Genomic DNA, 87811 nt, shown 5'->3' on the forward strand with positions numbered 1-87811 from the left:
CAGGACGATTCGAAGGTCAGCAGCGCCACCGTGATGAGCGCGGGCTTGACCTGCGGCGTCATGATCCGGGCGTAGATCCGGAACTCGCCCAGACCATCCAGCCGGGCGGCCTCCTCCAGCTCCACCGGCAGGTCCAGATAGAACTGCCGGAAGAGGAAGACCGCGAACGGGGTGACCGCACCGGGCACGATGAGCGCCCACCACGTGTCGAGCCAGCCGCTGCCGCCCTGCCCGAACAGGTCGTTCCCGCCGGCCAGTGGCATGAAGCGGACGATCAGGAACTCGGGCAGCACCTTGGTGTACGTGGGGATCATCAGGGCCGCGATGAAGAGGTAGAAGATGACCTCGCTGCCCCGGAACCTGATCCGGGCCAGCGCGTACCCGGCCATCGAGGCGATCAGCAGGTTGAGCACGGTGTGGCTGAACGCGATGATGAAGCTGTTGCGGGCGTACGTGGCGAAGGGCGCGGCCTTCAGCGCCTCGGTGTAGTTGCCGAAGTCCCAGTGTTCCGGCAGCAGTCCGGCGTCCTGCGACGCGATCTCCACCGGGGTCTTGAGCGAGGTCAGCACCATCCAGATGAACGGCACCACCATCAACAGGGAGATGACGGACAGCGTCGCATAGAGCGCGATCCGACCGGCTGAGACCGGCTTCCGCTTCACCTCGGGGCGGGGCGGCTGCGCGGCCCCGGGCTTGTGCAGCTCAGCTGTGGCCACGGGTACCTCCCATGATCCGCCGGTTGACCAGGGTGAAGCCCATCAGCAGGACGAACAGCACCAGGGACTGGGCGCAGGCGTAGCCGACACGGAATTCCCGGAAGGCGGACTTGTAGATCTCGTACGTCATCATCGTGGTGCTGTTGGCCGGCCCGCCTTCGGTGAGGATGTAGATCTGGTCGAACGACTGGAACGCGCTGATCATCGAGGTGATGAGCACGAAGAACGTCGCGGGCTTCAGCAGCGGCACGGTGATCGAGAAGAACTGCCGCGCCTTGGACGCCCCGTCCACCGAAGCGGCTTCGTACAGCTCCTTGGGCAGCGACTGGAGCGCGGCCAGGTAGATGAGCATCTTCATGCCGATGCCCTGCCAGACTCCGACCAGGATCACCGAGGGCAGTGCCCAGGTGGTCGACGAGAGCCAGGCCGGACCGTCGATCCCGACGAACGAGAGCAGGGCGTTGAACAGCCCGTTGCCCGGGTTGTAGATCCACAGCCAGACCAGCGCGATCGCCACCGTGGCGGTGACCTGCGGCAGGAAGATCGCGGTACGGAAGATGCCGCGCGCCTTCAGTCCGGTGTGCAGGGCGAGCGCCAGCAGCAGCCCCAGCACCATGCCGAACGGCACGGTGAAGAAGGTGTAGATGACGGTGTTGACGATGGACTTGCGGAACACCGCGTCGTCCAGCATCTCCCGGAAGTTGTCGAGTCCCACGAACTGCGGCGGCGTCAGCACGTCGTACTTCGTGAAGGCCAGGACGACCGAGGCGACGACCGGCAGGCCTATCCACAGGGCTGCGTGCAGCAGGGCGGGCGCCACCATCAGCATGCCGGCCCGCTGCCTGCGGCGCCCCGGACCCGTCGGGGTCCTGCCGGCACGCCGCTTGGCGGGCCGGGTGTTCTCAGGCGGGGAAGGCGGCCGCGCGGGCCGGGCCTTCAGTGCGGATACAGCTCCCACAGTGGCGCCTCACATCCGGCCGATGGCGGCCTCGGCGAGACGGCCGAGTTCCGCGATGGCGTCCTTCGCGGACTGACCGCCCACGATCGCCGGCTCCAGCGTCGGCTTGATCTTCTCGCGGATCTCCATCCAGGCCGCGGTGCCGCCCTCGGAGCAGGCGGCGCTCATGCTCTGGAGGGAGAGATCGACGAACTTGTTCTCCTTGACGTACCCGGACTCGTTGAGATCCTTGAGCCCCGGCACCGAACCGCGCTGCTTCGCGGCGCCCAGGATCGAGTCGGGGGTCGCGAGGTACTCGACCAGGGCACGCGCCGCCGCCGGGTGCTTGGAGCTCGCCGACTGGGTGACGAGCGTGCCGCCCTGGAGCATCGCCGGCCTGCGGTTGGCCAGGATGAACGCGCCGAGCGTGTCGTCCTTCAGCAGTTCCGGGTTCTGCTCACGGACCTGCTCCCACAGGGCGCTGGTCGTCATCATCATCGACGCCCTGCCCGTCTGGACGTTCGTCGGAGCGCCGGGGTCCGTCTTCTTGGCGTACTCGGCGGAGCCGTCCTTGATCAGGTCCTTGAAGAACTCCAGCGCCTCGACGCCCCGGCTGTCGGTGAACAGCACCTTCTTGCCGTCGGCACTGAACAGCTGACCGCCGTTGGTGAACAGGAAGGTCTCCCAGCACTGGCGCAGATCGATGGAGAACGGGTCGAAGCCGATCCGGCTGTCCTTCGTCAGCTGCTTCGCCACGGCCCGCAGTTCGGCCCAGTTGGCCGGAGTCTTCTTGATCCCCGCCTCGGCGAAGTGGTCCTTGCGGTAGACGACGATGCGGGTGTCGAGGACCACCGGCAGGGCGTACAGCTTGCCGTCGTAGCGCGACGGTTCCAGCACCCGCTTCTCGTAGTCGTGCGCGGTGGCGAACCTCTCGGGCAGCGGGGCGATCGCCTTCTTGGCGGCGAACGGCGGGATCCAGCCGACCCCCATCATCAGGACGTCGGGCAGCAGGCCGCCGGCCATCCCCGTGGTGATCTTCTCGTTGAGGTGCGCGTACGTGGTGTAGTCCACGTTCACCTTGACGTCCGGATACTTCTTCCGGAAGCCGCCGAGGATCTCCTTCTCCAGCAACGTCTTGCCGTTGGCGTTCTCGTAGATCGGGGTGAGCAGCGTGATCTCGCCCTCGGCGGGACCGTCGGCGGAGCCGGCCGCGGTGGAGCCGGTGCCGCAGCCGGAGAGTGCGGCCGCAGCCGTACCGGCGCCGATGGCAGCGAGCAGCGACCGTCGTTTGAGTTCCATTGGGCACCCCTTTTGAGGTGGAGGCAGTGGATCGATCCAGCGATGGCAACCCGGCCATGGCTGGGAAGCGCTGGTAAATCGATGCACTGAGACTAAGAACGCCTCAAGAGGCTCGTCAACAGCTGATGCACAACAATTTTCTGGGAAGTTAACGGGTGTACCGGTGAAGAGAGTTCAGTAAATCGGTACACTAGTGTGGCTGAACACGTTCCGAACCGGAGGTGGCATGAGCGGGGTAACGATCCATCAGGTCGCGGAGGCTGCGGGTGTCTCCGCCAGCACCGTCTCGAACGTCCTCAACGGGCGTACGGACCGTATGCAGGCGGCGACCCTGGCCCGCGTGGAGCAGGTGATCGAGCAGCTCAGCTACCGGCCCAACCGCGCTGCGCGCATGCTGCGCACCGGCCGGATCAAGGTCATCGGCCTGATCGTGCCGTCCGTCGCCAACCCCTTCTGGGGCGCGCTCGCCCGGGAGCTGGAGGCCATCGCGCTGGCCGAGGGTTACCACGTACTGCTCTGCAACAGCGAGCGAGATCCGGCCCGTGAGCTCAAGTACGGCGAGGAGCTGCTGGCCGACGGGGTGAGTGGCGTGGTGCTCTGCTCCTCGCTGCCCTCGCTCGACCATGTGGCGCCGCTGCTCGGCCGGGGTCTGAAGATGGTCGCCTTCGACCGCACCGCCCAGGCGGGCGACCCGCCGTCACTCGCCTCCATCAGCGTCGACAACGCGATGGGAGCCGAGCTCGCCACCCGTCATCTGCTCGAACTGGGCCACCGCCGACTGGCGTTCGTCTCCGGCTCGGTCAACAGCGTCAACCGCCGCGAGCGCCTGCGCGGCTTCCGGGCCGCCCTGGAGTCGGCGGGTCTCGACCCGGCCGACGCGATCGTGTGGCCCGGCGCCGACACCACCGAGTTCGGCGACAAGGACGCGGCCGAACTGGGGCGCAGGGCCGCCCGTGAACTGCTGTGCGGCCCGCGCCCGCCGACGGCGTTCGTCGCCATCAACGACATGTGCGCCATCGGGATCTGCCGGGGCGCGAAGGATGCCGGCCGCAACGCCGGGCAGGACGTCTCCGTGGTCGGGTTCGACGACATCCTGCTCGCCGACCTCTTCGAGCCGCCGTTGACCACGGTCCGCCAGCCGCTGCCGGAGATGGCCGCCGAGACGTTTCAGCAGCTGCGAGCCCGTATCGACTCGGCGCCGGTTGCCGGGCGTTCGCTGCTGATCAGGCCGAGGCTCGTGGTCCGGGAGTCGACGGCGCCCGCACCCGTCGAGGTGGCGGCGCCGGGTGAGGTCATGGCGCGCCGGTGAGGCACCCGGCACGCGTCGCCGCCTTGCTCGGTCCCGCACACGAACGACACGAGGGCGCCGTCCGGGAGACGGTGCCCTCGCGCCGATGGCCGGCGGGATCTGCGGGAGCGCCGCCGCGCCCCGCGCCCGCACGTGGTGCGGAAGGTGGGTCAGGAGGTGGTGCAGGCGCCGATGGTGGGCGCCGAGGTGTTGCCGTTCGTCATGACGGTGAACCCGAAGGACGTGGAGGCGCCGGCGGCCAGGCTGCCGTTGCCGTTGGGCTTCATGGTCATCACGTTGCCGCTGCTGTCCCAGGACGGCGAGCCGTTCCAGGTCGTGGCGATCTTCTGCGGTGACGTCACGGTCACGGGCACCGTCCAGGTGCTGATAGCCGAGCTGCCCGCCGTGATGGTCACCTGACCGTTGAAGCGGTCGCCCCAGGTGTTGGTCTTGGTGTAGGTGGCCGTGCACGCGCCGCTGCCACTGCCGCCGTCACCTCCGCCGCTCGTTCCGCCCAGTGCCGCGAGCACGGCGGTGTACGCGGGCTTCTTGCCGTAGTTGTCGTCGAAGAGCAGCGGGGTGCCGCTGCTGCGCCACGAGTACTTGTCGGGGATGCCCCATACGGTGATGCCGTTGCACCGCGTCACGGCCAGGCAGGCGTTGACGACCTTGGTGTAGCTGGCGGCCTGTGCCGACCCGGAGCCCTCGATGTCCAGTTCGGTGACCTGCACATCGACACCGAGATCGGCGAAGCGCTGCAGATTGGCCTGGTAGTCCGAGGGGACGGGGGAGTTGCTGTTGAAGTGTGACTGGAAGCCCACGCAGTCGATCGGCACACCGCGCTGCTTGAAGTCCTTCACCATGGCGTAGACCGCGTTGCTCTTCGCGTTCTGGCCGTCGGTGTTGTAGTCGTTGTAGCAGAGCTTGGCCCCCGAGTCGGCGGCCCGGGCGGTGCGGAACGCCTCCTCGATGAAGCCGTTGCCGAGCTTGTCCTGGAAGGGTGAGCTGCGCCTGGCCCCGCTGCTGCCGTCCTGGAAGGCTTCGTTGACGACGTCCCAGGCATAGATCTTGCCCTTGTAGTGCGCCATCACCTGGTTGATGTGGTTGTTCATCGCCGAGCGCAGATCGGTGGCGCCGAGCCCGCTGACCCAGCCCGGCAGCTGGGAGTGCCACACCAGTGTGTGACCACGGACCTTCATGCCCTTGCCCTGGGCATGGCTGACGATCTGGTCCGCGGAGCCGAAGTTGAAGCTGTTGCGGGAGCCCTCGACGGCATCCCACTTCATCTCGTTCTCCGGGGTCACCATGTTGAACTCGGTGTCCAGGGTGGAGGCGTACGCAGACTCGCCCAGGTGGTTGGCGGCCACGGCGGTGCCGAAGTATCGGCCCTTGGCGGCGGCCGACGCCCCGAGCGTCGTGGCGGCCTCGGCGGTACCGGCGAGCGAGAGGGCCCCGGCTGCTGCGAGCAGGCCCGCTGTGGCGAGTACGCCGGCCCTGCGTGCCCGTGAGCGCAGCTGTGGGCGTGCGGCTTCGCCACCGTGCGATGAATGGACGATCACTTTCCAACACCTTCTTCCTGTCGCCGGGCGCCATGAGTGGGCCGCCCGGGTGGGGGTGGACTGTGCGTGGAGCGGCTCGCCCGCCACGGAGAAACTCCGCCCAAAGGCGGTTCCGTGGCGAGAAGTTGATCGGTGATGCAGGGAGCGAGGGAGAGTATGCGCGAGCCTGCGTGACGCGTCAACGTCGCATTTTCGAAATATTTCGACAGGGTGAACCGCTGCGAAGTCGCACTCTGTGGCTCTGAACTGCCACTATCTGCCCTCTGCCCAGGCGTCCTCAGGTGCGGGAGGGGACGCATGCGTACATTCGGTTCCGAGAGTTACGAAAGGATTCCGAATCACCGCCGTGGTGATGGATGGGATGTCGCGGCAATCACGAAACCTGGCCCAAGATACTTCTAGCTGACCTGGTGTTTTCGCGTCGGTGTCAGCAAATGGACGGGCGTGGGAATCGAAATCGAGGAAGAATCCGTCGAAATATTTCGATGGAAAAAGAATCTTGAATCCCGGATGCTCTCAGGGCTTCCCGTGGCACGATCGGTTTCTCCGCAGCCGGACGAGGCGTCCGCTGCACTGCACGGAGGAATACATGTCGACACGCTGGAGTCTCACGATCGACTGTGCACACCCCGCGCAGCTGGCGGAGTTCTGGGCGCTCGCCCTCGGCTACGCGCAGAGGCCGCCACCGAAGGGCTTCAGCAGCTGGGAGGAGTGGTTCGCGCACCACTACGTCCCGGAGGAGGAGTGGGACGACGGTGCCTACCTGTCCGACCCGGACGGCGAGGGGCCCGCCCTGTCCTTCATGAAGGTGCCCGAGTCGAAGGCAGGGAAGAACCGGCTGCACGTGGACGTGCAGGCCGGCGGGGGCCGCGAGGTGCCGTGGGAGGTGCGGTGGCCTCGCGTACTGGAAGCGCTCGGGCGGCTGACTGCGGCGGGCGCGCGGGTCCTCCATGAGCACCAGACCGGGGGCAGGCCCGATCACTATGTGATGGCGGACCCGGAGGGCAACGAGTTCTGCCTGCTGTGAGGGCCGGCCTGTGCCCCTCGCTCCGGGGCTGCGCCTGCTCGGTGGGCTGCCGGGCCTCCTCGAGTACGCCGCCGCCGACCAGCTCTGTCATGGAGGCGATCACGACCACCCGCCCGGACGCTGCCGTGGAGTGGGACAGCCCTGAGGCAGGCGCGTGCGTCTCGACTGCAGGAAGACGCCTCCCGGCGTCCCCCGTGCCCGCCGGCCGAACCCCGAGGCCCCGGACCGCCGTGGCGCTGCGCACCCAGAGGGAGATGGCGCTTGCCCCCACCACAGGGTGTGCCGGGTGCGGGGACGACCGGACACCGCCCGGCAGGCCCCGCGCGGGGCGGCCGGCCGCACACGCCCGGTCGCCCCGGCCCCCGGGTGGATGTGCTCAGTCCGCCGAAGGGGCCCAGCCGTCGGCCTCGATGCGCCGCGCGTCTCCGGGACGTGCCTCGTCGAAGACCGTACGTCCGCCGTCCTCGACCCTGATGGCGTCCACGTACACCCCGCGGCCGACGTACAGCTGATCAGTGGTGTACCGCCAGCGCAGGCGTACCTCCCCGCCGTGCCATGGCGCGAGGTCCGCCTCCAGCCGGTGCCATACCCGGCCCGCATAGCCGGACACCGATCCCGTGGGGTGCGGCTCGGGCTGCTCCGTCCGCTTCGGCGAGGCAGGACCGGTGGTGAAGGGGACCGGCTGCCAGGTGCTTCCGCCGTCCGCCGACCCCTCCAGGAAGAGGAAGTCGGAACCGGGCTCGGTGTCCCACCACAGGGCGCAGTCCAGCCGGGCCCGCGAGGACTTCAGGCCGAGCGGCGGGAGCGCCAGAGTGGCCGACGAGGCGCCGGCCATACCGGAGAACCATGCCGTACGGCCCCGGGCCGGGCGGACCGCGACGGCCCGGGCCAGCTGGTTGGCGGTGGCGACACGCGGGGCGCTGCCGGAGCGCCAGCTGCGCACCGGGTGGACCGAGTTGCCCAGCACGATCAGGAACGAGTCCGTGGTGGGGTCGAGGACGAGGCTGGTGCCCGTGAAGCCCGTGTGGCCCGCCGTGCGCGGGGTGGCCATGGCTCCCATGTACCAGTGCTGGTAGAGCTCGAAGCCGAGGCCGTGCTCGTCACCGGGGAACGCGGTGTTGAAATCCGTGAACAGCAGGTCCACCGATGCCGCGGAGAGGATCCTCGCGCGGCCGTAGACCCCGCCGTTGAGCAGGGTGCGGGCCAGGATCGCCAGGTCCCATGCACAGGAGAAGACTCCGGCGTGCCCGGCGACACCGTCCAAGCTGTACGCGTTCTCGTCGTGCACCTCGCCCCAGACCATGCCGCGCTCCAGTCCGGACCACGGCAGCCGTGCATCCTCGGTTGCCGCGATCTTCGGCTTCCACGAGGCGGGTGGGTTGTAGCGAGTGCGGTGCATCCCGAGCGGAGCGGTGATCTGTTCGCGGAGCAGCACATCCTCGGTCTGTCCGGTGATCTTCTCCAGCACCAGCTGGAGCGAGATCAGATTGAGGTCCGAGTAGAGGTACGCCGTGCCGGGCGGGCTCGCCGGCACCTCGTTCCAGATCAGCTCCAGCTTTCCCTCGCGCGTGGGTGCCTTGTAGAGCGGGATCCAGGCTCGGAAGCCTGAGGTGTGGGTGAGCAGCTGACGGATGGTGACGTCCTGCTTGCCGCCGCCGGCGAAGTCGGGGAGGTAGGAGGCGACGGTCGCCTCCAGCTCCAGCCTGCCGCGCTCGATCTGCTGCACGGCCAGGATCGAGGTGAACAGTTTCGACACCGACGCCAGGTCGAAGACCGTGTCCTCGGCCATGGGGATCTGCTGGTCGGCGGGGAGCTCCACACCGGTGTCGGTCTTCTCGTCGTACGCCGCGTAACGCACCGCCTTGCCGATCGGCCGGTGCAGCGCGACCGTTCCGCCCCGGCCTGCGAGCAGCACGGCGCCCGCGTACCAAGGGTGCTTCGGTACGTCGACGAGATATCTCTCCGCCTCGGTGACGAGCCGGTCGAGCGGCTCTTGCAACAGCCCCGCACGGGCGGCCGATCCTCGCCGCAGCGTCGGCCTGTCCCGGCCCGCCGGGCTTCCTGCCGCGGTCCTTGTACTCATGTCCGACGACTCCGCCCCCGACTCCGTGGCAGACGCCGCCGTCGCGAACGGTACGGGTGCCAGGGCGAGTGCTCCGCCCAGGGCCAGCATCCCACCGCCCAGCCTCCGTCGGCTGATGCCCCCGCCCGTCGTGTCCTCGGTCATCCGGAACCCCTTCCCCATGCGTGAAAGTAACTTTCGAAATCTTTTCCGAGACTGAAACTTCCTGCCGAAGTCGAGAGTACTGTCACCCTCCGCCGTCCCGTAGGCCCCCGGAGTCACAAAGAATCTGACACTGCATCAGAAAATCTCTTCCTTCGGTTGTCGGACTGCGGCATCCTGCCGCCCATGGAGACGGAGCTGAGTCAAAAACTGGGGATCGAGCACGCCATCTTCGGCTTCACCCCATTCCCGGCAGTGGCCGCGGCCATCACCCGGGCCGGTGGATTCGGCGTACTCGGAGCGGTCCGCTACACCGCCCCCGACGACCTCGCACGCGACCTCGACTGGATGCAGGACCACACGGACGGCAAGCCCTACGGCCTCGACGTCGTCATGCCCGCGAAGAAGGTGGAGGGTGTGAGCGAGGCCGATGTGGAGGCGATGATCCCGCCCGGCCACCGGCAGTTCGTCCAGGAGACCCTCGCCAGACACGGCGTCCCCGAACTCGCCGAGGGCGAGGCCTCGGGCTGGCGCATCACGGGCTGGATGGAGGAAGTCGCCCGCAACCAACTGGATGTGGCGTTCGACCACCCCATCAAAGTCCTCGCCAACGCGCTGGGCTCGCCCCCCGCCGACGTCGTCGCCCGCGCCCACGACCAGGACGTCCTCGTCGCCGCGCTCGCCGGAAGCGCCCGGCACGCCCGCCACCACGCGGACGCGGGCATCGACATCGTCGTCGCCCAGGGATACGAGGCCGGCGGCCACACCGGAGAGATCGCCTCCATGGTCCTCGTCCCGGACGTGGTCGACGCCGTGGGGCCGCTCCCGGTCCTCGCCGCGGGGGGCATCGGCAGCGGCGAGCAGATCGCCGCAGGGCTGGCGCTCGGCGCCCAGGGCGTCTGGCTCGGCTCCCTCTGGCTCACCACCGAGGAGGCCGACATGCACTCCAGGGCGCTCACCGCCAAGCTCCTCGCCGCGGGCTCCGGCGACACCGTGCGTTCACGCGCCCTCACCGGCAAACCCGCGCGTCAGCTCCGTACCGAATGGACCGACGCCTGGGACGACCCGTCGGGACCCGGCACCCTCCCCATGCCGCTCCAGGGGCTCCTGGTGGCCGAGGCCGTCTCCCGTATCCAGAAGTACGAGACGGACGCCCTGCTCGGCACGCCCGTCGGCCAGATCGTCGGCCGGATGAACACCGAACGCAGTGTGCAGGCCGTCTTCGACGACCTGACCCGTGGCTTCGAACGAGCCATCGACCGGATCAACCGCATCGCCGGACGGAGCGTCTCATGAATCAGCCGCCCAACGGCTTCTGGGCCCAGGCCAACGCCGACCCCGACCGCACGGTCCTGATCGCACCCGACGGCGAGACGTGGACGGCAGGACGGCTCCACGCCGAGGCCAACCGCATGGTCCACGGGCTGCGCGCGGCCGGCCTCGAGGAGGGGGACGCCTTCGCGGTCGTCCTGCCCAACGGCGTCGAGTTCCTCACCGCGTACCTCGCCGCCTCGCAGGCCGGGTTCTACCTCGTCCCCGTCAACCATCACCTCGTCGGGCCGGAGATCGCCTGGATCGTCTCCGACTCCGGCGCCAAGGTGCTCATCGCCCACGAACGCTTCACCGAGGCCGCCGCCGCTGCGGCCGACGAGGCGAAAGTGCCCGCGACCCACCGCTACGGCGTCGGTGCGGTCGACGGCTTCCGCCCGTACGCGGAACTGCTGGAGAACCGGCCGGTGTCGCCCCCGGAGGGGCGCACGCTGGGCTGGGTCATGAACTACACCTCCGGCACCACCGGCCGCCCGCGTGGCATCCGCCGGCCGTTGCCCGGCAAGCTCCCCGAGGAGAGCTATCTGGGCGGTTTCCTCGGCATCTTCGGCATCAAGCCGTTCGACGGCAACGTCCACCTGGTCTGCTCACCGCTCTACCACACCGCCGTGTTGCAGTTCGCGGGCGCCGCCCTGCACATAGGCCACCCCCTCGTCGTGATGGACAAGTGGACGCCCGAGGAGATGCTGCGGGCGATGGACACCCACCGCTGCACCCACACCCACATGGTTCCCACCCAGTTCCACCGCCTTCTCGCCCTTCCCGACGAGGTGAAACAGGCATACGACGTCACGGCGATGCGCCACGCCATCCACGGCGCAGCTCCCTGCCCCGACCACGTCAAACGGGCGATGATCGACTGGTGGGGCCGCTGCGTCGAGGAGTACTACGCGGCCAGTGAGGGAGGCGGCGCCTTCGCCACCGCCGACGACTGGCTGAAGAAGCCGGGCACGGTCGGCCGGGCCTGGCCGATCAGCGAACTCGCGGTCTTCGACGACGACGGCAACCGGCTCGGCCCGGGCGAGCTCGGCACCGTCTACCTGAAGATGAGCACCGGCGGCTTCAGCTACCACAAGGACGAGGGCAAGACGAGGAAGAACCGCATCGGTGACTTCTTCACCGTCGGTGACCTCGGTGTCCTGGACGAGGACGGCTATCTCTTCCTGCGCGATCGGAAGATTGACATGATCATCTCAGGCGGCGTGAACATCTACCCCGCCGAGATCGAGAGTGCCCTGCTCAGCCATCCCGCGGTCGCCGACGCCGCCGTCTTCGGCATCCCGCACGCCGACTGGGGCGAGGAGGTCAGAGCCGTCATCGAGGCCGCCGAGGGGTACGAGCCGGGCGATGAACTCGCCGCCGCGATCCTTGGGCACTGCGACGGGCTGCTCGCCGGGTACAAACGACCCAGGACGCTCGGGTTCATCACGACGATGCCCCGCGATCCTAACGGCAAGCTCTACAAACGGCGGTTGCGCGAACCGTACTGGGAAGGGCAGGGGTAAGGGCGCCCTCGACGGGTCCGGCCCGCCGGGCGGCCCGACCGGTTCCGGATGCGTACGGCCCATGATCGCGAGCGCGACGATACGGTCGCCGGCGACCCGGGGGACGAGCACCGAGCAGCCCTGGCGGGCCGGGGAACAGACGCGCCGGCCATAGTGGTCCGCGCGCCGACCGTCGTGCCGGGGTGCGCCACGCTGCTCCATGGCGGCGTGCATCTGCCGGTCTTCGCCGCGTTGCGTCCTTCTCGCGATCAGCCCCTGACCCGGTGCGGGGGCAGGGGCTGATCGCGGACAGCCGGTTCAGCGGTGCTCGTGCACCCGGACCACCCTCAGGGCGGGCGAACGTGCGATGTCCTTCTCGCAGAACCGCGACGTCACCCAGCGCTCACCCGAGTACAGCTCGGTCTGGTCGCTGTAGTGCGGCGACGTCGGGTTCGACGACTGTGCGTACGTGAGCAGGGTGCGTGCCACAGGGCAGGCACTGCCGTCCCAGCCGACCGCCTGGATGTAGCTGGAGCCGGTCGAGATGTCCGTGTACCCGCCCGCTGCCGTGTCCCACACCCCCTCGGTCTTGTTCCAGACGCCCAGGGCTTCCGTACCGCCGCCGACCGGGATGCGCCGGTCACCCCGCAGCACGGACTGGTGCCTGCCCAGGGGTGCGTCCAGGGCGACGCCCGCGCCCCTCAGTTCGGCCACCGCGTCGGCAAGGGCCACCAGGACGCGCGGAGCGGAGGTGTTGAGTGTGTTCGGCGTGCCGACGGGGTCGGCGGGGGAGAACGGTACCTTCCACAGTTCGGCCGCCGGCACCGACACCGCCCGTCGCCAGAACCGGTCGAAGAGCAGAGCGCCCCGGCTCCCCGTGTCCACCTTCCGGTCCCAGTCGCGCAGCACCGGACAGGCCGCCGAGACGTCCACCGGTGTGCCCGCGCTCCCGAGAGTCGTGCCACCGGGCAGCGCCGCGCAGGAGCGTGCCAGATCCGCCGCGGCCAGGTCACCGGCCGGCGCCCGGTTCGCGAACTGCTGGCGCTGCAGATCGGCGACCGTCAGCCGGCCGCCGCGCGCCATCGCGGAGACGTCCTCGACCGCGCCCCGGGTTCGCATGGAGCGGGGCGTGCCCACCGTCCCGAAGACACGCTCGTAACCGGACAGCGGGGCGTCGGCGTTGGTCAGCCAGGCGCTGTCGTTGGAGTTCTCGGCGTACGGTGCGTCCTCCACCGTGGGCATCCTGCCCGGGCCGAAGATTCCGGGCTGCACAGCGTCCGGGTCCGACCCCGGCGCGCAGTCGGCCCGCGAGCCGTCCAGCACCGCGAGTCCCGACGTCGGGTACGTCGCCCTGCCCAAGGGCGTCGAGCAGCGCTGTGCGAGTTCGTCGGTGATCCTCGGCAGCACCTGCGACTGCGAGAAGAGCGTGTGCCCTGAGGAGTCCGCCGCGATCGTGTTGACCCACGGCAGTCCCTGCGTCCGGCGCAGTGACTCCTTGATCCCGGCCGTGCTGCGGGCCTTGCTGAACCCGAGCGCGGTGTCTCCCGAGCGCAGGTTCACCGCGTTCGGGTCGCCGAGCGCATACGCGGCCGTCTGCGTCCAGGGCAGCGGCAGACCCGCGCCGAGCGAGGTGACGACGGGGCCGTATCGCGTCCACCACTGGGTGCGCGTCACTTCCCTTCCGCTCCCGGTCCCGACGGAGACCGTGCGCTTCGTCATGCGCAGCGGCTTCCCGTCCACCAGGTACACGGTCGGATCGGCCGGATCGAGTGTCAGCTGATGCAGATTGAGGGTGACACCCGTGGCCACCGTATGGCTCCACGCGACGTGAGCGTTGTGCCCGATCGACATGGTCGCCGATCCCAGCAGGGAACCGCCCGCCACGTTCAGCTCACCGGGGATCGTCTGCTGGGACTGCCAGAACCGCCGGCCGCCCTGCCAGGGATAGTGCGGGTTGCCGAGCAGGAGCCCGCGGCCGTTCGCCGTCGTACTGCCGCCGAACGCCACGGCGTTGGATCCCATGTCGGCGTTCTGGGTCGACAGCAGCCGCGCCGCCGCTTCCCCGGCGTCGTCGGGCGACGGTGAAACGGGCGCGGAGTCCGGTACGGCCGCGGGCGGCTGCGCGGCCGTGATGCCGTCGATGCCGCGCCCCTGGCCGCCGAGCACCGAGAGCGCGAAGGCGCGCTCCGCGACGTCCAGCGTGGTCACCGGGCGTACCCAGCGGGCGCCCCGGCAGGCGGGGTCGGTGATCCGGTTCTGCGCCAGCCAGGCGTTGTAGCCGGCCGCCCAGCCACGCTGGAGTTCCTTCGTGGCCCGGCTCGGTCCGGCCGGGGCGGGCACCTTCAGCAGCTTCTCCACGGTGCGGCTGTCGCGTACCCCGCGGAAGTACAGGTCGCTGGACAGGTTCTTCGTAGCGGACGACAGCGAGCCGTCCGGCGCCGCGTCCTGACCGAAGTACCGGGAACGCTCCCCGCGCAGCGTGACGAAGCCGTCGGCGAGCGTGCACACCTGATCGGCGGCCTGTGCCCAGCCGTTGCCGAAGCCCAGGTTCGCGTAGTCCTTCGCCACGATGTGCGGAATGCCGTACTCGGTGTAACGGATCACGGCGGAGAGCCCGCCGCCCGACGGGTGGTGGGTACGGGTGGTGTGCGCCGAGGCCGGCGGCAGTGACGCCGACACGGTGAACAGCGTGAGGCCGGATACGGCGAGAATCCTCAGACGGTTCCGGAGGGGCAACGGTCCTCCCAACTCTGCGGGTGCGAAAGACGGTTACTCAGGAGTTCGAGACGTCGTGGGCAACTCAGCCAGCACTCCCGCACGTCTGTCAACATCCCGGCCGGGATCCGGGCCCTTGACCCCGGGAGCCCTGCCGCACAGGATCACGCCATGACCGGTGTACGCAGCAGCACAGTCGACGGAGTCCTGACCCGCAGCGCACGGCGCACCCCCGAGCGGACCGCCCTGCGGTACGCCGACAGGGCCTGGACGTACCGCGGGCTCGACGAGGCGGTCGGAACCGCGGCCGCCGTCCTCATGGACGGGCACGGACTGTGCCCGGGGGACCGGGTCGCCTCCTACGCCCACAACTCCGACGCGTACCTGATCGCCTACCTCGCCTGTGCCAGGGCCGGCCTCGTCCATGTGCCCGTCAACCAGAACCTCACGGGCGAGGACCTCGCGTACATCCTGAGCCAGTCCGGCAGCGCCCTGGTTCTCACCGACCCGGACCTCGCCGGCCGCGTGCCGCCGGGGTACGCCGTACGGCCGCTCCGCGACGCCCCCGGCTCGCTCCTGGCCGAGCTCGGCACTCCGCGCCCCTTTGCCTCCGCGCACGAACCGTCGGCGGACGACCTCGTCCAGCTGCTGTACACCTCGGGCACCACCGCCCTGCCCAAGGGTGCGATGATGACGCACGCCGCCCTCGTCCACGAGTACGTCAGCGCCGTCACCGCGCTGGACCTGCGCGCCGCCGACCGCCCCGTGCACGCCCTGCCGCTCTACCACTCGGCGCAGATGCACGTGTTTCTGCTCCCCTACCTCGCGGTCGGCGCCGAGAACACGATTCTCGACGCCCCGGACGCGGCCCGGATCTTCGACCTCGTCGAGTCCGGACAGGCGGACAGCCTCTTCGCCCCGCCCACCGTCTGGATCGGCCTCGCCAACCACCCGGACTTCGCGGCCCGCGATCTGGGCGGCCTGCGCAAGGCGTACTACGGGGCGTCGATCATGCCCGTCCCGGTCCTGGAACGCCTGCGCGCGCGTCTTCCGGATCTCGCCTTCTACAACTGCTTCGGCCAGAGCGAGATCGGCCCCCTCGCCACCGTCCTGGGACCCGACGAGCACGAGGGCCGGATGGACTCCTGCGGCCGCCCCGTCCTCTTCGTCGAGGCCAAGGTCGTCGACGAGAGCGGCAAGGACGTCCCCGACGGCACCGCGGGCGAGGTGGTCTACCGCTCGCCCCAGCTGTGCAGCGGCTACTGGGACAAGCCGCAGGAGAGCGCCGAGGCGTTCAGGGACGGCTGGTTCCACTCCGGCGACCTCGCCGTCCGGGATACGGAGGGCTACTTCACCGTCGTCGACCGGGTGAAGGACGTCATCAACTCCGGTGGTGTTCTCGTCGCCTCCCGCCAGGTCGAGGACGTGCTCTACACCCACCCCGCCGTCGCCGAGGCCGCCGTCGTCGGCCTGCCCGACGAGCGCTGGATCGAAGCCGTCACCGCCGTCGTCGTCCTGCGCGGGGAGGCGACCGAGGCCGAACTGATCGACCACGCCCGCGAGAAGCTCGCCCACTTCAAGGCTCCCAAGAGGGTGGTGTTCGTGGACGGCCTCCCGCGCAACGCCAGCGGGAAGATCCTCAAGCGGGAGCTCCGCGACCGCTTCGCCTGAGGGCGCGGGCGCACGCCCCTGCTCGCGGAAGCGGGCGGCCGGCAGCGCCGCCGCATGCCCCGGCACGGCCGGTCCGTTGTCCGAGTACAGGAACCGGGCCGCCCGGTCCTGCCCGGCCGCAGGTCAACCGGTCGGCCGTTCCCGCTCGTCCACGATCCTCCTGAACTTGCCGACGGACCTCTCCAGCGTCTCCGGATCGAGGATCTCGACCCCGACCGAGACCCCGATCCCGTCCTTGACGGCGGCCGCGACCGACGCGGCGGCCGCCGCCCGCTGCTCCGGGGTCGCCCCGGCACGGGCCTCCGCCCGCACCGTCAGCACGTCCAGCCGCCCCTCGCGGGTCAGCCGCAGCTGGAAGTGCGGCGACACCCCGGGTGTGCGGAGCACGATCTCCTCGATCTGCGTCGGGAAGAGGTTCACGCCGCGCAGGATCACCAGATCGTCGCTGCGCCCGGTGACCTTCTCCATCCGCCGGAACACCCGGGCCGTGCCGGGCAGCAGCCGGGTGAGGTCGCGGGTCCGGTAGCGGATCACCGGCATGGCCTCTTTGGTGAGCGAGGTGAACACCAGCTCGCCCTCGGTCCCTTCGGGCAGCACCTCCCCGGTGAACGGATCGACCACCTCGGGATAGAAGTGGTCCTCCCAGATGTGCAGCCCGTCCTTCGTCTCCACGCACTCCTGCGCCACACCCGGGCCCATCACCTCGGACAGCCCGTATATGTCGACGGCGTCGATCGCGAACCGCTCCTCGATCTCGCGGCGCATCTCCTGCGTCCACGGCTCCGCCCCGAAGATGCCCACCTTCAGCGACGTCGTCCGAGGGTCGACGCCCTGCCGCTCGAACTCGTCCAGGAGTGTCAGCATGTAGGACGGTGTCACCATGATGATCTCGGGCCGGAAGTCCTGGATCAGCTGCACCTGCCGGGCCGTCATGCCACCCGAGGCCGGAATGACCGTGCAGCCCAGGCGCTCCGCGCCGTAGTGCGCGCCGAGACCTCCGGTGAACAGCCCGTACCCGTACGCGACATGCACCTTCTGTCCGGGGCGCCCGCCGGCCGCCCTGATGGAGCGGGCCACCACGTCCGCCCAGGTGTCGATATCCCTCTCGGTGTAGCCGACGACCGTCGGCCGGCCGGTCGTCCCGCTGGAGGCGTGGATCCGGCGCACCTGCTCCTCGGGCACCGCGAACATCCCGAACGGGTAGTTGTCGCGCAGATCGGCCTTGGTGGTGAACGGGAAACGGGCCAGATCGGCCAGCGAGCGACAGTCGTCAGGATGCAGCCCCGCCCGGTCGAACGCCCGCCGGTAGTGCCCGACGCGGTCGTACGCATGACGCAGAGTGGCCCGCAGCCGCTCCAGCTGCAGAGCCGCCAGCTCGTCGCGGCCCATCCGTTCCGCTGCGTCCAGCAGAGCCGTCATGCGGATCTCCCTCCTCCGTGCACCGTGCAGACGACCGATCATTCGGTCGTTCCTTCCGGGAGCAGTAATTCAGGATCTTGCCCGGTGTGGCAAGAGGCGCGGCGCATCGGATGCGTGCCTCGGATACGCCCGTACCGAACACAGCTGCATCACCCGGTCGGCCCTGTTTGGATGGGTCCATGCCGACTTTCCACTCATACGACGGGACCGAGCTCGCCTATCACGTCACGGGGGAGGGCGAACCGCTGATCTGCCTGCCGGGTGGCCCGATGAGGGCCGGTGCCTACCTCGGGGACCTCGGCGGCCTCCGCGCCGTACGGCAGCTGATCGTGCTCGACCTGCGGGGAACGGGGGACTCCGCCGTACCGGACGACATCTCCACGTACCGCTGCGACCGGCTCGTCGAGGACGTCGAGGCGCTGCGCCGGCACCTGGGGGCCGACCGTGTCGACCTGCTCGCCCACTCCGCGGCCGGCGACCTCGCCGCACTCTTCGCGGAACGGTATCCGCAGGCCGTGCGGAGCCTGATCCTCGTCGCGCCCACCACGCGGGCCGTCGGCTTCCCGTTCGTCGAGCGCGAGGCCCGGGAGGCCGCCGCGCTCCGCCGCTCGGAATCCTGGTACGCGCAGGCGCTGCCGGCCCAGGAGGAGATCTGGGCAGGACGGCTGACCGACGAACTGCGCACAGCGGCGAGGCCGTTCCTCTACGGGCGGTGGGACGCCGCCGCCCGGGCCCACGCCGCACTGCCCGCGCAGCAGATCAACGCCGAAGCAGCACAGGCCTACTACGGGCCCGGGGCGTTCGACCCCGCGGCGACGGTCGCGGCCCTGCGGGCGCTCCCGGCCCCGGCGCTCGTCCTGGCCGGCGAGTACGACGGCGTGACCACGCCCGACCGCGCCGCGGAACTGGCCGCGCTCTTCCCGTCCTCGGAGTTCGCCGTGCAGCGCGGCGCCGGACACTTCCCCTGGCTCGACGACCCGGGTGCCTTCGTCCGCACCGTGACCGCGTTCCTCGACCCGGAGGTGCACAGCGTCCAGGCCGGTGGGATCCGGCTCGCCTACCGGGCATGGGGCGACCCGTCCGCCCCGCCCGTCGTCCTCGCCCACGGACGCTGCGGCGACAGCGCCACGTGGACCACCGTCGCCGAACGGCTCGCCGCGCGCCACCGGGTCTACGCCTTCGACTTCCGCGGCCACGGACTCAGCGACTGGCCCGGCCGCTACTCCCTCGAGCTGTTCCGCGACGACCTGCACGCCTTCCTGGAGACCCGCAATCTCTCCGGTGCCACGGTCGTCGGACACTCCATGGGCGGCGCCGCGGCCTACCTGCTCGCCGAACGGCAGCCCGGACTCATCGGCCGCCTCGTCATCGAGGAGGCACCGCCGCCCTTCCCGCTCGATCCGCCCCGTGAGCCCGCCGAACGTCCGCCCGGGGAGCTGGACTTCGACTGGCCCCTCGTGCCCTCCACCGATGCCCAGCTCAACGACCCGGACCCGGCAGGCCGTGAGCTCCTCGGCGGGATCACCGCCCCCACGCTCGTCATCGGTGGCGGCCCCAGGAGCCAGATCGCCCAGGACGGCCTCGCCCGCATGGCCCGGCAGATCCCCGGTGCGCAGCACGTCACCATCGACGCGGGCCATCTCGTGCACACCGAACGGCCGGAGGAGTTCCTTGCAGCCCTCCGGTCGTTCGGCGTGGGCTGAGCACGCGGGGCCGTCCGCGGCGTCAGTCCCGGCGCAGCAGCGCCACCATGACCTCGTGCAGCGCCGCGTCGGCGTCCTCGACGCCCGACTCCGCACGCCAGGCGACGAATCCGTCGGGGCGCACCACCACAGCGCCCTCGGCGCTCGTCCCGTGCACCTCGGCCCAGTCGGCGCCGGCCTCCGGCTCCAGGTCGCTGCCCGGCCCGGTGCCGATCCCGAACGCGTCGAGCCGCACCCCCAGCCGTTCACCGACCCGCGCGGCCGCCCGGCGCCACGCCACGTCCGCGGCGTCGGTCAGCAGCACGAACGACCGCTCGTACAGATCCAGCGTGGAGATCCGCTCACCGGCCCGGCGGACCCACAAGTGTGGTGCCCTGCTGCCCGGTTCGCCCGCCAGCTGTACGCCCTCGGGCACCACCGGCCACTCCGGGCCGATGCCCAGCACCGCGCCGTCGACATAGCGGTAGCCCAGGGCCACGTTCAGCATCCCGCCCCGCTTACCGCCGCCCACGGTCGGCGGAGCCGCGTACCCCGGGTGGCTGTGCTCGCCGGAACGCGCCGAAGCCCGCTCGCTCGTCGCCCGGGCCACCGGCCGCCGCTCCGCCTCGTACGTGTCCAGCAGGCCCGGGCCCGCCTCACCGCGCAGCACGGCCGCGAGCTTCCACGCCAGGTTGTGCGCGTCCTGGATGCCGGTGTTGGAACCGAACGCTCCCGTGGGCGACATCTCGTGCGCCGAGTCGCCCGCGAGGAAGACGCGGCCCCGTGAGTACCGGTCGGCCACCCGCTCCGCCGCGTGCCACGGCGCCTTGCCGGTGATCTCGACGTCGATGTCCGGCGCCCCGACCGCCTTGCGGATGTGCGCCACGCACCGCTCGTCCGTGAAGTCCTCCAGCGTCTCGCCCCGGTCCGGCTGCCACGGCGCGTGGAACACCCACTCCCGCTCGTTGTCCACCGGCAGCAGCGCGCCGTCCGCCTCCGGATTGGTCAGGTAGCACACGATGAAGCGCCGGTCGCCGAGCACATCGGCGAGACCTCGGGACCGGAAGGTGATGCTCACGTTGTGGAACAGGTCACCGGCACCCGAACGGCCGATGCGCAACTGCTCGCGGACCGGGCTGCGCGGACCGTCGGCAGCGATCAGGTAGTCCGCCCGTACGGTGGTGTGCTCACCCGTCTCCCGGTTCTTCAGTACCGCCCCGACCCCCGACCCGTCCGGGTCGAACGAGAGCATCTCGGTGGAGAACCGCAGATCGCCACCCTGCTCGCGGGCCCGGTCCAGGAGGACCGGCTCCAGGTCGTTCTGGCTGCACAGGCACCAGCCGCTCGGGCTGAAACGGGCCAGGGCCCCGCCCGGGTCGATCTCCTTGAACAGCCACTCCTGATCGTCGCCGGTCAGTGAACCGGCCTGCAGGATGCCGTGGTTCTCCGCCAGGACCGACGCCGCCGCCCGGATCTCGGGCTCCACCCCGGCCCTGCGGAAGATCTCCATGGTGCGGACGTTGTTGCCGCGGCCCCGTGGGTGTGTAGAGGTGGCGGCGTGCTTCTCGACCAGCAGGTGCTCGACGCCGAGCCGGCCGAGGAAGAGGGACGCGGAAAGGCCCACCAGGGAGCCCCCCACGATGAGGACCGGTACATGGACGTCGACGTTCTCGTTCATCAGTTGCTCCAGCTCGGACGCCGTACAGATGCAGTGTCCATGCCCTTTTCGGAGCCCTGTCGGAGCGGTTCGGACGCCCGCTCACCTGAACGGTTCATAAATCTCGCGTCAGCCGGACCAGCGTTTCACGATCGGTCACGGAGACGTCGCCCACGGTCCGGGCGGACTGTGCGCATCCGCCGGGAGACTCCCCGCTCCGCCCCCCACTCGACGGTTCCCCACCGGCCCGGCCGGTCCTCCCACCGTCTCGAAGGAGTTCGCACCATGACCACCACCCTCTCGGAACGGACCTCGCAGTCCGCCTTCGACGGCTCCAGGCTGCGCGTCATCCTGCTGCTGGACCTGTACGACGGCGCCCAGAAGCAGTTCCTGGAGGCGTACGAGCACATGCGCAACCAGGTGGCCTCCATTCCCGGCCACATCAGTGACCAGCTGTGCCAGTCCATCGAGAACCCGTCCCAATGGCTCATCACGAGCGAGTGGGAGAGCGCCCCGCCCTTCCTCGCATGGGTGAACAGCGAGGAGCACGTCGCCACCGTGCAGCCGCTGCACAGCTGCGTGCGCGACACCCGTTCGCTGCGCTTCAGCGTTCTGCGCGAGACGGGCGCGGCCTTCGAGGAGAGCTTCGAGCCCGTCAAGGGCGGACTGCAGGCCGCGCCCCGTCTCGGTGACGGGATCGTGCGGCACGCGCTGACCTTCACCGTCAAGCCGGGCACGGAGGAGATCGTCGCGAAGATCCTCTCCGACTACGCCGCCCCGCAGGCCCGTGTCGACGAGCACACCCGGCTGCGCCGCACCTCGCTGTTCATGCACGGCAACCGCGTGGTGCGCGCCGTCGAGGTCGAGGGCGACCTCCTCGCGGCCCTGCGCCACGTCTCCCGCCAGCCCGAGATCCGGGCCGTCGAGGAAGCGATCAACCCGTACCTGGAGCAGGACCGGGACCTTGCCGACCCCGACTCCGCCCGGATGTTCTTCACCCGGGCGGCGCTGCCTACCGTCCACCACGTGACGACGGGCCGCCACGCCCCCGCGGACGTCGAGCGCCACGCGCTCTTCTACCAGGCCAAGGAGGGCTGCGGGATGGCTCTGGCCCGGCTGCTGGCCGGGCACGACGAGGAGGCCGCGGACGACACGGGCAGCCCCATCGACAGCAGCACGATCTTCCAGCGCGACGACATCGTGGTCCGCCTCCTCGAAGTGAGCGGTCCGCTCGACGCGCAGCCCGCCCAGGCGCTGGGCATCCACGGTCCCGGCAAGGCGGCCCGCCTCGCCCGTCTCCTCGACGGAGAGGTGAACGCCGTGCCGACCACCGACCAGGACGCCGCGCGCTTCCTCGCCCGGTCCGAGATGCGGCTCATCACCGACCGGAGGGCCGCGGAGGCCTGAGCGGCGCAGCAGCACCCTGGGGGGTTCTCGCTCAACCCGTCGAAACAACGCGCAATGCGCCAGGAGGAAAGCAGCCATGACCATGCACCGGCCACGCATCGTGGACCTCAGCGAGACCCAGCCCAACCGCAGGCGCGGAGGTGACCTGCGCGCACTGCTCACCCCGACGGCCGTGGGCGCCACCAGCGGTTTCATGGGACTGGCCATCGTTCAGCCCGGCGACCGCATCGGCGAGCACTACCACCCGTACTCCGAGGAGTTCGTGTACGTGGTGAACGGGCTCCTCGAGGTCGACCTGGACGGGGAGACGCACGCGATGCGACCCGACCAGGGCCTGCTGATCCCGCCGCACGTCCGGCACCGCTTCCGCAACGTGGGCGACGTGGAGGCCCGTATGGTCTTCCACCTCGGCCCGCTCGCGCCCCGCCCGGAACTCGGCCACGTCGACACCGAAGTCACCGAGTCGGCCGAGCGGGGCGCGCCGCCAGAACGAACCGAGGCCGCCTCATGACCCGGCGCGTGGCCGTCACCGGCGTCGGAGTCGTCGCCCCGGGCGGGATCGGCACGCCGGCCTTCTGGGACCTCCTCTCCAACGGCCGTACCGCGACGAGGGGCATCACCCTCTTCGACCCTGCCGGCTTCCGGTCCCGGATCGCCGCCGAGTGCGACTTCGACCCGGCGGCGTACGGACTGGACGAGGAGGAGGTCGCCCGGGCGGACCGCTATGTGCAGTTCGCCATGGTGGCCGCCCGCGAGGCACTCGCCGACGCAGGCCTGGACGTGGAGCGGACCGACCCCTGGCGCGTCGGCGTCTCGCTCGGCACCGCGGTCGGCGGTACCACCCGGCTGGAGCACGACTACGTTGCCGTCAGTGGCAGTGGAGCACGCTGGGACGTCGACCCCCGGCCGGCCGGGCCCCATCTGGAACGGGCCTTCTCACCCAGCTCGCTGGCCTCGGCCGTCGCCGAACAGGTCGGCGCGCACGGGCCGGTGCAGACCGTCTCCACGGGCTGCACCTCCGGGCTCGACGCGATCGGCTACGCCTTCCACTCCATCGAGGAGGGCCGCGTCGACGTGTGCATCGCCGGGGCCTCGGACTCGCCGATCACGCCGATCACCGTGGCGTGCTTCGACGCGATCAAGGCGACGTCGGCGAACAACGAGGACCCGGAGCACGCGTCCCGGCCCTTCGACTCCCGTCGCGACGGCTTCGTGATGGGTGAGGGCGGAGCCGTACTCGTCCTGGAGGAACTGGAGCACGCCCGTGCCCGCGGTGCGACCGTGTACTGCGAGATCTCGGGCTACGCGACCTTCGGCAACGCCTACCACATGACCGGGCTGACCCCGGAGGGCCTGGAGATGGCCGAGGCGATCAACCGGGCGCTCGGACACGCCGGGATCGCCGCTTCCGACATCGACTACGTCAACGCGCACGGCTCGGGCACCAAGCAGAACGACCGGCACGAGACCGCCGCCGTGAAGCGGGCGCTCGGTGCCCACGCCCATGACGTGCCGATGAGCTCCATCAAGTCGATGGTGGGCCATTCGCTCGGGGCGATCGGCGCGATAGAGATCGCTGCCTGCGTGCTCGCCCTGGTGCACCAGACGGTGCCGCCCACGGCGAACTACGAGTCCCCGGACCCCGAGTGCGACCTCGACTACGTGCCCCGCACCGCGCGTCCGCTGAAACTGCGCAGCGTCCTGTCGGTCGGCAGCGGATTCGGCGGATTCCAGTCCGCGGTGGCCCTGACCAGAAGCGGTGGGAGGACACCATGAGTACCCGCAAGGCCCGGCGCACCGTCGTCACCGGCATCGGCGTCGTCGCCCCCAACGGCACGAGCACCGAAGCCTTCTGGAAGCGGACGCAGGAGGGCATGAGCGTCCTGGACCGGGTCACCCGCGAAGGGTGCGAGGAACTGCCGCTGCACGTGGCCGGTGAGGTCCGGGGCTTCGACCCGGTCTCGCTGATCGAGGAGCGCTACCTCGTCCAGACCGACCGGTTCACGCACTTCGCGATGGCCGCGGCCGACATGGCCCTGGACGACGCCCGGCTCGGCCGCGCCGACTACGAGGACCGGCCGTTCAGCGTGGGCGTGGTGACCGCCGCCGGTTCCGGCGGCGGCGAGTTCGGCCAGCGCGAACTGCAGCGGCTGTGGGGGCAGGGCTCCAAGTTCGTCGGCCCCTACCAGTCGATCGCCTGGTTCTACGCCGCCAGCACCGGCCAGATCTCCATCCGCGGCGGCTTCAAGGGGCCGTGCGCGGTGGTGGCCAGCGACGAGGCCGGCGGCCTCGACGCTCTGGCGCACGCCGACCGGTCCGTCCGGCGCGGCACCGACGCGGTCGTGGTCGGCGCGGCGGAGGCCCCGCTGGCGCCCTACTCCGTCGTCTGCCAGCTCGGCTACCGCGACCTGAGCACCGCCGAGGAACCGACGCGGGCCTACCGCCCGTTCACCTCGGACGCCTGCGGATTCGTGCCCGCCGAGGGCGGCGCGATGTTCGTGGTCGAGGAGGAGACAGCGGCCCGGGAGCGTGGTGCCCGGGTCCGGGCCGAGATCGCCGGTCACGCGGCCACCTTCACCACCGCGATGCGCTGGGAGGAGTCCCGCGAAGGGCTCGCCCACGCCATCGAGGGCGCGCTGCGGGAGGCCGGCTGCGCTCCCGAGGAGGTCGACGTGGTGTTCGCGGACGCTCTCGGAGTCCCCGCGGCCGACCGGGCGGAGGCGCTGGCGCTGACGGACGCGCTCGGTCCGCACGGACGGCGCGTCCCGGTCACCGCACCCAAGACCGGTACCGGACGGGCCTACTGCGGAGCCCCCGTCCTGGACTCGGCCGCTGCCGTCCTCGCGATGGAGAACGGCCTGATCCCGCCCACGCCCAACGTCTTCGAGGTGTGCCACGACCTCGACCTGGTCATGGGCCGGGCCCGCCCCGCCGAACTGCGCACGGCCCTCGTGCTCAGCCGGGGCCTCATGGGTTCGAACGCGGCGATGGTGCTCCGGCGCCCCGCATGACCCCCACCAACACCCCCGTGCGAAGGAGAAGTTCCTCATGACCGACCGACTGACCTACGAAGAGCTGGCCGCCCTGATGAAGAAGGGAGCCGGACTGACCGTCGACCCGCGGGAGATGGAGAACCGGGCCGGTACGGCCTTCGACGAGTTCGGCCTCGACTCGCTGGGCCTCCTCGGCATCGTCGGCGCGCTGGAGAACCGCCACGGCAGGCCGCTGCCGGCCGACGCCGACCGTTGCAAGACACCCCGCGAGTTCCTCGACCTCGTCAACAACAGCCTCATGACAGGAGCCTGAAGTGTCCGGACACACCGAGAACGAGATCGTCATCGCCGCCCCCCTGGACCTCGTCTGGGACATGACGAACGACCTGGAGAACTGGCCCCGGCTGTTCAGCGAGTACGCCTCCGTCGACGTCATCGAGCGCGACGGTGAGCGGACCACCTTCCGTCTGACGATGCACCCCGACGAGAACGACAAGGTGTGGAGCTGGGTCTCCGAGCGCACCACGGACCGCCCCGGACGCACGGTCCGGGCCCGTCGCGTCGAGCCCGGACCGTTCCAGCACATGGACATCCGGTGGGAGTACTCGGAGGCCCCCGGTGGCACGCGCATGAAGTGGACGCAGGACTTCGCGATGCGCCCCGACGCCCCGGTCGACGACGCGTGGATGACGGACAACATCAACCGCAACTCCCGCGTCCAGATGGAGCTCATCCGGGACAAGATCGAGCAGCGCGACCGCGAGCGCCGCACGGCCGCGGTCCCGGCCAACTGACACACCGTCCGCCCGCGTCCGGTGGCCCGGCCCTCCCGGCCGGGCCCCGACCGCGTACCAGAAAGGCCCCACCCGATGCACCACGCTCTGATCGTCGCCCGGATGGCGCCGGAATCGGCGCCGGACATCGCCGAGCTGTTCGCCGCCTCCGACAGCAGTGAGCTGCCGCACCTGGTGGGCGTCACCCGGCGCAAGCTGTTCCAGTTCGGCGACGTCTATCTGCACATGATCGAGTCCGAGCGCCCCCCGGGCCCGGAGATCGCCAAGGTGGCGAGCCATCCGGCGTTCAAGGACATCAGCGACCGGCTCACCGCGTTCGTCAGCCCCTACGACCCGCAGACCTGGCGGGGGCCGAAGGACGCGATGGCTCAGGAGTTCTACTGCTGGGAGCGCGACTCCACCGCCTGACGGCGTGGCAGGGCCCCGGGACCAGGCCGTGAGGCCGGTCCCGGGGCCCTGCCATGTGAGGAGGCGTCAGCCGGGGACCACGCATTCGAACGCGTGGAGGTACGGGTTGACCGGCCGGATCTCGCCGATGGTCAGCCCGGCGTCGGACAGCCGGTCGACCAGGCTCTGCCGGGTGTGCTTGGCACCGCCGACGTTCAGGAGCAGCAGCAGGTCCATGGCCGTGGTGAACCGCATCGACGGGGTGTCGTCGACGAGGTTCTCGATGACGACGACCCGGGCCCCGGGACGGGCCGCCGCGATGACGGCGCGCAGCGCCCTGCGGGTGCTGTCGTCGTCCCATTCCAGAATGTTCTTGATGATGTAGAGATCGGCCGCCACCGGAATGCCCTCACGGCAGTCACCGGCCACGATGCTCGCCCGCCCGGCCAGCCGGCCACCGTCCCGCAGCCGCTCGTCGGCCCGTGCCACCACGCCCGGCAGGTCCATCAGGGTGCCGCTGACCGACGGGTGCTTCTCCAGCAGGCTCGCCAGTACGTGCCCCTGACCGCCACCGATGTCGGCGACGACCGATACCCCGGTGAGGTCCAGCAGAGCGGCGACGTCCAGAGCGGACTGCATGCTGGATGTCGTCATGGCCCGGTTGAACACCTGGGCCGACTCGTGGGCGTCCTGGTGGAGGTAGTCGAAGAACTCCTTGCCGAACACGTCCTCGAAGACGTTGCCGCCGGAGCGCACCGCGTCGTCCAGCCGGGGCCAGACCTCCCACGTCCACGGCTCCGTGCACCACAGCGAGATGTCCCGCAGGCTGTGCGGGTCGTCCTCGCGCAGCAGTCGCGACATCTCGGTGTGGGCGAAGGTGCCGTCGGCGTTCTCGGTGAAGATGCCGTAGCAGGACAGGGCGCGCAGCAGCCGTCGCAGCGGTCCGGGTTCGGTCTTCACCGCGGTGGCGAGCTCGGCCGCGGTGGCGGGCGTCTCACCCAGCGCGTCCGCGACACCGAGCCGGGCGGCGGCACGGACGGCCGCGGAACGGGCCGCGCCGAACACGATCTCGCGCAGCCGCATGGCCGGCTGCGGAGTGGGAAGGGGCTGGACGGGAGTGGTGGTGGGGGTGGTGCTCACGGTGGTCATGCCGTCTCGCTTCTCCTTGTGCGGGGGAACACCGGTCAGCACATCCCGGCCGGTGCGGAGGTGGTGCAGACATTGCCGGTGAAGCGGTTGCCCGTCCCGGCGGTGTCCCGGTTGGCCAGATCCGCCGGCTGATTGCCCAGGACCGTGTTGTCGCTGACGGTGTTGCCGGTGTTCTTCGCCCCCACGAAGCTCTTGAACAGCACGACGCCGCCCGAGAGCGGGGTGGCGCCCACGTTGTCGCGGATCACGTTGGACCGCACCTCGGTGGACTCGGTGCCGGTGAGGACGATCCCGGATCCCTGGATGGCGGGCAGCCGCTCGGTGGCGGCGCAGAACTTGTTGTTCCCGGTGATCCGGTTGGACCGGATGGTCATGGCGCCCGCCTGCGGCTTGCCCTCGTCGCCCACGACGAACACGCCGCTGCAGTTGGCGGTGAACGTGTTGTGGACCACCGTCAGGTTGCGTACGCGCCGTGCGGTGAACCCGATCCGGTTGTCGGTGAGGGTGTTGCCCCGGACCCGGGTGCCGCGGGTGTCGGTGGCGCCGCCCTCCTCGTCGACGCTGTTGGCGACGAAGATGCCCGCGTCCCCGTTGGAACGGGCGGTGTTGTGGCGGATGTCGGAGCGGGTGGACCGTTGTTGCGCGATGCCCCAGACGCCGTTGGACCGGGACGTCACCGAACGGATCTCCAGCCCGTCCGTCCAGGACGCCCAGATGCCGCTCCGGGTGAACCCTGACACGGTCAGGGACCTGATGGACACGTCGTCCACGGTGTTCTTGGCGGTGCCCAGCACGCAGATCCCGTTTCCGGCCTTCGCGCAGGCGTTCTGCGTGCGGTTGCCGCTCGCGCCCGGTTTGATGACGGTACGGTCCCCGGAACCGCGCAGGGTCAGTCCGGGCGTGGTGATCAGCACGCTCTCCCGGTAGGTGCCGGGCCGGACGACGATGGTGTCACCGGGCCGCGCGGCATCCACCGCTGCCTGGATCGACTGGCCCGCGCGCACCACGTGGGCGCCCGCGGCGGAGGCCGGAACGGACGGCGCGACGACGCCCAGTCCGGCGGCCGAGGCGGCTGCGATGCCCAGGAGGCATTTGATGTGTCGTTTCCTCATGAGCCGAAGCTATGGGCGATCAGGCGCCGATGCCACGCAGGGTGCCCGGTTGGACACGGGCCGTGCCCGAATGGCTTACGTCGCCGGGAAGGCTCCGCGTTCGCCGTGGACGCCGGGCCGTGCACTCGGGTGATCCGCTGACGGGCGGGCAGGCGTCAGTCGGTGGCCGGGCGGGGCGCGACGACGGTGCGGGCCCAGCGGTAGTCGGCCTTGCCGCTGGGGGAGCGCTGGATCTGTGGCGTGATCACCAGGTGGCGAGGGATCTTGTAACCGGCCAGGCGGGTGCGGCAGTGCGCCTGGACGTCGTCCAGCGAGGGGGCGTCGGCACCCTCGCGCAGCTGCACCACGGCGGCGACCCGGTTGCCCCAGCGCTCGTCGGGGGCGCCCGCAACCAGCGCGTCGTACACGTCGGGATGGGACTTGAGCGCCTGTTCGACCTCCTCCGGGTACACCTTCTCGCCCCCGGTGTTGATGCACTGCGAACCCCGGCCCAGTACCGTCACGATGCCCTCGGCGTCGACCGTGGCCATGTCGCCCAGCAGGACCCACCGCTCGTCACCCTTGCGGAAGAACGTCTCGGCGGTCTTGTCCGTGTCGTTGTAGTAGCCGAGTGGAACGTGGCCGCGCTGGGCGATCCGGCCCGGCTCGCCCGGCGCGACCGGTTCGTACGTCGCCGGGTCGACGACCGCCGTACGGGCGTTGACCCGCAGCCGGAAGCCGTTCTCCGGGCCCGAGTCCGCGGTCGCGGTGCCGTTGAAGCCGGACTCGGAGGAGCCGAAGTTGTTCAGCAGCATCACGTGGGGCACCAGTGCCTGGAACTCGGCCCGCACCGAGTCGGACATGATCGCGCCCGAACTGGACACGGAGAACATCGACGAACAGTCGGTGCCCTTCAGCGGCCCCCTCAGCGCGTCGATCAGCGGCCGCAGCATCGCGTCACCCACCAGTGACACGCTCGTGACCTTCTCCTTCTCGATGGTGCGCAGCACCTCGTGCGGTACGTACTTGCGGTGCACGACGACCCGCTGTCCGAAGTTGAAGCCGATGAACGCGGTGAGTGTCGAGGTGCCGTGCATCAGCGGGGGAGTGGGGAAGAACGTGATGCCCTCCCCGCCGGCAGCCACCCGCTCGGCCAGCTCCTGCGGGGTGCCGACCGGGTCGCCGGTCGGTGCCCCGCCGCCCAGACCGGAGAAGAACAGGTCTTCCTGGCGCCACATCACCCCCTTGGGCATGCCCGTGGTGCCACCCGTGTAGATGATGAACTGGTCGTCGGCCGAGCGGGGCGGGAAGCCCCGCCCCGGGTCCCCGGCCGCCTCTGCCGCGGCGTACGCGACGGCGTCGGGCCGGGGCGCGTCGTCGGCGGACGCGCCCACCCGCACGAGATGGCGCAGCTTCTCCGCCCGTGGAGCGGCGGCGGCGACGCGCTCGTCGAACTCCGCGTCGAAGACCAGTGCCGCCAGATCCGCGTCGCGGTAGAGGTAGACCAGTTCCTCCTCCACGTAGCGGTAGTTGACGTTGACCGGGACGATGCGCGCCTTCAGGCAGGCCAGCACGGTCTGGAGGTACTCGATGCCGTTGTAGAGGTGGAGCCCGAGATGCTCGCCGGGACCGATGCCCGCCTCGATGAGGTGGTGGGCGATGCGGTTGGCCGCGGCGTCGAGCTCCGCGTACGTGAGCCTGCGCTCGGCACCTGTTCCGGGATGGTCGAGATAGACGAGCGCCTCGCGCCGCGGGACAGCGTCGACGACCGATTCGAACAGGTCGGCAAGGTTGTACTCCACCGTTCCTCCTGACCCCGGTTGCTGAGTGGCCCGGCGGTCATTAGAGCGCCGACCGGCACAAGTGGGAAGGGGGTCCGGGAAGAAAACTGACTGTCTGTCAGAAAACTATTGAACTGCCTCCCCGCTTACTGCAACCTGTTCTAGCCTTGAGACGGGAGACAGACCATGGGCGGTACGGAACACCTCATCGTGCAGCGCGAAGGCGCCACACTGGTGCTCACCTTGAACAGGCCCGAGAGCAAGAACGCGCTCTCGCTGCCGATGCTGGTCGGCCTGTACGACGGCTGGCTGGCCGCGGACGAGGACGAGCAGGTCCGCTCCGTCGTCCTCACGGGGGCCGGCGGCTGCTTCTGCGCCGGCATGGACCTCAAGGCCCTCGCCGGCAAGGGAATGGAGGGCGAGCAGTACCGGGACCGGATGACGGCCGACCCCGATCTGCACTGGAAGGCCATGCTGCGCCACCACCGCCCCCGGAAACCGGTCATCGCCGCCGTCGAGGGCCACTGCGTGGCGGGCGGCACCGAGATCCTGCAGGGCACGGACATCCGCATCGCCGGTGAGAGCGCGACCTTCGGCCTCTTCGAGGTCCGGCGCGGCCTCTTCCCCATCGGCGGATCGACCGTACGGCTGCCGCGCCAGATCGCCCGCACCCACGCACTCGAGATGCTGCTCACCGGCCGCCCCTACACAGCCGGGGAAGCGGCCCGGATCGGGCTGATCGGCCGGGTCGTGCCCGACGGGACGGCGCTGGAGGCGGCCCTCGCGGTCGCCGAACAGATCAACGCCTGCGGCCCGCTCGCCGTCGAAGAGGTCAAGGCGTCCGTGTACGAGACCGCGGAGATGACCGAGACCGACGGCCTCGCCGCCGAACTCGAACGCGGCTGGCCCGTCTTCGCCACCGCCGACGCCAAGGAAGGCGCCCGCGCCTTCGCCGAGAAGCGCCCGCCCGTCTACCGGCGGGCCTGACCCAAGGAGGCAACCGTGCCCGACGTCCTCAGCGCACCGCTGGTGGTCGAATTCCCCTTCACCCGCTCCCTCGGCCCCGTACAGAGCGCCTTCCTGACAGGACTGCGTGAACGCACCGTCCTCGGCGTCCGGACCGGCGACGGCAAGGTCCTGGTGCCGCCCGTCGAGTACGATCCCGTCACCGCCGAGGAGATCCGGGACCTGGTCGAGGTCGCCGTCACCGGGACGGTCACCACCTGGGCGTGGAACCCGCACCCCCGCCGCTACCAGCCGCTCGACACCCCCTTCGCCTGGGTCCTCGTCCGCCTCGACGGCGCCGACACCGCACTCCTGCACGTGCTGGACGCACCCGGGCCCGAGGCCGTCCGCACCGGGATGCGCGTCCGCGTCCGCTGGGCCGAGACCCGCACCGGCGCGGTCACGGACATCGCCTGCTTCGAGCCCTACGAGGGCGAGCCCGGCGGATCCGCCCCGCACGACGGCGAGTTCGCGGAGCCGGTCACGGGGATCGTCACCCCCGCACGCCTCGACTACACCTACTCCCCGGGCCGCGCGCAGAGCGCGTACCTCGACGCGCTCGCGAGCCGGCGCGTCGTCGGGGAACGCTGCCCCTCCTGCCGGAAGGTGTACGTCCCGCCGCGCGGCGCCTGCCCCACCTGCGGCGTCGCCACCGACGAACGGGTCGAGGTCGGGCCGCGCGGCACGGTCACCACCTTCTGCGTCGTCAACATCAAGGCCAAGAACCTCGACATCGAGGTGCCCTACGTCTACGCGCACATCGCGCTGGACGGCGCGGACCTCGCCCTGCACGCCCGGATCGGCGGCATCCCGTACGACCAGGTCCGGATGGGCCTGCGCGTCGAGCCCGTATGGGCCGAGGGCAGCCGCCACCCCGACCACTACCGGCCCACCGGCGAACCGGACGCCGACTACGACGCGTACAAGGAGCTGGTCTAGATGCGGGACGTAGCGATCGTCGCCTTCGCGCAGACCGACCATCTCCGGCGCACCGACGAACTCTCCGAAGTCGAGATGCTGATGCCGGTCCTGCACCAGGTCCTCGACGCGACGGGCCTGAGGACCAGCGACATCGGCTTCACCTGCTCCGGCTCCAGTGACTACCTCGCCGGCCGCGCCTTCTCCTTCACCATGGCGCTCGACGGCGTGGGCGCGCACCCGCCGATCTCCGAGTCCCATGTCGAGATGGACGGCGCCTGGGCCCTGTACGAGGCCTGGGTGAAGATCCAGACCGGTGAGGCGGACACCGCGCTCGTCTACGCGTACGGGAAGTCCTCGCCCGGCCAGGTGCGCGACGTCCTCACCCGGCAGCTCGATCCGTACTACACGGCACCGCTGTGGCCCGATTCCATTGCTCTCGCCGCCCTCCAGGCCCAGGCGCTGATCGACGCGGGCGACACCGACGAGAGCGCGCTCGCGGCCATCGCCGCCCGGAGCCGCGCGGACGCGGCCGGTAACCCGCACGCGCAGCTCAGCGGTGCGGTCCCGGCCGGTGACCACCTGGTCCACCCGCTGCGGAGCGGCGACTGCCCGCCCATCGGTGACGGCGCCGCCGCCGTGATCCTCGCCGCGGGCGACACCGCGCGGGCCCTGTGTGCCCGGCCCGCCTGGATCCGTGGCATCGACCACCGCATCGAGGCCCACGGACTCGGGGTGCGCGAGCTGACCGAATCACCGTCCACCCGGCTCGCCGCCGAACGGGCCGGGGTCTTCGACCGCCCCGTCGACACCGCCGAACTGCATGCCCCGTTCACCTCCCAGGAAGTGGTGCTGCGCAAGGCGCTCCGCCTCGGTGACGGTGTCCGGGTGAACCCGTCGGGCGGGGCGCTGGCCGCCAATCCGCTGATGGCCGCCGGGCTGATCCGTTTCGGCGAGGCAGCCGCCCGCATCCACCGTGGCGAGTCCGACCGTGCACTCGCCCACGCCACGTCCGGGCCCTGCCTGCAACAGAACCTGGTCGCCGTTCTCGAAGGGGAGAGTGCTCATGCCTAAGGAGCCCGTGGCCGTCGTCGGCATCGGCCAGACCAAACACGTCTCCGCCCGCCGCGACGTCTCCCTCGCGGGTCTCGTCCGCGAAGCTGCCGTGGCTGCCCTCCAGGACGCCGGGCTGACCTGGGCGGACATCGACGCCGTCGTCATCGGCAAGGCGCCCGACTTCTTCGAGGGCGTGATGATGCCCGAGCTCTACCTCGCCGACGCCCTCGGTGCCGTCGGCAAACCGATGCTCCGCGTCCACACCGCGGGCTCGGTCGGGGGCTCGACCGCCCTCGTCGCCGCGAACCTCGTCGCGGCACGTGTGCACCGGACCGTCCTGACCCTCGCCTTCGAGAAGCAGTCGGAGTCGAACGCGATGTGGGGGCTGTCGCTCCCCATCCCGTTCCAGCAGCCACTGCTGGCCGGAGCGGGCGGCTTCTTCGCCCCTCATGTACGTGCCTACATGCGCCGGACCGGTGCCCCGGACACCGTCGGCTCCCTGGTCGCGTACAAGGACCGGCGCAACGCGCTCAAGAACCCGTACGCGCACATCCACGACCCGGACATCACCCTGGAGAAGATCCAGGCGGCGCCCATGCTCTGGGACCCCATCCGCTACTCGGAGACATGCCCGTCCTCCGACGGGGCCTGCGCGATGATCCTCACCGACCGCACGGGTGCGAACCGTGCGCCGCGCCCGCCCGCCTGGGTGCACGGCGGCGCGATGCGCAGCGAACCGACCCTCTTCGCAGGCAAGGACTTCGTCTCGCCGCAGGCCGGCAAGGACTGCGCCGCCGACGTGTACCGCCAGGCCGGGATCAGCGACCCGCGCCGGGAGATCGACGCCGTCGAGATGTACGTGCCCTTCTCCTGGTACGAGCCGATGTGGCTGGAGAACCTCGGTTTCGCGGACGAGGGCGAGGGCTGGAAGCTCACCGAGGCCGGAGTGACCGAACTCGACGGCGATCTCCCGGTGAACCCCTCGGGCGGAGTGCTCTCGACCAACCCCATCGGCGCCTCCGGGATGATCCGCTTCGCAGAGGCCGCGCTCCAGGTGCGGGGACAGGCGGGGGAGCACCAGGTGGACGGCGCCCGGCGTGCGCTCGGCCACGCCTACGGCGGCGGGGCGCAGTTCTTCTCCATGTGGCTCGTCGGTGCCGAACCGCCCGCCGGCTGACCCACGAGCCCTCCCGGACGGGCCGCACCCGCCGCGTACCGCGGCCTGTTCGGGAACGCCCCCGGTGGCTAGGCTCTGATCCGGCCGTAAGGACGAGCGGGAGGAGCCGACGTGGCACCCAGGACGACGACCCAGCCGCACCTCGCCCGCTGGGACAAGCCGGACCTCGACCTCGGCAACGCCCGGTGGCGGTCCGGCAGTCAGGGCATCGGTGACGTCCAGATCGCCTTCGTCGAGGGTTTCATCGCGATGCGCAACGCCGGACGCCCCGGCAGTCCGCCGCTGGTCTTCACCCCTGCGCAATGGCGCACGTTCGTCGTGAACGCCCGGCACGGCGAGTTCGACCCGGCCTGAGGGACGCGGCGCCGCTCCTGTCCGGGGAGACCGCAGGCGACGGGCGGCAACGGCGCCCGCGCCGCACGCCGCGGCGAGCGGGAGCGCACACCGTAGGTAGCGTGGGGGTGTGACAGGTGAGAGTGATCTTCGCGTCCTGCTGAGTGACCTGCGTCCGGAGCTGCACCCGGGGCGCTACGTCTACGCGACCGCGCCCGACGGAGGCGTACCCCGCGGCGCCGACCCCGTCGTCACGGTCAGGGAGGCCGAAGGGGTCACGCTGGTGCTCCCGGAGGCCGAAGCCGTAGCGGCGGGACTGCCGTACTCCTACGCGGCCGGCTGGATCACTCTCCGTGTGCACTCGGCCCTGGAGGCCGTCGGCCTGACCGCCGCCGTCTCGCTCGCCCTCACCGATGCGGGGATCAGCTGCAATGTGGTGGCCGGATTCCATCACGATCACCTCTTCGTCCCGTACGACCGGTCCGCCGAGGCCGTCGCCGTGCTGGAGGCGCTGGCCGCGGAGTCCGGTACGGGGTGACCGGGGGCCTGGGGGCGGGACGGAGCGGCAGAGGCCTGCCCGGGCCCGGCTCGGCGAGGTGGGCCCGGACACGTAACATGTCTGCATGTCCTTCCTCCGCCGCCGTAGCGCCGCCACACCCGCGGGCCCCGACTTCGACGTCCTGGCCATGGACCCGGGCGACTGGCCCGGAAACCTCGGCGCCGGTCTGCTGCCCGCCCCCGACGGCAGCTGTCAGGGCGTGTTCCTGCGCTACGACCTGTTCGGCGGCCGCGGCCCCGCGATGATCATCGGCAACCTCCCGGAGGGCTCGCCCGCCCGTGAGACGGAGGAGGGCCAGGTTCCCTTCGAGGTGGCGCAACTGCTGCTCGCGCTGGAGAACGACGAGCCGGTCGAGGTCACCGGCACCGAGGACATGCCCGTGATGCAGGGCGACAACCTGCTGATCGTCCGCCGTGTGAAGCTCTCCGAGAGCCGCATCTCCTGCGTGCAGTTCGACCGCAGCGACGGGGTCCTCGTCACCATCGCCAGCTGGGACCGGCCGATCACCGATGATCTTTACACTCTCCTGAAGCCGCTGCCCGCCGAGCTCTTCCAGCAGGGCTGAGACTGCTCCGGCCGCCGTACGGCTGAGCCATTTCCGTCCAAGTACACGCGGCCTCCGTCCAAGAGGCCGCTTCGTCATGCCTCTTGTCCCGGCAGTCATCGGACCTCTAGCGTCGTCCGGCATGACATCCGGGATGACGCGACGTACTACGGTGAAGACGGCGATCGGCGTAACAGGGGCTTTGGCGCTGGGAGTTCCGACCCTCCCCGGCACGGCAGCTGCCGACAGTACCTCCGATGAATCGCGAGACGGTAAACGGAAGGAGGAGCTGCCGGACCCGGTGCTCCACTACCGTGCGCCCGCCGCCGGCTGGGAACGTGAGTCCCTGCCCATCGGCGGCGGGGCCCTCGGCGCGAGCGTCCACGGAACGCTCGCCTCCGAACTCCTCACCCTCAACGAGAAGACCCTGTGGACCGGCGGACCCGGCTCGGCCCAGGGGTACGACTTCGGCAACTGGACCACCCCCAGACCCGGGGCGCTCGCAGCGGTGCAGGACCGACTCGACCGCGGGGGCGCCCTCGGGCCCGACGCCGTGGCCGCCGACCTCGGACAGCCGCGCCGCGGCTACGGGGCCTACCAGGTACTCGGGGAACTGCACCTGGACGTGCCGGGTGCGCCGTCCGCCCCCGACGCCTCCTACCGGCGGGCGCTCGACCTTCGTACCGCCCTGGCGTCCGTGGCCTACACGCACGAAGGCATCGCCCACACCAGGGAGTTCTTCGTCTCCCACCCGGGATCCGTCATCGCCGGACGGCTGACGGCGGACAGCCCGGGGCAGGTGGCCTTCACCCTCCGGTACACCTCGCCGCGCAGCGACTTCACCGCTTCCGCCGCAGGAGACCGGCTCACCGTCCGTGGCGCACTCGAGGACAACGGACTGCGCTTCGAGGCCCAGATCCGGGTCCGCGCCTCCGGCGGCACGGTCACCGCGGGAGCCGACGGCAGCCTCACCGTCACCGGAGCCGACCGCGCCTGGTTCTTCCTCGCGGCGGGCACCGACTACGCGGACACCTACCCCGCCTACCGGGGGGAGGACCCGCACCGGAAGGTCGCGGCCGCCGTCGACACCGCGGCCGCCTCCTCGTACGAGAGCGTGCGCGCCACCCACGTGAACGACCATCGCACCCTCTTCGACCGGGTAGCCCTCGACATCGGCCAAGAGGTTTCCGACCTGCCCACCGACCAGTTGCTGAGCTCCTACACCGGATCGGCGAGCGCCTCGGACCGGGCCCTGGAAGCGCTCTTCTTCCAGTACGGCCGCTACCTGCTCATCGCCTCCTCGCGGGCCGGATCGCTGCCCGCCAACCTCCAGGGAGTATGGAACAACTCGACCAACCCACCCTGGTCCGCCGACTACCACAGCAACATCAACCTCCAGATGAACTACTGGCTCGCCGAAGTCACCAACCTCGCCGAGACCACCGCCCCCTACGACCGCTACATCGAGGCCATGCGCGAGCCCGGCCGCAGAACGGCGAAGGAGATGTTCGGCACCGCCGGCTGGGTCGTGCACAACGAGACCAACCCGTACGGCTTCACCGGAGTCCACGACTGGTCCACCGCCTTCTGGTTCCCCGAGGCCGCCGCCTGGCTCACCCAGCAGATGTACGAGCACTACCGCTTCAGCGGCTCCACCGGCTACCTGCGCTCCACCGCGTACCCGGCGATGAAGGAGGCCGCCGAATTCTGGCTGGCCAACCTGCGCACCGACCCGCGCGACGGACTCCTCGTCGTCACCCCGAGCTACTCGCCCGAGCACGGAGACTTCACCGCCGGGGCCGCGATGTCCCAGCAGATCGTGCACGACCTCCTCACCAGCACCCTGGAGGCCGCCCGAACCCTCGGTGACGCACCGGCCTTCCGCAACCGGCTCGAGACAACCCTCGACCGCCTCGACCCCGGCCTCCGTACCGGCTCCTGGGGGCAGCTCCAGGAGTGGAAGGCCGACCGGGACGACCCGGCCGACACCCACCGCCACGTCTCGCACCTCTTCGGTCTGCACCCCGGCCGCCAGATCGAGGCGGGGACCGCGTGGGCAGAGGCCGCCGCAGTCTCCCTGAGGGCCCGCGGGGACGGCGGCACGGGCTGGTCCAAGGCTTGGAAGATAAACTTCTGGGCGCGGCTGCGGGACGGCAGCCGCGCCCACACGATGCTCGCGGAACAGCTGAAGAGCTCCACCCTGCCCAACCTCTGGGACACCCACCCGCCGTTCCAGATCGACGGGAACTTCGGAGCCGCCTCGGGCATCGCGGAGATGCTGCTGCAGAGTCAGCACGACGCCGTCGAGATCCTCCCCGCCCTCCCCGCCGCCTGGCCGGACGGATCCGTGCGCGGACTGCGTGCCCGCGGCGGATTCACCGTCGACATCGAATGGGCGGCAGGGAAGGCCCGCCGTGTGGTGATCACGGCGGGCCGCACCCGTGAAATGACCGTACGCAGCACGCTGTTCACGAGTGGCGAGAAGGTCATCAGGGCCCGCGCGGGACGGCGCTACACCCTGACGCCCGAGAACTGAGCGAACAACGAGGTCACCTGCGCCGCAGAGGTACCCCGCCCCGTGGGACCGCCCAGGTGCCACGGGGCAGCCGTGCCCCGCCGCAGATCCTCCTCGCGGTAGCGCCGGCAGCCCCGGTGCCAGATCAGGATGCCCGCGAGCCAGTGCTTCAGTTCCTGGACGTAGCCGGCGAGGATCTCCCTGGCCTCGGCGTCCAGACCGAAGTCGTCGTACAGGACGGGCAGTTCGTTCTCGGCGACATGCAGGAACTGGCGCAGCCGGGACTTCATCAGGTCGTAGAGGATCTCCACCGCGGTCGGATAGTCCACCCCGAAGAAGTTCTGTACGACCAGGACACCGTTGTGCACCTCACCCTCGTACTCGATCTCCTTCTGGTACGAGAACAGGTCGTTGAGCAGCGCGGCGTAGTCGGCGGCCGCGTTCTCCAGGGAGCGCAGCGGCCCGCTCTCGTAGATCTCAGGCGGCACCTTCCTGCCGTGCCCCAGCCGGCACAGACTCATCGTCAGGTCCGAGCCGAACGTCATGCGCCGCATCTCGACGTAGTCCACCGGATCGGGAATCCGGTTCTGCGCCTGGTTCGCCAGCTCCCAGAGCCAGCTGGCGGTCATGTCCTCGACGGCCGTGCGGAACGCCCGCCTGCCGTCGGCGTCCATCGGCGCGGCGGTGAGCTCCCACAGGTCCGCCAGCCCGCGCTCCAGCGCGTTGACCGGTTCCGGCACCGCGCTCCCGTCCAGTGGCATGAACAACGAGAGCCTGTCGTTGGCGAGCCTGGCACCCGCCAGGTCACGGGTCCGCCCGTGCACCACCGGAAACCAGTCGTCGCCGTACGTCCCCCATGCCAGCCACCGCGATGAAAGGTCCAGCCCGTCCGGGGTGGCGTCCGGATGGATTCCGGCCGCGCACAGCGGCAGATCGATGGCCCGCAGCCGCTCCTCGTCCCAGATGTGCGAGCCCGGCACCCCCGGCTGAGCCTCCAGGATGCCCATCCGGCCCGCCCAGTCGACCAGCCGCTCCCTGGCCCCGTCCAGATGCGGGCTGAGCGTCGTGCCGAACGGCAGATCGAAGTCGGGCAACAGGGACGGCCCGACGTGCTGGTGGGGCAGATGGGTGTGGCTGCGGAACCTCGCCGTCTCCGAACGGGGCGTGAAGCGGATCGAGGCGGCGGCCATCCCGAAGCCGGGCGCGGCCTGTGCGGCACCGCCGTCGTTCATGTAGCGGCTGGAGCGCATGTGCCACTCATGGCCGCCGGACTGCCAGTCCTGCAGCCCCTTGACATACGCGAGCACCGCCGCTGTCTGCACCGCGTCCAGGCCCTTTCCCGTGCAGAGCGGGCCCAGTTCGGTCAGCGCGGTGTTCTCGAACTGCTGGAGCCGGGACGTCAGCAGATCGTTCACCGCCTCGGCGGCCTCCTGCGTCGAGCAGTCGAGAAAACGCTCGAGGACCAGGACGCCGTTGCTGTTCTCGCCCTCGTCCTCGACCTCACGTTGGTACGAGAACAGGTCGTTGCGCAGATGGACCCCGTCGGAGAACGCGTCACGCAGGACACGCAGCGCCCGCTCGCCGGCCACCGCCTCGGGCACCTCCGCTCCCGCCGCGTACTCCACCAGCCCCGCGGACCAGGGGGCGCCGCCCACCTTGCGGCGCATCTCGATGTACTCGACAGGGTTGGCGATGCGGCCCTCGTTGATGTTGGCGAGTTCCCACAACGACTCGTTCAGAAGGTTCTTGGTGGACTCCGCGAACCGCACCCGCCACGCGTCCGACATGCTGGGCACCGTCCGCGCCCACAGGTCCGCCAACCCCGCCTCGACCGGGTTCTCCGGTTCCGGGGTTGGGGCGCCCCGTTCCATCGGCATGAACGCGGGCAGCCGGTCCAGGTACGCCTTGCCGCCCTCGCGGTCCGGGGTGCGCTTGAACAGCTCCAGGAAGTGGTCGTCGAAGAAGAAGACCCACACGTACCAGTCGGTGACCAGGGACAGTGCCTCGGCCGAACAGTCGGGATGGGTGTAGGCGCACAGCAGCGCGTAGTCGTGGGAGTCGAGGTCCTTCTCCTCCCAGATGCCGGATCCCTCCAGCATCCCCATGGCCCGCGCCCACGTCTTCGTGTGCTGCCGCGCCTCCTCCACGTGCGGGTTGAGACGCGCCGGATACGGAACATAGAAGTCCGGCAGGGTGAAGGGCTGTGCCATGTGCGTCCGGCCTTTCGGTGAGCCTCCGCGCGTGCGCCACGCGGTTCGTACGTGTCCGCGCCAGGACTACCCTTCGGCCGTTCGAGGCACGCACGGACGCCATTAGTCACACAAGAAGTGCGCTCGTTCGAGGGATGGTGCCCGCGCGCACCGGCCGGCCCGCCCGTGCGTAAAACTCAGGTAACGCGGCACCGCCAGAAACCCGTTGCCCCCTTACGTCCGCAGGTCAGAGCACCCGCCAGTGGTCTGGTCCACTGGCTCGACCCGCAGCCCCCGCCACACCCTTGACGTGCCATCACCTCAGATCGGAGAGTGTGCGCGCACAACGGAACGCGAGATCGGAGCACGAACACCCCGCGGTACGCACGGCTCCGGAACGCCCAGCTCCAAGCTCCAAGAAGGGTTGTCATGACGTCCAAGCAGAGGACCGGGCGCGCACTCGCGCTGACCACCGCCGGCGCACTGAGCTTCGCACTACTCAGTCCCGCGGTACACGCCGGCGCGGACGGGGTGCGGCCGGAATGTCCGCGCGGTATGGACTGCGACTGGGTACCGGCCGCCTACCAGCAGACCGGCGACCCGGCCGACAAGGAGACGTACGGCAACTTCGACACCGCGGACCGGCCGCACAGCAACAAGATCAAGTTCATCGTTCTCCATGACACCGAGGAGGACTTCGACACCACCCTGAAGATCTTCCAGAACCCGTTGAAGCAGACGTCGGCCCACTATGTGGTGCGCTCCGGCGACGGACACGTCACACAGATGGTGAAGAACAAGGACGTCGCCTGGCAGGCGGGGAACTGGTACCTCAACACCCACTCCATCGGCATCGAACAGGAGGGTGTCGCCACCGAGGGCGCCAAGTGGTACACCCCCGAGATGTACCGCTCCACCGCGAAGCTCGTGCGCTATCTCGCCGCCAAGTACGACATCCCGCTCGACCGCCAGCACATCATCGGTCACGACGGGGTGCCGCCCACCAGCGCGGCCGGCACGAAGAACATGCACTGGGACCCGGGCACCTACTGGGACTGGAACCGCTTCATGGCGCTCCTCGGCGAGCCCACGGTGGCGACGGGCCGCCCGGGCAGCGAACTCGTCACCGTCAGCCCGCGGTTCAAGGACAACCAACAGGCTTTCCGTGACTGTGAGAAGGGCGTCGATCTGCCCGTACAGGGATCCAGCGCCGTGCCGCTCCACACGGAACCCTCCGAGGACGCACCGCTCTTCTCCGATCCGGGCCTCCACACGGACGGCTCGCCGGGCACCAACTGCGCAGCCGACTGGGGCAGCAAGATCAGCGCCACCCAGCAGGCCGTCGTCGCCGACCACGCCCCCGGCTGGACGGCGATCTGGTGGTACGGCAAGAAGGCCTGGTTCAGCACCCCGGCCCGTACCCGCACCACCACCCCCACGTCCGGCTACGTCGTCAGGCCGAAGGCCGGCAAGGCGGAGGTGCCGGTGTACGGGGTGGCGTACCCGGAGCAGTCCGAGTACCCCGCCGACTTCGCCGACCGGAGAGTGGGCACAGCCCTGCAGTACACCATCAAGGCGGGCCAGTCCTACCCCGGCGGCGGACAGGCCCCGACAGGCTTCTTCTACGCTCCGACGATCGACTCCTCGTACCCCCTGGACCATGCGTACTTCCAGGGCAAGGAGAAGTACGTGACGGTCCAGATCGGCCACCGCATCGCCTTCGTGAAGGCGTCCGACGTGGACATCGTCCGCGCACACTGAGCACGCCCGGAGCTCAGGCCTCGGCCCAAGGGGCATGACAACAGCGCGCTGCGGGGCCGGTGTGTCGGCACCGGCCCCGCAGCGCGCATCCCCGTCGGGCAGGTCAGCGAGTGCCCACTGCGGCTCGAACAGCACTCCGCGCCATGGCGCAGTCGTCGTGCAGGCGACGCAACAGCAGTCGCTGCTCCTCGCCCGACGACAGCGCGCCCGGACGGTCCTGTCCCGTCCTGGCCGGCGTGGCGGTGTCCCGCATGGCCCGCTGCAGGGCCGTCTCGTACGTACGGATCTCCCGCGTGAGTACGAGCATCAGATTCACCAGGAACGCATCCCGCGCCGCGGGACCCGCGACCTGGGCCAGCTGGCTGATCTGGCGCCGGGCCACCGGCGCGTCACCCAGGACCGCCCAGAGCGTCGCCAGGTCGTAGCCCGGCAGGTACCAGCCGGCGTGCTCCCAGTCCACCAGCACCGGACCGGTGGGCGACAGCAGAATGTTGGAGAGCAGCGCGTCACCGTGGCAGAACTGCCCCATCCCCTGGCGGCCCCCGGCGTGGGCCAGGCCGTGCAGCAGCTTCTGCAGGTCGCCCAGATCGCGGTCGGTGAACAGACCGAGCTCGTGATAGCGCGCGATACGTGCCGCGTAGTCCAGGGGGGCGTCGAACAGACCGGCCGGCGGACGCCAGGCGTTGACCCGGCTGACCGCACCGAGCACGGCCCGCAGATCCGCGCGCGGCGGGGCCTCCGAAGGGTGCCTCGTCAGCGCCGCCACCCGGCCGGGCATCCGCTCGATGACCAGGGTGCAGTTCTCCGGGTCCGCCGCGATGAGCCGGGGCACCCGGACCGGCGGGCGGTGCCGGACGAACGCCCGGTATGCCGCTATTTCGTGGCGGAACCGCTCCGACCACGCGGGGGAGTGGTCCAGTAAACACTTGGCGACCGCGGTCGCGCGGCCGGTGGAGCCGACGAGGAGGACCGAACGGCCGCTGCGCCGCAGTACCTGCACCGGGTTGAACTCCGGGCAGATCCGGTGCACCGAGGCGATCGCCATCCTCAGCTGCGCGCCCTGCGGACCGGACAGGTCCAGTCTTCCGCTGAGCGAGGGGGCACCCGGCCCTGCCACGCGCCGGGTGCGGCCGATGCCGGGCGCGGGGACGGCGGCCCGGGGGTCGAGATACGGCCCGCCACCCGCTCCCAGGGGACGCAGCGGCCGGGGCGGGGCGGACACGGAGGACGATGCTGTGTACATGGGCGAGACAGATCCCTTCGTGCGCCGACAAGTTGCGTGCGCCGCCCCGGCCGGCGGCCGTTCGGCACCCTGGGGAGTACCTAGGGCTGCCGGGCGGGGTGGCGCATTCCTACCTGACACCGCCACGCCCATGGCAGACCACGTGGCGACCCCTGGCGAAGCCTGGCGAATAGTCGCAGGGCATCTGACAGGGGGTTACTGTCAACACAGCCGAGAACCTGGGGGCTTGACGTGACCGGAGAACCCAACACCCGCCTTTCCGACCTGTTCGGCCTTGCCGGCTGGTCCAAGGGCGAACTCGCGAGAATGGTGAACAGGCAGGCGGCGGCCATGGGCCACCCGCAACTGGCCACCGACACCTCGCGCGTGAGGCGCTGGATCGACATGGGGGAGTCCCCGCGTGATCCCGTGCCCAAGGTGCTGGCAGCCCTGTTCACCGAGCGGCTCGGCCGTGTCGTGACCATCGAGGACCTCGGGTTCGGCCGACGCGGGCGTGTGGGGAAACGGCGAGAGACCGGGACGGAACACAATCCCGACCAACTCCCGTGGGCGCCCGAGCGGACGGCAGCGGTCCTCACCGAATTCACGGGAATGGACCTCATGCTCAACCGACGCGGCTTGGTGAGCGCGGGCGCCGCGCTCACCGCCGGCTCCACGATCGCCGGCCCCATGCACGACTGGCTGCACACCGACCCCGTACTGGCGGCCGACGCCCCACGCATCGACGACCCCATGTACGCGGACCCGGCCGGCTACGACCGGTACGAGGCCGCGCCCATCGGCTCGGAGGAGATCGAGGCGCTGGAACGCTCCGTGGAGGTGTTCCGTGCCTGGGACGCCTCCCGCGGCGGCGGCCTCCAGCGCAAGGCCGTGGTGGGCCAGCTGAACGAGGTGGGCGGCATGCTCGCCTACCGTCACCCCGACCATCTGCAGCGCCGCCTCTGGGGTGTCGCCGCCAACCTCGCCGTGCTCGCGGGCTGGATGTCGCACGACATCGGTCTCGAACCCACGGCACAGAAGTACTTCGTCATCGCCGCCCACGCCGCGCGCGAGGGCGGCGACCGGCCGCGGGCGGGCGAGGCGCTCTCCAGGGCGGCGCGTCAGATGGTCCACCTCGGCCGTCCCGACGACGCGCTCGACCTCATGAAGCTCGCCAAGTCGGGTTCCGGCGACATGGTCCTGCCGCGAACCCAGGCGATGCTGCACACCATCGAGGCCTGGGCGCAGGCCTCGATGGGCCGGGGGCAGGCCATGCGGCGCACCCTCGGCCGTGCCGAGGAGCTCTTCATCTCGGACAAGGGCGATGTGCCACCGCCCAGTTGGATGCAGATGTTCGACGAGGCCGATCTGCACGGCATGCAGGCCCTGGCGTTCCGCACGCTGGCCGAGCACGACCCCTCGGCTGCGGTCATCGCCCAGCGCCATGCGAAGCAGGCGCTGGAACTGCGGGTCAACGGGCGCCAGCGGTCCAAGATCTTCGACTACATCTCGCTCGCCTCGGCCTGCTTCATCGCCGACGACCCCGAGCAGGCGGACCGTTACGCACGGCTCGCGCTGGTGACGATGGGGGAGACCTCCTCGCACCGCACCTGGGACCGGCTGCGCGAAATGTACCGGCTGACGGGCCAGTTCGCGGGCTACGCGAAGATCGAGGACCTGCGCGAGGAAATCCAGCGCTCGCTGCCGCAGAGTTCCCTCATCAAGAGGCCGAGGAGCTCAGAGATCTGATCCTTCGGCGCTGCGAAGGAAGACGTATGGAGGACGTCACGAAGACGAGGCGCTCCCAGGAAGAGGCGCCACGGGAAAAGGCCGTCGTTCCTCGGCCCTCGCTCGGCTACGCCCCGATGCGGGCGATCAGCACGCACGCGTCGTCCAGTCGCTCGGCACCACCGAACTCCTCGACGACGGTCCGTACGCATTCCTGCGCTGTGCGGGCCTCGGCGAAGCGCGGCGCGAGTCCGAGCAGCTTCTCCGTGCCCGGGCGGAGACCGTTGTGGGCGCTATCGGTGCCCCGGGCCAGCCCGTCGGTGTGGAGTACCAGCACATCGCCGGGCAGCAGGTGCACTTCGTCCTGCTCGTACGCGACTCCGGACGCCGCTCCGAGGAGCACCCCGTCCGGCAGGGGTACCTGGCGCCCGGCCCCGTCGCGGAAGAGCAGTGGTGCCGGGTGTCCGGCCTGTGCCCAGTCCAGCCTGCGAGTGGCGGGGTCGAACCGGCAGCACACCGCGCTGCCCAGAGCGGGCTGGACCGATGTCTCCAGTAACTGGTTGAGGTGCCCCATCAGGGCACCGGGTTCGATGCCGGCCACCGCCATGCCGCGCAACGCACCCAGGATCATCGCCATGGCGGAGGTCGCCTGGATGCCATGACCGGTCAGATCACCGACCGTGAGCAGCGTGCGACCGTCCGGCAGTTCCATCGCGTCGTACCAGCCGCCGCCGATCAGCGCGCTCGAATCCGAGGGCAGATAGTGGGCAGCGATGTCCAGGGACCCGGGCCCCTGGTCCGGGAGGCTCAGTGAACCCCGCCACGGAGGAAGTACGGCCTCCTGGAGTTCCACGGCCATCCGGCGTTCGGTCCGGGCGATGTGCTGCTGGTGACGGAGCGAGTCCTGGGTGCGGCGTACCACCTGTCGGCTGCGGTGCAGCGCGCTGACGTCGCGCAGGACCGCCCACATCGAAGCGGTGCAGCCGTCCGCGTCGAGGACGGGTTCGCCCATCATGTGGAGGGTTCGCATCTGCCCGTCCGTGCGCAAAATGCGGAACTCGCCGTCTATCGGCTTGCCGTCGACCAGACAGTCCGTCACCAGTGCTGTGAGCAGGGGCTGGTCCTCGGGTACGAGGACGGAGGGGAGGTCATCCAGCGAGAGAGGCCCTGCGTCGGGGGTGCGTCCGAAGATCTGGAACAGGTCTCCGGACCAGCTCACCTCGTCGGTCAGCAGATTCCATTCGGCGCTGCCCACCCGGCCGATCAGCGAGCCCGGCTGCTCGACGGCGGGCGCGTCCTGGTGGGCCGGCCGGGTCGCCACGGCTGCGAACTGCTCCGCGGCCTCGGAGGGCAGACCTTGCCTGAGCTGTCCGAGATGTGCGCCGAGATCATCGAGCTGATGGACCGCCAGATCGCACAGCGCACGCTGCCAGCGCAACTGCGGGTCGTCCTCGTCGATGAGGACGGTGTCGCGCCGCACCGCGTCCACGTCCCCGCGCAGCCGGTGCGTCCGGTCGATCAACGCTTCGAAGGCGTCGCGCTCGGGCGGCTGGGGGGCGGGGCGGTCCGCGGGCGGGTGGGGCGGCATGTCGTACTCCGATACAGGCGCGGTACAACCAGGGTCTGAGGGTGGACCGGATACGACTGTGGCACAGCCGGCACGAGCCCGTAAGTGGTTTGGCAACACTCGATGCGTTCTTGCGTATGGCATATGCCAGCGGCTGATCGGAACCCAGATCCCTCGAACACCCTTGCTGTCTGCGGGCGTTGATGCAAGTCATGCGGCGCTCGGTGCCGGATGCGCGCCCTTGTGCGCCGCTCTCGCGCGGTGCGCGCGGGCCGGGCCCGGGCATATGCGGACAGGAGCCCCCGCCTGGGCGGGGGCTCCGGGGCTTCGGGTGTCCGCGGTGTCAGCAGAGGGCGATGCGCCCGTACGAGCCCATCTTCCACTTCCACTCGAGGGTCTCGCCGGGCGAGGTGGTCCAGCAGCTCCTGTCGGGGCCGTTGTTGATCACCAGCTGGATGTGCATGTTCCGGCCGCAGTTGTTGGTCGTCCACGCCGTCTTGTTCTGCTTGATGACCTCGCGCGCCACGCAGGCGGGAGCGGTGTCTCCGGCGGCGGCCGCCGGGCCGGCGGCGGTCAGGGAACAGGCGGCGATCATCGCGGTGGCCGCGAGAGTGGTCAGGGTGTTCTTCAGGCGCATGGCTCACGTTCCTAGGGGGGTGGCTGCAATGCCGGGCACAGCGATCAACGAGCGTCACGGCCCCGCGTGACGGTCGTCGAGGAGTGCTCGGGCGCCCGAGTGGGAAGTGCCTCGCCTGCCGGGAATGCGTCCGGGGGAGTCCGCGTTACACGACCAGAACGAAAACGAATCCCGTTCCCATCAAGGGTCCGGGATCGGTACTGGAGTCCGGAGGTGCCCATGGCCCGCAGTGAGGCCCGTCCTGTCGTCACTCTCCGCTCGACCGCCGGAACCGGTCAGAGCTATGTGACCCGCAAGAGCCGTCGCAACAACCCCGACCGCCTGGTCCTGCGCAAGTACGACCCCGTGGCCGGTCTGCACGTCGATTTCCGTGAGGAACGCTGACCGACGCCCGCCTCCGACGGGCGGCTCCGGCAGGCCCTCTGTTCTCGCACCAGGGAAGGAACGCTCATGAAGTCCCGAATCCACCCCGTCTCCCGTCCGGTCCTCTTCCGTGACCGCGCCGCGGGGGCGGCCTTCCTCACCCGTTCCACCGCGGATTCCGATCAGCGGGTGACCTGGGAGGACGGTCGGAGCTATCCCGTCATCGACGTGGAGACCTCCTCGGAGAGTCACCCGTTCTACACGGGGAACCAGCAGGTGCTGGACACGGCCGGCCGGATCGAACAGTTCAACCGTCGTTACGGCCCCGAGGCGCGTGCCGCCCGCGCATGACGCCACGCCCTGCGGCCCGGTCGTCCGTGCCCTGGATCACAGTCCGGGGTGCGGATTCACGGGAACGCCGACTGGTGATTTATCGTTCACCTATATGTGGATGACGCGCTGAGCGCCCACACCAGAGCCGCCCCGGCTGGATTCCCCCGATCCGGCCGGGGCTTCCCCTTGTCCGGGGGAAGACACCTCCGCGTGCGGAACGGATCCTGCGCTCCGGGACGGTCCCTACGCCCGGGCCGGCTCCGGGACGGTTCGCCGTCCCGCCGCTTCGGCGACGAGCGCGGCGGCCGCCAGCCCCGCAGCAGCCACGGCACCCGAGGCAGGCCACAGGCGCACCGTCATCGCGGCCAGGGCCGCGCCGGCCACTACCGCGAGCAGCCGACCGGCGGCCCAGCCGTCACCGGGACGCCACGACCTCCGGGCGAGCCGGCCGACGAGAGACGTCAGCGTCCCGGTGAAGTAGTTCGTGGGCGTGGCCCGGACACGGCCCTGGATGCCCATCGCGAGCCCCATGAGCACCAGAAGGCCCAGTCGGCCCGTGTCCGACGTGATCAGCCCGCACGCCCACAGCACGGCACCCGCGGTGAGCAGTGCCACCTCGATCAGCAGCATGACGGGCAGACGCCACCACATCCGCTCTCCCGCAGCAGCGCCCCAGGCCACCCCGCACGCGTACGAGACCAGCGCGGTGACCACACGCAGCGCGACACCCTCCTCGCCCGCCCCTGCCGCGGCGGCGCCCAGCAGCACCAGGTTGCCCGTCATCACGCCGGCGAAGACCTGGCCGACGCAGATGAAGACGAAGGCGTCCGCCGCCCCGGAGGCCGCCGACAGCAGCAACAGAGCGGCGTGGGCACGGGGACCGTCCGCGGTGTCGCGGCCTGCCGGTTCGGTGGGTGCGGGGGGAGTCGGCACGTCAGCATCCTCGCCGCCGTGCGTCCGGCCGGCCGGCGTTGGCCTCGGCACGGCGCGGCGCCTCACGCCACGCAACTCCTTACGGCGCGTCCCGCTCGGCGCCCCGGTCATCCACGGACGCGCCGGTCATGGCGAGACCACGGCGCTGGCCGGTCCGGCTGGCACGAGGCCCGCTGCCGTACGGGCGATGGTGCGGGCCATCCCGCCGAAGACGCTGGAGTGGAAGGGCGACGCCATGGGGTCTCCGCATCACTTCGCCCTGCCCTGTCCGCCGGGCTGCCCACTCCACCGGGCCGTTGCGACCAGTCCGGCCCGCGCCCGACCGCGTCGCATCACGCCGGTGCGGCGACAGCAGGTGTGGTGCGGCACGTCGGGGGCATCCGTCGCCCATGGACGCAGAGGTTGGAAGAGACGCGCGCGACGGAGTACGCCAACGGGCATGGGGCCGTGTGCTCCTGCGAGCCGTCATCCTGGTGACGGCCTTCCTGGCCATGGTCGGATTCTCCATAGTGCTGGCGAAGGCGACGCTCACGCCGTCACCCGCCTCGGAGGATCTCGTGACGTCGAACCTCCGTCCGGGGCGCTCACTGCGGCAGTACGCCGAGGACTACACGTTCCTCGCTGCGTGCAAGCAGGCCGGCGGCAACCTGGTGCTGGGCATGCCGTTCGGTGTCCTGCTGCCGGTCCTCGTGCCGCGGCGGCTGCGCATGATCCGTATGGTCCTGTTGACCGTCCTCGTCATCGTGATCGTCGAACTGGTGCAGGGGGCACTGGTCCCGGGACGCGCCTTCGACGTCGACGACGTCATCCTCAACACGGCGGGCGCGCTGCTCGGCTATCTGGTGCTGGGCCGGCGCCTGAGCCACCGCTACCACGTGCTCGCGGCCGAACCGGAGCGCAGGGCCGAGCCGGTCCGGACCCGGAGGACGAAGCCCGGCGCGGCCGAACCGGACCGCAAGGCCGTGCCGGTCCGGACCAGCCGGACGAAGCCCGGCCGCACCGCCCCCCGCGTGGGCACGGTGTGGACGCGGGCGCGGGACGGAGTGCGGGCGGGCCTCACCCGCGAACGCGGCCACAAGCGCTGACCGGCCCCGCGACAGGCGGACGGCAGGGCACCCGATCGGCCCGTTGCCGATTGCACGCCGCCCGGGGCGGTCCCAGCGTGGGGTGACGCCGCATTGTCCAGCAGGCGTACGGATCACCCGCCGAAGGGGAAGCGACATGGCCGACGCGCAGTGGAGTCCGGGGCGCAGGGCAGGAGACGCCGATGAATTCCTGCCGGTGCTGGACGTCATCGAGCCGGTCCGCCAGCGCCGTCTCACCGTCCTGTTCCGTCTGCTGCTGCTGATCCCGCACTTCGTCGTGCTGTTCTTCCTGGAGATCGCGGCGTTCTTCACCGTCGTCTTCGGCTGGTTCGCCGCCCTCGTTCTCGGGCGGCTCCCCGAACCCGCCTTCCGCTTCCTTGCGGCGACCCTCGCCTACCGCACCAGGGTCGCCGCGAGCGTCATGCTCCTCGTCGACCGCTATCCGCCGTTCACTCTGTCCCAGCCGCAGGACTACCCGGTCCGCATCGACGTCCGTCCGACGAGCCTCAACCGGCTGGCCGTCTTCTTCCGGCTGATCCTGGTGATTCCCGCAGCCGTCGTGCAGAGCCTGGCCACGTCCGGGTGGTGGGCGCTGTCGATCGTGTGGTGGCTCATCACGCTGATCCTCGGGCGCATGCCCCGCCCGCTCTTCGAAGCCACGGCGGCCACCCTCCGCTACGAGATGCGCGTGTCCGCCTACCTGTCGATGCTCAGCCCGGCCTACCCCAAGGGGTTCTTCGGAGAGGACGCCCTCTCCGTACCGGAACAGCAGGGGCGCTCGGCGACCAGGCCGCTGGTCATGAGCACCGCGGGCAAGGCGCTGCTGGTCCTCTTCCTGGTCCTCGGGCTCGTCGGCAGCATCACGACCTCAGTGACCCGCTCGTCGTCCGACGACATGGATTACGGGATGCAGGCGTAAAGGACTCGTGCGAACCACCGCCCGACCGGCATGATCGTCCGATGACATGGACAGCACCTGAAGCCACCCGTACCGATGGTTCGCTCGTCGCGGCAGAGCGGGAGATGCTCACCGGATACCTCGGATGGTTCCGAGCCACCCTTCTCCAGAAGTGCGCCGGCCTGACGGGCGAGCAACTTGCCGAGCGGACCACACCACCGTCGAACCTCTCGCTGCTCGGCCTCCTCCGACACATGGCCAAGGTCGAACGCACCTGGTTCCGGCAGCGGTTCGCCGGTGAGGATCTCGCGCCGATGTACGACCCGCAGAAGGGCAAGGACGCGGACTTCGAGGACCTCGACCCTGCCCGGGCGGCCGAGGACTACGCCCGGCTGGTCGAGGAGTGCCGTCTGGCGGACGAGGTCGTCGCCGGCGCCTCGTTCGACGACACGTTCGTCCACAACGGCGAGGTCTTCTCGCTGCGCCTGGTACACGTCCACATGATCGGCGAGTACGCGCGCCACATCGGCCATGCCGATCTGGTGCGCGAGCGGCTGGACGGGGTGACCGGGGCCTGAGGCGGGGCGCGGGCGCTGACGGAACCCCCGCGCGGACAAACGCGTACGGACAGGAGCCCCGCCCTCCGTAGGGTGGGGCCCCCGACGGCGACGCCGTCATCCGACCCGCGCCCCCTGTGCGGGCGGACGGAGGAGGCGGCTAGGCCGACCGGTGGGTGAGGCTGGAGCTGGAGCTGAGCGCGTTCGACGCCGACCGGTTCGAGCCGTACGTGAGGCGTCCCACCGTGGGTGTGGTGTCTCCGTCGCCATGAAGACGTTCGGGATGCGATTGGCCACGGCGTGCGGTGTGCGCAGGATTCGCACCATCCATCATCCGGCGAACGACACGGCCATCGGGATGAACCGGAAGCTGGGCTGCACCGACACCCGCACCGACTGAGCCGAGCCCGGCCGTTCGCGCCGACCGACACGTCGGCGGGAGCGGAGTTTTCCGGCGGTCGGTGGTGTTGAAGCGATGATGAGGGCACGCGGCCGACGAGCGCCGCGACCGCACATCGACGACGGGACCACTGCCATGCCTCTTCAGGGCGAGTACGAGCCGAGCCCCACACCTCAGGTGCGTGACCAGGTCGAACAGTACGAGAGTTCGGGCGGAACGCAGGGGACGACCATGCGGGGTATGCCGGTCATCGTCCTGACGACGCTGGGCGCCAAGAGCGGGAAGATCCGTAAGACGCCACTGATGCGGGTCGAGCACGACGGCTCGTACGCCGTGGTCGCCTCCCTGGGCGGGGCTCCGCAGCACCCGGTCTGGTACCACAACCTCACCGCCGACCCGCGCGCCGAACTCCAGGACGGCCCGGTGCGCCAGGACATGACCGCCCGTGAGGTCACCGGGGACGAGAAGGCGCTCTGGTGGGAGCGCGCCGTCGAGGCGTACCCCGACTACGCCGACTACCAGGAGAAGACCGACCGGGAAATCCCCGTGCTCGTACTGGAGCCCGTGGAAAACGGCCACTGAGCAACACGGGCACCCGGACCGGCCGGACGCGAGCCGGTACGGGCCGGCCGTCCCGCCGGGCCGCGCGGGACACCAGGGTCGTGGGCGGCCCGCCCGCACGGGCGCGAGGAGCGCGACGGGATATTCTCCAGCACGGCTCCTGGCGCCTGGGGCCGAGCGGAAGGATGCACAACCAGATGACAGACAACTCCGAGCTGGTCGCGTTCGTCCGGGCGCGCCTCGACGAGGAAGAAGGGGTCGCACGTGCGGCCGGCGGCGGCGCGTGGCGGTGCCCGGCCGAGGTGCCGGGCGAGATCCACGACCGGACCGGTGCCATTGCCTTCACACTGAGGACGCACGGCTACGACCACCACATCGCTCTGCAGGATCCCGCGCGAACCCTCCAGCGCATCGAGACCAGCAGGGTGCTCCTCGACGAGTACGCGGAGGTCGCAGCCTTGGACGTCGACCGCCCGCAGCGGGACTTCGCCTCGGGCCGGGCCTTCGGCCTGGGGTTCGTGGTCCGGCAGATGGCCGCGGAACATGCCGGGCACCCCGGTTACCAGGTGAAGTGGCTGCCCCGGTTCACGCAGTAGGCGCACCGTGCCGGGGAGGACGCTGCGCCTCCCGCGGCACGGTCGAGCCCCCGGGCGCACGGACCGGCTGCCCCGGGCGCGCCACGCGGACACCGGCCGGTCAGAGCGGGTTCGTGCCGCCTTCGCCCTTGGTGGACACCTGATCGCTCCGCTCCTGGAGCCGGCGCGCCTTTTCCTCGAGGCGCCGGCGCTCCTGCGGATCGGAGACGCGCTCGGCCGCCTCCTTCATCTCCTGGGCCTTGGCGCGAATACGCTCGGCGCGGCCGCCGGTTTCATCCGCAACACTCATGATCACTCCTGGGTCTCGGGGGAGAGCCGACTCCACCAGCGAATCAGCGCGCCCACACACGTGCATCTCGAACGGTCACGCGCCGCTACGAAGTGCGGTGCGTGACCGATCGTGCGGGGCGTCGTCGCTTCAGTTCCTGTCCGATCGTGCCGATCTGCTCCGTCAGAGAGCTGTATTCATCGACAACGGCACGGGAGCGCACCATGGATGCTCGTCTGAACCTGTTCGGCAGCGCGGCCGGGGGCAAGTTCTTCAAGTACATCAACTCGGCCGACAAGGTGGTCGTGGGCTCGACCCTGCCGGCGGTCACGCAGGAACTGGTGAAGCTCCGTGCGAGTCAGATCAACGGCTGTGGCTTCTGCACCGACATGCACACCAAGGACGCCACGCATGCCGGGGAGACCGCGATCCGTCTCCATATGGTCGCCGCCTGGCGGGAGGCCACGGTGTTCACCGACGCCGAGCGCGCCGCGCTGGAGCTGGCGGAGCAGGGCACCCGCATCGCGGACGCGGCGGGAGGCGTCACGGACGAGGCCTGGGCGAACGCGGCCAAGCACTACGACGAGGACCAGCTGGCCGCCCTGGTGATGCTCATCGCCCTCATCAACGCCTACAACCGGGTCAACGTCATCGTCCAGCAGCCCGCCGGCGACTACCAGCCCGGCCAGTTCGGATAGCGGGGACGGCGCAGGCATCCGGCGGCTGCCGGAGGCGGGGGGCCTGGCTGGCCCGGGGCGGTCCGTTCTCTCTGGCGAGATCATGCGCCTGAACGCACGGCCCGGTTGCGGGAGTCGCTGCCCCACGCCGCGCGCACGAGCATGTTCGGCGGGGAAACGAGGAAGGCATGCGCACGTGGACCCGCGCCGTGCCTGCGGCGATGGGCGCGCCGGTTGGGGTAGAGCTAAGCGGCAGCTACGGCACCGATTCGGGCAAGGACAGGAGCGCGTGCTCCGTGACGTAGGCCCTACGACCGCTGAGGCATCATGTCGTCAGTGATCACCATTCATCTGAAGTACGAGATCGACCCCGACCGCATCGAGGACTTCGAGGAGTACGGCCGGCGGTGGGTCGTACTCGTCAACCGCTTCGGCGGCACGCACCACGGCTACTTCCTGCCCAGCGAGGGCGACAGCGACATCGCCTACGCGCTCTTCTCGTTTCCCGGCTTCGCGGAGTACGAGCGCTACAGGGCCGACAGCACCACCGACCCCGAGTGCCAGGCCGCATTCGAGCTTGCGCGCCGCACACGGTGCATCCGACGCTACGAGCGCCGATTCCTGCGCCCCCTCGACGCGGAGGAGAAGTGAGCACCATGACAGCGCGCGTGACGGCCGTGAGCAGCGTGGTCCACCTGACCCCGGCGGAGATGGCCGAACTCGGCGCCTCGATCCGCCGCCTGCTGGCCGGGTACCGGGGGCGGGACGAGGCGTCCGCCGCGCGACCCACAGGCACGGTGGCCGTCGCGGCGGTCACCCGCCTGTTTTCCCCTGCTCGGCCGCTGAGGCCGCCGGCCCGGCAGGCGAAGCCGGACGGCCCGGCGTGCGATGCCGGGCGGGAGTGGCCTCAGACTGCGCCCAGATCGGTGCTGAGCCAGTGCTCGGGCCGCATGTGGATGACGACCTGCTCGCCGTGCTCCCGCCATGCGAAGTCGACATAACCGTCGACCTTCTCCGGCGGGAGATAGCGTGACGAGATCTCCACCAGCTGCTCGCGGGTGGCTTGCTGGGTCGAGATCACTGGGCCCTCCACGGAAACGTAACGGACGGTCGGCGTGACGCGTTCGACCATCATGGAGAACCGGCCGGCTGCGGCGATCGAGGTGCCTTTCCGGGAGGTGCGGCCCGTCATGATCCAGAGGTCGCCGCCCGGTTCGTACGCGTACCAGATCGGTACGACGAGCGGGCCCCGGCCCTCCTCGGCCGCGACCACCGCCAGTGCTGCGACGTGCGGTTCGGCCAGGAACTGCTCGCGTTCTTCGCGGGTCAGGGGCATGGAGGACTCCTTCGGGTCGGATGCGTTCTACGCAGGCTCCGTGGGCGAGCGGCCCGCCGCCGTGCCGATGACCTCGTCCAGGACCTCGCGGGAGCGGAGCAGGTCGTTGATCATGCGGTCGATGCGGTTCCGCTCGGTGGTGAGATCGGCGACCAGCGCCGGGGTGGCGCGAAGGGAAGGCCCGCCGTCCTCGTCACGCATGCACGGCAGGATCCGCGCGATCTTCGAACTGTGCAGACCGGCCGCGTAGAGCTCCTGGATGCGGATGACCCGGTCGACGGCGCCCTCGGGGTAGTCGCGGTGACCGCCGGGCGTCCGATCGGCTGCCAGCAGCCCCTGCTCCTCGTAGTAGCGCAAGGAACGCTCCCCGACGCCGGTGCGAGCCGCCAGTTCTCCGATGCGCATGACCACCCCATGACTTGAATCTCACATCAATGTCAGGTTCTACGGTACCGCCATGACGCACACACAGCAGGCAGCCGCCGCATCACATCTCTTCGAACCCGCCCGCCTCGGTGGTCTCGGACTGGCCAACCGGCTGGTCATGGCCCCCCTGACACGTAACCGTGCCACGGCCGACGGCGTGCCGGGCGAGCTGATGGTCACCCACTACGCACAACGCGCCTCGGCCGGTCTGATCATCGCCGAGGGCACCACCCCCAACGCGGTCGGCCGGACCTACCCGCACATCCCGGGCATCCACAGCCCCGAGCAGATCGCCGGATGGCGCCGGGTCACCGACGCGGTGCGAGCGGCTTCCGGGCGGAGCCACATGTTCCTCCAGTTGCAGCACGGCGGCAGGGTCGGTCACCCCGACACCAGCGGTCACATCCCGCTCGCGCCGTCCGCCGTGCGCTTCCCGGAGATGCTGCCGACACCGAAGGGCCTCCAAAGCGCCGTCGCACCCCGTGAGATGTCGGCGCGGGACATCAAGTCCACCATCGCCGATTTCGCAGCGGCGGCCCGCAACGCCGTCGAAGCGGGCTTCGCCGGTGTGGAGGTGCACTCCGCCAACGGGCACCTGCTGCACCAGTTCCTGGCCGGCAACACCAACCGCCGGACCGACGAGTGGGGAGGCTCCGCGGCCGACCGGACGCGGTTCACCGTCGAGGTGGTGCGGGCCGTCGCGGAGGCCGTCGGCCCGGAACGCGTCGGCGTGCGCATCTCGCCCGGTGCGGGCGTCAACAGCATCGAGGAAGGTGACACCGAGGGCATCTACGCGGCGCTCCTGCCCGCGCTCGCGCGCATCGCCCCGGTCTATCTCCACGTGGTCCACGCCGACCCGGACCAGCCCCTCTTCTCGCGGATCCGCGAGGACTGGCCGGGCACGCTGATAGCCAACCCGGTGCTCTCGCGTGAGGAGACGGCGGCGGACGGCGGCATGAGGCGAGGGGAGCGGCTGCTGGCCGAGGGTGCCGAACTGATCGCGCTGGGCCGCGGATTCCTTGCCAACCCCGACCTCGTGGAGAGACTGCGCACGGGTTCACCGCTCAATGAGATCCGTCCGGAATTCCTGATGCACGTCCACGGGGCGGAGGGTTACAACGACTACCCCCTGCTGGCGCGGATCTGAACCGTGGACCGGGGGCGGAGCGGCGCACCCTGCAGTAGGCCGGCCCCGGGTCCGTACAGCGTGTCAGTGGCCGCCGCTCGCCGGCCGCCGGCGGCGCATCAGCTCCGAGAGCTTCCGCCGCGGGGGCCGGGCGGTGATGTCGCCGCCGCGTGACTGCCCGGTCAGTCGCACCTGGAGGGTGGGGCCGACGGCCTGACCGGATTCCGGACCGATCCTGATCTCTCCGCTGCTGCGTACCAGACCGTCCGTGTCGACGACGACGCCCGGCCTGGTCACCAGGATGAGGTTTCCCCCGATCCGCAGGTCGAGATCGATGTGCAGGGTGCTGTGGGTGATCACCGCGTCGGTGAAGTCGAGCTTCGCTTCGCAGAACATCAGCCGGATCTCCATCCGGCGCGGGACGAGCCAGCGGCCCGTACGGCTGACATCGCCGAAGCGCTGGTCGATCCTGACCAGTTCCTTGGCCTGCGGCGGCATTCCCTCCGAAGGCAGGTCGGCAGTCAGTTCCGCCAGCTCGCCCCGGGTGCGGGCGGACAGTGCGGCGTCCAGGCGCTCGTCCAGCTCGACAGCGGTGAGCCGGCCGTCGCCGGCGGCCACCTGGAGGATCTCCACGACCTGGTCCCGCTCCCGGTCGGATGCCCGCAGCTCGGGCCGTGCGTCACGTCCTGAAGAGTCGTCGGCCGACTGCAGTTCACCCGTCATCCCTGCATTTTGGCCGAGGGCCCGGGGTGTCGCAACGCCCTTGATCGCGGGGGCGTACCCGGCCGGGGACCGAGGCCGGGTCGTACGGGACAGGCGGGCCGGTTCGCGGGCGCCCGGACGCCTCAGCCGACGGGCCTCCGTTCCGATCCCCGCGGGCCGGCCGCCGCGCGCAGCAGGTCGCGCAGTTCCAGAGCGGCCGGGAGCGGCGCGGTGGGCAGCGCGACGTGGACGGTCCGGCGCAGGGCCGGGTCGGTCAGCCGGCACAGGGCCAGTGTGCCGGGGACCGCCCGGGCGGCAAGTGAGGGGACGAGTGCCACCCCCAGTCCCGCGGCCACATAGCCGAACTTCCCGGCCCACTCCGCAATGCGAATGACCTTCCTGGGGGTGAAGCCCGCTCGGGCGCAGGCGTCCGCGAGCATGGTCGGGCGGTCACCGTACGCGCTCTGGAGCCAGGCCTCGTCGCGAAGTTCGCGCAGGTCGAACGTGCCGGTCCGGGCCAGCCGGTGGCCCTGGGGGAGTACGACGCACAACTCGTCCTCGCACAACACGGTCGTGGTGATGCCGTCGGCCTGCGGCAGACCGGACGGGTAGTCGCTGACGACGGCCAGGTCGAGGGCGCCGTCCGTGAGCCGCCGCATGAGGATCTCCGTGGGGCCCTCGGATGCGGCGACCTCGACGCCAGGCCGGATGTCCCGGAGCGACCGGAGGGCGCCGGGTACCAAGGAGATGTTGGCGGTGGCGAACGCGCCGACGTGCAGCAACCCGCCCTGCCCTGCGTGAAGGACGGCCAGTTCCCGCTCCGCCCTCGCCAGCCGGTCCAGCACCTCGGTGGCATGCCGGTGCAGTGTGCGGCCGGCGGGGTTCAGGCGCACACCCCTGGGGAGCCGGTCGAACAACGGGCCGCCCGCCTGCTGTTCCAGCGCGGCGATCCGCCGGGACACCGCGGACTGCGTGTAGTTGAGCCGGATCGCCGCCTGTGTGAACGAACCGCACTCCGCCACGGCCACGAGCAGCCGAAGCGCATCGTTCTCGAACACCCGCTCACCACCTCCCGGCTGTCGACCGTCTTGCCCGCCATTCTCGCTCCTCCCATTCCTCTGACGCATGGCTTCCATGCAATCCAGTCGCTGGTGGAATGCCGGGCCCCGCCCTAACGTCGATCGCATGGCGGTGAGACGGCGTCGATACGCGTTCCGCCCACATCACGTTCCAACCAGCCCTAGGGGGAAGTGTGTTGTCACAGAGACGAGCGATGGCCGGGTGTGTCCGGTGACGGGCGAGGGGGTCCTTTCCCTGCCGACGATGCTGACCGACGTGGAGGAACTCGTGCGGTGCGAATCCTTCTCGTCCGACCTGGGGGCGGTTGCTCGCAGTGCGGAAGTGGTCGGTTCCGTGGGGGCGAGGCTGCTGGGGGCACCGCCGGAACGGATCGCGATCGGTGGGGTGAGTCACCTGCGGTGGTCCTTCGGCACTCCGAAGGTTCTGCTGGTCGGGCATCACGACACGGTGTGGCCCATGGGCTCGATCCGGAGCCGTCCCTGGTCGGTGGCAGCCGGCAGAGCACGGGGGCCTGGCGTTCTGGACATGAAAGCGGGACTGGTGCAGATGTTCCATGCGCTGGCGTCCCTCCCTTCGCCGGACGGGGTGTGCGTGATCGTCAACGGGGACGAGGAGGTCGGCTCCACGACGTCACGGCAACTGATCGAGCAGTCCGCAGCCGGGTGCGCCGCCGCGTTCGTGCTGGAGGCGTCGGCGGACGACGCGGGGGCGCTCAAGACCGCCCGCAAGGGCACGTCACGTTACGAGATCGTGGTGCACGGCAAGGCCGCACACGCGGGCCAGGAACCCGAGAAGGGGGTCAACGCCACCATCGAGGTGGCTCACCAGGTGCTGTCCGTGACCGGCCTGGGCGCCTCCGCCGCCGCAGCCGTGGACGGCGGCCCCCTGGGCGCGGCAACCATCACGCCCACCCTTCTGTCGGCGGGAAGCGCACGCAACACGGTCCCGGCACTTGCCCGGCTGACGGTCGACGTACGTGCGCCCAGTGCCGCGTCGCAGGAGGCGATCGATGTGCTGGTGCGGGGGATGACGCCCCGGACCCCCGGTGCGCGACTGGAAGTCCGGGGCGGAAGGCAACGGCCGCCGATGGGCCCGGAGTCCTCCGCCGCCCTCTTCGCCCTGGCGTCCCGGATCGCCGTCGCACAGGGGCACGAACCCCTGAGGGGGGTGTCCGTCGGCGGCGCCTCCGACGCCAACTACACCGCGGCGATGGGCTGTCCGACGCTGGACGGCCTCGGGGCCGTGGGTGCCGGAGCCCACGCGGACTCCGAGTACGTGGACATCGACCGGATGGTTCCACGGGCCCGGCTGCTCGCCGAACTCATCGCGCGGACCAGGCGATGACGCGCTTGTCCGTAACGGCCGAGTGGGCCGTGGCACATCTTCCAGGGAGACGATTCGAATGAGGCCAGGCGTGAACGGATTCGGCTGGGGCGAGGCCTGCGGAGACTACGCAGTCGCCGGAGTGGGCGGTGCGCTCGCGCAGACGGGCCGGCGGGCGCTCGTGACACTGTGCCTCGTGCTGCTTGTCCTCCTGGCCGTCAAGCAGCCCGTCGCGGCGTGGGCCAGGGGTGCCGTGGTGATCGGGATCGTGCTCGTCGTGTGGGGACTCACCCGCGGATGGCGTCTCCTGTCCACCCGGTTCGGGCTCCGCAGGTGCTATCTCTTCCCGGGCGGCCTGGTCGTCACCGACCTGTTCGGCCGGCCGCTGGGAGCCGTGGCGTGGAGCGAGGTGACGGCACTGAACGTGGTGGTCACCCAGTCGCTCCTGATGGCCTTCCACCGGTTCGAGGTCGAGCGGCGAGGGGGCCGACGCCTGGCGTTCCTGGCCATGGGTGCGCAACCTGCCCTGGTCGAGCCTCTGCTGAGCCGGGCCGCAGCGAACGGCGTGGGGCGCTGACCGGTCTCGGCCGCGGTCGCGCGCCCCGTCGGGGTACCGTAGTCGGCTCAGCCGGCCAGGTTGCGCAGGAACCGTGCCGCGACCGGGCCCGCGTCGGCGCCGCCGGACCCCCCGTCCTCCAGGAGGACCGCCCACGCGAGGTCGGAGTCGCCCTGGTAGCCGATCATCCATGCGTGGGTGCGGGGCGGCTTCTCGGTACCGAACTCAGCCGTTCCGGTCTTCGCGTGCGGGCTGCCGGGGAGATCCCGCAACGCGTGGGCGGAACCGGAGGTCACCGTGGCGCGCATCAGCTCGCGGAGCTGACCGGTGACGTCGGCGCCGAGCGAGGCGGGGGCGGTGTACTTCTTCTTCACCGCGTCCGGCACCAGCACCGGCTGGTTGAACGCGCCGCTCTTGACGGTGGCCGCCATGGATGCCATGACCAGCGGAGATGCCTGGACACGTGCTTGGCCGATGGTGGCGGCGGCCTTGTCGTTGTCACTCGTCGTGGCGGGGACGCTGCCGTCGTACGTGGTCGTGCCCACGTCCCAGCTGCCCCCGATCCCGAACGCCCGGGCCGCGTCACGCAGATCGGTGCTGGAGAGCCGGCTGCGGGCGTTCACGAAGTAGGTGTTGCAGGACTGGGCGAAGACATCCGTGAAGGTCGAGCCGGCCGGGAGGGAGAACTGTCCCTGGTTCTCGAAGCGCTGGCCGTCGACGTCGGCGAACTTCGGGCAGGCCGCGGCATCCGCGGGCCGGGTGCCGCCCTTCAGCAGGGCCGCCGTGGTGACGACCTTGAAGGTGGAGCCGGGCGGGTAGCGCCCTTCGAGAGCGCGATTGAGGCCACCGGGCCGGTTGACGGCGGCGAGGATGTGACCATTGCGCGGGTTGACGGCGACGATGGCCGCGTTGTTCTCGACCTCGGCCACGGCGTCGGCCGCCGCCTTCTGGACGCGCGGGTCGATGGTGGTGCGTACCGGACGGCCTTCGGCCGAGGCGGCTGGGCCGAGGGTCTTGAGAGCGCGCCCGCTCTGCCGGTCCGCGACGACGAGGGACTTGCCGGCCTTCCTGCCGCCGGAGAGCACCTTGTCGTACCGGGCCTCGAGTCCCGATGCCCCCTTGCCGCTGACCGGGTCGACGACGCCTACGAGCGAAGCGGCCTGGAGCGGCCGGCCCCGGCTGTCGAGCACCTTGCCCCGGGTCTCGTCCGTCTGGAGCGCCAGCGTCTGGCCCGGGCTGAGTTCCGGGTGGATCATCGGCGAGGTGAATTCGACCTTCCACGTCCCCGACGTCCGGTTCACCTCGGCGTGGGAGCGCCAGGTGACCTCACCCGCACCAGGAACCTCCATGGCCACGGAGAAGGGGAAGAGGACCTTCCCGTCCTCCTCCTTCCGGCCGTCGCCGTCCACAAGGGTGGTCCGGGAGGGCTTGAGGTTGGTCAGTATCGACGTGAGGAGCGAGGCGGCGTTGTCAGGAGTATCGGTATGGCGTGCGGCCCCTTTCGCGTCGTGCTTCGCCCACGCCGCGAGGAATGCCGTCAATGGCTTCCGGGCGGCTGTCACCTGCGGATCGTCCTCCTTCGCGTCGCCGCCCCAGAGACTGAAGGCGCCGTACCCGCCTCCGGCCAGCAGGAGGAGGACCGCGAAGATGCCGAGCAGCCGCCGCCCGCGGCGCCGCGGCCCGTATCCCGTATGAGTGTTCCGGATGCCGGCACGCGTCAAGGTGCTCTCCGTTCTGGGTCCGGCCTGTTCGGCCCGCCGGAGACGGCCCCCGGCAACTAGGGGGCGCAACCGTGCGGGCAGGCCCTCGACAGCCCTGCCGAAGCCCCCGCGGGCAACCCCCGCCGGGAGTCAAACCCGCTGCCGGCCCACATGTCGAATATGCTCTCGGCATCGGCGTGAGTCGTAAGCAATATTGCTGCACGTCAGGGGGGCGCAGTGCTGACCGAACGGCACCTGGAAATCTTTGTCGCGCTGGCGGAGGAGGAACACTTCGGCACGGCTGCCCAGCGGGTGGGCATCACCCAGCCACCGCTGTCGCAGGGCCTGCGCAGGCTGGAGGCGCTGCTCGGGGTCCGACTGTTCGATCGTGAGCGCGGGGTGTTCCTCACCGAGGAGGGGGCCCTGCTGCTTCCGCACGCCCGCCGGGCTCTGGCGGCGCTCGCGGAGCTCAGGGAGACCGGCGCCCGCGAGCACGCGGACGGCCGTCGCCTGCGACTCGGGCTGACCCCCGAGGTACCGGCCTCGCTCGCGGCCGATGTGGCAGCCGCGCCGGTCCGGGCCGGTGAGCGGACGCGGATCGGCATGGTGACGGCGTCAACGGCCGCGCTGCTCGGTGACGTCGAGGCCGGGCGGCTGGACCTGGCGGTGATCCGGCATCCGTCGGTGCTGCACGGTCTGGCCGCAGGCCGAGTGATCCTGTTGCCGACGTGGGTCCTTGTGCCGGCCGGCCTCCAACAGGTGGGTGGTGCGGTGCCGTTGGGGCTACCTGTCGCCGTGCGCCCGCGCGTCGAGGCGCCGGCGGCCCATGACCTGTTCGTCGACACCCTGGCCGGCCGCGGCCGTCGGGTGGAGACCGTCGTGGTCGCCGACGAGCGCGCCGGCCTTGCCCTGGTCGCGTCGGGCCAGGCGGTGCTCGTCACGGCGGACGACGCGCTGACGGCCTCCGGAGTTGCGCGCCGGGCGGCGACGGAGCCGCCGCTGCCCCTGCGGTTGCGCGTGGCGTGGAACCCGCGACGTCCGGACGCGAAGGAGACGGCGAAGACCGCACAACTGCTGGAGGACGCACTGGCCCGGAAGGCGGCGCTGTGAAGGGGAGCCGGCGCGGCATCGGTGTGGAGCGCACCATCCGCGGCATGTTCGACGACGCGGGTGTCCGGGGCTGGCTCCATGTGGCGGAACTGCACCGCCCTTCGGTCCAGGTGGCCATCGACGCCGACGACCAGCTGCCGATGGGTTCGGTCTACAAGGTGCCGCTCATGGTGGCCTTCTGCCGGCTCGCGGACGCGGGGCTGATCGATCCGTGCCGTCGGCTGACCCTCGAAGCCGAGGACCGCGTCGCCGGCCCGACCGGCGTCTCCATCCTTCGTGACCCCGTCACCATGTCCCTGCGCGACCTGGTGACCCAGATGATGAGCATCTCCGACAACACCGCGGCCGCCGCCGTACTCCGCGCAGTCGGCGCCGACGTGGTCGACGCCGTGTGCCAGGACCTGGGCATGCCCGACACCCGTGTCCACGGGGGAGTCGTCAGCACGTTCCGCCGGCTCGTCGCCGACACGGGAGCCCGATCGCTGGACGCGGCGCTGGCACGCGTGAGCGACAACGACGCCGTCGTGCCGGCGGACGTGTACGACCCTGCGTTCAAGGCCTCCAGTACGGCTGCGGACATGGCACGCCTGCTGCGCGCGATCTGGGTGGGACGGGCCGCCTCCGCCGACCGCTGCGCCTTCATGCGCGAGGTCATGCGCAGCCAGCCGTGGACGCACCGGCTCGCCTCCGGGTTCCCTTACGACGACGTCACCGTCTACGGGAAGACGGGCACGTTCGGGGCGTTGCGCCATGAGGCGGGGGTCGTCGAACTCGCGGACGGCAGCACCTATACGGCGGTGGTGTTCACCCAAGCCGCCCGGGCGGACAGCAAGTTGCCCCGGGCCGACGCCGTGATCGGGGCGGCGGCACGAGTCGCCGTGGAGGAACTGCGCGGAACCCAGGACGACTGAGAGGGGCCGCCGGTCGCGGACACGCACGCGTTGCGGGGGCAGTGACGCCACGCCCCCTTCCGCGGGCGCGGCGAGGTGTGGCGTCAGGCGGACAGCCGGTTGGGGTGGGAGGCGCGGCGGGCCGCGGCCAGCAGGGCGTGTATCCGTGGTGCGGCCTGGTTCATCTCGGTCACGGGCGTCGCGAACGGCAGCCGCACGTCGCGCCGCGTGCGGGCGTACTCAAGACGCAGGGTGACGCCGTACCGGTCCAGCGCCAGGGGGAGCGCACGCAGCATGTTCTTGTCCGGGCCCGGGCGCACGAGGCGCAACAGCAGCGGCACGAGTTCCGCGTGACTGTCCATGAGATGGGTCAGCATGTCGGCCTCGTGCGGGGCGACCGGATCGGGTACGGCCGTCAGGAGAGCGGACAGCGGTACGAATGTGCGGCCGCCGTCGTCATCGAGGGCCGCCTGGCCGAACTCCATGCAGATGCTTCCCGTGGCCTGCGCGTCGTAGGGGGCGGTCAACAGCCCGGTCATGGTGACCCGGCCGCGCAGCCGGTCGCGTACGGGGGCGGGCGCGACATCAGTGAACTCCACCCGCACGGGGACGGGCGCGGCCGGACGGTCAGGGCCGGTCGCGGACGGTTCATGCAGGTGGATGTGGCCCATCGCGCCCGTGCCGTCGAGGCGGTGGACGTCGACGGGGTCGAGACCGTCACTCACGACCGTCATCGAATGGGCTGTGGTGAGGATCGACAGCATGCGTTCGGCGGGAGTCGGCTGCGTGACACGGGCGCTGAAAGGACGCATCCAAGGTCTCCTGAGGGGAGGGTGACGAGAATCGACATGGATTAGTTAGGCATGCCTAACCTAACCTATGCCTGAGGGTGGCGGGGCCGGGGTGGGGGAAGTGGCCGGAACGCAACGGGGGCAGCGCGCGACCGGGTGTGGCGCAAGGCCCCGAGCGCGCGTCGTGGGGGTGCTGCTCCATTCGGCCGCCGCCGCTGTCGAGGTCAAGTGGCGAGCCGCCTTGGCGGCACCTAGCGTCACCCGGGCCGAGGGGCATTGCTCGCTTGTGCGGACGAAAGGTCCCCAGCTGCTTCTCGAGAATCCGGAGAACCATCATGCGCGTGATACGTGTCGCTTCCGCCGTCATGCTCGGTGCCGCCGCTTTCGGAGTCGCTGCTCCGGCGGCCCTTGCCGACGACGGGAGCCACAACATCACGTCCTTCGGCTTCACCGTCTCCCCGTCGACGGTGGCCCCCGGCGGCACGGTGACCCTGAACGCCACCGGGTGCGAGGTCCCGTCGGTGACCGTCAGCTCGGGCGTGTTCGACACCGTCACTCTTGAGGAGGGCCGCTCGGCCACCGCCCGCGTCGACGACGACGCCAAGCCCGGTGCCGAGTACGACGTGACCTTCGACTGCAAGGGGGAGAAGGGGACCGCGCCGCTGACCATTCGTGAGGGGGCGGCGCGCAACGACCACACGGGCCCGGTGATGCCCGGCAACGGCGTCCGGGCCGGAGCCGGTGGCAGCTTCTCCGGCATGAGCCCGGGTGAGATCGGTGCGGGAGCCGCCGTCGTCGCGGGCGCGCTGGGATTCGGTGCCTACAAGGTGCGCCGCCGCTCCGGCAGCAACGCCTGACCGGAAGAGCCTCGATGGACCGGGCCCTGTCGCAGGACCCGGTCCGTCGACCACAGGACCGAAAGCGGAGAAGACGTGCACAGAGCCGTGTGGCACGAGTGGATCGAACCCGCCGAACCCCCGGAAGCGGTACGGCCGGTACGGAAGGGCCTGCCCGGCCGCCGCGCCGCCGCGGACGGCCGGGACGGAAGCAAGAAGGACGGCGGCCTGCGAGTACCGGGCTGGGGCACCCTCGCCGTCGCCCTGCTGCTCGGTATGGCCCTGGTCCGGCAGGGCTTCGGCGACGACGGCCCCCCACAACCCGCGTCAGCCGCGGGCGACCGGTCCGGGGGCGCATCGGGTGCCGGCACCTGGCCGGACGGGCCGCCTCCCGACCCCCTCACCCGGTCCGTGCCCGAACGGATCACGATCCCCTTCCTCGACGTCGACGCCCCCGTCGGAAAGGTGGGCCTGGGCGCGGACGGCTGGATCGACGCACCGCCACTGGCGGACAACAACCTGGCGGCCTGGTACCACGGTTCCGTCACCCCCGGCGAGCGCGGTACCTCCGTACTCGTCGGCCATGTGGACAACAAGACCGGCCCTGCCGTCTTCTACGGCCTCGGCTCCCTGGACAAGGGGCGCCGCATCGAGATCACCCGCACCGACGGCACCACCGCCGTCTTCTCCGTCTACGCCGTAGAGCTCGTCAGCAAGGCCGCATTCCCGGCCGGCCGTGTCTACGCGAACGCCTCGGAACCGGAACTGCGCGTACTCACCTGCGGCGGCGGCTTCTCGCGGAAGTCGGGCTACGACGGCAACGTCGTGGCATACGCGCGTCTCACGTCCGTCCGCGCAGAGGGGTAGCCGGGATCGCCGGATTCCGGCCGGAAGACACGGCGGCGCCCCCATGGTGCGCGGCGGGCCGTGGCCCGGATACGACGGGCCGTGTCCGTTTCCTTCAAGAAACGCACGGAAACGACACGCTAGTCTCGCCGCCATGAAGAGCACCGGAAGCGAATCGCGCCACATCAGTGTCCACATCGCCAGCCCTGTCGAGACCGTCTATGCCTTCGCCTCCGATCCGGCCAACCTCCCCGCGTGGGCCCAGGGGCTGGGAGGCTCCATCGAGGAGATCGACGGCCAGTGGGTGGCGGAATCCTCACCCATGGGGCGGGTCGTCGTCGCCTTCACGCCTCACAACGAGTTGGGCGTCCTCGACCACGACGTGACGCTCGCTTCCGGGGACACGGTCCACAATCCGGTCCGCGTCATCGCGGACGGCACCGGGAGCGAGGTGGTGTTCACCCTCAGGCGGCAGCCGGGCATGAGCGACGCCGACCTCCGGCGCGACGCCGACATGGTCGCTGCGGACCTGGCGCGGCTCAAGGAGCTGACGGAGCCTGCGCGGAACGACCGCGACAGCTGACCGGCCCACGCCGCGCGACGTGCGCGGGAGGAGCCCGAGGCCCATGTGACGGGGAGACTCAGTCCCGTACGTCCGGCCACGGAGCGGTCGGGAGCGCCACGAGGTCGTACTGCGGGCACGGCGCCGTGATGCATTGCCTGGGTGCCGGGACGCAGACACGGCCCGGCGGCGCCACGACGGAACCACAAGGCCCCGCCTGCGACGGGGCGGAGCCTTCCACGGCATGCGCCGGGCCGGCCAGGACGAGAGGCAGGGCGGTCGACACGACCGCCAGAACGGAGCGCAGCAGGTTGTTCATCACGAATGACAGGCTTAGCCGCCGGTCAGCCCGGACGACAGCCCCAGCAGCCCAAGTCACCCGCCCGGGCGGACGATTTCCCCGCAGAGAGGACTCGCCGTCGTCGGCCGGTCCCGTTCCCCGACCCCTGTGCTCCCTTCTCACGCCGGCCCGCTGCGCACCGGGTTCAAACGGCTTGGAATCGAGCAGGTGTGGGATATGAGTTCACTCTCGCGCACCACCCCACCACCGTTCGAGCCACTGCACGGGCCGCGGAGCGGGAGGACAGCTGGAGAGTTCGCATCCGCCGGCATGCCCTCGTCCCGGTCACGATCGCCTCGATCACCTTTGCGGCAGCCGGATGCGGCGGCAGCCCGGACTCGGACGGACCGCACGCGGCCGCCGTTTCCACCCCGGCCACTTCCGTGCCCGGCACGGAAACCCCCTTGGCCGGGGGCTCCCCTTCCCCTGCCGCGGATGCGGGCACGCCCGAAACACCCGCTGACCCGGAACACGCCGACAGCGCTCCCACGGCCCCTTCACGTGCCCCGCGCTGCACGGCCGACAGCCTGACCATGCGACTGGCCCGTGCCGACGCCGGCGCGGGCCAGATCTACTACGGGCTCACCCTCGTGAACAGGTCCACCACGGCCTGCGCTCTGCGGGGCTTCCCGGGTGTCTCGATGATCAAGCGCGACGGCAGCCTGATCGGTGCGCCCGCCGAGCGTGAGGGCGCCATGGGAAAGCAGACGCTGATCGGCCCCGGCAAGACGGCGGAGGTCACCCTGCACACCCTGAACCAGGGCATCAACGGCCCGGGCTGCTGGAGCCGGCCCGACTACCTGCGGGTCTACCCGCCCGGGTCGAAGGACGCCCTGACTCTGCGGACCTCCCTGCTCCACGTCTGCGGCGACCGCTTCACCACCACAGCGGTGTCCGGCTGACAAGGCGTGAGCCGGACACCGGCACGCGGAGCTTCAGTGCGTGCGGAGCTTGAGAGCGTGCACCGACGCGTAGAAGGCGGCGACGTCGGCGGGCCGTACCAGGGAGCGCCCGGTGAGGCGGGAGACGCGGTCCAGGCGGTTGCGTACGGTGTTGCGGTGGCAGTACAGGGTCTCTGCGATCTCGGTGGTCGAACCGGTATCGGAATCCAGCCACGCGGTGAGCGTCTCCATCAGGTCCTTGCGGTCAGGCGCGGCCAGGACCGGGTCGAGGAGCGCTGCGGCCAGCCGTAGCGCCAGGTCGTGCCCGGCCGCGACCAGGGCCGCGGCCGGGTCGTGGTCGAGCGTGACCGCCCCGTGCGTGCCGGCGGGCAGGGAGGCCCGGGCCAGTGTGGCCAGGCGAAGCGCGTCGGCGCTCTCACGCAACCGCCCGTACGCAGGGCTGAGACCCGCGCGCCCCGTGACCGCGGCGCCGACCACCCCCAGCACGAGCGCGGGTCCCGGCACACGGGCCGATCCGGAGGCGAGGGCGGGGTCCGGCAGCGCGACGATGCCCGCCAGGCCGTCGGGGCGAGGGCGCCAGGCCGAGCGCAGGCCACTGCGCAGCAGTGCCTGTTCCATCGCGGTGACGTCGCTGTGCTCGGCGACGACGCAGACATAGGGACCCTGTTCGGGCAGCCCCAGGGAGGCGGCGGTGCCGCCGAGCATCGCCCAGTCGGCCGTCTTGCCGGTCAGGAGCGCGTCGAGCAGCAACAACCGTTGCAGCTCGTCCGCTCGCGCCAGGCCGACCAGTGTCTCCCGGTAGACGTCGTTGACCGTCTGCGAGGCGGCGTCCAACAGGGACCAGATCGACATGGAGGCCTGCGCGATGTCGTCCATCGTCGTGCCGGGCTGCTCCTTGGCACGTTCGATGAGGCTGTGAGCCAACAGGCGGTAGCCGATTCGGAAGGCATGCAGAACCGCATCGAGCGGAATGCCCTGCGTCGCCCGGCGCCGTACACACTGCTGGGTGGAGTCCGTGCGCATCGCGCGCCGGGCAGCCAAGCACGTCAGCTGCTCGTGCAGATTGCGCTCGTTGAAGTCACGGACATCGGCCTGGATCTCCTTGCTCGCCCGCGCGTACGAGCCGATCTCGGCAGTGATCGTACGGAACAGGTCGTCAGCGAGGGCGTCGACCCGCTCCAGCACCTCTGCCGCACACACCGACAACAGCGGAGGAACGATCAGACCGCCGTCTTCGTGCTGCTCTGGCATGCCGGTCAGCATACGGTTGACCGCCCCGGTCGCAATTGTGCGGTCGCACACGATGGATGCCGTACCCGAGGTCGTCCGCCCACAGCGACCCGCACCTGTTGTGCCTCAGCATTTCCTCACGAGTCGCTGAGGAGAACTGATGCTGAACCTGTCGTCCCTGCTGGAGCACAGCGCCCGGGAGCACCCCGAGCGGATCGCGCTGGTGCTCGGCGACACCCGCCTGACCTACGCCGAGCTGCTGGCACGATCCGAGGACATCGCCGGCGAGTTGAGGCGCTGGGGCGTCTGCAAGGGCGACACAGTGGCGTTGTCCTGCCCGAACGTGCCCGACTTTCCGGCCGCCTACTTCGCCATTCTCCGCGTCGGAGCGGTCGTGGTGCCGCTCAATGTGATGTTGCGTCCGCAAGAGGTCGCGTACCACCTCACCGACTCCGGCGCCAAGGCCCTCCTCTGCTTCGAGGGCACACCGCAACTGCCCCTGGGCGAGACGGGCAAGGCGGGTTTCGACCAGGCGCCCGCCTGCGAACACTTCCTCCTGCTGGACCGGATCGAACGCACGGGAGCCACGGGCGCCGCCGGACCCGCAGAGGCGGTGGCCACGGCGGCGGAGGACACCGCCGTGATCCTGTACACCAGCGGCACGACGGGACGGCCCAAGGGGGCCGAACTCACACACCGCAGCATGGCGATGAACGCCATGGTCGCCGACCGGCTGTTCACGGCGGCCGACGACGAGGTGATGCTCGCCTCCCTCCCGCTGTTCCACGCCTTCGGCCAGAGCGCGGTGATGAACATGGGCCTGCTCCGGGGGGCCACCCTCGTCCTGCAGCCACGTTTCGACGCGGACGAGGCCCTCCGGCTCATGCACCGCGAGGGGGTCACGTTCTTCGCGGGGGTCCCGACGATGTACTGGGCTCTGCTCGGCGCGCTCGCCACCACCGACGACAGGGAGGCGCCGACGCGGCTGCGCACCGCCGTCTCCGGTGGCGCAGCCCTGCCCGTGGAGGTGCTCCAACGGTTCGGGAAGGCTTTCGGCGTGGGAGTGCAGGAGGGGTACGGCCTGTCGGAGACCTCGCCCGTGGCCTGCTTCAACCCGCCGGGACTGCCGCCGAGGCCGGGGTCGATCGGCCGGCCGGTGTGGGGCGTACAGATGAAGCTCATCGATGACTCCTGGCAGGACGTCCCGGGAGACGGCCGGGGCGAGATCGCGATCCGCGGACACAACGTCATGAAGGGCTACTTCCAGCGGCCCGACGACACGGCCTCGGTGATGAGCGACGGCTGGTTCCGCACCGGAGACATCGCCCGGCGCGACGCGGACGGCTACTACTACATCGTGGACCGGGTCAAGGACCTGATCATCCGCGGCGGATTCAACATCTACCCGCGTGAGCTGGAAGAGGTACTGATCACGCATCCTGCCGTGAGCATGGCCGCTGTGGTGGGAGTACCCCACGCCACGCACGGGGAGGACGTCAAGGCGTTCGTCATTCCGGTGCCCGGTACAGAGTTGCGCGAGGCGGAACTGATCGACTGGTGCCGCGAGCGCATGGCGGCCTACAAATATCCGCGCAGCGTGGAGTTCCGTGACAGCCTGCCGCTGACGTCCACCGGCAAGATCCTCAAGCGCCGGCTGACGGCGGAGGCGGGCGGGGAACCGTGCTCCACCTGACCGGCCCGCCGTCTCGCGCGGCAGGCAGGAGGCGCGCTCCATCCGGCCGACGACCGTCGTACGCGGAAAGGCGGGGATGCGCGCTCCCCCGACCGGCCCCCGCGGTGCACGAAAGCCCGCCACGAACGCACCACGCGTCCGGCCACCCGCGGGACCACCACCGAGTACGCGGCTGTCGGCAGACCGCACGGATTCTGCCGTCACCGACAGCCGAGATGGTGCAGAGACGACGGGCCGTCGCTCCCCTGGATGCGCCATCGAGCACCGATGTGATCCCGAGAATCGCCCAGTTCGCCCTGACGTCAGGAGATGCCCGTGTCGTGGAGAAGGAAACCGCTCGTCCTGTTGGCCGCACTCGCCATGGTCCTGTCCCTGCCGGCCGGTGCGGGCGCGGCACCAGCGCCTACGGCGCCCGCCGCAAGTGACTTCGGTGCCCCCGGGCCCTACGCCACCGCTGTGGAAGTCGGCGCGATCACCACCCTGTACTACCCGCGTGACATCGCGAACAGTGACCGCCTCCACCCCGTGATCGTCTGGGGCAACGGGACCAACGGGATTCCCCTCGTCTACCGGGACCTGCTGCTCCACTGGGCCGGCCAGGGCTTCATCGTCGCCGCCGCGAACACCCCGCAGTCCAACCTCGGCATCTCCATGCGGGCGGGCATCGACATGCTCACCCGAAGGAACGCCGACTCGGACAGCATCTTCCACCACCGCGTGGACCTGGCACACATCGGGGCCTCGGGTCACTCGCAGGGCGGCGCTGCCGCCATCGTCGTCGGCGCGGACCCCCGCATCGACACCATCCTGCCGATCCAGCCGGGCCCACTGGCCGACATCGACGCCGTGCACGTCCCCGCACTTCTCCTGGCCGGTGAGAAGGACAGCATCGTCTTCCCCTTCCTGGTCAAGGCCTTCTACAACGCCGCCGACCACATCCCGGCCCTCTACGGCGAACTGCGCGGCGCCGACCACTTCACGATCGTCGGAGACCCCGGGCCGTTCGCGGCACCGACCACCGCGTGGTTCCGGGCCCAGCTCATGGGCGACCCGGCCGCCAGTGCCCAGTTCTTCGGCCCCGCGTGCGGCATCTGCATCGACTCCGCGACCTGGTCCGACGTCCGCCGCAACGACCTCGCTCTGAGCACCCCGGTGGCCGCCACGCCGTAACAGACGATGCCCCGCCGCCCGGCACCGCGATGCTTGTGGTGCCCGATCTCCCCGTACCGCCTTCCTCTGCGTTCTCGCGCGCCGGGGGAGGCGGGCACATCTTGTGAAAGGACGGACATGGACGCCATCGCGACCACCTCCCGAGGCCGGGTCCGGGGCCGCGTCCGGGACGGAATCGCCACCTTCCTCGGAATCCCCTACGCCGCCGCGCCGTTCGGCCCCCATCGCTTTCGTGCTCCCGCGCCCGTCGCGCCGTGGGAAGGGCTGCGCGACGCGCTGGACTACGGGCCGACGGCGCCGCAGCGCCCTTACCGGCCGCCGCTCGACCAGCTGATTCCCGACGTGGACATCCCGGGGGAGGAGTGCCTCAACCTCAACGTCTGGACCCCGGACACCGAGGGCAGGCCGCTGCCGGTGATGGTGTGGATCCACGGAGGATCCCTGCGCAACGGCTCCGGTGCCGTGCCCCTCTACGACGGCCGGGCCTTCGCGCGCGACGGCGTGGTCCTGGTCACCGTCAACTACCGGCTGGGGGTCGAGGGGTTCGGGGTGTTCCCCGACGCACCCGACAACCGGGGCCTGCTCGACCAGATCGCGGCGCTGACCTGGGTGAGGGAGAACATCGCGGCGTTCGGCGGGGACCCGGGGAGCGTCACGGTGTGCGGTGAGTCCGCCGGGGCCATCAGCATCGCCGCCCTGATGACCAGCCCGCGCGCGGCGGGCCTGTTCCACCGGGCGGTCCTGCAGAGCGGCCCGCCGCAGACGGTGTCACGCAACCGGGGCGCGAAGACCGTGGCTGCGATGGCGAAGGCGCTGCGGGTGCCCGCCACGGCGGAGGCGTTCGCGGCGGTGGACCGCGGGCTCCTCCTGGACGTACAGACCGCAGTCGTCGGCAAGGCCGACCCGATCAGTGGCGGCCCCGGATTCCACCTCGTGGTCGACGGCGACGTGATTCCGGCCGAACCGTCACAGCCCACGGTCGACCTGCTGATGGGCTCCAACCGGGAGGAGTACCGGTTGTGGTTCGTGCCCAGCGGGATGGTGGACCGCATCAGCGGTCTCTCGCTGCGACTGGCCCTGTTGAAGTTCCGGATCCCGGGGAGGGTCGCCCGGCTGTACAGGACGACCAGACCGGGCGCGAAGCCCGGGGTGATCCTCGGGGAGATGGCCACGGACCTGCTGCTGCGAGGACCGCTCAACCGGCTCGCCGACTCGCGGCCGGACCGGACGTTCCTGTACGAGTTCGCGTGGCGCTCGCCCGTTCTGGGCCTGGGCGCGTGCCATGCACTGGAGATCGGCTTCGTCTTCGACAACCTCCGCCACGGTGAAGAACTCACCGGCCCCGGTGCTCCTCAGCCGTTGGCCGACGTCATGCACCGGGCCTGGGTGGCATTCGCCTCCTCGGGGGACCCGGGCTGGTCCGCCTGGAACGAGAGCCGGCCGGTGATGGTCTTCGACCACCCGGACACGGGGGTGGCCCTCGCGCCGCGCCAGGAGGAACTGCAGCCCTGGCTCCGGCCGTAGGGCTCGCCGACGACTGCCCGGGCGGCCCCACGCACGGAACGCACCGCCACGGACGGCGGTGCGATTCCTTGCGCGGGGGCCTGCCCGCGAGACAGGGCCGGCGACGGGTGCCTGGGGTCACCGCGACTACGGCCGCATTGAAAGAATGCGCTTGCTCTCGCGGATCCAGTCGTGACAGGAGGGCTGCCGACAGCTCCGGCGCTCGCTGAACGTGCAACGCATTCACCTCTAAATGCAGCAATCGTAGGGCAGTTGGGCAGGCAGTTGAAGCGCTTCACCGCGTGGGTGCGTCCAGAGCCTTGCCAGCCCAGCGCGCGCGGTCCTATTCTCACGTGGAGAAAGCGCTTTCCATTTTGTGTGGACCCCGTTCCGGTGGTAGTGGAGTCACGGCCGTTGCCGCGACTCCATGAGTGAGCCGCCACCGATCCGGCATGGGGCCGCACCGCGGTGCCGACGTGTCATGGGGTCGCGAACCACGCCATGACGACGACGCATCGAGCCGTCCCACGCGGTTTCGGGGGCGGCGTCCTCCTGTGGCAAAGGCAGCGGTGACCCCGCCGCCGGTGCCGACGTACTTGCAGCTTCAGGCCGCAACGGCGCGGCCCGTCCGATCGCACCGAAGAAGAGCACGCGCAACCACGCCGATCGCGGCCTGTCCGGTGACCGCGGCAGCCGACCGGCCACTGGAATGACATGAGCATGCCATTTTTGCGCCCGGCCTTCGCAGACGAACAGGGAGATACCAGGATGAAAAGACGAGTCGCACTGCGCCTGTATGCGGCGCTGACCACGGCCGCCCTCGCCGCCGCGACCGGTGTCGTCGTGTCGATGCCCTCGGCATCGGCCGCGACGACCGGTGCCACCGGCTACGCAACGCAGAACGGCGGGACCACCGGTGGTGCGGGCGGACAGACGGTCCGGGCCACCACGGGCACCGCGATCCACCAGGCTCTGTGCAGCCGGGCCAGCAGCAGCACCCCTATCACCATCGAGGTCGAGGGGACGATCAACCACGCCAACACGGCCAAGGTGTCCGGCGACAGCTGCAACACCGCGGCCGGTGTGATCGAACTCAAGCAGATCAGCAACGTCACGATCGTCGGTGTCGGCAGCGGTGCCGTCTTCGATCAACTGGGCATCCACATACGCCAGTCCAGCAACATCATCATCCAGAACGTGACCGTCCGGAACGTCAAGAAGTCGGGCTCGCCCACGTCCAACGGTGGTGACGCCATCGGCATGGAGAGCGACGTCCGCAACGTCTGGGTCGACCACAGCAGCCTGGAAGCCTCGGGAGGGGAGTCGGAAGGCTTCGACGGCCTCTTCGACATGAAGGACAACACGCAGTACGTCACGCTCTCCTACAGCACCCTGCGCAACTCCGGCCGTGGCGGCCTCATCGGCTCGAGCGAGACCGAACTCTCCAACGGCTTCGTCACGTTCCACCACAACCTGTACGAGAACCTCGACTCCCGCACACCGCTGCTGCGCGGCGGCATCGCCCACATCTACAACAACTACTACGTGAAGCTCAATGAGTCCGGGATCAACTCCCGGGCGGGGGCCCGCGCGAAGGTGGACAACAACTACTTCAAGGACTCCAAGGACGTCCTGGGCACCTTCTACACCGACGCGGCCGGCTACTGGCAGGTCAGCGGCAACACGTTCGACAACGTGACGTGGTCCGCCCGCAGCAGCGAGAACAACCCCGCCGGGCCCGACCCGAAGTCCAACACCACCGTCAGCATCCCCTACGCCTACAGCCTCGACGCGGCCTCCTGCGTGCCGGGCATCGTGGCCCAGACCGCAGGCGCCAACAAGGGGCTGAAGGTGTCGGACGGCAACTGCTCGACGCAGACGCCGACCCCGGACCCGACCGACCCGACGCCCGACCCGACCGACCCCACGCCGGACCCGACCGACCCGACCGAGCCCACCGGGACCAACCTCAGCATCGGCGCGGGCGCCGACGGGTCCAGCAAGGCCGCCGGGACGAGCTACGGCAACGTGCGGGACGGTGACCTGAGCACCTACTGGTCGCCCGCCGGAGCCACCGGCTCGGTCTCGGTCAAGTGGGGCTCGGCGACCTCTGTTTCCTCCATCAACATCCGGGAGGCGTCCGGCTCCGCCGGCAGCATCGGGTCCTGGAAGGTGCTCAACGGGGACACCGGCGCGGTGCTGACCTCCGGTACCGGCGCCGGGGCCATCACGATCCCGCAGACCTCGCTGAGCAAGATCACTTTCCAGATCACCGGCTCGAGCGGCACCCCGAAGATCGCCGAGTTCGAGACCTACGCCGGGTAGCGGCGGTCTCGCGCTGTCCGTCCGGCTCCGGCGCCACCGGATCCGGACCGACAGTGAGCGACGTCGGAGCGCTGTCGGCATGACCGTCCCAGGGGCGGTCATGCCGCTGTGTCAGGGGCTGGTGAGGACGACGAGCCGCTGGGTCGCGCGGGTCATCGCGACATAGCGGTCGACCGCTCCTTCGATCCCCGTGCCGAATGCTTTCGGGTCGACGAGGACGACCAGGTCGAACTCGAGCCCCTTCGACAGCTCCGGGGTCAGGGAACGCACCCGGGGCCTCGCCCGGAACGTGGGGTCGCCGATGACGCAGGCGGTCCCTTCGGCATGTGCGGCGAGCCAGGTGTCGAGGACCGTGTAGAGGCGGTCGGCGGGTCCGTGGACCACGGGAATCCCACTGCTGCGGACGGAGGCCGGCACGTTGGCATCGGGGAGGGCGGCCCTGATGACCGGCTCGGCCTCCGACATGACCTCTTCCGGCGTGCGGTAGTTGATGCCCAGGGAGGCCTGGCTGATCCGGTCGAACCCGACCCGCTCCAGCCGTTCTTCCCAGGACTCCGTGAATCCGTTCCTGGCTTGTGCGCGATCCCCGACGATGGTGAAGCTCCGCGACGGGCAGCGGAGCAGCAGCATCTGCCATTCGGCATCGGTCAGTTCCTGGGCCTCGTCCACGACGATGTGTGCGAACGGCCCGGCGAGAGGGTCCGGCGCGCCGCCGGGCAGCGCGGATCCGTCGACCAGGGTGTCCTTGAGATCCTGGCCGTGCAGCATCGTGACCGCACCTTCGCCGTCGGCGTCGGCTTCGAGCAGGGAGTCGATGACGTGAGCCATGTGCTCACGCTCGGCTGCGACGGCGGTGGCGTGCCGCCGCCGTCGCAGCGATGTCTCCGGGTCGCCGAGCCGCCGGCGTGCCGCGTCCAGGAGCGGAAGGTCGGACACCGTCCAGGCCTGCGCGTCCGTGCGCTGCAGTCGCGACACGTCGTCGCGGCTCAGCCAGGGAGCGCAGGTGCGCAGGTAGGCGGGCACCGACCACAGGTCCCCGACGAGGTCGGCCGCTTCGATCAGCGGCCACGCACCGTCGAAGACGGCGAGCAACTCCCGGTTCCGCATGAGGGACTTACGGAGATGTTTTTCCGGTACGTCGCCGTCGTGCCTGTCCACCAGAATGGTGACGAGCTCCTCCAGGATCTGGTCACGCGCCTCGTTGTGCGGAGTTCCGGGCGCCGCCTCGAACGCCACTGCCCAGTCGTCCGCGCTCAGCCGGATGTCGGACCACTCGGTCGTGACCGTCATGCCCTTTGCGGGGGGCTCCTCGTAGAACCCGACGGCCGCCTCGATCGCCTTCACGAGATCCGCGGACGACTTGATACGGGCGACTTCCGGGTCGGCCTCGACCGCCGCCGCGGCCCCCTCGGTGACGAGGTCCCGCAAGGTGCAGGTCTGCACGCCCTCCTCGCCGAGGCTGGGCAGCACATCGGCCACGTAGCCCAGATAGGGCTCGTGCGGTCCGACGAACAGCACGCCGCCGCGGTGGTGGCCGAGGCGGGGATCGGAGTAGAGCAGGTACGCGGAACGGTGCAGCGCGACGACGGTCTTTCCGGTGCCCGGTCCGCCGTCGACGACGAGAGCGCCACGGGATCCCGCGCGGATGATGGCGTCCTGGTCGGCCTGGATGGTGCCGAGCACGTCGCGCATCCGTGCCGACCGGTTGCCACCCAGGGTGGCGATGAAAGCGGACTGGTCGTCGAGCGCCGCGTGCCCCGCGGCCCTGTCCGGGGTGAACACCTCGTCCCAGTAGTCACTGACCCGGCCGCGGGTCCAGCGGTACCTGCGGCGGCTCGCCAGACCCATCGGGTTGGCATGGGTGGCTCCGAAGAAGGGCTCGGCCGCAGGAGAGCGCCAGTCCAGCAGCAGTCGGCGGCCCGTGCTGTCCGTGAGGCCGAGCCGCCCGATGTACACGGGCTCGGGGCCGTCCGCGCCGGCCATGTGCCCGAGACACAGATCCAGGCCGAACCGGCGCAACGTACGCAGCCGGGCGGTCAGCCGGTGGATCTCGATGTCCCGGTCCATCGCCTGGCGGCCCATGCCGCCGGGCGACCTGCGCTCGGCATCGAGGCGCGCGGAGAGCTCGGCGATCGACTGCTCGAGGCACTCGGCGATGGCCGCGAAGTGTTTCTCGTCGCCGTCGATCAGCTCCGGCGCGGCCTTGGGGGCGAGACGGTCAGGAAGATCGAACGCGGTGGTGGTCAGGGGGGTCATGTCATCAGCTCCGATCCGAGGGCGAACTCGTGGATTCCGTCGGCGCGCACTCCCGCACCTCGTCGCACAACCCGTGAACCGGCAACAACCTACGCACGTGGTGAATCTCCCCGTCTTTGCGGCTTCTGGCCTCGACGAGCGATTCTGAGGTATGACCGGGGCCTTGCCGCAAGCCCCCCACTGCGCTATAAGTTAAGAGTGGCAAGAGGTGGGTTCTCCCTTTTGCTCTCGCCCCCACTGTGTTCCTGGCAGACAGGAACAGACGGACGGGCAGGGAAGTCGCGTTTCCCTTCCGCGGGACAGCTCTTACGACCTCGTGCACGACAAGGATCGCCGCAGGTCAGCGGCTCTCGTCATCGCGGCGCCCGAGCCTTTGACCTGCACGGATGCAGTGACGGCTCTCATCGTGCACGAGGTCGTCAGCATCGCGTCATGACCACGGCAGCCGTCACCATCGCACTTGCCTTCCTCGGTTTCGCAGCCTCGTACCTCAACGGTCTGCGCCTGTCGCAGCGCCAGGAACGGCTCGCGCGCACGAATCGCCAACTCAGCTACTTCTACGGCCCGTTGTATGCACTGACGGAGGCAGCCGCTTCGCGCGGGTCGAAGCCGGTCCGGGCCGCGAACGTGGCGCCCGTCCCGGGCGCGAGACCTGCGACGTCCACCGGCTCAGCGGTCCCGTCGACCACGACGACGTCGCGGGTCGGCCCGAGGCCGAGTCGCACGTGGCCGTCCGCCAGCAGGTTGCGACCGGTGAGGGAGGCGCGCGGTGTCGCGACGAGGAACACGGCTCCGTCCCGGAGATACGACAGAGGGACGAGGTGCACGCCGCCCGGCGAACCGGACGTCGCGACCCAGAGGTCGATCTCGCTCTCCAGCCGGGCCCGCGTGTCCCGCAGCCTCTCTTCACGTCCACGGGGTGGCGCGGCCGCCATGCTTCCTCCGGTCGTTGCTGCGCGGAGAACCCTTCTTCGGAGAGGGGCTCCTCGGTCATGGGCCGGGTCGCGCGGGGGCTTGACGCGCGGAGGCCCCGTTCCGCACCGACTCCGTTCACCTGCAGGACGGCTCCGGCTCGGCGGCCGGTACCCGCCCCCCGTCGGCCTGCCCGGCCGCCTGTTTCGGCACCCACGCTGTCGTACCCGCCACGCCGCTCCTTGTTCGGTGTCGGTAGACGTGCGGCGGCACCCCGACCAGTTCGGTGAAGCGCGTCCGGAAGATGCCCGGCGAAGCGCAGCCGACAAGGCGGCGCGTATCGGCCACGCCGAGGCCGCCGTGCCGCAGCAGGGCAGTGGCACGCTCGATGCGACGGCCCATCAGATACGTGTACGGCGAACTGCCGTACGCCAGCCGGAACTGGGCGCTGAGATGCCCTGCCGGCATGTTCGCGCCGCGGGCGAGCGCTTCGATGTTCAAGGGCTGCGCGTACTCCCGGTCGATCCGGTCGCGTACGCGACGCAGCCGGGCGAGGTCGTGCAGGCGCTGCGCCGCGATGCGGGCACGCCCCCACGCGGGTTGACACATGCGAACTCCGTTTCGTCAGCGTCCGAGCGTGTCCGGAGTGCGGCGGTTGCCGGTGCGGAGCCGACCGCCCTGCCGGACCGGCGGCGGACGGTCAGGGCAGTTCCTGGATGCGGACCAGGTTGCCTGCCGGGTCCCGGAAGGCGCAGTCGCGGATGCCGTACGGCTGCTCGGTCGGCTCCTGCACGACCTCGGCGTCGCTCGACCGCACCTTCTCGAACGTGGCGTCGAGGTCAGGGGTGGCCAGCAGGATCCACCCGTAGGTGCCCTTGGCCATCATCTCGGTGATGGTGCGGCGCTCGTCCTCGGTGATGCCGGGATCGACGGCCGGTGGCGCCAGCAGGATGGACGTGCTGGGCTGCCCGGCGGGGCCGACCGTGATCCAGCGCATCTTGCCCTGCCCGACGTCGCTGCGGACCTCGAAGCCGAGAACATCGCGGTAGAAGGCCACGGACGCATCCGGGTCGTCGTGCGGAAGGAAGCTCGTGTGAATGCTGATGTCCATGAAGATCATGCTAGGTCCGACCCCGTCGGCCGCGCTTCTCGATTCCTGATCGATCCCGTCGATTCGTTCCCGCGCGTCGGCCGGTGCGGCTACGCGTCACCAGCCGGTGCGGGCTTCTCGAGAAGGGTGAACGACTTGCGTGTGCCGTCCGGCTGCGGCTTGCCCTCCTTGTGCCCGACAACCCGGTACCCGGCGTCGAGGTAATACGTCGTCAGACGGGAGTTGCCGGCCAGGCAGTCCAGCCGTACCAAGGGCCGGCCCGCCTCGGCCACGCGGTGCTCCGCCGCACGCAGCACCTGCCTGCCCGCCCCGGGCGGGACCCGGCGGTGATCCACCATGAGCCGGTGCACATAGCCGGCCGGCGACGACTGTCGACCCCAGGCGTCCTCGTCCTGCCACCACAGCTCCCAGGCCCCGACGACGCGACCGGCCGTTTCCGCGAGCCACACCTCACCGGTCTCCATGACCCGGCGGAAGTGGTCACCGCTCAGCTCACCCGGTCGCCACTGGCCCGTGACACCCCGGGCGAGCATCCAGCGTGCGGCGTCGTCGCGCAGGCGCACGACAGAGGCGAGGTCGGCCTCATCGGCAGGACGGAAGTGCAGATCGCTCATTTCGCGATCCTCGCACGGGTGTTCCTGCCACCCGGCGGTCGTGTCACGCAGACGCGGGCCGGGCCGCCGGCTGAGCGCTGTGCGGTCCCGCACGCTGCCCTCCGGTCGTTCCGGAACTCCGCCGGGGGTCACGGGCGCCGCCCCCAGGCGGACACCATGGGGGCGGTGGCGAGGTCGAGGCGTCCGGTGGAGACGTTGGCCAGGTGGCGTTCGATCTCCTCGTCGGTGGCGAGTCCTTCCTCCACCAGAAGGCTCCGGATCTGCCGCACGGTCGCCGCCTCGAGGACGGAGCACGCCGGCGAGGTGATCGGGAAGTACGCGTCGGCCTGTACATCCTCCAGGCCGGCTTCGCGCAGCAGCCGGGGCAGGGTCCGTCCGTACGTGAGGTCCGCGCCACGAGCCGCCATCAACGCACGGAAGCCGGACCGCAGCCGGTTGGCCAGCCGTTGCTCGGGGCCGGACTCGTCGGGGCACAGCAGCGGCTGCAGGCCCGGGTCCGCATCCTCCAGGAGCAGTCGGCCGCCTGGCCGCAGCGCCCGGACCATACGGCGCAGCGCCTCGGCCCGGTCGGTGACGTGAACCAGGACCAGCCTCGCGTGGACGAGGTCGAAACCACCGGGTGGCGGCGGGTCGGCCGCCACGTCGTGGCGCACCACCTCGATCACGTCGCCGGGGACGCCCCGTGTCCACGACACGTCGATGTCGGTGGCGACCACGGCTCCCGTCGGGCCGACCCGCTCGGCCAGCCCCAGGGGTACGGAGAGAGAGCCGGCGCCGACCTCCCAGCACCTCATGCCTGTCGTGATTCCGAGTTCGTCGACATGCCGGAACGTCACCGGATCGAAGAGCTCGCTGAGGGCCCCGAAGCGGACTCCCGCCTCCGGCCGGCGATTGTCCAGGAGGTAGCCGCGCTCCGTGTCGTGTTCAGCCATGGCGCGATCTTGTCAGAGGCCGCGGACGGGCCACCCGGCCTGCGCCGGGAGCCCGCCCGGCCGGGTGGCCCGTGGCCGGTTCCGTAGAAGGCCCTGGGCCGGCCGCCGCCGTGATGCGGGCGGCTCCTCGTCAGTCCAGCCGGGTCAGATCCGGCCGCAGTCGCTGCCAGACCGGATGGCGCAGCCGGCCGCCCCTGGTCCACTCGGTCGCGGTGACCTCCGCGACCAGTCGCGGCTCCACCCAGTGCGCGCCCGCCACGTCGGCCGGGTCGTCGAAGGGGGACGTCGATCGCGCAAGGACCTCGAAGTACGCCGCGAGTTCGCCCTGTTCACGCTCGGACATGCCCGACCCCACCGATCCCGCGTACCGCAGACCGGAGGGCCCGGTCACGCCGACCAGCACCGCTCCCGGGACACCCTTGGCGGCGCCCCGTCGCTGGGTCCAGCCACCGATGACCACGTCCAGGGTCTCTACCCGCTTGGTCTTGCGCCAGTGGGCCGATCGGGTGCCGGGCACGTACGGCGAGGAGAGCCTCTTGGCGACCACACCCTCCAGACCTTCACGGACCACGGCGTCCCACACCTGTGAGCCGCGTCCGTGCACGTGGGACGGTGCCGACCAGTGCGCCCCGGCCAGCCCCAGGGCGGACAGGATCTCGCGGCGCTCCGCGTACGTGACGCCGAGCAGACGACGGCCGTCGAGGTACATGACGTCGAAGATCATCAGGTGCGCCGGGCAGTCCAGTGCCAGGCGGCCGGCGCGCCGCGCGTCCACCACGCCCATCCGGCTCTGGAGCCGGCCGAAGTCGGACCGTCCGGAATCGTCGAGGGCCACGAGTTCACCGTCCAGGACCACACCGCGTCCGCGCAGCTCGCTGCCCAGCGCCTGCAGTTCCGGATACGTCACCGTGATGTCGTTACCGGCCCGCGAGGCCAGTCGGACCGCTCCGTCGCCCGTCGAGCTCAGGATGCAGCGGACACCGTCCCACTTGGTCTCGAATGCCCAGTCCGCGTCGGGCACGGGGAGCGGGCCCGGTACCGCCAGCATCGGTGCGATCGACGGGGGTGACCGGAGGGTGCCGGGATGAATCGGAGCCATAGCCCGATGATCGAACCTCCGGAGGACCTGCGCAGAGCGGGGCGGATGGATGCCCACGAGCCCGCCGCGAAGGTACGGCGCTGAGCATCGCAGACAGCGGTGGGCGGTGGATGCCGGTGTGAGGACCGTTGACAAATGCGGAGCCTGCTAGAAACCTGTCACCGCAACGCTGCAAAAAATGAATCAGATCGCTCAAAAAGCGAAGCAATATGCGTGAGTTTCCGGCGGGTGGTCTGCTTTCCCTCCTGCCGGCGTCCCCGATCGCCCCCATCGGTGTACCGGCAGCCCGCACCCGGCCTTCCCCGACCTCCTGACGCCGTGCGCGTCGCGCGGCGGCGGTGCTCCACGCGTGCTGCCGGCCCGTGGCCCCACGGAACAGAGGACAGCATGAGATGGAAGCAATTCGGCCGACGGCTGGCCGCCGGCGCGGTGACCGCCGCGCTGATGGCCGTCGGGCTCCTGCCTGCCGCCGCCTCGGCAGCCGTACAGGACCTCGACCTCGCCCTCGGCAAGCCCGTGACGACCAGCGGGGCGCACGGCGCCTACCCGGCGTCCAACGTCGCCGACGGCAGCCAGCAGACGTACTGGGAGAGCCCCGCCGCCTTCCCGCAGTGGGTCCGGATCGATCTCGGCAACCGGTTCGACGTCGACCAGGTGGTGCTCAAGCTTCCGGCAACCTGGGAGGCCCGGACCCAGACCATCGCCATCCAGGGCAGTACGGACGGCACCACCTTCAGCACCCTGTCCGCCTCCGCCGCCCGGGAGTTCAGTCCGGCGACGGGCAACACCGTGACCCTCGGATTCACCGCAGAGGAGGCGCGGTACATCCGTGTGCAGGTGACCGCCAACAGCGGCTGGAACGCCGCACAGCTCTCCCAGGTCGAGGTCCGCGGCGACGAAACCGGTGACCCCGGCCCGCCGCCCGCCGCCGGGTCCAACCTGGCGTTGAACAAGCCGATCCAGGCGTCGTCGTCCGTACAGACCTACGTGGCCTCGCACGCCAACGACGGCGAGGTCGGTACGTACTGGGAATCCGCCGGATACCCCTCCGCGCTGACGGTGAAGCTCGGCGCCGACGCCGACCTCGAGGCCGTCGTAGTCAGGCTCTCCCCGGACCTCGCCTGGGCAACCCGTACGCAGTGCATCGAGGTACTCGGCCGCGCCCAGTCCGGCACGGGCTTCACCCCGCTGAAGAGCCGGGCCGACCACGTCTTCGACCCCGCCGGTAACGAGAACACGGTGACCATCCCGGTCACCGGGCGGTACGCCGACGTGCAGCTGAAGTTCTACTCCAACACGGGTGCTCCCGGCGCCCAGGTAGCCGAGATCCAGGTCGTCGGCACCGCCGCCCCCAACCCGGACCTGATCGTGTCCGAACTGACCTGGTCACCCGCATCGCCGTCCGAGAAGGACGACGTCACGGTGAACGCCACCGTGCGCAACACGGGTACAGCGGCTGCCGCGGCGACGACCGTCGACGTCAGCGTGGAGGGCGTGGTCGCCGGCAGCGCGCCGGTGGGCGGTCTCGCCGCCGGAGCCTCGGCAGTCGTGCGGATCGGGGTGGGCAAGCGGCCGATGGGCGCCTACAGCGTCTCGGCGGTGGTCGACCCGACCGACACGATCGTCGAGCAGGACAACAGCAACAACAGCCGGACCGCCGCCACGAAGCTCGAGATCGGGCAGAGCCCGGGCCCCGACCTGGAGGTGCTCGGCATCACGTCCAGCCCGTCGAACCCCGCGGTGGGCGCCGCAGTCACCTTCTCCGTGTCCGTGCACAACCGCGGCACCACGGGGGTTGCCGCTTCCACCGTCACGCGTCTCCTCGCGGAGAACACCACGTTGAGCGGCGCCACGGGCGCGATCCCCTCCCACGGCACGGTCACAGTGGCCATGAGCGGGACCTGGACCGCGAAGAGCGGGGGCGCCGCTCTGACCGCCACGGCCGACGCCACCGGCGTCGTCGCCGAGACCGACGAGAACAACAACGTCTTCTCACGCACCATCGTCGTCGGCCGCGGGGCCGCGGTCCCGTACACCGAGTACGAGGCGGAATCGGGCGACTACCGGGGCACGCTGCTGACATCCGATCAGGAGCGCACCTTCGGGCACACCAACTTCGCCACCGAATCCTCGGGGCGCAAGTCCGTGCGGCTCGACTCCAGCGGCGAGTTCGTCGAGATCACCTCGACCGTGCCGTCGAACTCCATCGTGGTCCGCAACTCCATACCCGACGCCCCGGGAGGCGGCGGGAGGGAGGCCACGATCAGCCTGTACGCCGACGACACCTTCGTACGGAAACTGACTCTCTCCTCCAAGCACAGCTGGCTCTACGGTGACACGGACAGCCCCGAGGGGCTGACGAACACCCCGCAGGCGGACGCCCGCAGACTCTTCGACGAGTCGAACGCGCTGCTCGGGCAGACCTACCCCGCCGGGACGAAGTTCCGTCTCCAGCGCGATGCGGGAGACGCGGCAGCGTTCTACATCATCGACCTCGTCGACCTGGAGCAGGTGGCTCCGGCCATCGCCCAGCCGGCCGGATGCACCTCGATCACCGCCTACGGAGCCGTCCCGAACGACGGCATCGACGACACGGACGCCATCCAGCGGGCGGTGACCGCAGACCAGAACGGTGACATCGGCTGCGTGTGGATTCCGCCGGGGCAATGGCGTCAGGAGCAGAAGATCCTGACCGACGACCCACTGAACCGGGGCCAGTACAACCAGGTCGGCATCAGCGATGTCACGATCCGCGGCGCAGGCATGTGGCACTCCCAGCTCTACACGCTCACCGCACCCCAGGACGCGGGCGGCATCAACCACCCGCACGAGGGGAACTTCGGCTTCGACATCGACGACAACACGAAGATCTCCGACCTGGCGATCTTCGGCTCCGGCACCATCCGGGGCGGAGACGGGAACGCGGAGGGCGGAGTGGGCCTGAACGGGCGCTTCGGCCAGGACACCGAGATCACCAACGTGTGGCTGGAACACGCCAACGTGGGCGTGTGGGTCGGCCGGGACTACAGCAACATCCCCGAACTCTGGGGGCCTGGTGACGACCTCCGGTTCACCGGCATGCGGATCCGCAACACCTATGCGGACGGGATCAACTTCGCCAACGGGACCCGCAATTCGACTGTGTTCAATTCCTCCTTCAGGAACACCGGTGACGACTCGCTGGCCGTGTGGTCGAGCAAGTACGTCAAGGACCCGTCGGTGGACATCGGCCACGACAACCACTTCCGCAACAACACGATCCAGTTGCCCTGGAGGGCCAACGGCATCGCGATCTACGGTGGTTACGGCAACACGATCGAGAACAACATCATCTCCGACACGATGAACTACCCCGGCATCATGCTGGCCACGGACCACGATCCGCTGCCGTTCTCCGGGGAGACACTGATCGCCAACAACGCGCTGCACCGCACGGGCGGTGCGTTCTGGGGCGAGGCCCAGGAGTTCGGTGCCATCACCCTGTTCGCGGCCGGGCAGAACATCCCGGGCGTCACCATCCGCGACACCGACATCCATGACTCCACCTACGACGGGATCCAGTTCAAGTCCGGCGGCGGATCCGTGCCGGGAGCGCAGATCAGCGACGTCCGCATCGAGAACTCCGTCAACGGATCCGGAATCCTGGCCCACGGCGGTGCGCGCGGCAGCGCGACGCTGACAGATGTGACCATCACCGGTTCTGCCGACGGTGACGTGGTGATCGAACCCGGATCGCAGTTCGTCATCAACGGCAGTGCGGGGAAGGAGGCGAGCCGGAGGTAGCTGCGGCCACCGGTGCCGGGATGCCCCGGCACCGGCCGCCCCCCCGCCCCCCCCCACCGGGCCCGCACCCCCCGGGGTCGGTCCCGGCCACGCCCGGGGTGGCCTCGCGCGGGCTTGCGAAGGCGCATACGCGGTCATTGCTGCCCCGCCCCATCGACAGGGCAGC

General features: G+C 70.3%; 78 protein-coding genes and 1 pseudogene (1 of these 79 running past the window's edge). 48 read left to right on the top strand and 31 right to left on the bottom strand.

The window, feature by feature from the left end:
- The 3 genes in view from ABZ434_RS19100 to ABZ434_RS19110 are tightly spaced (at most 9 nt apart) and all read right to left on the bottom strand, a layout consistent with a single transcriptional unit that may run on beyond the window.
- Nucleotides 1-716 carry the 5' portion of a carbohydrate ABC transporter permease gene (locus tag ABZ434_RS19100; protein ID WP_359137770.1) on the bottom strand. 208 nt of this gene lie to the left of the window's left edge, so the window shows 716 of its 924 coding nt (coding positions 1-716); its start codon is at nucleotides 714-716; the stop codon falls past the left edge of the window.
- Nucleotides 703-1674: a sugar ABC transporter permease gene (locus ABZ434_RS19105; RefSeq protein WP_359137773.1), complete on the bottom strand. Its 972-nt coding sequence runs from the start codon at nucleotides 1672-1674 to the stop codon at nucleotides 703-705. The genes ABZ434_RS19100 and ABZ434_RS19105 overlap by 14 nt, the downstream gene beginning before the upstream one ends.
- A gap of 9 nt (nucleotides 1675-1683) precedes the next feature.
- Nucleotides 1684-2952 (bottom strand): ABC transporter substrate-binding protein, encoded by a 1269-nt coding sequence (locus ABZ434_RS19110; protein ID WP_359137776.1) that lies wholly within the window; start codon nucleotides 2950-2952, stop codon nucleotides 1684-1686.
- 226 nt (nucleotides 2953-3178) lie between these two features.
- Here ABZ434_RS19110 and ABZ434_RS19115 point away from each other — a divergent pair, with 226 nt between their 5' ends.
- Nucleotides 3179-4261 (top strand): LacI family DNA-binding transcriptional regulator, encoded by a 1083-nt coding sequence (locus tag ABZ434_RS19115; protein WP_359137779.1) that lies wholly within the window; start codon nucleotides 3179-3181, stop codon nucleotides 4259-4261.
- A 149-nt stretch (nucleotides 4262-4410) separates the two neighbouring features.
- Here ABZ434_RS19115 and ABZ434_RS19120 read toward each other — a convergent pair whose 3' ends face one another.
- Nucleotides 4411-5754 (bottom strand): endo-1,4-beta-xylanase, encoded by a 1344-nt coding sequence (locus ABZ434_RS19120; protein ID WP_359137987.1) that lies wholly within the window; start codon nucleotides 5752-5754, stop codon nucleotides 4411-4413.
- Between the two features lie 634 nt (nucleotides 5755-6388).
- Between ABZ434_RS19120 and ABZ434_RS19125 the strand changes: the two genes are divergently transcribed.
- Nucleotides 6389-6826, top strand: a complete 438-nt coding sequence (locus ABZ434_RS19125) for a VOC family protein (RefSeq protein WP_359137782.1) — start codon at nucleotides 6389-6391, stop codon at nucleotides 6824-6826.
- A 376-nt stretch (nucleotides 6827-7202) separates the two neighbouring features.
- Here the strand turns inward: ABZ434_RS19125 and ABZ434_RS19130 are convergent, their stop codons facing one another.
- Nucleotides 7203-9053, bottom strand: a complete 1851-nt coding sequence (locus ABZ434_RS19130) for a serine hydrolase (protein ID WP_359137785.1) — start codon at nucleotides 9051-9053, stop codon at nucleotides 7203-7205.
- 183 nt (nucleotides 9054-9236) lie between these two features.
- On the opposite strand from ABZ434_RS19130, the gene ABZ434_RS19135 reads away from it, so the two are divergent.
- Complete coding sequence (locus ABZ434_RS19135; protein ID WP_359137788.1) at nucleotides 9237-10346, top strand: nitronate monooxygenase family protein; 1110 nt, start codon at nucleotides 9237-9239, stop codon at nucleotides 10344-10346.
- Complete coding sequence (locus tag ABZ434_RS19140; RefSeq protein ID WP_359137791.1) at nucleotides 10343-11884, top strand: acyl-CoA synthetase; 1542 nt, start codon at nucleotides 10343-10345, stop codon at nucleotides 11882-11884. The genes ABZ434_RS19135 and ABZ434_RS19140 overlap by 4 nt, the downstream gene beginning before the upstream one ends.
- 297 nt (nucleotides 11885-12181) lie before the next feature.
- On the opposite strand, the gene ABZ434_RS19145 is transcribed toward ABZ434_RS19140, so the two are convergent.
- Nucleotides 12182-14599: a penicillin acylase family protein gene (locus ABZ434_RS19145; protein WP_359137794.1), complete on the bottom strand. Its 2418-nt coding sequence runs from the start codon at nucleotides 14597-14599 to the stop codon at nucleotides 12182-12184.
- Between the two features lie 150 nt (nucleotides 14600-14749).
- Between ABZ434_RS19145 and ABZ434_RS19150 the strand changes: the two genes are divergently transcribed.
- Nucleotides 14750-16249: an acyl-CoA synthetase gene (locus ABZ434_RS19150; RefSeq protein ID WP_359137797.1), complete on the top strand. Its 1500-nt coding sequence runs from the start codon at nucleotides 14750-14752 to the stop codon at nucleotides 16247-16249.
- Nucleotides 16250-16372: 123 nt separating this feature from the next.
- Here ABZ434_RS19150 and paaK read toward each other — a convergent pair whose 3' ends face one another.
- The gene (gene paaK, locus ABZ434_RS19155; protein ID WP_359137799.1) at nucleotides 16373-17668 is read right to left on the bottom strand and encodes a phenylacetate--CoA ligase PaaK; all 1296 of its coding nucleotides are present in this window, start codon (nucleotides 17666-17668) and stop codon (nucleotides 16373-16375) included.
- A gap of 179 nt (nucleotides 17669-17847) precedes the next feature.
- Here paaK and ABZ434_RS19160 point away from each other — a divergent pair, with 179 nt between their 5' ends.
- Nucleotides 17848-19371 carry an alpha/beta hydrolase gene (locus tag ABZ434_RS19160; protein WP_359137801.1) on the top strand — a complete coding sequence of 508 codons (1524 nt, stop codon included), beginning with the start codon at nucleotides 17848-17850 and terminating at the stop codon, nucleotides 19369-19371.
- Between the two features lie 22 nt (nucleotides 19372-19393).
- Here the strand turns inward: ABZ434_RS19160 and ABZ434_RS19165 are convergent, their stop codons facing one another.
- Complete coding sequence (locus ABZ434_RS19165; protein WP_359137803.1) at nucleotides 19394-21028, bottom strand: FAD-dependent monooxygenase; 1635 nt, start codon at nucleotides 21026-21028, stop codon at nucleotides 19394-19396.
- 264 nt (nucleotides 21029-21292) lie between these two features.
- Here ABZ434_RS19165 and ABZ434_RS19170 point away from each other — a divergent pair, with 264 nt between their 5' ends.
- The 7 genes from ABZ434_RS19170 (at nucleotide 21293) to ABZ434_RS19200 (ending at nucleotide 26609) form a co-directional block, all read left to right on the top strand.
- Entirely contained in the window at nucleotides 21293-22414 is a 1122-nt protein-coding gene (locus tag ABZ434_RS19170) for a SchA/CurD-like domain-containing protein (RefSeq protein WP_359137806.1), read from the top strand.
- A 76-nt stretch (nucleotides 22415-22490) separates the two neighbouring features.
- Nucleotides 22491-22925, top strand: coding sequence for a cupin domain-containing protein (locus tag ABZ434_RS19175; protein WP_356319837.1), 435 nt, complete (start codon nucleotides 22491-22493; stop codon nucleotides 22923-22925).
- Nucleotides 22922-24190: a beta-ketoacyl-[acyl-carrier-protein] synthase family protein gene (locus tag ABZ434_RS19180; RefSeq protein WP_359137811.1), complete on the top strand. Its 1269-nt coding sequence runs from the start codon at nucleotides 22922-22924 to the stop codon at nucleotides 24188-24190. Before ABZ434_RS19175 ends, ABZ434_RS19180 begins: the two co-directional genes overlap by 4 nt.
- Nucleotides 24187-25425 (top strand): ketosynthase chain-length factor, encoded by a 1239-nt coding sequence (locus ABZ434_RS19185; protein WP_359137814.1) that lies wholly within the window; start codon nucleotides 24187-24189, stop codon nucleotides 25423-25425. The genes ABZ434_RS19180 and ABZ434_RS19185 overlap by 4 nt, the downstream gene beginning before the upstream one ends.
- Before the next feature lie 37 nt (nucleotides 25426-25462).
- Nucleotides 25463-25720: an acyl carrier protein gene (locus ABZ434_RS19190; protein WP_359137818.1), complete on the top strand. Its 258-nt coding sequence runs from the start codon at nucleotides 25463-25465 to the stop codon at nucleotides 25718-25720.
- A gap of 1 nt (nucleotide 25721) precedes the next feature.
- Nucleotides 25722-26201: an SRPBCC family protein gene (locus ABZ434_RS19195; RefSeq protein ID WP_359137821.1), complete on the top strand. Its 480-nt coding sequence runs from the start codon at nucleotides 25722-25724 to the stop codon at nucleotides 26199-26201.
- Between the two features lie 75 nt (nucleotides 26202-26276).
- Complete coding sequence (locus ABZ434_RS19200; protein WP_359137824.1) at nucleotides 26277-26609, top strand: TcmI family type II polyketide cyclase; 333 nt, start codon at nucleotides 26277-26279, stop codon at nucleotides 26607-26609.
- A gap of 66 nt (nucleotides 26610-26675) precedes the next feature.
- Here ABZ434_RS19200 and ABZ434_RS19205 read toward each other — a convergent pair whose 3' ends face one another.
- The 3 genes from ABZ434_RS19205 to ABZ434_RS19215 all read right to left on the bottom strand — a co-directional run bounded on the left by ABZ434_RS19205 (nucleotide 26676) and on the right by ABZ434_RS19215 (nucleotide 30630).
- Nucleotides 26676-27737 carry a methyltransferase gene (locus ABZ434_RS19205; RefSeq protein ID WP_359137827.1) on the bottom strand — a complete coding sequence of 354 codons (1062 nt, stop codon included), beginning with the start codon at nucleotides 27735-27737 and terminating at the stop codon, nucleotides 26676-26678.
- Nucleotides 27738-27772: 35 nt separating this feature from the next.
- On the bottom strand, nucleotides 27773-28849 hold the full coding sequence (locus ABZ434_RS19210; protein WP_359137831.1) for a right-handed parallel beta-helix repeat-containing protein: 1077 nt from the start codon (nucleotides 28847-28849) through the stop codon (nucleotides 27773-27775).
- A 155-nt stretch (nucleotides 28850-29004) separates the two neighbouring features.
- The gene (locus ABZ434_RS19215) at nucleotides 29005-30630 is read right to left on the bottom strand and encodes an acyl-CoA synthetase (protein ID WP_359137834.1); all 1626 of its coding nucleotides are present in this window, start codon (nucleotides 30628-30630) and stop codon (nucleotides 29005-29007) included.
- 165 nt (nucleotides 30631-30795) lie between these two features.
- Between ABZ434_RS19215 and ABZ434_RS19220 the strand changes: the two genes are divergently transcribed.
- The 8 genes from ABZ434_RS19220 (at nucleotide 30796) to ABZ434_RS19255 (ending at nucleotide 38737) form a co-directional block, all read left to right on the top strand.
- Nucleotides 30796-31596: a crotonase/enoyl-CoA hydratase family protein gene (locus tag ABZ434_RS19220; RefSeq protein ID WP_359137837.1), complete on the top strand. Its 801-nt coding sequence runs from the start codon at nucleotides 30796-30798 to the stop codon at nucleotides 31594-31596.
- Nucleotides 31597-31611: 15 nt separating this feature from the next.
- Nucleotides 31612-32553, top strand: a complete 942-nt coding sequence (locus tag ABZ434_RS19225; RefSeq protein ID WP_359137839.1) for an OB-fold domain-containing protein — start codon at nucleotides 31612-31614, stop codon at nucleotides 32551-32553.
- Nucleotides 32554-33606, top strand: a complete 1053-nt coding sequence (locus tag ABZ434_RS19230) for a thiolase domain-containing protein (protein ID WP_359137841.1) — start codon at nucleotides 32554-32556, stop codon at nucleotides 33604-33606.
- Entirely contained in the window at nucleotides 33599-34765 is a 1167-nt protein-coding gene (locus tag ABZ434_RS19235) for a thiolase domain-containing protein (RefSeq protein ID WP_359137844.1), read from the top strand. Before ABZ434_RS19230 ends, ABZ434_RS19235 begins: the two co-directional genes overlap by 8 nt.
- A 111-nt stretch (nucleotides 34766-34876) precedes the next feature.
- A complete protein-coding gene (locus ABZ434_RS19240) occupies nucleotides 34877-35119 on the top strand; it encodes a DUF397 domain-containing protein (RefSeq protein ID WP_359137847.1) in 243 nt (80 codons plus the stop codon).
- 109 nt (nucleotides 35120-35228) lie between these two features.
- Complete coding sequence (locus ABZ434_RS19245; RefSeq protein ID WP_359137850.1) at nucleotides 35229-35636, top strand: ACT domain-containing protein; 408 nt, start codon at nucleotides 35229-35231, stop codon at nucleotides 35634-35636.
- An 85-nt stretch (nucleotides 35637-35721) separates the two neighbouring features.
- Nucleotides 35722-36222 carry a hypothetical protein gene (locus ABZ434_RS19250; RefSeq protein ID WP_018550733.1) on the top strand — a complete coding sequence of 167 codons (501 nt, stop codon included), beginning with the start codon at nucleotides 35722-35724 and terminating at the stop codon, nucleotides 36220-36222.
- A gap of 280 nt (nucleotides 36223-36502) precedes the next feature.
- Nucleotides 36503-38737 (top strand): glycoside hydrolase family 95 protein, encoded by a 2235-nt coding sequence (locus ABZ434_RS19255; RefSeq protein WP_359137853.1) that lies wholly within the window; start codon nucleotides 36503-36505, stop codon nucleotides 38735-38737.
- On the opposite strand, the gene ABZ434_RS19260 is transcribed toward ABZ434_RS19255, so the two are convergent.
- Nucleotides 38713-40926, bottom strand: coding sequence for a germacradienol/geosmin synthase (locus ABZ434_RS19260; protein WP_359137854.1), 2214 nt, complete (start codon nucleotides 40924-40926; stop codon nucleotides 38713-38715). The genes ABZ434_RS19255 and ABZ434_RS19260 overlap by 25 nt on opposite strands.
- Before the next feature lie 408 nt (nucleotides 40927-41334).
- On the opposite strand from ABZ434_RS19260, the gene ABZ434_RS19265 reads away from it, so the two are divergent.
- Nucleotides 41335-42666: a peptidoglycan recognition family protein gene (locus ABZ434_RS19265; RefSeq protein WP_359137857.1), complete on the top strand. Its 1332-nt coding sequence runs from the start codon at nucleotides 41335-41337 to the stop codon at nucleotides 42664-42666.
- 103 nt (nucleotides 42667-42769) lie between these two features.
- On the opposite strand, the gene ABZ434_RS19270 is transcribed toward ABZ434_RS19265, so the two are convergent.
- Nucleotides 42770-43909, bottom strand: a complete 1140-nt coding sequence (locus ABZ434_RS19270; RefSeq protein WP_359137860.1) for an aminoglycoside phosphotransferase family protein — start codon at nucleotides 43907-43909, stop codon at nucleotides 42770-42772.
- A 231-nt stretch (nucleotides 43910-44140) separates the two neighbouring features.
- On the opposite strand from ABZ434_RS19270, the gene ABZ434_RS19275 reads away from it, so the two are divergent.
- Entirely contained in the window at nucleotides 44141-45637 is a 1497-nt protein-coding gene (locus ABZ434_RS19275) for a hypothetical protein (protein WP_359137863.1), read from the top strand.
- Between the two features lie 106 nt (nucleotides 45638-45743).
- Here ABZ434_RS19275 and ABZ434_RS19280 read toward each other — a convergent pair whose 3' ends face one another.
- On the bottom strand, nucleotides 45744-47204 hold the full coding sequence (locus ABZ434_RS19280; protein WP_359137865.1) for a SpoIIE family protein phosphatase: 1461 nt from the start codon (nucleotides 47202-47204) through the stop codon (nucleotides 45744-45746).
- Nucleotides 47205-47526: 322 nt separating this feature from the next.
- On the bottom strand, nucleotides 47527-47820 hold the full coding sequence (locus ABZ434_RS19285) for a hypothetical protein (RefSeq protein WP_359137868.1): 294 nt from the start codon (nucleotides 47818-47820) through the stop codon (nucleotides 47527-47529).
- Between the two features lie 219 nt (nucleotides 47821-48039).
- On the opposite strand from ABZ434_RS19285, the gene rpmG reads away from it, so the two are divergent.
- Nucleotides 48040-48204, top strand: coding sequence for a 50S ribosomal protein L33 (rpmG, locus tag ABZ434_RS19290; protein ID WP_359137871.1), 165 nt, complete (start codon nucleotides 48040-48042; stop codon nucleotides 48202-48204).
- A gap of 66 nt (nucleotides 48205-48270) precedes the next feature.
- The gene (locus ABZ434_RS19295) at nucleotides 48271-48534 is read left to right on the top strand and encodes a type B 50S ribosomal protein L31 (RefSeq protein WP_359137873.1); all 264 of its coding nucleotides are present in this window, start codon (nucleotides 48271-48273) and stop codon (nucleotides 48532-48534) included.
- A gap of 225 nt (nucleotides 48535-48759) precedes the next feature.
- Here the strand turns inward: ABZ434_RS19295 and ABZ434_RS19300 are convergent, their stop codons facing one another.
- Entirely contained in the window at nucleotides 48760-49449 is a 690-nt protein-coding gene (locus tag ABZ434_RS19300) for a YoaK family protein (RefSeq protein ID WP_359137876.1), read from the bottom strand.
- A 389-nt stretch (nucleotides 49450-49838) separates the two neighbouring features.
- Here ABZ434_RS19300 and ABZ434_RS19305 point away from each other — a divergent pair, with 389 nt between their 5' ends.
- From ABZ434_RS19305 to ABZ434_RS19330, 6 genes are all read left to right on the top strand, one after another.
- A complete protein-coding gene (locus ABZ434_RS19305) occupies nucleotides 49839-50534 on the top strand; it encodes a VanZ family protein (protein ID WP_359137879.1) in 696 nt (231 codons plus the stop codon).
- Between the two features lie 136 nt (nucleotides 50535-50670).
- On the top strand, nucleotides 50671-51453 hold the full coding sequence (locus ABZ434_RS19310) for a DUF4389 domain-containing protein (protein WP_359137882.1): 783 nt from the start codon (nucleotides 50671-50673) through the stop codon (nucleotides 51451-51453).
- A 41-nt stretch (nucleotides 51454-51494) separates the two neighbouring features.
- Nucleotides 51495-52010, top strand: coding sequence for a DinB family protein (locus ABZ434_RS19315; protein WP_359137885.1), 516 nt, complete (start codon nucleotides 51495-51497; stop codon nucleotides 52008-52010).
- A gap of 247 nt (nucleotides 52011-52257) precedes the next feature.
- The gene (locus ABZ434_RS19320; RefSeq protein WP_359137887.1) at nucleotides 52258-52389 is read left to right on the top strand and encodes a hypothetical protein; all 132 of its coding nucleotides are present in this window, start codon (nucleotides 52258-52260) and stop codon (nucleotides 52387-52389) included.
- Nucleotides 52390-52524: 135 nt separating this feature from the next.
- Nucleotides 52525-52971 (top strand): nitroreductase family deazaflavin-dependent oxidoreductase, encoded by a 447-nt coding sequence (locus tag ABZ434_RS19325; RefSeq protein WP_359137890.1) that lies wholly within the window; start codon nucleotides 52525-52527, stop codon nucleotides 52969-52971.
- Between the two features lie 176 nt (nucleotides 52972-53147).
- A complete protein-coding gene (locus tag ABZ434_RS19330; RefSeq protein WP_359137894.1) occupies nucleotides 53148-53546 on the top strand; it encodes a DUF6221 family protein in 399 nt (132 codons plus the stop codon).
- A 100-nt stretch (nucleotides 53547-53646) separates the two neighbouring features.
- On the opposite strand, the gene ABZ434_RS19335 is transcribed toward ABZ434_RS19330, so the two are convergent.
- A complete protein-coding gene (locus ABZ434_RS19335) occupies nucleotides 53647-53835 on the bottom strand; it encodes a DUF6381 family protein (RefSeq protein ID WP_359137897.1) in 189 nt (62 codons plus the stop codon).
- A 203-nt stretch (nucleotides 53836-54038) separates the two neighbouring features.
- Here ABZ434_RS19335 and ABZ434_RS19340 point away from each other — a divergent pair, with 203 nt between their 5' ends.
- The 3 genes and pseudogenes from ABZ434_RS19340 to ABZ434_RS19350 form a co-directional block, all read left to right on the top strand.
- Nucleotides 54039-54512: a carboxymuconolactone decarboxylase family protein gene (locus ABZ434_RS19340; RefSeq protein WP_359137901.1), complete on the top strand. Its 474-nt coding sequence runs from the start codon at nucleotides 54039-54041 to the stop codon at nucleotides 54510-54512.
- Nucleotides 54513-54827: 315 nt separating this feature from the next.
- A complete protein-coding gene (locus tag ABZ434_RS19345) occupies nucleotides 54828-55142 on the top strand; it encodes an NIPSNAP family protein (protein WP_359137904.1) in 315 nt (104 codons plus the stop codon).
- 29 nt (nucleotides 55143-55171) lie between these two features.
- Nucleotides 55172-55318 (top strand): annotated as a pseudogene (locus ABZ434_RS19350) (ArsR family transcriptional regulator); the annotation flags it as partial.
- Nucleotides 55319-55398: 80 nt separating this feature from the next.
- Here the strand turns inward: ABZ434_RS19350 and ABZ434_RS19355 are convergent.
- Together ABZ434_RS19355 and ABZ434_RS19360 are read right to left on the bottom strand one after the other, a co-directional pair.
- Nucleotides 55399-55827, bottom strand: a complete 429-nt coding sequence (locus ABZ434_RS19355; RefSeq protein WP_359137907.1) for a pyridoxamine 5'-phosphate oxidase family protein — start codon at nucleotides 55825-55827, stop codon at nucleotides 55399-55401.
- A 27-nt stretch (nucleotides 55828-55854) separates the two neighbouring features.
- Entirely contained in the window at nucleotides 55855-56232 is a 378-nt protein-coding gene (locus ABZ434_RS19360) for a MerR family transcriptional regulator (protein ID WP_359137910.1), read from the bottom strand.
- 52 nt (nucleotides 56233-56284) lie between these two features.
- On the opposite strand from ABZ434_RS19360, the gene ABZ434_RS19365 reads away from it, so the two are divergent.
- Nucleotides 56285-57400 (top strand): alkene reductase, encoded by a 1116-nt coding sequence (locus ABZ434_RS19365; protein ID WP_359137913.1) that lies wholly within the window; start codon nucleotides 56285-56287, stop codon nucleotides 57398-57400.
- A 63-nt stretch (nucleotides 57401-57463) separates the two neighbouring features.
- On the opposite strand, the gene ABZ434_RS19370 is transcribed toward ABZ434_RS19365, so the two are convergent.
- Both ABZ434_RS19370 and ABZ434_RS19375 read right to left on the bottom strand, forming a co-directional pair.
- Entirely contained in the window at nucleotides 57464-58102 is a 639-nt protein-coding gene (locus ABZ434_RS19370; RefSeq protein ID WP_359137916.1) for a DUF1707 domain-containing protein, read from the bottom strand.
- A 122-nt stretch (nucleotides 58103-58224) separates the two neighbouring features.
- Entirely contained in the window at nucleotides 58225-59139 is a 915-nt protein-coding gene (locus ABZ434_RS19375; protein WP_359137919.1) for a LysR family transcriptional regulator, read from the bottom strand.
- A gap of 265 nt (nucleotides 59140-59404) precedes the next feature.
- Between ABZ434_RS19375 and ABZ434_RS19380 the strand changes: the two genes are divergently transcribed.
- Nucleotides 59405-60505, top strand: coding sequence for a M20 family metallopeptidase (locus ABZ434_RS19380; RefSeq protein ID WP_359137922.1), 1101 nt, complete (start codon nucleotides 59405-59407; stop codon nucleotides 60503-60505).
- Nucleotides 60506-60575: 70 nt separating this feature from the next.
- On the top strand, nucleotides 60576-61061 hold the full coding sequence (locus ABZ434_RS19385; RefSeq protein WP_359137925.1) for a hypothetical protein: 486 nt from the start codon (nucleotides 60576-60578) through the stop codon (nucleotides 61059-61061).
- A 47-nt stretch (nucleotides 61062-61108) separates the two neighbouring features.
- Here the strand turns inward: ABZ434_RS19385 and ABZ434_RS19390 are convergent, their stop codons facing one another.
- Complete coding sequence (locus tag ABZ434_RS19390; RefSeq protein WP_359137929.1) at nucleotides 61109-62761, bottom strand: penicillin-binding transpeptidase domain-containing protein; 1653 nt, start codon at nucleotides 62759-62761, stop codon at nucleotides 61109-61111.
- A gap of 216 nt (nucleotides 62762-62977) precedes the next feature.
- Between ABZ434_RS19390 and ABZ434_RS19395 the strand changes: the two genes are divergently transcribed.
- Together ABZ434_RS19395 and ABZ434_RS19400 are read left to right on the top strand one after the other, a co-directional pair.
- Nucleotides 62978-63850 carry a LysR family transcriptional regulator gene (locus ABZ434_RS19395; RefSeq protein ID WP_359137932.1) on the top strand — a complete coding sequence of 291 codons (873 nt, stop codon included), beginning with the start codon at nucleotides 62978-62980 and terminating at the stop codon, nucleotides 63848-63850.
- On the top strand, nucleotides 63847-64761 hold the full coding sequence (locus ABZ434_RS19400) for a serine hydrolase (protein ID WP_359137935.1): 915 nt from the start codon (nucleotides 63847-63849) through the stop codon (nucleotides 64759-64761). The genes ABZ434_RS19395 and ABZ434_RS19400 overlap by 4 nt, the downstream gene beginning before the upstream one ends.
- An 83-nt stretch (nucleotides 64762-64844) precedes the next feature.
- On the opposite strand, the gene ABZ434_RS19405 is transcribed toward ABZ434_RS19400, so the two are convergent.
- Entirely contained in the window at nucleotides 64845-65552 is a 708-nt protein-coding gene (locus ABZ434_RS19405; RefSeq protein ID WP_359137938.1) for a DUF2470 domain-containing protein, read from the bottom strand.
- A 314-nt stretch (nucleotides 65553-65866) separates the two neighbouring features.
- Here ABZ434_RS19405 and ABZ434_RS19410 point away from each other — a divergent pair, with 314 nt between their 5' ends.
- The 4 genes from ABZ434_RS19410 to ABZ434_RS19425 all read left to right on the top strand — a co-directional run bounded on the left by ABZ434_RS19410 (nucleotide 65867) and on the right by ABZ434_RS19425 (nucleotide 69017).
- Nucleotides 65867-66388 carry a hypothetical protein gene (locus tag ABZ434_RS19410; protein ID WP_359137941.1) on the top strand — a complete coding sequence of 174 codons (522 nt, stop codon included), beginning with the start codon at nucleotides 65867-65869 and terminating at the stop codon, nucleotides 66386-66388.
- Nucleotides 66389-66595: 207 nt separating this feature from the next.
- On the top strand, nucleotides 66596-67234 hold the full coding sequence (locus ABZ434_RS19415) for a class F sortase (RefSeq protein WP_359137990.1): 639 nt from the start codon (nucleotides 66596-66598) through the stop codon (nucleotides 67232-67234).
- A gap of 133 nt (nucleotides 67235-67367) precedes the next feature.
- Nucleotides 67368-67796, top strand: a complete 429-nt coding sequence (locus tag ABZ434_RS19420) for an SRPBCC family protein (RefSeq protein WP_359137945.1) — start codon at nucleotides 67368-67370, stop codon at nucleotides 67794-67796.
- A gap of 303 nt (nucleotides 67797-68099) precedes the next feature.
- A complete protein-coding gene (locus tag ABZ434_RS19425; protein WP_359137948.1) occupies nucleotides 68100-69017 on the top strand; it encodes a DUF4232 domain-containing protein in 918 nt (305 codons plus the stop codon).
- 33 nt (nucleotides 69018-69050) lie between these two features.
- Here ABZ434_RS19425 and ABZ434_RS19430 read toward each other — a convergent pair whose 3' ends face one another.
- Nucleotides 69051-70268 (bottom strand): helix-turn-helix domain-containing protein, encoded by a 1218-nt coding sequence (locus tag ABZ434_RS19430; RefSeq protein WP_359137950.1) that lies wholly within the window; start codon nucleotides 70266-70268, stop codon nucleotides 69051-69053.
- Between the two features lie 139 nt (nucleotides 70269-70407).
- Here ABZ434_RS19430 and ABZ434_RS19435 point away from each other — a divergent pair, with 139 nt between their 5' ends.
- The 4 genes from ABZ434_RS19435 (at nucleotide 70408) to ABZ434_RS19450 (ending at nucleotide 76938) form a co-directional block, all read left to right on the top strand.
- Nucleotides 70408-71940 carry a long-chain fatty acid--CoA ligase gene (locus ABZ434_RS19435; RefSeq protein WP_359137953.1) on the top strand — a complete coding sequence of 511 codons (1533 nt, stop codon included), beginning with the start codon at nucleotides 70408-70410 and terminating at the stop codon, nucleotides 71938-71940.
- Between the two features lie 315 nt (nucleotides 71941-72255).
- Nucleotides 72256-73110, top strand: a complete 855-nt coding sequence (locus ABZ434_RS19440; protein WP_359137956.1) for an acetylxylan esterase — start codon at nucleotides 72256-72258, stop codon at nucleotides 73108-73110.
- Between the two features lie 117 nt (nucleotides 73111-73227).
- Nucleotides 73228-74634: a carboxylesterase family protein gene (locus ABZ434_RS19445; RefSeq protein WP_359137959.1), complete on the top strand. Its 1407-nt coding sequence runs from the start codon at nucleotides 73228-73230 to the stop codon at nucleotides 74632-74634.
- A gap of 747 nt (nucleotides 74635-75381) precedes the next feature.
- Entirely contained in the window at nucleotides 75382-76938 is a 1557-nt protein-coding gene (locus tag ABZ434_RS19450; RefSeq protein WP_359137962.1) for a pectate lyase, read from the top strand.
- Between the two features lie 111 nt (nucleotides 76939-77049).
- On the opposite strand, the gene helR is transcribed toward ABZ434_RS19450, so the two are convergent.
- The 7 genes from helR to ligD form a co-directional block, all read right to left on the bottom strand.
- Nucleotides 77050-79194, bottom strand: a complete 2145-nt coding sequence (helR, locus tag ABZ434_RS19455; protein ID WP_359137965.1) for an RNA polymerase recycling motor ATPase HelR — start codon at nucleotides 79192-79194, stop codon at nucleotides 77050-77052.
- Nucleotides 79195-79751: 557 nt separating this feature from the next.
- On the bottom strand, nucleotides 79752-80129 hold the full coding sequence (locus ABZ434_RS19460; protein WP_359137967.1) for a pyridoxamine 5'-phosphate oxidase family protein: 378 nt from the start codon (nucleotides 80127-80129) through the stop codon (nucleotides 79752-79754).
- Between the two features lie 115 nt (nucleotides 80130-80244).
- A complete protein-coding gene (locus ABZ434_RS19465; protein ID WP_359137970.1) occupies nucleotides 80245-80715 on the bottom strand; it encodes an AraC family transcriptional regulator in 471 nt (156 codons plus the stop codon).
- 91 nt (nucleotides 80716-80806) lie between these two features.
- Complete coding sequence (locus ABZ434_RS19470) at nucleotides 80807-81217, bottom strand: VOC family protein (RefSeq protein WP_359137973.1); 411 nt, start codon at nucleotides 81215-81217, stop codon at nucleotides 80807-80809.
- An 89-nt stretch (nucleotides 81218-81306) separates the two neighbouring features.
- A complete protein-coding gene (locus tag ABZ434_RS19475; RefSeq protein WP_359137975.1) occupies nucleotides 81307-81831 on the bottom strand; it encodes a GNAT family N-acetyltransferase in 525 nt (174 codons plus the stop codon).
- A 128-nt stretch (nucleotides 81832-81959) separates the two neighbouring features.
- On the bottom strand, nucleotides 81960-82763 hold the full coding sequence (locus tag ABZ434_RS19480) for a methyltransferase domain-containing protein (RefSeq protein WP_359137978.1): 804 nt from the start codon (nucleotides 82761-82763) through the stop codon (nucleotides 81960-81962).
- 130 nt (nucleotides 82764-82893) lie between these two features.
- A complete protein-coding gene (ligD, locus tag ABZ434_RS19485) occupies nucleotides 82894-83862 on the bottom strand; it encodes a non-homologous end-joining DNA ligase (protein ID WP_359137981.1) in 969 nt (322 codons plus the stop codon).
- Nucleotides 83863-84249: 387 nt separating this feature from the next.
- On the opposite strand from ligD, the gene ABZ434_RS19490 reads away from it, so the two are divergent.
- Nucleotides 84250-87645: a CARDB domain-containing protein gene (locus ABZ434_RS19490; protein ID WP_359137984.1), complete on the top strand. Its 3396-nt coding sequence runs from the start codon at nucleotides 84250-84252 to the stop codon at nucleotides 87643-87645.
- Nucleotides 87646-87811: the final 166 nt, after the last annotated feature.

The sequence above is a fragment of the Streptomyces sp. NPDC005761 genome (assembly GCF_040630635.1).
Classification (GTDB): Bacteria; Actinomycetota; Actinomycetes; order Streptomycetales; family Streptomycetaceae; genus Streptomyces.

Coding starts and splice junctions, on each gene's coding strand:
- ABZ434_RS19130 (WP_359137785.1), bottom strand. CDS start 9,053: ATGACCGAGGACACGACGGGCGGGGGCATCAGCCGACGGAGGCTGGGC.
- ABZ434_RS19265 (WP_359137857.1), top strand. CDS start 41,335: ATGACGTCCAAGCAGAGGACCGGGCGCGCACTCGCGCTGACCACCGCC.
- ligD (WP_359137981.1), bottom strand. CDS start 83,862: ATGGCTCCGATTCATCCCGGCACCCTCCGGTCACCCCCGTCGATCGCA.
- ABZ434_RS19320 (WP_359137887.1), top strand. CDS start 52,258: ATGAAGACGTTCGGGATGCGATTGGCCACGGCGTGCGGTGTGCGCAGG.
- ABZ434_RS19470 (WP_359137973.1), bottom strand. CDS start 81,217: ATGGACATCAGCATTCACACGAGCTTCCTTCCGCACGACGACCCGGAT.
- ABZ434_RS19460 (WP_359137967.1), bottom strand. CDS start 80,129: ATGGCGGCCGCGCCACCCCGTGGACGTGAAGAGAGGCTGCGGGACACG.
- ABZ434_RS19360 (WP_359137910.1), bottom strand. CDS start 56,232: ATGCGCATCGGAGAACTGGCGGCTCGCACCGGCGTCGGGGAGCGTTCC.
- ABZ434_RS19160 (WP_359137801.1), top strand. CDS start 17,848: ATGCCGACTTTCCACTCATACGACGGGACCGAGCTCGCCTATCACGTC.
- ABZ434_RS19465 (WP_359137970.1), bottom strand. CDS start 80,715: ATGTGTCAACCCGCGTGGGGGCGTGCCCGCATCGCGGCGCAGCGCCTG.
- ABZ434_RS19370 (WP_359137916.1), bottom strand. CDS start 58,102: ATGACGGGTGAACTGCAGTCGGCCGACGACTCTTCAGGACGTGACGCA.
- ABZ434_RS19165 (WP_359137803.1), bottom strand. CDS start 21,028: ATGAACGAGAACGTCGACGTCCATGTACCGGTCCTCATCGTGGGGGGC.
- ABZ434_RS19315 (WP_359137885.1), top strand. CDS start 51,495: ATGACATGGACAGCACCTGAAGCCACCCGTACCGATGGTTCGCTCGTC.
- ABZ434_RS19280 (WP_359137865.1), bottom strand. CDS start 47,204: ATGCCGCCCCACCCGCCCGCGGACCGCCCCGCCCCCCAGCCGCCCGAG.
- ABZ434_RS19380 (WP_359137922.1), top strand. CDS start 59,405: ATGCTGACCGACGTGGAGGAACTCGTGCGGTGCGAATCCTTCTCGTCC.
- ABZ434_RS19410 (WP_359137941.1), top strand. CDS start 65,867: ATGCGCGTGATACGTGTCGCTTCCGCCGTCATGCTCGGTGCCGCCGCT.
- ABZ434_RS19110 (WP_359137776.1), bottom strand. CDS start 2,952: ATGGAACTCAAACGACGGTCGCTGCTCGCTGCCATCGGCGCCGGTACG.
- ABZ434_RS19250 (WP_018550733.1), top strand. CDS start 35,722: ATGTCCTTCCTCCGCCGCCGTAGCGCCGCCACACCCGCGGGCCCCGAC.
- ABZ434_RS19180 (WP_359137811.1), top strand. CDS start 22,922: ATGACCCGGCGCGTGGCCGTCACCGGCGTCGGAGTCGTCGCCCCGGGC.
- ABZ434_RS19420 (WP_359137945.1), top strand. CDS start 67,368: ATGAAGAGCACCGGAAGCGAATCGCGCCACATCAGTGTCCACATCGCC.
- ABZ434_RS19230 (WP_359137841.1), top strand. CDS start 32,554: ATGCGGGACGTAGCGATCGTCGCCTTCGCGCAGACCGACCATCTCCGG.
- ABZ434_RS19490 (WP_359137984.1), top strand. CDS start 84,250: ATGAGATGGAAGCAATTCGGCCGACGGCTGGCCGCCGGCGCGGTGACC.
- ABZ434_RS19285 (WP_359137868.1), bottom strand. CDS start 47,820: ATGCGCCTGAAGAACACCCTGACCACTCTCGCGGCCACCGCGATGATC.
- ABZ434_RS19190 (WP_359137818.1), top strand. CDS start 25,463: ATGACCGACCGACTGACCTACGAAGAGCTGGCCGCCCTGATGAAGAAG.
- ABZ434_RS19150 (WP_359137797.1), top strand. CDS start 14,750: ATGACCGGTGTACGCAGCAGCACAGTCGACGGAGTCCTGACCCGCAGC.
- ABZ434_RS19170 (WP_359137806.1), top strand. CDS start 21,293: ATGACCACCACCCTCTCGGAACGGACCTCGCAGTCCGCCTTCGACGGC.
- ABZ434_RS19450 (WP_359137962.1), top strand. CDS start 75,382: ATGAAAAGACGAGTCGCACTGCGCCTGTATGCGGCGCTGACCACGGCC.
- ABZ434_RS19140 (WP_359137791.1), top strand. CDS start 10,343: ATGAATCAGCCGCCCAACGGCTTCTGGGCCCAGGCCAACGCCGACCCC.
- ABZ434_RS19430 (WP_359137950.1), bottom strand. CDS start 70,268: ATGCCAGAGCAGCACGAAGACGGCGGTCTGATCGTTCCTCCGCTGTTG.
- ABZ434_RS19475 (WP_359137975.1), bottom strand. CDS start 81,831: ATGAGCGATCTGCACTTCCGTCCTGCCGATGAGGCCGACCTCGCCTCT.
- helR (WP_359137965.1), bottom strand. CDS start 79,194: ATGACCCCCCTGACCACCACCGCGTTCGATCTTCCTGACCGTCTCGCC.
- rpmG (WP_359137871.1), top strand. CDS start 48,040: ATGGCCCGCAGTGAGGCCCGTCCTGTCGTCACTCTCCGCTCGACCGCC.
- ABZ434_RS19425 (WP_359137948.1), top strand. CDS start 68,100: ATGACAGGCTTAGCCGCCGGTCAGCCCGGACGACAGCCCCAGCAGCCC.
- ABZ434_RS19270 (WP_359137860.1), bottom strand. CDS start 43,909: ATGTACACAGCATCGTCCTCCGTGTCCGCCCCGCCCCGGCCGCTGCGT.
- ABZ434_RS19365 (WP_359137913.1), top strand. CDS start 56,285: ATGACGCACACACAGCAGGCAGCCGCCGCATCACATCTCTTCGAACCC.
- ABZ434_RS19185 (WP_359137814.1), top strand. CDS start 24,187: ATGAGTACCCGCAAGGCCCGGCGCACCGTCGTCACCGGCATCGGCGTC.
- ABZ434_RS19205 (WP_359137827.1), bottom strand. CDS start 27,737: ATGACCACCGTGAGCACCACCCCCACCACCACTCCCGTCCAGCCCCTT.
- ABZ434_RS19200 (WP_359137824.1), top strand. CDS start 26,277: ATGCACCACGCTCTGATCGTCGCCCGGATGGCGCCGGAATCGGCGCCG.
- ABZ434_RS19220 (WP_359137837.1), top strand. CDS start 30,796: ATGGGCGGTACGGAACACCTCATCGTGCAGCGCGAAGGCGCCACACTG.
- ABZ434_RS19235 (WP_359137844.1), top strand. CDS start 33,599: ATGCCTAAGGAGCCCGTGGCCGTCGTCGGCATCGGCCAGACCAAACAC.
- ABZ434_RS19295 (WP_359137873.1), top strand. CDS start 48,271: ATGAAGTCCCGAATCCACCCCGTCTCCCGTCCGGTCCTCTTCCGTGAC.
- ABZ434_RS19340 (WP_359137901.1), top strand. CDS start 54,039: ATGGATGCTCGTCTGAACCTGTTCGGCAGCGCGGCCGGGGGCAAGTTC.
- ABZ434_RS19335 (WP_359137897.1), bottom strand. CDS start 53,835: ATGAGTGTTGCGGATGAAACCGGCGGCCGCGCCGAGCGTATTCGCGCC.
- ABZ434_RS19310 (WP_359137882.1), top strand. CDS start 50,671: ATGGCCGACGCGCAGTGGAGTCCGGGGCGCAGGGCAGGAGACGCCGAT.
- ABZ434_RS19405 (WP_359137938.1), bottom strand. CDS start 65,552: ATGCGTCCTTTCAGCGCCCGTGTCACGCAGCCGACTCCCGCCGAACGC.
- ABZ434_RS19260 (WP_359137854.1), bottom strand. CDS start 40,926: ATGGCACAGCCCTTCACCCTGCCGGACTTCTATGTTCCGTATCCGGCG.
- ABZ434_RS19135 (WP_359137788.1), top strand. CDS start 9,237: ATGGAGACGGAGCTGAGTCAAAAACTGGGGATCGAGCACGCCATCTTC.
- ABZ434_RS19445 (WP_359137959.1), top strand. CDS start 73,228: ATGGACGCCATCGCGACCACCTCCCGAGGCCGGGTCCGGGGCCGCGTC.
- ABZ434_RS19330 (WP_359137894.1), top strand. CDS start 53,148: ATGACAGACAACTCCGAGCTGGTCGCGTTCGTCCGGGCGCGCCTCGAC.
- ABZ434_RS19355 (WP_359137907.1), bottom strand. CDS start 55,827: ATGCCCCTGACCCGCGAAGAACGCGAGCAGTTCCTGGCCGAACCGCAC.
- ABZ434_RS19435 (WP_359137953.1), top strand. CDS start 70,408: ATGCTGAACCTGTCGTCCCTGCTGGAGCACAGCGCCCGGGAGCACCCC.
- ABZ434_RS19480 (WP_359137978.1), bottom strand. CDS start 82,763: ATGGCTGAACACGACACGGAGCGCGGCTACCTCCTGGACAATCGCCGG.
- ABZ434_RS19115 (WP_359137779.1), top strand. CDS start 3,179: ATGAGCGGGGTAACGATCCATCAGGTCGCGGAGGCTGCGGGTGTCTCC.
- ABZ434_RS19175 (WP_356319837.1), top strand. CDS start 22,491: ATGACCATGCACCGGCCACGCATCGTGGACCTCAGCGAGACCCAGCCC.
- paaK (WP_359137799.1), bottom strand. CDS start 17,668: ATGACGGCTCTGCTGGACGCAGCGGAACGGATGGGCCGCGACGAGCTG.
- ABZ434_RS19305 (WP_359137879.1), top strand. CDS start 49,839: ATGGACGCAGAGGTTGGAAGAGACGCGCGCGACGGAGTACGCCAACGG.
- ABZ434_RS19325 (WP_359137890.1), top strand. CDS start 52,525: ATGCCTCTTCAGGGCGAGTACGAGCCGAGCCCCACACCTCAGGTGCGT.
- ABZ434_RS19210 (WP_359137831.1), bottom strand. CDS start 28,849: ATGAGGAAACGACACATCAAATGCCTCCTGGGCATCGCAGCCGCCTCG.
- ABZ434_RS19125 (WP_359137782.1), top strand. CDS start 6,389: ATGTCGACACGCTGGAGTCTCACGATCGACTGTGCACACCCCGCGCAG.